The sequence below is a fragment of the Yoonia sp. 72 genome (assembly GCF_034652275.1).
Taxonomy (GTDB): Bacteria; Pseudomonadota; Alphaproteobacteria; order Rhodobacterales; family Rhodobacteraceae; genus Yoonia.
On record NZ_JAXIWG010000003.1, the window covers coordinates 1 to 110,430 of the forward strand.

125 protein-coding genes, 1 tRNA gene, 1 pseudogene, 1 riboswitch and 1 other annotated feature (1 of these 129 only partly in view) are annotated in these 110,430 nt (G+C 60.8%); of the genes and pseudogenes, 89 read left to right on the forward strand and 38 right to left on the reverse strand.

The features are described 5' to 3' along the window. The 6 genes and pseudogenes from VCK47_RS12275 to recO form a co-directional block, all read left to right on the forward strand. A pseudogene (locus VCK47_RS12275) lies at window positions 1–174 on the forward strand (S26 family signal peptidase); the annotation flags it as partial. Beyond that, complete coding sequence (gene rnc / locus VCK47_RS12280) at window positions 171–851, forward strand: ribonuclease III (protein WP_322890572.1); 681 nt, start codon at window positions 171–173, stop codon at window positions 849–851. The pseudogene VCK47_RS12275 and the gene rnc, both read left to right, overlap by 4 nt. After that, complete coding sequence (era, locus tag VCK47_RS12285; protein WP_322890571.1) at window positions 848–1,765, forward strand: GTPase Era; 918 nt, start codon at window positions 848–850, stop codon at window positions 1,763–1,765. Before rnc ends, era begins: the two co-directional genes overlap by 4 nt. Continuing rightward, entirely contained in the window at window positions 1,762–2,088 is a 327-nt protein-coding gene (locus VCK47_RS12290; RefSeq protein WP_322890570.1) for a DUF1491 family protein, read from the forward strand. Before era ends, VCK47_RS12290 begins: the two co-directional genes overlap by 4 nt. Beyond that, window positions 2,081–2,317, forward strand: coding sequence for a hypothetical protein (locus VCK47_RS12295; protein WP_322890569.1), 237 nt, complete (start codon window positions 2,081–2,083; stop codon window positions 2,315–2,317). Before VCK47_RS12290 ends, VCK47_RS12295 begins: the two co-directional genes overlap by 8 nt. Before the next feature lie 13 nt (window positions 2,318–2,330). Beyond that, on the forward strand, window positions 2,331–3,062 hold the full coding sequence (gene recO, locus VCK47_RS12300) for a DNA repair protein RecO (protein WP_322890568.1): 732 nt from the start codon (window positions 2,331–2,333) through the stop codon (window positions 3,060–3,062). Here the strand turns inward: recO and VCK47_RS12305 are convergent. Further along, the gene (locus VCK47_RS12305; RefSeq protein ID WP_322890567.1) at window positions 3,059–4,078 is read right to left on the reverse strand and encodes an aldehyde reductase; all 1,020 of its coding nucleotides are present in this window, start codon (window positions 4,076–4,078) and stop codon (window positions 3,059–3,061) included. The two genes, recO and VCK47_RS12305, sit on opposite strands and share 4 nt — an antisense overlap. A gap of 67 nt (window positions 4,079–4,145) precedes the next feature. Next, a complete protein-coding gene (locus VCK47_RS12310) occupies window positions 4,146–5,831 on the reverse strand; it encodes an acyl-CoA dehydrogenase family protein (protein WP_322890566.1) in 1,686 nt (561 codons plus the stop codon). Between the two features lie 147 nt (window positions 5,832–5,978). Here VCK47_RS12310 and VCK47_RS12315 point away from each other — a divergent pair, with 147 nt between their 5' ends. Further along, window positions 5,979–6,749 (forward strand): sulfite exporter TauE/SafE family protein, encoded by a 771-nt coding sequence (locus VCK47_RS12315; RefSeq protein ID WP_322890565.1) that lies wholly within the window; start codon window positions 5,979–5,981, stop codon window positions 6,747–6,749. Here the strand turns inward: VCK47_RS12315 and VCK47_RS12320 are convergent. Both VCK47_RS12320 and VCK47_RS12325 read right to left on the reverse strand, forming a co-directional pair. Next, window positions 6,746–7,267, reverse strand: a complete 522-nt coding sequence (locus tag VCK47_RS12320) for a DUF3859 domain-containing protein (protein WP_322890564.1) — start codon at window positions 7,265–7,267, stop codon at window positions 6,746–6,748. The two genes, VCK47_RS12315 and VCK47_RS12320, sit on opposite strands and share 4 nt — an antisense overlap. Window positions 7,268–7,339: 72 nt before the next feature. Next, window positions 7,340–8,938, reverse strand: a complete 1,599-nt coding sequence (locus VCK47_RS12325; RefSeq protein ID WP_322890563.1) for a phosphoenolpyruvate carboxykinase — start codon at window positions 8,936–8,938, stop codon at window positions 7,340–7,342. Between the two features lie 295 nt (window positions 8,939–9,233). Between VCK47_RS12325 and VCK47_RS12330 the strand changes: the two genes are divergently transcribed. The 6 genes from VCK47_RS12330 to VCK47_RS12355 are packed head-to-tail and all read left to right on the forward strand — an operon-like array spanning window position 9,234 to window position 13,664. Continuing rightward, a complete protein-coding gene (locus VCK47_RS12330; protein ID WP_322890562.1) occupies window positions 9,234–9,935 on the forward strand; it encodes a response regulator transcription factor in 702 nt (233 codons plus the stop codon). Window positions 9,936–9,938: 3 nt separating this feature from the next. Further along, complete coding sequence (locus VCK47_RS12335; RefSeq protein WP_322890561.1) at window positions 9,939–11,672, forward strand: sensor histidine kinase; 1,734 nt, start codon at window positions 9,939–9,941, stop codon at window positions 11,670–11,672. Window positions 11,673–11,681: 9 nt separating this feature from the next. After that, the gene (locus tag VCK47_RS12340; protein WP_322890560.1) at window positions 11,682–12,107 is read left to right on the forward strand and encodes an HPr kinase/phosphatase C-terminal domain-containing protein; all 426 of its coding nucleotides are present in this window, start codon (window positions 11,682–11,684) and stop codon (window positions 12,105–12,107) included. Beyond that, window positions 12,104–13,006 carry an RNase adapter RapZ gene (gene rapZ / locus VCK47_RS12345; RefSeq protein ID WP_322890559.1) on the forward strand — a complete coding sequence of 301 codons (903 nt, stop codon included), beginning with the start codon at window positions 12,104–12,106 and terminating at the stop codon, window positions 13,004–13,006. Before VCK47_RS12340 ends, rapZ begins: the two co-directional genes overlap by 4 nt. Further along, window positions 13,003–13,398: a PTS fructose transporter subunit IIA gene (locus VCK47_RS12350; RefSeq protein ID WP_322890558.1), complete on the forward strand. Its 396-nt coding sequence runs from the start codon at window positions 13,003–13,005 to the stop codon at window positions 13,396–13,398. The genes rapZ and VCK47_RS12350 overlap by 4 nt, the downstream gene beginning before the upstream one ends. Then, window positions 13,395–13,664: an HPr family phosphocarrier protein gene (locus VCK47_RS12355; protein WP_322890557.1), complete on the forward strand. Its 270-nt coding sequence runs from the start codon at window positions 13,395–13,397 to the stop codon at window positions 13,662–13,664. The genes VCK47_RS12350 and VCK47_RS12355 overlap by 4 nt, the downstream gene beginning before the upstream one ends. 74 nt (window positions 13,665–13,738) lie before the next feature. Here VCK47_RS12355 and VCK47_RS12360 read toward each other — a convergent pair whose 3' ends face one another. Then, complete coding sequence (locus tag VCK47_RS12360; RefSeq protein ID WP_322890556.1) at window positions 13,739–14,614, reverse strand: 3-hydroxybutyryl-CoA dehydrogenase; 876 nt, start codon at window positions 14,612–14,614, stop codon at window positions 13,739–13,741. A 155-nt stretch (window positions 14,615–14,769) separates the two neighbouring features. Here VCK47_RS12360 and VCK47_RS12365 point away from each other — a divergent pair, with 155 nt between their 5' ends. Further along, window positions 14,770–15,615 (forward strand): DUF6473 family protein, encoded by an 846-nt coding sequence (locus tag VCK47_RS12365; protein ID WP_322890555.1) that lies wholly within the window; start codon window positions 14,770–14,772, stop codon window positions 15,613–15,615. 57 nt (window positions 15,616–15,672) lie between these two features. Here VCK47_RS12365 and VCK47_RS12370 read toward each other — a convergent pair whose 3' ends face one another. The 5 genes from VCK47_RS12370 to VCK47_RS12390 all read right to left on the reverse strand — a co-directional run bounded on the left by VCK47_RS12370 (window position 15,673) and on the right by VCK47_RS12390 (window position 19,182). Next, entirely contained in the window at window positions 15,673–16,599 is a 927-nt protein-coding gene (locus VCK47_RS12370; RefSeq protein ID WP_322890554.1) for an electron transfer flavoprotein subunit alpha/FixB family protein, read from the reverse strand. Beyond that, the gene (locus VCK47_RS12375; protein WP_322890553.1) at window positions 16,599–17,357 is read right to left on the reverse strand and encodes an electron transfer flavoprotein subunit beta/FixA family protein; all 759 of its coding nucleotides are present in this window, start codon (window positions 17,355–17,357) and stop codon (window positions 16,599–16,601) included. The genes VCK47_RS12370 and VCK47_RS12375 overlap by 1 nt, the downstream gene beginning before the upstream one ends. 153 nt (window positions 17,358–17,510) lie before the next feature. Next, window positions 17,511–18,083 (reverse strand): cob(I)yrinic acid a,c-diamide adenosyltransferase, encoded by a 573-nt coding sequence (locus VCK47_RS12380; RefSeq protein ID WP_322890552.1) that lies wholly within the window; start codon window positions 18,081–18,083, stop codon window positions 17,511–17,513. A gap of 4 nt (window positions 18,084–18,087) precedes the next feature. Further along, window positions 18,088–18,294, reverse strand: a complete 207-nt coding sequence (locus VCK47_RS12385; RefSeq protein WP_322890551.1) for a twin transmembrane helix small protein — start codon at window positions 18,292–18,294, stop codon at window positions 18,088–18,090. Between the two features lie 60 nt (window positions 18,295–18,354). Continuing rightward, window positions 18,355–19,182, reverse strand: coding sequence for an SDR family NAD(P)-dependent oxidoreductase (locus VCK47_RS12390; RefSeq protein ID WP_322890550.1), 828 nt, complete (start codon window positions 19,180–19,182; stop codon window positions 18,355–18,357). A 97-nt stretch (window positions 19,183–19,279) separates the two neighbouring features. Between VCK47_RS12390 and VCK47_RS12395 the strand changes: the two genes are divergently transcribed. The 3 genes from VCK47_RS12395 (at window position 19,280) to VCK47_RS12405 (ending at window position 23,749) form a co-directional block, all read left to right on the forward strand. Continuing rightward, complete coding sequence (locus VCK47_RS12395; RefSeq protein ID WP_322890549.1) at window positions 19,280–21,583, forward strand: DNA topoisomerase IV subunit A; 2,304 nt, start codon at window positions 19,280–19,282, stop codon at window positions 21,581–21,583. 154 nt (window positions 21,584–21,737) lie between these two features. Beyond that, window positions 21,738–22,913 (forward strand): elongation factor Tu, encoded by a 1,176-nt coding sequence (tuf, locus tag VCK47_RS12400; RefSeq protein WP_322890548.1) that lies wholly within the window; start codon window positions 21,738–21,740, stop codon window positions 22,911–22,913. 185 nt (window positions 22,914–23,098) lie between these two features. Continuing rightward, window positions 23,099–23,749: a CatB-related O-acetyltransferase gene (locus VCK47_RS12405; RefSeq protein WP_322890547.1), complete on the forward strand. Its 651-nt coding sequence runs from the start codon at window positions 23,099–23,101 to the stop codon at window positions 23,747–23,749. Here the strand turns inward: VCK47_RS12405 and VCK47_RS12410 are convergent. Then, a complete protein-coding gene (locus VCK47_RS12410; RefSeq protein ID WP_322890546.1) occupies window positions 23,739–24,416 on the reverse strand; it encodes a lysophospholipid acyltransferase family protein in 678 nt (225 codons plus the stop codon). The two genes, VCK47_RS12405 and VCK47_RS12410, sit on opposite strands and share 11 nt — an antisense overlap. 121 nt (window positions 24,417–24,537) lie before the next feature. Here VCK47_RS12410 and VCK47_RS12415 point away from each other — a divergent pair. The 6 genes from VCK47_RS12415 to rplA all read left to right on the forward strand — a co-directional run bounded on the left by VCK47_RS12415 (window position 24,538) and on the right by rplA (window position 27,772). Next, window positions 24,538–24,613 (forward strand) — tRNA-Trp (locus tag VCK47_RS12415). Between the two features lie 43 nt (window positions 24,614–24,656). Further along, window positions 24,657–25,550, forward strand: coding sequence for a hypothetical protein (locus tag VCK47_RS12420; protein WP_322890545.1), 894 nt, complete (start codon window positions 24,657–24,659; stop codon window positions 25,548–25,550). A 54-nt stretch (window positions 25,551–25,604) separates the two neighbouring features. Beyond that, complete coding sequence (gene secE, locus VCK47_RS12425; RefSeq protein WP_087205932.1) at window positions 25,605–25,805, forward strand: preprotein translocase subunit SecE; 201 nt, start codon at window positions 25,605–25,607, stop codon at window positions 25,803–25,805. A gap of 190 nt (window positions 25,806–25,995) precedes the next feature. After that, window positions 25,996–26,526, forward strand: a complete 531-nt coding sequence (gene nusG, locus VCK47_RS12430) for a transcription termination/antitermination protein NusG (protein WP_007206590.1) — start codon at window positions 25,996–25,998, stop codon at window positions 26,524–26,526. Window positions 26,527–26,645: 119 nt separating this feature from the next. After that, window positions 26,646–27,071, forward strand: coding sequence for a 50S ribosomal protein L11 (gene rplK, locus VCK47_RS12435; RefSeq protein WP_019956818.1), 426 nt, complete (start codon window positions 26,646–26,648; stop codon window positions 27,069–27,071). Further along, window positions 27,071–27,772: a 50S ribosomal protein L1 gene (gene rplA / locus VCK47_RS12440; RefSeq protein ID WP_322890544.1), complete on the forward strand. Its 702-nt coding sequence runs from the start codon at window positions 27,071–27,073 to the stop codon at window positions 27,770–27,772. The genes rplK and rplA overlap by 1 nt, the downstream gene beginning before the upstream one ends. Window positions 27,773–27,785: 13 nt before the next feature. Here the strand turns inward: rplA and VCK47_RS12445 are convergent, their stop codons facing one another. Continuing rightward, a complete protein-coding gene (locus VCK47_RS12445) occupies window positions 27,786–29,579 on the reverse strand; it encodes a putative bifunctional diguanylate cyclase/phosphodiesterase (protein ID WP_322890543.1) in 1,794 nt (597 codons plus the stop codon). A 343-nt stretch (window positions 29,580–29,922) separates the two neighbouring features. Between VCK47_RS12445 and rplJ the strand changes: the two genes are divergently transcribed. From rplJ to VCK47_RS12470, 5 genes are all read left to right on the forward strand, one after another. Next, window positions 29,923–30,435: a 50S ribosomal protein L10 gene (rplJ, locus tag VCK47_RS12450; protein WP_322890542.1), complete on the forward strand. Its 513-nt coding sequence runs from the start codon at window positions 29,923–29,925 to the stop codon at window positions 30,433–30,435. A gap of 68 nt (window positions 30,436–30,503) precedes the next feature. Beyond that, the gene (gene rplL / locus VCK47_RS12455; RefSeq protein WP_322890541.1) at window positions 30,504–30,875 is read left to right on the forward strand and encodes a 50S ribosomal protein L7/L12; all 372 of its coding nucleotides are present in this window, start codon (window positions 30,504–30,506) and stop codon (window positions 30,873–30,875) included. A gap of 243 nt (window positions 30,876–31,118) precedes the next feature. Next, the gene (rpoB, locus tag VCK47_RS12460; protein ID WP_322890540.1) at window positions 31,119–35,258 is read left to right on the forward strand and encodes a DNA-directed RNA polymerase subunit beta; all 4,140 of its coding nucleotides are present in this window, start codon (window positions 31,119–31,121) and stop codon (window positions 35,256–35,258) included. 97 nt (window positions 35,259–35,355) lie between these two features. After that, window positions 35,356–39,594, forward strand: coding sequence for a DNA-directed RNA polymerase subunit beta' (rpoC, locus tag VCK47_RS12465; RefSeq protein ID WP_322890539.1), 4,239 nt, complete (start codon window positions 35,356–35,358; stop codon window positions 39,592–39,594). Window positions 39,595–39,721: 127 nt separating this feature from the next. Next, window positions 39,722–40,624 (forward strand): DMT family transporter, encoded by a 903-nt coding sequence (locus VCK47_RS12470; protein ID WP_322890538.1) that lies wholly within the window; start codon window positions 39,722–39,724, stop codon window positions 40,622–40,624. Window positions 40,625–40,629: 5 nt separating this feature from the next. Here the strand turns inward: VCK47_RS12470 and VCK47_RS12475 are convergent, their stop codons facing one another. Then, window positions 40,630–41,196, reverse strand: coding sequence for a hypothetical protein (locus VCK47_RS12475; RefSeq protein WP_322890537.1), 567 nt, complete (start codon window positions 41,194–41,196; stop codon window positions 40,630–40,632). Window positions 41,197–41,595: 399 nt separating this feature from the next. Between VCK47_RS12475 and rpsL the strand changes: the two genes are divergently transcribed. The 4 genes from rpsL to tuf (VCK47_RS12495) all read left to right on the forward strand — a co-directional run bounded on the left by rpsL (window position 41,596) and on the right by tuf (VCK47_RS12495) (window position 45,852). Beyond that, window positions 41,596–41,967 carry a 30S ribosomal protein S12 gene (gene rpsL / locus VCK47_RS12480; protein WP_322890536.1) on the forward strand — a complete coding sequence of 124 codons (372 nt, stop codon included), beginning with the start codon at window positions 41,596–41,598 and terminating at the stop codon, window positions 41,965–41,967. Between the two features lie 12 nt (window positions 41,968–41,979). Beyond that, entirely contained in the window at window positions 41,980–42,450 is a 471-nt protein-coding gene (gene rpsG, locus VCK47_RS12485) for a 30S ribosomal protein S7 (RefSeq protein ID WP_087205941.1), read from the forward strand. A gap of 15 nt (window positions 42,451–42,465) precedes the next feature. Beyond that, window positions 42,466–44,589, forward strand: a complete 2,124-nt coding sequence (gene fusA, locus VCK47_RS12490; protein ID WP_322890535.1) for an elongation factor G — start codon at window positions 42,466–42,468, stop codon at window positions 44,587–44,589. 87 nt (window positions 44,590–44,676) lie between these two features. After that, window positions 44,677–45,852 (forward strand): elongation factor Tu, encoded by a 1,176-nt coding sequence (gene tuf / locus VCK47_RS12495; RefSeq protein WP_322890534.1) that lies wholly within the window; start codon window positions 44,677–44,679, stop codon window positions 45,850–45,852. A 72-nt stretch (window positions 45,853–45,924) separates the two neighbouring features. Here tuf (VCK47_RS12495) and VCK47_RS12500 read toward each other — a convergent pair whose 3' ends face one another. Beyond that, on the reverse strand, window positions 45,925–46,665 hold the full coding sequence (locus VCK47_RS12500) for a YoaK family protein (RefSeq protein ID WP_322890533.1): 741 nt from the start codon (window positions 46,663–46,665) through the stop codon (window positions 45,925–45,927). Between the two features lie 273 nt (window positions 46,666–46,938). Between VCK47_RS12500 and rpsJ the strand changes: the two genes are divergently transcribed. The 12 genes from rpsJ (at window position 46,939) to VCK47_RS12560 (ending at window position 54,189) form a co-directional block, all read left to right on the forward strand. Beyond that, the gene (gene rpsJ, locus VCK47_RS12505; RefSeq protein WP_007206605.1) at window positions 46,939–47,250 is read left to right on the forward strand and encodes a 30S ribosomal protein S10; all 312 of its coding nucleotides are present in this window, start codon (window positions 46,939–46,941) and stop codon (window positions 47,248–47,250) included. A gap of 14 nt (window positions 47,251–47,264) precedes the next feature. Then, window positions 47,265–48,119, forward strand: a complete 855-nt coding sequence (rplC, locus tag VCK47_RS12510) for a 50S ribosomal protein L3 (protein WP_322890532.1) — start codon at window positions 47,265–47,267, stop codon at window positions 48,117–48,119. Next, window positions 48,109–48,729 carry a 50S ribosomal protein L4 gene (rplD, locus tag VCK47_RS12515; protein ID WP_019956977.1) on the forward strand — a complete coding sequence of 207 codons (621 nt, stop codon included), beginning with the start codon at window positions 48,109–48,111 and terminating at the stop codon, window positions 48,727–48,729. The genes rplC and rplD overlap by 11 nt, the downstream gene beginning before the upstream one ends. Next, entirely contained in the window at window positions 48,726–49,022 is a 297-nt protein-coding gene (locus VCK47_RS12520) for a 50S ribosomal protein L23 (protein WP_087205945.1), read from the forward strand. Before rplD ends, VCK47_RS12520 begins: the two co-directional genes overlap by 4 nt. Window positions 49,023–49,270: 248 nt before the next feature. Beyond that, complete coding sequence (locus VCK47_RS12525; protein ID WP_322890531.1) at window positions 49,271–50,029, forward strand: hypothetical protein; 759 nt, start codon at window positions 49,271–49,273, stop codon at window positions 50,027–50,029. Window positions 50,030–50,042: 13 nt separating this feature from the next. Next, the gene (locus VCK47_RS12530) at window positions 50,043–50,336 is read left to right on the forward strand and encodes a hypothetical protein (protein ID WP_322890530.1); all 294 of its coding nucleotides are present in this window, start codon (window positions 50,043–50,045) and stop codon (window positions 50,334–50,336) included. 266 nt (window positions 50,337–50,602) lie between these two features. Next, a complete protein-coding gene (gene rplB / locus VCK47_RS12535; RefSeq protein ID WP_322890529.1) occupies window positions 50,603–51,445 on the forward strand; it encodes a 50S ribosomal protein L2 in 843 nt (280 codons plus the stop codon). Window positions 51,446–51,447: 2 nt separating this feature from the next. Continuing rightward, window positions 51,448–51,726: a 30S ribosomal protein S19 gene (gene rpsS / locus VCK47_RS12540; protein WP_322890528.1), complete on the forward strand. Its 279-nt coding sequence runs from the start codon at window positions 51,448–51,450 to the stop codon at window positions 51,724–51,726. 3 nt (window positions 51,727–51,729) lie between these two features. Further along, window positions 51,730–52,110 carry a 50S ribosomal protein L22 gene (gene rplV, locus VCK47_RS12545; RefSeq protein WP_007206610.1) on the forward strand — a complete coding sequence of 127 codons (381 nt, stop codon included), beginning with the start codon at window positions 51,730–51,732 and terminating at the stop codon, window positions 52,108–52,110. Further along, window positions 52,110–52,826, forward strand: coding sequence for a 30S ribosomal protein S3 (rpsC, locus tag VCK47_RS12550; protein WP_087205946.1), 717 nt, complete (start codon window positions 52,110–52,112; stop codon window positions 52,824–52,826). The genes rplV and rpsC overlap by 1 nt, the downstream gene beginning before the upstream one ends. A 12-nt stretch (window positions 52,827–52,838) precedes the next feature. Further along, complete coding sequence (rplP, locus tag VCK47_RS12555) at window positions 52,839–53,252, forward strand: 50S ribosomal protein L16 (protein ID WP_007206612.1); 414 nt, start codon at window positions 52,839–52,841, stop codon at window positions 53,250–53,252. Between the two features lie 25 nt (window positions 53,253–53,277). Further along, window positions 53,278–54,189 carry an NTP transferase domain-containing protein gene (locus VCK47_RS12560; protein WP_322892289.1) on the forward strand — a complete coding sequence of 304 codons (912 nt, stop codon included), beginning with the start codon at window positions 53,278–53,280 and terminating at the stop codon, window positions 54,187–54,189. Window positions 54,190–54,193: 4 nt separating this feature from the next. Here VCK47_RS12560 and VCK47_RS12565 read toward each other — a convergent pair whose 3' ends face one another. Continuing rightward, the gene (locus VCK47_RS12565; protein ID WP_322890526.1) at window positions 54,194–54,391 is read right to left on the reverse strand and encodes a hypothetical protein; all 198 of its coding nucleotides are present in this window, start codon (window positions 54,389–54,391) and stop codon (window positions 54,194–54,196) included. A gap of 105 nt (window positions 54,392–54,496) precedes the next feature. Then, a complete protein-coding gene (locus VCK47_RS12570) occupies window positions 54,497–55,117 on the reverse strand; it encodes a 2OG-Fe(II) oxygenase family protein (RefSeq protein ID WP_322890525.1) in 621 nt (206 codons plus the stop codon). 197 nt (window positions 55,118–55,314) lie between these two features. Here VCK47_RS12570 and rpmC point away from each other — a divergent pair, with 197 nt between their 5' ends. The 11 genes from rpmC (at window position 55,315) to rpmD (ending at window position 59,625) form a co-directional block, all read left to right on the forward strand. Further along, the gene (gene rpmC / locus VCK47_RS12575; RefSeq protein WP_026352117.1) at window positions 55,315–55,521 is read left to right on the forward strand and encodes a 50S ribosomal protein L29; all 207 of its coding nucleotides are present in this window, start codon (window positions 55,315–55,317) and stop codon (window positions 55,519–55,521) included. Between the two features lie 4 nt (window positions 55,522–55,525). Then, a complete protein-coding gene (gene rpsQ, locus VCK47_RS12580) occupies window positions 55,526–55,756 on the forward strand; it encodes a 30S ribosomal protein S17 (RefSeq protein WP_019953317.1) in 231 nt (76 codons plus the stop codon). Between the two features lie 76 nt (window positions 55,757–55,832). After that, on the forward strand, window positions 55,833–56,201 hold the full coding sequence (rplN, locus tag VCK47_RS12585) for a 50S ribosomal protein L14 (protein WP_007206617.1): 369 nt from the start codon (window positions 55,833–55,835) through the stop codon (window positions 56,199–56,201). 2 nt (window positions 56,202–56,203) lie between these two features. Beyond that, complete coding sequence (gene rplX, locus VCK47_RS12590) at window positions 56,204–56,509, forward strand: 50S ribosomal protein L24 (protein ID WP_322890524.1); 306 nt, start codon at window positions 56,204–56,206, stop codon at window positions 56,507–56,509. Continuing rightward, on the forward strand, window positions 56,509–57,072 hold the full coding sequence (rplE, locus tag VCK47_RS12595; RefSeq protein WP_322890523.1) for a 50S ribosomal protein L5: 564 nt from the start codon (window positions 56,509–56,511) through the stop codon (window positions 57,070–57,072). The genes rplX and rplE overlap by 1 nt, the downstream gene beginning before the upstream one ends. Window positions 57,073–57,092: 20 nt before the next feature. Then, window positions 57,093–57,398 (forward strand): 30S ribosomal protein S14, encoded by a 306-nt coding sequence (rpsN, locus tag VCK47_RS12600; protein WP_322890522.1) that lies wholly within the window; start codon window positions 57,093–57,095, stop codon window positions 57,396–57,398. A 12-nt stretch (window positions 57,399–57,410) separates the two neighbouring features. Beyond that, window positions 57,411–57,803: a 30S ribosomal protein S8 gene (gene rpsH / locus VCK47_RS12605; protein WP_322890521.1), complete on the forward strand. Its 393-nt coding sequence runs from the start codon at window positions 57,411–57,413 to the stop codon at window positions 57,801–57,803. Between the two features lie 9 nt (window positions 57,804–57,812). Beyond that, window positions 57,813–58,346 carry a 50S ribosomal protein L6 gene (rplF, locus tag VCK47_RS12610; RefSeq protein ID WP_322890520.1) on the forward strand — a complete coding sequence of 178 codons (534 nt, stop codon included), beginning with the start codon at window positions 57,813–57,815 and terminating at the stop codon, window positions 58,344–58,346. A gap of 11 nt (window positions 58,347–58,357) precedes the next feature. Next, the gene (gene rplR, locus VCK47_RS12615; RefSeq protein WP_322890519.1) at window positions 58,358–58,723 is read left to right on the forward strand and encodes a 50S ribosomal protein L18; all 366 of its coding nucleotides are present in this window, start codon (window positions 58,358–58,360) and stop codon (window positions 58,721–58,723) included. A 125-nt stretch (window positions 58,724–58,848) separates the two neighbouring features. Further along, window positions 58,849–59,433, forward strand: coding sequence for a 30S ribosomal protein S5 (gene rpsE / locus VCK47_RS12620; RefSeq protein WP_019953325.1), 585 nt, complete (start codon window positions 58,849–58,851; stop codon window positions 59,431–59,433). 3 nt (window positions 59,434–59,436) lie between these two features. Then, window positions 59,437–59,625 carry a 50S ribosomal protein L30 gene (gene rpmD, locus VCK47_RS12625; RefSeq protein WP_019953326.1) on the forward strand — a complete coding sequence of 63 codons (189 nt, stop codon included), beginning with the start codon at window positions 59,437–59,439 and terminating at the stop codon, window positions 59,623–59,625. A gap of 95 nt (window positions 59,626–59,720) precedes the next feature. Here the strand turns inward: rpmD and VCK47_RS12630 are convergent, their stop codons facing one another. Then, window positions 59,721–60,107, reverse strand: coding sequence for a hypothetical protein (locus VCK47_RS12630; RefSeq protein ID WP_322890518.1), 387 nt, complete (start codon window positions 60,105–60,107; stop codon window positions 59,721–59,723). 279 nt (window positions 60,108–60,386) lie between these two features. Here VCK47_RS12630 and rplO point away from each other — a divergent pair, with 279 nt between their 5' ends. From rplO to VCK47_RS12710, 16 genes are all read left to right on the forward strand, one after another. Further along, complete coding sequence (gene rplO / locus VCK47_RS12635; RefSeq protein ID WP_322890517.1) at window positions 60,387–60,860, forward strand: 50S ribosomal protein L15; 474 nt, start codon at window positions 60,387–60,389, stop codon at window positions 60,858–60,860. A gap of 105 nt (window positions 60,861–60,965) precedes the next feature. After that, window positions 60,966–62,327, forward strand: coding sequence for a preprotein translocase subunit SecY (gene secY / locus VCK47_RS12640; RefSeq protein ID WP_322890516.1), 1,362 nt, complete (start codon window positions 60,966–60,968; stop codon window positions 62,325–62,327). Then, complete coding sequence (locus VCK47_RS12645; RefSeq protein ID WP_322890515.1) at window positions 62,324–62,902, forward strand: adenylate kinase; 579 nt, start codon at window positions 62,324–62,326, stop codon at window positions 62,900–62,902. Before secY ends, VCK47_RS12645 begins: the two co-directional genes overlap by 4 nt. A gap of 200 nt (window positions 62,903–63,102) precedes the next feature. Further along, entirely contained in the window at window positions 63,103–63,471 is a 369-nt protein-coding gene (gene rpsM, locus VCK47_RS12650) for a 30S ribosomal protein S13 (RefSeq protein WP_040482983.1), read from the forward strand. Between the two features lie 13 nt (window positions 63,472–63,484). After that, window positions 63,485–63,874: a 30S ribosomal protein S11 gene (gene rpsK, locus VCK47_RS12655; RefSeq protein ID WP_019953332.1), complete on the forward strand. Its 390-nt coding sequence runs from the start codon at window positions 63,485–63,487 to the stop codon at window positions 63,872–63,874. Between the two features lie 114 nt (window positions 63,875–63,988). Next, on the forward strand, window positions 63,989–65,005 hold the full coding sequence (locus VCK47_RS12660) for a DNA-directed RNA polymerase subunit alpha (protein ID WP_019953333.1): 1,017 nt from the start codon (window positions 63,989–63,991) through the stop codon (window positions 65,003–65,005). A 184-nt stretch (window positions 65,006–65,189) separates the two neighbouring features. Then, entirely contained in the window at window positions 65,190–65,609 is a 420-nt protein-coding gene (gene rplQ, locus VCK47_RS12665) for a 50S ribosomal protein L17 (protein WP_213395655.1), read from the forward strand. Window positions 65,610–65,695: 86 nt separating this feature from the next. Further along, the gene (locus VCK47_RS12670; RefSeq protein WP_322890514.1) at window positions 65,696–67,006 is read left to right on the forward strand and encodes a replication-associated recombination protein A; all 1,311 of its coding nucleotides are present in this window, start codon (window positions 65,696–65,698) and stop codon (window positions 67,004–67,006) included. A 31-nt stretch (window positions 67,007–67,037) separates the two neighbouring features. Continuing rightward, entirely contained in the window at window positions 67,038–67,397 is a 360-nt protein-coding gene (locus VCK47_RS12675) for a CrcB family protein (protein WP_322890513.1), read from the forward strand. Continuing rightward, window positions 67,394–68,449 carry an RluA family pseudouridine synthase gene (locus VCK47_RS12680; RefSeq protein ID WP_322890512.1) on the forward strand — a complete coding sequence of 352 codons (1,056 nt, stop codon included), beginning with the start codon at window positions 67,394–67,396 and terminating at the stop codon, window positions 68,447–68,449. The genes VCK47_RS12675 and VCK47_RS12680 overlap by 4 nt, the downstream gene beginning before the upstream one ends. Next, window positions 68,442–69,119: an HAD-IA family hydrolase gene (locus VCK47_RS12685; RefSeq protein ID WP_322890511.1), complete on the forward strand. Its 678-nt coding sequence runs from the start codon at window positions 68,442–68,444 to the stop codon at window positions 69,117–69,119. Before VCK47_RS12680 ends, VCK47_RS12685 begins: the two co-directional genes overlap by 8 nt. Continuing rightward, window positions 69,116–69,826 carry an ATP12 family chaperone protein gene (locus tag VCK47_RS12690; protein ID WP_322890510.1) on the forward strand — a complete coding sequence of 237 codons (711 nt, stop codon included), beginning with the start codon at window positions 69,116–69,118 and terminating at the stop codon, window positions 69,824–69,826. The genes VCK47_RS12685 and VCK47_RS12690 overlap by 4 nt, the downstream gene beginning before the upstream one ends. Before the next feature lie 221 nt (window positions 69,827–70,047). Continuing rightward, window positions 70,048–71,067, forward strand: a complete 1,020-nt coding sequence (locus tag VCK47_RS12695) for an amino acid ABC transporter substrate-binding protein (protein ID WP_322890509.1) — start codon at window positions 70,048–70,050, stop codon at window positions 71,065–71,067. Between the two features lie 125 nt (window positions 71,068–71,192). After that, window positions 71,193–72,407, forward strand: a complete 1,215-nt coding sequence (locus VCK47_RS12700; protein ID WP_322890508.1) for an amino acid ABC transporter permease — start codon at window positions 71,193–71,195, stop codon at window positions 72,405–72,407. A gap of 1 nt (window position 72,408) precedes the next feature. Then, window positions 72,409–73,884, forward strand: a complete 1,476-nt coding sequence (locus tag VCK47_RS12705) for an amino acid ABC transporter permease (RefSeq protein ID WP_322890507.1) — start codon at window positions 72,409–72,411, stop codon at window positions 73,882–73,884. A gap of 12 nt (window positions 73,885–73,896) precedes the next feature. Further along, complete coding sequence (locus VCK47_RS12710; RefSeq protein WP_322890506.1) at window positions 73,897–74,691, forward strand: amino acid ABC transporter ATP-binding protein; 795 nt, start codon at window positions 73,897–73,899, stop codon at window positions 74,689–74,691. Window positions 74,692–74,731: 40 nt separating this feature from the next. Here VCK47_RS12710 and VCK47_RS12715 read toward each other — a convergent pair whose 3' ends face one another. The 12 genes from VCK47_RS12715 to VCK47_RS12770 all read right to left on the reverse strand — a co-directional run bounded on the left by VCK47_RS12715 (window position 74,732) and on the right by VCK47_RS12770 (window position 86,505). Beyond that, a complete protein-coding gene (locus tag VCK47_RS12715; RefSeq protein WP_322890505.1) occupies window positions 74,732–75,247 on the reverse strand; it encodes a SixA phosphatase family protein in 516 nt (171 codons plus the stop codon). Then, window positions 75,244–75,882 carry a ferredoxin gene (locus tag VCK47_RS12720; protein WP_322890504.1) on the reverse strand — a complete coding sequence of 213 codons (639 nt, stop codon included), beginning with the start codon at window positions 75,880–75,882 and terminating at the stop codon, window positions 75,244–75,246. The genes VCK47_RS12715 and VCK47_RS12720 overlap by 4 nt, the downstream gene beginning before the upstream one ends. 2 nt (window positions 75,883–75,884) lie before the next feature. Then, window positions 75,885–76,739, reverse strand: a complete 855-nt coding sequence (gene argB, locus VCK47_RS12725) for an acetylglutamate kinase (protein ID WP_026352122.1) — start codon at window positions 76,737–76,739, stop codon at window positions 75,885–75,887. Window positions 76,740–76,756: 17 nt separating this feature from the next. Then, window positions 76,757–77,404: a ribosome biogenesis GTP-binding protein YihA/YsxC gene (gene yihA, locus VCK47_RS12730; RefSeq protein WP_322890503.1), complete on the reverse strand. Its 648-nt coding sequence runs from the start codon at window positions 77,402–77,404 to the stop codon at window positions 76,757–76,759. 14 nt (window positions 77,405–77,418) lie between these two features. Beyond that, window positions 77,419–79,236: a membrane protein insertase YidC gene (gene yidC / locus VCK47_RS12735; protein ID WP_322890502.1), complete on the reverse strand. Its 1,818-nt coding sequence runs from the start codon at window positions 79,234–79,236 to the stop codon at window positions 77,419–77,421. A 155-nt stretch (window positions 79,237–79,391) separates the two neighbouring features. Beyond that, the gene (locus VCK47_RS12740) at window positions 79,392–79,547 is read right to left on the reverse strand and encodes a hypothetical protein (RefSeq protein ID WP_322890501.1); all 156 of its coding nucleotides are present in this window, start codon (window positions 79,545–79,547) and stop codon (window positions 79,392–79,394) included. Further along, the gene (locus tag VCK47_RS12745; RefSeq protein ID WP_322890500.1) at window positions 79,540–80,940 is read right to left on the reverse strand and encodes an amidase; all 1,401 of its coding nucleotides are present in this window, start codon (window positions 80,938–80,940) and stop codon (window positions 79,540–79,542) included. Before VCK47_RS12745 ends, VCK47_RS12740 begins: the two co-directional genes overlap by 8 nt. Beyond that, window positions 80,927–82,348, reverse strand: a complete 1,422-nt coding sequence (locus VCK47_RS12750; RefSeq protein ID WP_322890499.1) for a TRAP transporter large permease — start codon at window positions 82,346–82,348, stop codon at window positions 80,927–80,929. Before VCK47_RS12750 ends, VCK47_RS12745 begins: the two co-directional genes overlap by 14 nt. A gap of 43 nt (window positions 82,349–82,391) precedes the next feature. Further along, complete coding sequence (locus VCK47_RS12755; protein WP_322890498.1) at window positions 82,392–82,973, reverse strand: TRAP transporter small permease subunit; 582 nt, start codon at window positions 82,971–82,973, stop codon at window positions 82,392–82,394. 76 nt (window positions 82,974–83,049) lie between these two features. Further along, window positions 83,050–84,198 carry a TRAP transporter substrate-binding protein gene (locus VCK47_RS12760; protein WP_322890497.1) on the reverse strand — a complete coding sequence of 383 codons (1,149 nt, stop codon included), beginning with the start codon at window positions 84,196–84,198 and terminating at the stop codon, window positions 83,050–83,052. A 165-nt stretch (window positions 84,199–84,363) separates the two neighbouring features. Then, window positions 84,364–85,329: a D-glycerate dehydrogenase gene (locus VCK47_RS12765; protein ID WP_322890496.1), complete on the reverse strand. Its 966-nt coding sequence runs from the start codon at window positions 85,327–85,329 to the stop codon at window positions 84,364–84,366. Between the two features lie 117 nt (window positions 85,330–85,446). After that, window positions 85,447–86,505: a PRC-barrel domain-containing protein gene (locus VCK47_RS12770; RefSeq protein WP_322890495.1), complete on the reverse strand. Its 1,059-nt coding sequence runs from the start codon at window positions 86,503–86,505 to the stop codon at window positions 85,447–85,449. Between the two features lie 393 nt (window positions 86,506–86,898). Here VCK47_RS12770 and VCK47_RS12775 point away from each other — a divergent pair, with 393 nt between their 5' ends. Next, on the forward strand, window positions 86,899–88,470 hold the full coding sequence (locus VCK47_RS12775; RefSeq protein ID WP_322890494.1) for a phospholipase D family protein: 1,572 nt from the start codon (window positions 86,899–86,901) through the stop codon (window positions 88,468–88,470). A gap of 2 nt (window positions 88,471–88,472) precedes the next feature. Here the strand turns inward: VCK47_RS12775 and VCK47_RS12780 are convergent, their stop codons facing one another. Next, entirely contained in the window at window positions 88,473–89,204 is a 732-nt protein-coding gene (locus VCK47_RS12780) for a Crp/Fnr family transcriptional regulator (protein WP_322890493.1), read from the reverse strand. A gap of 100 nt (window positions 89,205–89,304) precedes the next feature. Here VCK47_RS12780 and VCK47_RS12785 point away from each other — a divergent pair, with 100 nt between their 5' ends. Further along, window positions 89,305–89,685 (forward strand): hypothetical protein, encoded by a 381-nt coding sequence (locus VCK47_RS12785; RefSeq protein WP_322890492.1) that lies wholly within the window; start codon window positions 89,305–89,307, stop codon window positions 89,683–89,685. On the opposite strand, the gene VCK47_RS12790 is transcribed toward VCK47_RS12785, so the two are convergent. Beyond that, window positions 89,682–90,038 carry a phage holin family protein gene (locus VCK47_RS12790; protein ID WP_322890491.1) on the reverse strand — a complete coding sequence of 119 codons (357 nt, stop codon included), beginning with the start codon at window positions 90,036–90,038 and terminating at the stop codon, window positions 89,682–89,684. The genes VCK47_RS12785 and VCK47_RS12790 overlap by 4 nt on opposite strands. Window positions 90,039–90,041: 3 nt before the next feature. Continuing rightward, a complete protein-coding gene (locus VCK47_RS12795) occupies window positions 90,042–90,347 on the reverse strand; it encodes a DUF883 family protein (RefSeq protein WP_322890490.1) in 306 nt (101 codons plus the stop codon). 189 nt (window positions 90,348–90,536) lie between these two features. Here VCK47_RS12795 and VCK47_RS12800 point away from each other — a divergent pair, with 189 nt between their 5' ends. Beyond that, a complete protein-coding gene (locus tag VCK47_RS12800) occupies window positions 90,537–90,707 on the forward strand; it encodes a DUF1328 domain-containing protein (protein WP_019953361.1) in 171 nt (56 codons plus the stop codon). A 66-nt stretch (window positions 90,708–90,773) separates the two neighbouring features. On the opposite strand, the gene VCK47_RS12805 is transcribed toward VCK47_RS12800, so the two are convergent. After that, window positions 90,774–91,592, reverse strand: coding sequence for a response regulator (locus tag VCK47_RS12805; RefSeq protein ID WP_322890489.1), 819 nt, complete (start codon window positions 91,590–91,592; stop codon window positions 90,774–90,776). Between the two features lie 147 nt (window positions 91,593–91,739). Here VCK47_RS12805 and VCK47_RS12810 point away from each other — a divergent pair, with 147 nt between their 5' ends. From VCK47_RS12810 to VCK47_RS12835, 6 genes are all read left to right on the forward strand, one after another. Next, window positions 91,740–91,886: a NepR family anti-sigma factor gene (locus VCK47_RS12810; protein WP_322892290.1), complete on the forward strand. Its 147-nt coding sequence runs from the start codon at window positions 91,740–91,742 to the stop codon at window positions 91,884–91,886. 20 nt (window positions 91,887–91,906) lie between these two features. After that, entirely contained in the window at window positions 91,907–92,449 is a 543-nt protein-coding gene (locus tag VCK47_RS12815; RefSeq protein WP_322890699.1) for an RNA polymerase sigma factor, read from the forward strand. Beyond that, window positions 92,446–94,197 (forward strand): sensor histidine kinase, encoded by a 1,752-nt coding sequence (locus tag VCK47_RS12820; protein ID WP_322890487.1) that lies wholly within the window; start codon window positions 92,446–92,448, stop codon window positions 94,195–94,197. The genes VCK47_RS12815 and VCK47_RS12820 overlap by 4 nt, the downstream gene beginning before the upstream one ends. Window positions 94,198–94,276: 79 nt before the next feature. Then, window positions 94,277–94,417 (forward strand): entericidin A/B family lipoprotein, encoded by a 141-nt coding sequence (locus tag VCK47_RS12825; RefSeq protein ID WP_322890486.1) that lies wholly within the window; start codon window positions 94,277–94,279, stop codon window positions 94,415–94,417. A gap of 145 nt (window positions 94,418–94,562) precedes the next feature. Next, window positions 94,563–97,355, forward strand: coding sequence for an OmpA family protein (locus VCK47_RS12830; protein WP_322890485.1), 2,793 nt, complete (start codon window positions 94,563–94,565; stop codon window positions 97,353–97,355). Further along, window positions 97,352–98,122, forward strand: a complete 771-nt coding sequence (locus VCK47_RS12835) for a hypothetical protein (protein ID WP_322890484.1) — start codon at window positions 97,352–97,354, stop codon at window positions 98,120–98,122. Before VCK47_RS12830 ends, VCK47_RS12835 begins: the two co-directional genes overlap by 4 nt. On the opposite strand, the gene VCK47_RS12840 is transcribed toward VCK47_RS12835, so the two are convergent. The 3 genes from VCK47_RS12840 to VCK47_RS12850 all read right to left on the reverse strand — a co-directional run bounded on the left by VCK47_RS12840 (window position 98,103) and on the right by VCK47_RS12850 (window position 101,101). Continuing rightward, a complete protein-coding gene (locus tag VCK47_RS12840) occupies window positions 98,103–99,368 on the reverse strand; it encodes a PqqD family protein (protein WP_322890483.1) in 1,266 nt (421 codons plus the stop codon). The genes VCK47_RS12835 and VCK47_RS12840 overlap by 20 nt on opposite strands. Window positions 99,369–99,374: 6 nt before the next feature. Continuing rightward, on the reverse strand, window positions 99,375–99,683 hold the full coding sequence (locus VCK47_RS12845) for a hypothetical protein (RefSeq protein WP_322890482.1): 309 nt from the start codon (window positions 99,681–99,683) through the stop codon (window positions 99,375–99,377). Between the two features lie 65 nt (window positions 99,684–99,748). Next, entirely contained in the window at window positions 99,749–101,101 is a 1,353-nt protein-coding gene (locus VCK47_RS12850; protein ID WP_322890481.1) for a S8 family serine peptidase, read from the reverse strand. 144 nt (window positions 101,102–101,245) lie between these two features. Between VCK47_RS12850 and VCK47_RS12855 the strand changes: the two genes are divergently transcribed. Beyond that, the gene (locus tag VCK47_RS12855; RefSeq protein WP_322890480.1) at window positions 101,246–101,764 is read left to right on the forward strand and encodes an RNA polymerase sigma factor; all 519 of its coding nucleotides are present in this window, start codon (window positions 101,246–101,248) and stop codon (window positions 101,762–101,764) included. Further along, the gene (locus VCK47_RS12860; protein WP_322890479.1) at window positions 101,761–102,426 is read left to right on the forward strand and encodes a hypothetical protein; all 666 of its coding nucleotides are present in this window, start codon (window positions 101,761–101,763) and stop codon (window positions 102,424–102,426) included. Before VCK47_RS12855 ends, VCK47_RS12860 begins: the two co-directional genes overlap by 4 nt. Window positions 102,427–102,550: 124 nt before the next feature. Here the strand turns inward: VCK47_RS12860 and VCK47_RS12865 are convergent, their stop codons facing one another. Next, window positions 102,551–102,922, reverse strand: coding sequence for a hypothetical protein (locus VCK47_RS12865; RefSeq protein ID WP_322890478.1), 372 nt, complete (start codon window positions 102,920–102,922; stop codon window positions 102,551–102,553). Between the two features lie 131 nt (window positions 102,923–103,053). Beyond that, a riboswitch (TPP riboswitch) is annotated at window positions 103,054–103,148 on the forward strand. A 52-nt stretch (window positions 103,149–103,200) separates the two neighbouring features. On the opposite strand from VCK47_RS12865, the gene thiM reads away from it, so the two are divergent. The 6 genes from thiM to VCK47_RS12895 all read left to right on the forward strand — a co-directional run bounded on the left by thiM (window position 103,201) and on the right by VCK47_RS12895 (window position 108,702). Further along, a complete protein-coding gene (thiM, locus tag VCK47_RS12870; RefSeq protein ID WP_322890477.1) occupies window positions 103,201–103,989 on the forward strand; it encodes a hydroxyethylthiazole kinase in 789 nt (262 codons plus the stop codon). Further along, window positions 103,986–104,597 (forward strand): thiamine phosphate synthase, encoded by a 612-nt coding sequence (gene thiE, locus VCK47_RS12875; RefSeq protein ID WP_322890476.1) that lies wholly within the window; start codon window positions 103,986–103,988, stop codon window positions 104,595–104,597. The genes thiM and thiE overlap by 4 nt, the downstream gene beginning before the upstream one ends. After that, the gene (thiD, locus tag VCK47_RS12880) at window positions 104,594–105,391 is read left to right on the forward strand and encodes a bifunctional hydroxymethylpyrimidine kinase/phosphomethylpyrimidine kinase (protein WP_322890475.1); all 798 of its coding nucleotides are present in this window, start codon (window positions 104,594–104,596) and stop codon (window positions 105,389–105,391) included. The genes thiE and thiD overlap by 4 nt, the downstream gene beginning before the upstream one ends. A 4-nt stretch (window positions 105,392–105,395) precedes the next feature. Next, entirely contained in the window at window positions 105,396–106,160 is a 765-nt protein-coding gene (locus VCK47_RS12885) for a 3-oxoacyl-ACP reductase (protein WP_322890474.1), read from the forward strand. A 72-nt stretch (window positions 106,161–106,232) separates the two neighbouring features. Then, window positions 106,233–106,289: a sequence feature (sul1 is cis-regulatory element that is thought to sense ions involved in sulfur or methionine metabolism; They are found in Alphaproteobacteria), on the forward strand. 51 nt (window positions 106,290–106,340) lie between these two features. After that, window positions 106,341–107,831: a SulP family inorganic anion transporter gene (locus VCK47_RS12890; protein WP_322890473.1), complete on the forward strand. Its 1,491-nt coding sequence runs from the start codon at window positions 106,341–106,343 to the stop codon at window positions 107,829–107,831. 10 nt (window positions 107,832–107,841) lie between these two features. Further along, entirely contained in the window at window positions 107,842–108,702 is an 861-nt protein-coding gene (locus tag VCK47_RS12895; RefSeq protein WP_322890472.1) for a universal stress protein, read from the forward strand. A 127-nt stretch (window positions 108,703–108,829) separates the two neighbouring features. Here the strand turns inward: VCK47_RS12895 and VCK47_RS12900 are convergent, their stop codons facing one another. Continuing rightward, window positions 108,830–109,810 (reverse strand): hypothetical protein, encoded by a 981-nt coding sequence (locus tag VCK47_RS12900; protein WP_322890471.1) that lies wholly within the window; start codon window positions 109,808–109,810, stop codon window positions 108,830–108,832. A gap of 146 nt (window positions 109,811–109,956) precedes the next feature. Here VCK47_RS12900 and VCK47_RS12905 point away from each other — a divergent pair, with 146 nt between their 5' ends. Further along, window positions 109,957–110,430 carry the start of a vWA domain-containing protein gene (locus VCK47_RS12905; protein WP_322890470.1) on the forward strand. It continues 4,527 nt past the right edge of the window, so the window shows 474 of its 5,001 coding nt (coding positions 1–474); it begins with the start codon at window positions 109,957–109,959; its stop codon lies beyond the right edge, outside the window.

Here is a 110,430-nt window from a genome sequence, read left to right on the forward strand (position 1 = left end):
AACCGCGACAATTCCATCGACAGCCGCGTGCCGCAAACGCTGGGCGGTGTCGGCTACGTGCCGCGCAAGGATATCGTGGGCCGCGCCGACCGAGTGCTGTTCTCGTCCGCGGGCCGGTCGATGCTGGCCTTCTGGACATGGCGCAGCGACCGTTTCTTCAAGGCGATCGAGTGAAACTGTCCGCCGATCTTGCCGCCTTTTCGCAGCGTCTTGGCTATCACTTCGTCAAGCCGGAATTGCTGGTGCGGTCGGTGACCCATTCGTCGATGGTCAGCGTCCACCGCGACGACAACCAGCGGCTTGAATTTCTGGGCGACCGCGTGCTGGGTCTGGTGATGGCCGAGGCGCTGCTGAAGGCTGATCCCTCCGCGCCCGAAGGGTTGCTGGCCCCGCGCTACAACGCGCTGGTGCGCCGTGAAACCTGCGCCGATGTCGCACGCCAGATCGACCTTGGCGCGGTCATCAAGCTGGGCCGGTCCGAGATGAAATCGGGTGGCCGCCGCAAGGAAGCCCTGCTGGCCGACGCGATGGAGGCGGTGATCGCCGCGATCTATCAGGACGGCGGGTTTGAGGCCGCGCGCAAGGTTGTGCTGCACCTCTGGGGGGCGCGTGTGACCGATGTCGCCGACGATGCCCGCGACGCCAAGACCGCCTTGCAGGAATGGGCGCAGGCGCGCGGCGAAGCGCCACCCACCTATACCGAAACGGCACGCACTGGACCTGACCACCAGCCTGCCTTTACCATTGCCGTGCAACTGGCCTCTGGCCAGACCGAGACAGCGACCGCAGGGTCGAAACGGCAGGCGGAACAAGCCGCCGCCGCCGCCCTTTTGAAGAAAGTTGACCCATGACCGACGCACCGACCAAAGCGGGCTTTGTCGCCCTGATCGGGGAACCGAACGCGGGCAAGTCCACCCTGCTGAACCGGATGGTCGGCGCCAAGGTGTCCATCGTGACCCACAAGGTCCAGACCACCCGCGCGCGCATTCGCGGTGTCGCGATGGAAGGGCAGGCGCAGCTGATTTTCATCGACACCCCGGGTCTGTTCAAACCGCGCCGCAGGCTGGACCGTGCCATGGTCGCCGCCGCTTGGGGCGGGGCTGCGGATGCCGATGTTGTCGTGCTGATGATCGAGGCCCATCGCGGCATGAGCGAAGGCGTCAAGGCGATTCTTGCCAACCTGCCCGACCGCATGGGCAATACCAAGGTCGCGTTGGCAATCAACAAGATCGACAAGGTGAAATCCGAAAGCCTGCTGGCCCTGACCCGCGACATGAACGAGGCGTTTCCTTTCGCCGAAACCTTCATGATTTCCGCCGAACGCGGGCATGGCTGCGACGCCTTGCGTGCCTGGCTTGTGGAACAGGTGCCTGAAGGCCCGTGGCTTTACCCCGAGGACCAGATCGCCGATCTGCCGATGCGTATGATTGCCGCCGAGATGACCCGCGAAAAGCTGACCCTGCGGCTGCATCAGGAACTGCCCTACGAACTGACCGTCGAGACCGAGAATTGGGAAGAACGCCCCGACGGGTCCGCCCGCATCGACCAGCTGATCTATGTTGCGCGCGACGGCCACAAAGGCATCGTGCTGGGCAAGGGCGGCGAAACGATCAAACAGGTCAGCCAAGCCGCCCGCGCCGAGATCATGGAATTTCTGGGCCGTCCCGTACATCTGTTCCTGCAAGTGAAGGTGCGCCCGAACTGGCTGGAAGAAAAAGAGCGCTATTCCGAAATGGGTCTGGATTTCAAAGACGGCAACGCATGAGATTGACCGCCGACATCTGGGTGTCGGCCTACCTGACAAGGCTGCGTCTGGCGGCGATCCCGGCCTTTGTCGTTGCCCGCGGCGATGCCACGGCGGGGGCGGTGATGGTCAAGCTCAACACGCTCGACGGGCGGGCCTGTTGTTACCAGCGCAGTTTCGATCTGATGACGGGTGATCGCACATGGGTCGTTCTGGCCGAAGGGCCAGAGCGTGATGTCGATCTCTCGATCCAGCGTCAGCGCGGTTTCGACACAGACCTGTGGGTGATCGAGGTCGAGGACAGGGACGGGCGCCATCTGCTGGATCAGGACGGGCTTGCGTGACCTGTTCTTCGGGTTTGTTTGGGAATTGTTAACTTTTGACGCTTATCACATCCCCATGATCCGCGGTTCCCCGCCAACGATCTCGCAAGGTGATTTCCTGTTCAAGCCGGTGATATCACGCAGAGGCAAGACGATATCCAATCGTCTTGCCTCTCTGTTTTTGCGGGGGTCGGACTTGCTTTATCACAGCTTGCATCTTGCCCCGCCAGCGGCTGATATTCCTGCATGACAGATGTTGCCGCATGATTACCTGGTGTGACGAGGCCGCTTTGCTGGCGGCGCGCCCTTTTGGCGAAACTTCGGCGATCATCGAAGTGTTCAGCCCCGTCCATGGCCGTCATGCGGGCGTGGTGCGCGGCGGCACCAGCCGCAAGGTCGCTCCTATGCTGCAACCGGGGGCGCAGCTGACGGTCACATGGTCCGCGCGGCTGGACGATCATCTGGGGTCGTTCACGGTGGAACCTGTCCGGTCGCGCAATGCCGCCGCGATGGGGGATCGTCTGTCGCTGGCGGGGTTGAACGCCGTTTGCGCCCTGCTCGTCATGGTCCTGCCTGAACGCGAGGCGCATCTGCCGCTCTATCACCGCACCATCGGCTTGCTCGACCTGTTGGGCCAGCCCGATGTCTGGCCTTTGGCCTATCTGCGCTGGGAGCAGGCGCTGCTGGAGGAAATGGGGTTCGGCATGGACCTTACCGCCTGTGCAGCCAGCGGCGTGAACGAGGATCTGGCCTTTGTGTCGCCCAAGTCCGGCCGCGCGGTCAGCCGCGATGCGGCGGGTGTCTGGGCGGACAGGTTGCTGCCGCTGCCACCCGTGCTGGCAGGCAAAGGCGATGCGTCAGGGGCCGAGATCGCCAAGGCGCTGGGCACGACGGGGTTTTTCATCGAAAACCGCCTCATCAAAGGCTTGGGCGACCGCCCGATGCCTGCCGCGCGCGCGCGGTTGATCGACGCGATCCTCCGGCAGGACGGCTAGGCGAGCTTTTTGTCGATCAGATAGGCGGCCGTCGCCACGACCGATTTGTTGACCTGCCGCATGCCCCGCCCCAAGGTCGCCATCGCGCGGGCGTTGTCGTATCTGTCCTGCCGCCCCAGCGACGGGACGATCGTGCGGATCGCGGGATCAAACCGCGCGAGCAGCCTGACGATGAAATCGGGTGCAACCCGTGTGACGATCCGGCGCGCGGGATAGGCAGCCTTGATCGCCTGCGCCATGTCCGTGAACCAGATGAAGCGGTCCACCGCCATGATCCGCTGACCATAGGTTTCGGGGCGGTCGATCACGGCCACATGCAATTCGGCCACATCCTGCACATCGACAGCGGCAAAGCCGAAATTCGGCAGCATCGGGTCTTTGCGCCGCAGCATCCGCGCGATCACCCCGACCGAACTGCCATAGCGCGCGTCAAGCGGCGCACCGACCACGAAGCCGGGGTTGATGACTGTCAGCCGCATATCCGGCGCGTCCTGCACCACAAAATCCCACGCCGCCTTTTCAGCCAGCGTCTTGGATTTCGTATAGGCCGTGATCTTGGGGTCGGCGGGGTCGGTCCAGTTGGTCTCACTATAGGCGGTATCGCCCTGCGGCAGGGCCGATCCACTGATCGCGGCGGTCGAGGAGGTCAGCACCACGCGCGCAACTCCCGCCGACTGTGCGGCACGCAAGGCGCGCAAGGTGCCGTCAACGGCAGGGCGGATCAGGTCGTCAGGATTATCAGGTTGGGTAATGGGAAAGGGGGAGGCTGTGTGGACCAGTACATCGACCCCCGCCAGTGCCTTTTCCCAGCCGTCATCGCGGGTCAGGTCGACCTGCGCGAAATCCAGCTTTGCATCGAGGTCGGGCACATGCGGGGCAAGGGCCGCGCGAATGGCCTCACCCCGCGCAGGGTCGCGCAACGTGCCGCGCACGTGATAGCCCGCCTGCAGCAACTGCAAGGCGATGTGTTTGGCGATATAGCCGGAGGCACCCGTCAGCAGGACGATCTTGGGCATGGCGGGTTCCTTTTTGTTTGCGGCTCCCTATCAAGGCCGCTGGCCCCCGACAAGTTCCGCATACATGTTACCCGAGCAAGCGCCGCGCGATCACCTGTGCCTGAATTTCTGCCGCCCCTTCAAAGATGTTCAGGATGCGGGCATCGCAAAGGATGCGGCTGATCTTGTATTCCAGCGCGAAACCGTTGCCACCGTGGATTTGCAGCGCATTGTCCGCACAGGCCCATGCGACGCGCGCGCCCAAGAGCTTGGCCATCCCAGCCTCAAGGTCGCAGCGGCGGTCGTTGTCTTTTTCATGCGCGCTGAAATAGGTCAGCTGCCGCGCGATGGTGATTTCCACCGCCATCATCGCCAGTTTGCCTGCCACGCGGGGGAACGCGATCAGCGCCGCGCCGAATTGCTTGCGGTCCTGCGCATATTGCATGCCGACATCCAGCGCCGATTGCGCCACACCTACGGAGCGCGCGGCGGTCTGGATGCGGGCCGATTCAAAGGTCTGCATCAACTGCTTGAAGCCCTTGCCGGTCTCGCCGCCCAACAGGTTATCGCCTTTGACCATGAAACCGTCGAAGGCGAGTTCATATTCCTTCATCCCGCGATAGCCCAGCACCTCGATCTCGCCGCCGGTCATGCCTGGGGTGGGGAAGGGGTTTTCTTCGGTGCCGGGGATCTTTTCGGCAAGAAACATCGACAACCCGCTGTAATCGGTGGTTGCCGGATCGGTGCGCGCCAGCAGGGTCATCACATGGGTGCGCGTGGCATGGGTGATCCATGTCTTGTTGCCGGTTATTTCCCAGTCGTCGCCGTTTTTGACCGCGCGGGTGCGCAAAGACCCAAGGTCAGAGCCTGTATTGGGTTCGGTGAAAACGGCCGTTGGCAGGATCTCGGCAGAGGCAAGGCCGGGCAGCCAGTGCTGTTTCTGCTCTTCGGTGCCGCCGCAGAGGATCAGTTCGGCGGCGATTTCGGTGCGTGTGGCCAGTGACCCCACACCGATATACCCGCGCGAGAGTTCTTCGGACACCACGCACATCGACGCTTTGGACAGGCCGAAACCGCCGTATTCCTCGGGGATTGTCAGGCCGAACACGCCCATTTCGGCCATCTCGTCGATGATCGACAGCGGGATCAATTCGTCCTTCAGGTGCCAGTCATGTGCATGGGGTTCCACCTTTTCGAGGCTGAAACGCCGGAATTGTGCGCGGATCATCTCCAGCTCTTCATCAAGGCCAGAGGCGCCGACGGTCAGGTTCGCCGCCTGATCCTGCATCAGCTCCACAAGGCGCATCCGCGCGGCCTGCGTGTTGCCCTGCTCACAGAGTGTCATCACGGCGGGGATCATCATCGCGCGCATGTCGTCTTGTGACAGGCCGATATCCTGCGGGCGCATGATCTCCCCCTGGCTCATCGGGATGCCGCCGTAAATTTGCCAGAGGTATTCACCGAATGCGATCTGGTGAATCAACTGCTCAACCTCGCCGAACTTGCCGTCCGCTTGCAAGCGCTGCGCCCAATCCTGCATCTGGTGCAAGGATTGTGCATAGGTCGCAAGCCACGCCAAGCCATGCGCCGCCGTCTGATGCTGGTCGATCAGCGCGCCGGAAACGCGGCCATCGCGGCTGACCTTGGCGCGCACGATATCCTTGGCCTGCGCCAGCACTGTATCGACGGCAGGCAAGGCCGCGCCGGTCAGATGCAGCAGATCGGCAAGGATCGGGCTGGTGGTCAGATGCAGGTCCTGTCCGTCATGGGGCATGGTGAGTCTCCGGTTTGTGTGCAGGTGCAGAGATAGGCACTTTGCAGTCGCAGCGCAATATTAATTCACGAACCGCAACGCCATTGAATGAAAATGTCGCACCCGATTTGGTGATGCCAAGCGTCGCGGAACGGCATATGACGCAGCATGTCACATTTTTTCGCTGTCATCACGCCTGAATTGTTCATCTTCGCTTGTGTCGTCACGTTCCTTGGCGGGTTCGTGAAGGGCGCGGTCGGTTTCGCCATGCCGCTGATCATGGTGTCGGGGATGGGAATCGCCATCGCGCCTGAACTGATCATCGCGGGGATCGTGCTGCCGATCGTGGTCAGCAATATCCTGCAGGTCGCACGCGCGGGTCTGGGACAAGCGCGCGAGGCGGTGGTGGAACACTGGCGCTATATCGCGGCGGTTTGCGTGATGATCCTTGTTTCGGCGCAATTTCTGCGGCGCATTCCGACCGATACGCTGTTCATTGTCTTGGGCGTGCCGGTGGTGATCCTGTGCCTGATCCAGATCGCGGGCTGGCGTCCGGTGATCGCCGCGCGGATGCGGCGTCCGGTCGAATATTTCGCAGGGATCGTGTCCGGTATCCTCGGCGGGCTGACCGGGACTTGGGGGCCACCAACGGTGCTATATCTGCTGGCGCTTGGCACGCCGCGTGACCGGCAGATGTCGGTGCAGGGCGTGATTTACGGACTGGGGTCAGTGATGCTGTTTCTGGGCCATGTGCAATCAGGCGTGCTGAATGCGCAGACATGGCCGTTTTCGGCGGCGTTGGTGGTGCCGGGGATGCTGGGCATGTGGGTCGGGTTCCGGCTCGGCGACCGTTTCGATGCCGACAGGTTCCGGCAGGTCACGCTTTGGGTGCTGGTGATCGCGGGGGTGAACCTGATCCGCCGCGGCGTGATGGGCTAGGACAAAAGGTCGCCGTAACCGCAGGCCTCGGCCAGACCGGGCAAGGCCTGCGGTGGAACAACCTCGAAATCGACCGAAAAGAGTTCCTCGTCCCCAAGAACCGCCGTGAAAGTCCATGTGCCGGTGACGCGTTCGTAATCCTCGTCGAACTGGTAGAACGTCATCGACGGTTCTGTCCCGCTGATCCATGAAGTGTAGCTTTGCCGCGTGACCCCCGCATCGCCCATCGGCGGATGGGTCACGATCATCGTCACACCGGACAGCCCGTCGGGGTCAGCGGCCTGCGCCTTGACGCCAAAGCCGATCCCGATCACGGCGGGCACCTGCGTGATCTCGGCGATAAAGGGCGGGGTTTCTTCGATCAGATGCGTGCTGCCGGCGATCGTGTCGGGCGCCGGTGCAGAGCCGACGACAGGTGGCCCGCAAACGACGCCTGCGCGCAGCGAGGCGATGACGCCTTGCGCGACAGCGACGGGCGGCAGCGACAGGCAGACGAGGAAGGCGAACATCAGGCGCATAGTGTAACCATAGCCTGATGCGCCGCGGTGTCGAGATCGTCGTAAGGTGGAAAAGGTTCCACCATACCCGTGTCAGCCGATGGCTGCGGCTTTCACATCGTCATCGATAAAAGGCACATATTTGGCGAAATTGTCGCTGAACATGCCGACAAGCTTGGCCGCCTGCGCGTCATAGGCCGCCGCATCCGCCCAGGTCGCCCGCGGGTCGAGCAGTTTGGGGTCTAGCCCGTCCACCGCCACCGGTACTTCGAACCCGAAATGCGGATCTTTGCGGAAGGTGCTTTCGATCAGCGTGCCGTCCAGCGCCGCCGCCAGCAGGGCGCGTGTCGCCTTGATCGGCATCCGGCTGCCGGTGCCATAGGCGCCGCCGGTCCAGCCGGTGTTCACCAGCCAGCAGGTGGCCCCATGGCTTGCGATCTTGGAGCGCAGAAGGTTGCCGTAAACTTCCGGCCTGCGCGGCATGAAAGGTGCGCCGAAACAGGTGCTGAAGGTCGGTTCCGGTTCGGTCACGCCACGTTCGGTGCCAGCGACCTTGGAGGTGAAGCCCGACAGGAAGTGATACATCGCCTGCGCCGGTGTCAACCGCGCAATGGGGGGCAGCACGCCGAAGGCATCACAGGTCAACATGATGATGTTCTTGGGATGCCCACCCAGCGCCGTTTCCGACGCGTTCGAGATGTAATTCAGCGGATAGGCACAGCGCATGTTCGCGGTCAGGCTGTCATCCTCGAAATCAAGCTCAAACGTTTCAGGATCGAACACCATGTTTTCGATCACGGTATGCGGCATGAAACAGGTGGCGTAGATATCCGGTTCCGCTTCGGCGCTTAGGTTGATGGTCTTGGCATAGCAGCCGCCTTCGAAATTGAAGGTGCCGCGATCCGACCAGCCGTGTTCGTCATCGCCGATCAGCACGCGGCTGGGGTCGGCGGACAGCGTGGTCTTGCCGGTGCCGGACAGTCCAAAGAACACGGCCGTATCGACAGGATTGCCGGGTGCATGGTTGGCGCTGCAATGCATCGGCATGATGCCTTTTTCAGGCAGCAGGTAGTTCAGCAGGGTAAACACCGATTTCTTGTTCTCGCCCGCGTATTCCGTGCCGCCGATCAGGATCAGCTTGCGGTCGAAATTCAGCGCGATCACCGTATCGGTCCGGCAGCCGTGGCGCGCGGGGTCCGCCTTGAAGCTGGGGCAGTTGATGATCGTGAATTCGGGTGCGAACGCGGCCAGTTCGCTGGCATCGGGGCGGCGCAGCAGGTGGCGGATGAACAACCCGTGCCATGCCAGTTCCGTCACCACGCGCACATCCAGCCGGTGGGCCGGATCGGCCCCCCCGAACAGGTCCTGCACATGATAGGTGCCGCCCTGCATATGCGCGATCATATCGGCATAAAGGGCGTCGAATTTCGCAGGCTCCATCGGGGCGTTGTTATCCCACCAGATCGTGTTTTCGACCGACGGGGTGCGCACGACGAATTTGTCCTTGGGCGACCGGCCGGTATGCTTGCCCGTGGTCACCAGAAGGCTGCCACCCTTGCCTGTGACACCTTCACCAGCGGCCACAGCCGCGTCGTGCAATTCTGCGGCAGAGCTGTTGTAATACACATAACCCAGCCCTGTGATGCCTTGATGCTCAAGCTTCATCGTCGGGTTGACCGTACCTTGGTCCATGGGTTCGCTCCTTTTAGAATTGGCAATCACGCCTGCGATAGATGTCCATAACACCAAGCTTTCCTGCCTTCATAGAGGGGCGAACGGACGTTAGCGCAACCAAATGCATGTTAGCGCAACCATTGCTGGCCGATCGGCCCCATGCGTCGGGCCATGGCGGGCTGGCATGGCAAAATTGAACCAATTACGGCAAATTTGTGGCGCCAATTTCTTTGGGGATTGATTCGCCTAGATAAAAGGCGGAAAATCATGTAGTTGTTATGAGTTCACTGAAATGCATAGAGGTAAGACACCCATGTCGAGAATCGCACTGGTTGACGACGACCGCAATATCCTGACCTCTGTAGCGATGACGCTGGAAGCCGAAGGGTTCGAGGTCGAGACCTATAACGACGGGCAGGCTGCATGGGACGCGTTCAACAAACGCATGCCGGATATGGCCGTGCTCGACATCAAGATGCCGCGGATGGACGGGATGGACCTGTTGCAGCGGCTGCGGCAGAAAACCTCCATGCCGGTTATTTTCCTGACCTCCAAGGACGACGAGATCGACGAGGTTCTGGGTCTGCGGATGGGCGCGGACGATTACGTCAAAAAGCCGTTTTCACAGCGCCTGCTGGTCGAACGGATCCGGTCGCTGTTGCGGCGTCAGGATGCCATCGCTGGCGAAGAGATCGAAGAAACCGAAGAGACCAAGATCATGGTTCGCGGTGATCTGGTGATGGACCCGTTGCGCCATGCGGTAAAATGGAAAGGTCAGGATGTATCGCTGACCGTGACCGAATTCCTGCTGTTGCAGGCGCTGGCGCAGCGCCCCGGTTTCGTCAAAAGCCGCGATCAGTTGATGGATGTGGCCTATGATGATCAGGTCTATGTCGATGACCGTACCATCGACAGCCATATCAAACGTCTTCGCAAGAAGATGCGTAATACCGATGACGAGTTTTCCGCGATCGAGACATTGTATGGAATTGGTTACCGTTACAACGAAGACTAGGGCATGAGTTCCGCCCCCAAAATCGACGTGCGCGACCTGCGGTCTGTCCGCAAGGCGGCGTTGTCGCCTGATCTTGTTTTGGGTGAGGATTGGGTTGAACCTGACGCCACGCGCGACGGCGCGACCTACATCAATGCGCCCAAACGCGGGATCATCGCGCTGCGCAAGTCGCCGATCGCGCGCAAGATCGTCGTTTTCAACCTGATCGCCATGTTCATCATGATCGCGGGGGTGCTTTATCTCAACTCCTCGCGCGACAGTCTGGTGTTTCAACGCGCCAACGGATTGATCTACGAAGCCCAGCTGATCGCGGATGTGTTTGAAGCACAGATGCCAAGCGTGGCACCTGTCAACCTTGTCACCGCTGACGGGATCAACCCTGCCGAGACACTTGCGGGCCTCAACCTGCGCGGCGGGCTGGAAGTGTCGGTGTTCGCGCCGGATGCTACCCTTGTTGCGCGCACGACGGGTCCGTTGACGCAGGCAGAAATTGCCGATCTTGACGCGCAGATCGGCCAGACCGTGATCACCGATTTTCTGGGGTCGCTGACCGGGGGGCTGTTTGGCCTGTTCGACAGTGCAGAAGCCGCGCCACGGCAGGAAGTGCTGGCGCGCGCATCACCCGCGCTTGTCGATGCCGCCATGCAGGGCAATACCCAGCTCAACATCACCGAAGTCGGGGGGGGGTCGGTTTTCGTCGTCTTCACGCCGATCCTGCGCAACGGTGAGCCCATCGGCGTGATCGCGGCTGCCACAGCGGCGGGCGAGGTCGACAGCCTTGTGCGGCGCGAACGCGAAGAGGTATTGCGCCTTTTGTTCATCGGTATCGCGGTCAGTATCGGGCTCAGCCTTGTTCTTGCCTCGACCATCGCCAACCCGCTCGCCGATCTCGCGACCGCCGCCGAGGCCAGCCACCAGAAGAACGCGCGCAAGATGTCGCCCGTCCGTGTGCGCATTCCCGACCTGACGGCCCGACCGGACGAGATCGGCCGCCTGTCCGGTGCCTTGCGCGGCATGGTCTCCGCTCTTTACGAGCGGATCGAAAGCAACGAACAGTTCGCAGCTGATGTCGCCCATGAAATCAAAAACCCGCTTGCGTCGCTGCGTTCGGCCGTCGGTACGATGCGCATCGCGAAACGGGAGGATCAGCGCGAACGTATGCTCGAAGTGATCGAACATGATGTCAAACGGCTTGACCGTCTGGTCAGTGACATCTCGAACGCGTCGCGGCTCGACAGCGAACTGGTCAAGGAAGAAGAGGAAACCTTTGACCTGATCAACATGCTGCGAAATGTGAACGACTACCTCGGTAAAGATGCAGAGGCCCGCGGCATTAATTTCGTCACCGATGTGCCGCAGGCGCCGATCATGGTGCAGGGTCTTGAAGGGCGCTTGGCGCAGGTCTTTGTCAACCTGATCACCAATGCGATTTCCTTCTGTGAAAAAGGCGACGCGATCCGTGTCTGGACCCGCACCCGCGAAAACCGCGTGCTTGTGGTGGTCGAAGACACAGGACCGGGTATCCCCGACGATGCGCTGCGCAAGATTTTCCAGCGCTTCTATTCCGAACGCCCTGCTGGCCAGTTCGGCAACAATTCCGGCCTTGGCCTTGCCATCTCCAAACAGATCGTCGAGGCGCATGGCGGCGTGATCTGGGCCGAGAATATCCGCCCCACTGATGCCGATCCCACGTCTGAACCCGCTGGCGCAAGGTTTGTCGTCGGACTGCCCTTGTAAAGGATCGCCATGACGCAGCCTGAAACGCGTCACGGCACCTGTGTGGCTTGGGACGACCGCGGGGTGCTGATCCTCGGGGCCGCAGGCCGGGGCAAATCAGCGCTGGCCTTGTACCTGATGGCGCTGGGCGGCACCTTGGTCGCTGATGACAGGGTGGTGTTGCAGGCGGACGGGGGCAGGCTGGTGGCGACGTGTCCGCCCGCCATCGCCGGGCTGATCGAGGCGCGTGGCGTGGGTATCCTGAACGCCGCCTGTCAGGCGCGCGCCACTGTGGCGCTGGTCGTCGATCTGGACAGGACCGCCGATCAGCGCCTGCCGGACCGCGCGTCTACACGCATATGTGGCTGCGATATTCCCTTGATTAAACGCATCGACGGGCCACATTTCGCCGCAATCATTGTGCAAATCCTCAAGGCAGGCTGGAGCGACCGATGACAGACACCCCACGCATAGTGCCCACGACGGTCCTTGTGACCGGGCCGTCAGGTGCGGGCCGGTCAACCGCGATCAACGCGCTCGAGGATCTGGGCTACGAGGTGATCGACAACCTGCCCCTGTCTCTGTTGCCGCGCCTGCTGGACGGGCCCCCGCCCAGCCGCCCGCTCGCACTGGGCCTTGACGTGCGCAACCGCGATTTCGGCACCGATGCGCTGATCGCGACCATCGACCAGTTGGCCGCGCGCAGCGATCAGGTGATGCAGGTCCTGTATCTGGACGCCGCCGAGGAAGAGCTGGTCAAACGCTATTCCGAAACCCGCAGGCGGCATCCGCTCGCCCCTGCGGGGCCGCCGCTCGCTGGGATCGCCCGCGAACGCGACCTGTTGGTTCCCGTGCGCAGCCGCGCCGATGTGCTGATCGATACGACGGGCCTGTCGCCGCATGACCTGCGCGCCGAAATCGACCGCTGGTTCGCCACCGCCGAGGGGCGCAATCTGGGGGTCACGCTGCATTCGTTTTCCTACAAACGCGGGTTGCCGCGCGGTATGGATATCGTCATGGACTGCCGTTTCCTGCGCAACCCGCATTGGGATGCCGATCTGCGCGCGCGTGACGGGCGCGATGGCGATGTCGCGGCCTATGTCGCTGCCGATCCGCGATTCGATGACTTCTTCGGTCGGGTGAAAGCGCTGATCGATCTGGTCCTGCCCGCACATAAGGACGAAGGCAAAAGCCACCTTTCAATCGGTTTTGGCTGTACCGGAGGGCAACACCGTTCCGTCATGATCGTCGAACAGATGGCACAGGCCCTTGCGAAAGACGGGTGGCATGTGTCTAAACGGCATCGAGAGATGGAAAGGCACGACACATTGGTCAGCAAGGAACGACAGGCTTGATCGGGATCGTCATCGTCGCACATGGCGGGCTGGCGCGGGAATACCTGTCCGCCGTGGAACATGTCGTGGGCCAACAGCCCGGCATGGTCAGCATCGCTATCGGGCCGGATGACGACCGCGCGCTGAAACAGGCCGAAATCTGCGATGCGGCCGATTCCGTCGACACGGGCGCGGGCGTGATCATTGTGACCGATATGTTCGGCGGATCGCCCTCGAACCTGTCGCTGCGCGCCTGCAGCCCCGCCAACCGCAAGATCCTTTACGGGGCGAACCTGCCGATGCTGATCAAGCTTGCCAAATCGCGCAAACGCTCTGTGCCCGACGCCGCCGAAGCCGCGATTGCAGCGGCGCATAAATACATCAACAGCCACAACGGCGGCATATCCCAATGACGACAGCGGTTCTGAAGATCGAGAATATCAAGGGCCTGCATGCCCGCGCCTCGGCCAAGCTGGTCGAGGTCGTCGAAAGCTTCGACGCCGAGGCCACCGTGCGCAAGGATGGCGAAAGCGCCAGCGGCGACAGCATCATGGGTCTGTTGATGCTCGCCGCGTCCGTCGGCACCTATATCGAGGTCGAAACCCGCGGGCCGGACGCCGAACCGCTGCTTGCGGCCATCACGGCGCTGGTCGCCGACAAGTTCGGCGAAGGCGACTGACAGCCCAAAGCCCCCATCGTTCGAGCCGAAATATCCGCGCCGGAGGCATAGAATCTTTTCTGGAACGGCGCGGTTCAGCGCGTCGGCACTGGAGTATCGCCGCGGTAATCATAAAACCCGCGCTGCGTCTTGCGACCCAGCCAACCGGCTTCGACGTATTTCGTCAGCAAGGGGCAGGGGCGGTATTTGGTATCGGCCAGCCCGTCATGCAGCACGTTCATGATCGCAAGGCAGGTATCCAGCCCGATGAAATCGGCCAGTTCCAGCGGCCCCATCGGATGGTTCGCCCCCAGTTTCAGCGATGTGTCGATCGACTGCACCGAACCCACGCCTTCGTATAGCGTATAGATCGCCTCGTTGATCATCGGCATCAGGATGCGGTTGACGATGAAGCCGGGGAAATCCTCTGAGGCGGTGCTGGTCTTGCCCAACCGTTCCACGACTTCCTGACAGGCGCGGAAGGTCGGCTCGTCCGTGGCGATCCCACGGATCAGCTCGACCAGCTGCATGATCGGCACGGGGTTCATGAAATGGAACCCCATGAAGCGTTCGGGCCGGTCTGTGCGCGACGCCAGCCGCGTGATCGAGATGGACGATGTGTTCGATGTCAGGATCGTGTCGGGTTTCAGATGCGGCACAAGATCCTCGAAAATCGCGGCCTTGATCGTTTCGCGTTCGGTCGCGGCTTCGATGATCAGGTCGCTGTCGCCCAGATCGGTCAGCGTCTGGGTCGAGGCGATCCGGCGCATCGCCTGCGCCTTGGTATCGGCGGTGATGATCTCGCGCGTGACCTGCCGTTCGAGGTTGCGGTCGATTTGCGCGAGGGCGGCTGCCAGCGCATCGGCGCTGACATCGGTCAGAAGCACGTCATAACCCGCCACGGCAAAGACATGGGCAATGCCGTTGCCCATCTGTCCCGCACCCACAATTCCCACACGTTCGATCGCCATGACTTTTCCTTTACAGGTTCCGTAGCACCATAGGCCGCTGCACGGGCTGGCTTCAAGCCGGACAGATGCAGCAAATTTGCCTGAAATCCAACCATTAGCGATTTCGCAAAACAATTGCGCGAATCTGGCGTCGAATGACAGCACCGGGAACCAAGATGCGGCAAGAATCGATAGACATGGGCGATCTGTCCTATGCGCCCTGTCGTTATGGCAATTCGCGCATTCTGTTCCGTGGTCCGCGTAAACCGCTCGACCGTCCGTATATCGCCTTTATCGGCGGTACGGAAACCTATGGCAAATTCATCGAAAAGCCCTTTCCCACGCTGGTCGAAACGGCCTTGCGGCAGACATGTGTGAACTTTGGCTGCGTGAACGGCGGGATCGATGCCTTTGTGAATGACCCCACGATCATGGAAATCTGCCATGCCGCCGACATGACCGTGGTGCAGGTGCTGGGAGCGAACAACCTGTCGAACCGGTTTTATTCGGTGCATCCGCGCCGCAACGACAGGTTTCTGCGCGCGTCAACCGTGTTGCAGGCGATCTATCCCGAGGTGGATTTCACCGAATTTTCGTTCACCCGCCATCTGCTTGGCCGCCTGTTCGACATCTCGCCGGAACGGTTCGATATCGTCGTCCACGAATTGCGCCAGGCCTGGCTCGCGCGGATGCAGAACATGCTGCGCCAGATCGGCCCGCACAGCATGTTGCTGTGGTTCTCGGATGAACCGCTGGACGATACACCTTGGGCGGACCGACCGGGGCAGTTGCAGACCGACCCGCTTTTTGTCACCGCCGCAATGATCGACACGCTGCGCCCCTTGGTCAAATCGGTCGTCGTTGCCAACCCGTCGGAACTGGCGCTGGGGCAGGGTACGATGGGGATGCATTACCCCCCGTCTCAGCAATCCGTCGCGGCCGAAATGCTGGGCGTGCGTTGCCATGCAGAAGCCGCGACCAAGCTGATCACCGCCCTACGGGATGAATTGTTCTCGATCTGACATGCAAAAGGGGCCGGCGATGACCGCCGACCCCTTCGAGAACACGTCAGACTGGCGTCAGAGCTTACCTGTCAACTCCGGCAAGGCATCGAACAGGTCGGCGACAAGGCCGTAATCGGCGACCTGAAAGATCGGCGCTTCTTCGTCCTTGTTGATGGCCACAATGATCTTGCTGTCCTTCATCCCGGCAAGGTGCTGGATCGCACCGGAAATGCCGACAGCGACATAGAGATCAGGCGCGACAACCTTGCCGGTCTGCCCGACCTGCCAGTCATTGGGCGCATAGCCGCTGTCCACGGCGGCGCGCGACGCGCCGACGGCAGCACCCAGCTTGTCGGCCAGTTTCTCGATCAGGGCGAAATCGGCCTGCGAGCCCAGCCCGCGCCCGCCGGAGACGACCACACCTGCCGATGTCAGTTCTGGCCGGTCAGAGGCTGCGACCTTGTCCTCGACCCATTCCGACAGACCGGGGTTGCCCGCGGCACCGATCATTTCCACGGCAGCGGACCCGCCCATGCCTGCGGCCTCGAAACCCGCGGTGCGGATCGTCATCACCTTGGTCGCGTCGGACGATTTGACGGTCTGGATCGCGTTGCCGGCATAGATCGGACGCTCGAACGTGTCGGCATCAACGATGCCCGTCACTTCGGAAATCACCATCACATCGAGCAAGGCCGCGACGCGCGGCATGACGTTTTTCGCATCTGTCGTGCCGGGGGCAGCGATATGGGTGTAATCGCCTGCCAGCGACACGATCAGGTCGGCGGTCGGTTCCGCCAAGCGATGACCCAAGGCGGGGTCCTCGGCACAAAGCACGCGCGCGACACCGTCGATCTTTGCCGCCTCATCCGCAGCCGCACGGGCCGAGGCACCGGCGCAGAGAACGGTCACATCGCCCAAGGCGCGGGCCGCTGTTACGGCTTTTGCGGTCGCATCGACGGCCAAGGTGCCATCGGTCACTTCACCAATCAACAGAACAGCCATTACACAGCCCCCGCTTCTTTGAGTTTCTCGACCAGTTCGTCCACCGATTTCACCATGATGCCCGCTTTGCGCGTGCCCGGTTCGACGGTTTTCACCACGCTCAGGCGCGGTGTGATATCGACGCCGTAATCGGCCGGTGTCTTTTCATCCAAAGGCTTTTTCTTGGCCTTCATGATGTTGGGCAAGGATGCATAGCGTGGTTCGTTCAGGCGCAGATCGACGCTGATGATCGTGGGCATCTTGACCTTGATGGTCTGCAAGCCGCCGTCCACTTCGCGTGTCACGGTCGCATGGTCGCCGTCGATGCTGACCTCGGAGGCGAATGTCGCCTGTGACCAGCCGAGCAGCGCGGACAGCATCTGCCCTGTCGCGTTCATGTCGTTGTCGATGGCCTGCTTGCCGCAGATCACCAGACCGGGGTTTTCTTCCTTGACCACAGCGGCAAGGATTTTCGCAACGGCGAGGGGTTCGATATCCTGATGCACGTCGTCGCTAGCCACGACGAGGATGGCGCGGTCAGCCCCCATCGCGAGGGCAGTGCGCAGCGTTTCCTGCGCCTGCTTGACGCCGATGGACACGGCCACGACCTCTTCGACCTTGCCCGCTTCGCGCAGGCGGATCGCCTCTTCGACGGCGATTTCGTCGAAAGGGTTCATGGACATTTTGACATTGGCAAGATCGACACCGGAACCATCCGCCTTGACGCGGACCTTCACGTTATAGTCGATCACGCGCTTGACAGGTACGAGCACCTTCATCTGCGTTTCTCCCATAGAATTCATCATGTGGTCTGATGCAGTAGTTAGCCGTTGCGGCGGGGTGACAACAGTGCAAAATCGACGCGGCAGGTGTCAGGGACGCCACGTTCTTGACGCGCACGTCAAGCAAGGTGGGGTCAAACCCACCCTAGCTCAGCGATTTGCCCCCGGAATCCACAGCACATCGGCGCGTCCGTCGTCATTGGCGATACGCGACGCCTGAAAGAACCAGTCCGACAGCCGGTTGAGGTATTTCGCCGCCGCGGGATTGACCGCCTCGGACCGGGCCAGTTCCACCGTCAGCCGTTCGGCGCGGCGTGACACTGTCCGGCAGAGGTGCAGATGCGCGGCCAGCGCCGATCCGCCCGGCAACACGAAACTGCGCAGGGGTTCGACCTTGGCGGTCATCGCGTCGATCTGGCTTTCCAGTCGCGCGACTTGCGCATCGCTCATGCGCAACACGGTATGGCCAGCCTCGCCGTCACGTTCCATGTCGGGGCGGCACAGGTCTGCGCCCAGATCGAACAGATCGTTCTGGATCATCGCCAGATAGGTGTCCATCTCGCCGGTCGCATGCAGGCGCGCCATCCCGACGGTGGCGTTAGTTTCATCCACCGTGCCATAGGCGTTCACCCGCAGCGCGTATTTTGCCACGCGGTCGCCATTGCCCAGCGCCGTTTCACCCGCATCGCCGGTTTTCGTATAGATCTTGTTCAGCACCACCATGTGGTCAGCCCCCTTGTCCGCGCAGATAAACGAATAGCAAGATCAACAGTACGGCCACGAATTGCGCACCGATCCGCCAGCGCATGATCTTGTTGGCATTCTTGCGATAGAATTCGCCGCCCTTGCCGAAGGACCCGACGCCCAACACCAAGATGCCGAGCACCAGCAAAACCGAGACGGCGACCAGCCAGAAAAGTGGATCGTTGGCCATGATTGACTTCCTTTGATCTTGTCAGCGCGACCTAGCGCCACGCAGCGCGATAGCAAACCCCTAACTGCGCAACAGCACCGCATCAAGCAACCGCGTCGGCAGCATCCGCCGCATCAGCCCTGCCATATAGGTGGGTCGCGTGACATAATAGCGCGGTTTCGGGTTGGGCGCCGTCACCGCATGCAGCAGTTTGGCGGTGACCGCACTAGCGGGCAGTTCGAACCGGTCTGGCCCGCTATCGGTGTAAAGCCGCCCGAGCAGGGATTTATAGTCATCCGCCCGCGCCGATTTTTCCCAGTCGATCCAGCGCTCGAAATGGGGAATCGCGTTCTTCCGGATATCCGACGTGATCGGCCCGGGTTCGATCAGGATTACCTTGATCCCGGTGCCCGCCATTTCCAGCCGCAGCACATCGCTTAGCCCTTCGAGCGCAAATTTACTCGCGACATAGGCCCCCCGCCACGGGATGCCGACCAGCCCCAGCACCGACGAACAATTCACGATCCGCCCATGCCCCTGCGCGCGCATCACGGGTATTACCGCGCGCGTCAGCGCGTGCCAGCCAAAGAAATTCGTCTCGAACAAGGCGCGCAATCCATCAACCGGTAGATCCTCGACAGCGCCCGGCAGCGCATAGGCGCCGTTGTTATACAGCGCATCAAGCGTGCCACCCGTCGCCGCCAGCACCTCGGCCAGACCTGCGGCGATACTGGCTTCGTCGGTATAGTCGATACGCGGGCTCTCGAACCCGAGCCCCGCCAGCCGCGCGCAATCCTCGGCCTTGCGGCAGGACGCGAATACGCGCCAGCCCGCAGCGCGCAAGCCCTGCGCCGCGTCAAGCCCGATACCTGACGAGGCACCTGTGATCAGGATGGATTTCTGCACCATGGCGCAGCTTTGACGAATGCCGGACGAAAGGGCAAGCGGCCCCGCATCGCCATTTCCCCGCTTTACGGGTGAATCCTTGATCGCTACACGACAAACCATGAGTGATGAGAACGAGACCGCCCCCGGCCCCAATGACGTGACCGAATCGCTGCGCAGCGCGATCGGCGACCGCTATCTGACCTATGCACTGTCCACGATCATGCACCGCGCGCTGCCCGATGCGCGCGACGGTCTGAAACCGGTCCACCGCCGTATCCTTTATGCGATGTCGCGGTTGCGGCTGTCGCCCACGGGCGGGTTCTTGAAATCCGCCAAGATCAGCGGCGACACGATGGGTGATTTCCACCCGCATGGCGATGCCGCGATCTATGACGCGATGGCGCGTCTCGCGCAGGATTTCAACGTCCGCTATCCGCTGGTGGACGGGCAGGGGAACTTTGGCAATATCGACGGCGACAACCCCGCCGCCTCCCGCTACACCGAGGCGCGCATGACCGCCGCCGCCGAGGCGCTGCTCGAAGGTCTGTCCGAGGATGCCGTCGATTTCCGCGACAATTACGATGGCCGCCTGACCGAACCCAGCGTGCTGCCTGCCAGTTTCCCCAACCTGCTGGCCAACGGGTCCAGCGGCATTGCCGTCGGCATGGCCACGAATATCCCGCCGCACAACCTGCACGAACTGATCGACGCCTGCCTGCATCTGATCAAATCGCCCGGTGCGGCGGATGACAGCCTGCTGACCCATATCCTTGGCCCTGATTTCCCCACGGGCGGCGTGATCGTCGAGCCGCCCGAGAATATGGCCGAAGCGTATCGCACGGGACGCGGGTCGTTCCGTCTGCGCGCCAAATGGGAGGTCGAGGATCTGGGCCGCGGCCAATGGCAGATCGTCGTGACCGAGATCCCCTATCAGGTGCAGAAGTCGAAACTGATCGAGAAACTGGCCGAGGTGATCCAGACCAAGAAGGTCCCGCTGCTGGCTGACGTGCGCGACGAAAGCGCCGAGGATGTGCGCGTCGTGCTCGAACCGCGCGCGCGGTCGGTCGACCCCGAAATGCTGATGGGCATGCTGTTCCGCAACTCTGATCTGGAAATCCGGTTCAGCCTCAACATGAACGTGCTGATCGACGGGCTGACGCCCAAGGTCTGTTCTCTTAAAGAAGTGCTCCGCGCTTTCCTCGACCACCGCCGCGATGTGCTCTTGCGTCGCTCGCGTCACCGGCTGGGCAAGATCGACCACCGGCTCGAGGTCCTCGAAGGGTTCATCATCGCCTTCCTGCATCTGGATCGGGTGATCGACATCATCCGCTATGACGACGACCCCAAATCCGCCCTGATGGCCGAGGATTGGGCGCATCCGCACGTCCGCGCGACATCCGAAAAGGATTACGTCGGGCCAAAAGCCACCGACCCCGAAATCGCCCTGACCGAAGTGCAGGCCGAGGCGATCCTGAACATGCGTCTGCGGTCGCTGCGCCGACTGGAAGAACTCGAACTGATCGCCGAACGCGACGCGCTGGCCGCCGAACGCGCGGGCATCGTCGCGCTGCTGGGTGACGAGGCGCTGCAATGGGCGCGGATCGCGGATGAATTGCGCGAAACCCGCAAACAATTCGGCCGCACCAGCCCCGGCGGCGCGCGGCGCACGCAATTCGCGCTGGCTGCTGAAGTGGCCGATGTCCCGATCGAGGCGATGATCGACCGCGAGCCGATCACTGTGGTCTGTTCGCAGATGGGCTGGGTGCGCGCGATGACGGGCCATATCGATCTGACCCGCGAATTGAAATTCAAGGACGGCGACGCCGCCCGTTTCACCTTTCACGCCGAAACCACCGACAAATTGCTGGTCTTTGGCGCCAACGGGCGATTCTACACGGTGTCGGCCGCCAACCTGCCGGGCGGGCGCGGCATGGGCGAACCTTTGCGCCTGATGATCGACCTGCCGAACGAGGCGGAAATCATCGACATCCTGATCCACAAACCAGGTGAAAAGCTGCTGGTTGCCTCGACCGACGGCAACGGCTTTGTCGTGCCCGAGACCGAGGTGGTGGCCCAGACCCGCGCCGGCAAACAGGTTCTCAACCTTGGCGACAGCACGGCGCGGCTGTGCAAGCGCATCACCGGTGATCATGTCGCCGTAGTGGGCGAAAACCGCAAGGTCTTGGTCTTCGGCATCGACGAGTTGCCCGAAATGACCCGTGGCAAGGGCGTGCGCCTGCAGAAATACAAGGACGGCGGGCTGTCGGATGCCACGACCTTCACGCTGGCGGACGGGCTGACATGGCTTGACCCCGCAGGGCGCACGCGGACGCAATCCGATCTAGAGGAATGGATTGGCAAGCGCGCCAGTGCGGGGCGGATGGCACCACGCGGCTTCCCGCGTGACAACCGCTTCACCTGATCATCGTCCGAGCCCAAACATCCCCGCCGGAGGCATAAAAGTCAAAAGCAGCGCGCAGGCCGCATTGCGCTTGATTTCCCGTCCGTTTCCCAATACATCGCCCGCGATGCTGAAACGGGTCACCTCGGCCCCTCTGAAATTAAGGTCCTGAAGAATGGCAAAGGCAAAGTTTGAACGTAACAAGCCGCACGTGAACATCGGCACGATCGGCCACGTTGACCACGGCAAGACGACGCTGACCGCAGCGATCACGAAGTATTTCGGCGAATTCCGCGCCTATGACCAGATCGACGGCGCGCCCGAAGAGAAGGCACGTGGCATCACGATCTCGACCGCGCACGTCGAATACGAATCCGAAGCCCGTCACTACGCCCACGTCGACTGCCCCGGCCACGCCGACTATGTGAAGAACATGATCACCGGTGCCGCCCAGATGGACGGCGCGATCCTCGTGGTGAATGCCGCTGACGGCCCGATGCCGCAGACTCGCGAGCACATCCTGCTGGGCCGTCAGGTCGGCATTCCCTACATGGTCGTCTATATGAACAAGGTCGATCAGGTGGATGACGCCGAACTGCTCGAACTGGTCGAGATGGAAATCCGCGAACTGCTGTCGAAGTACGACTACCCAGGCGACGACATCCCCGTCATCCCCGGCTCGGCACTGGCAGCCATGGAAGGCCGCGACCCCGAGATCGGCGAGAACTCGATCCGCAAGCTGATCGCGGCTGTCGACGAATACATCCCGACGCCAGCACGCGCGGTTGACCTGCCGTTCCTGATGCCAATCGAGGACGTGTTCTCGATCTCCGGTCGTGGTACGGTTGTGACCGGTCGCGTGGAACGCGGGATCATCAACGTGGGCGACGAAATCGAAATCGTCGGTATCCGCGACACCAAGAAAACGACCTGCACAGGCGTGGAAATGTTCCGCAAACTGCTGGACAGCGGTCAGGCTGGCGACAACATTGGCGCCCTGCTGCGCGGTGTGGACCGTGAAGGCGTGGAGCGCGGCCAGGTGCTGTGCAAGCCCGGTTCGGTCAAGCCACACACCAAGTTCGAAGCAGAAGCCTATATTCTGACCAAAGAAGAAGGTGGCCGTCACACGCCGTTCTTCGCGAACTACCGCCCGCAGTTCTACTTCCGCACAACGGACGTGACCGGCACGGTTGTGCTGCCTGAAGGCACCGAAATGGTGATGCCGGGCGACAACCTGAAGTTCGAAGTCGAGCTGATCGCGCCGATCGCGATGGAAGACGGCCTGCGTTTCGCCATCCGCGAAGGCGGCCGCACCGTCGGCGCCGGCGTCGTGTCGAAGATCCTGCTCTAAGTACTGGTAGGGCGGGGTTCGCCCCGCCTGACACCAAACAAAAGGCCGCCCCAAAAGGGCGGCCTTTTTGTCTTGCAGGGCTTTTCAAGCGCATGCACCCCCGCTACTTTGCCTGCGATCAATGGAGGCACCGATGGATCATACCTTGTTCTGAAACAACGTCGTTCCAGCACAAAGGTATCCCAATGCCCTACTTTCCTGACCCATCGACACGTTATCCTGTCCGTCTGCCGAATGGCGCTGCCCATCAGGGCACCGTGTTCCTGTCTGCCGTTATCGACCATCCGCGCATCAGCACCGGTGCCTACAGCTATGCCAGCGCCCATGTCCCGCCGCAGGACTGGGCGGCACAGCTTGCCCCCTATCTTTACGACTTCTCGCCCGAGCGCCTGAGGATCGGCAAGTTTTGTCAGATCGCGGATGGCGTGACCTTTGTCACCGCTTCGGCCAATCATCGGCACGACGGGTTTTCCAGCTTTCCTTTCGGTATCTTCACGGGGGGCGGGTCGGACAGCCCCTCGATGCCCGGACCGGGGCCTGACACGGTGATCGGGCATGATGTCTGGATCGGGCAGGGCGCCACGATCCTGCCGGGTGCCAAGATCGGCAATGGCGTCATCGTGGGTGCACGGGCTGTCGTTGGTGGGAGCATCCCAGATTACACCATCGTGGCGGGCAACCCCGCCCGCGTCATCCGGCAGCGATTTGCGCCGGAGGTGATCGCCGCGCTCAACAGGATTAGCTGGTGGGACTGGGACATCGACCGGATCACCACGCATGAAGCCGCGATTGTCGGGGCCGATCTTGCGGCGCTGGAAAAGGCCGCTAGCGGCTGATCAGCGCGTCGGCCCGCGCGGTTGTCGTATCCATGAAGCGGCGCATCTCCTCGCGCAGTGCTTCGCGGGTGGCATCATCCGGCTTGCGCGGGATCGCCCCGTCGAACCGCGCGAACACGACAGCCCCGCGTCCGAACATCCGTGGCACCAGCATCCGGTCCCACGTCTCGAGCCTGCGGCCGCGCGTCGTGGTGAAAGCATAGCAAAAGACCGGCACACCCGTCACGCGCGCCCATTCCAGTGGTGCATCCTTGACCTGATGCGCGGGACCCAGCGGGCCATCGCCGGTCATCCCGATGCTGACACCTTCTCGCACGCGTTTGAGCACGATCCGTGACGCCGCGAGATTGGAGGTCTTGCGCGACATCTGGATGGATTGCAGCCCGACACGGCGTTGCAGCGCACCCGACACCCGCCCGATGGGCGAGGCGTCGTAAAGGCTCGACAGCGGGCCGTCGGCCACAGGCCAGTGCAGCGCGCCCATCACCGACCGGCTGTGCCACATCACCAAGAGTACCGGACCCTGCGCCAAGGCCGCGCGCAGATCATCCAGCCCTTCGACCTGCCAGCGGGTCGTGCGGTTGCACAGTGCCAGATACCCCCCGGCAAGCCATGCCAGCACAGAGGCGACGCGTTCCGATTTTTCGATCCGTCTGCGCAGGGACAAAAGGTGGCCTTTCGGTTTCGTCTTGCCGTTGTGTTTCAACATTTCTGCCGCCGAACACAAGTCTGCGCCACCTTGGCACTTGATCCTGTCCGGATTTGCGACTAACCCGTCAATCGGCCTTAGGGGTATAGCTCAGTTGGTAGAGCGACGGTCTCCAAAACCGTAGGTCGCGGGTTCAAGCCCTGCTGCCCCTGCCAAGCCACAGATCGGAACGGCCCGTGCCGAAGGATCACCCGCCCCATGACTGAACCAACATTTTCCGTGGCTTTCCACATCGGGGCGCACAAGACCGCGACATCGCATCTGCAACGGTCGATCCGGATGCAGGCCAGCGCATTGGCCGCGCGCGGGGTGCATTGGTTCGGGCCGGATAGACTGCGTCAGCCGCGTCAGTCTGTTCCGGCCCTGCTGGGAATCGATGAGGGGCAGGCGCCGTCCAATCAGTTCACATCGCTGTGCCAGACCGCCGAGCGGATCGTGTTCAGCGAGGAAAACTATATCGGCGTCTTGAATGTGGCGCGCCGCAGGCCGGTGACCAGCCGGTATCCCGATGCGGCCATGCGGATCAGCGCGGTGGCACAGGCTGTCGGGCGCGATGTCGATGTCTGTCTTGCGATCCGGCGGCCGACCGGCTTTCTGAACGGGGCCTATTGCCAGCAGTTGATGGGCGGCATCGTGACGCCGATGGCGCAATACCGCAAGATGAACGCCTTGGCCTCTGTCGATTGGGCCGATCTGGTGGCGCGTCTGCGCGCAGCACCCGGAGTTGGCCAGCTTGTCGTGTGGTGCTTTGAGGATTACGCGGCCCATTTCCCTGCGATTTGTGCAGCACTTCTGGGACCCGCTGCGGCAGGTCTGGTGCAACCGATCGACCGCTATATTCACCGCAGCCTGTCCGCCGCAGCCGTGGCCGAGGTCTTGCACCGCCATGGGTCGGCAGGGTTGGCTGATCTCGGCATGGCCGCGCGCAGGGTGTTGCCGGTCGAGGAAGGCTATCCGGCTTTCGACGGGTTTAGCCCTGCCGAACATGCCGCCGGTGATGCAGCCTATCGCACGCAGATCGCAGCGATTGCGGCCATACCGGAGGTGACGCTGCTGGACCCGCTCTGGGCGCGTGCTGCCGTGCGGGCTTGAATTCGGCGCGGCAAACCCGTATGTCCGCCAAAGTTTCGATAAAGGACCGTGCCGATGGCCATCGCCAATCCCGTGAAGTTCATTCAAGAAGTCCGCGCCGAGGTGGCCAAGGTCGTCTGGCCGACCCGCCGCGAGGTCGTGCTGACCACGATCATGGTATTCATCCTTGCCGCACTGACGGCCGTGTTCTTTTCGCTGGTCGATTTCGTGATCCGCTTCGGCCTGTCCGGCGTGCTGGGCTATTTCGGCGGCTAAGGCTGGCGTGCTTATTCTGCCCGCCCCTCTTGAAAACGGGTGGTGGCGGCGGTAAAGGCAGGCAACTTCGGAAATATGGCGTGCGGCGAATCAAGTTGCACGCCGCTTTTATTTTCGACACCGGCGCAGGCGTCGGATCAATTTGAACCAGGGGCCGGTGCGGTCTCGTGACGACAAGGTGCTCTGACAGATGGCTAAACGCTGGTATTCGGTAAGCGTTCTTTCGAACTTCGAAAAGAAGATCGCAGAGGCAATCCGCGCAAAAGCGGAAGAAAAAGGCCTGTCCGACCAGATCGACGAAGTCCTTGTGCCCACCGAAGAAGTCATCGAGGTGCGCCGCAACAAGAAAGTGACGACCGAACGCCGTTTCATGCCCGGCTATGTGCTGGTGCATATGGAAATGTCGGACGAAGGCTATCACCTGATCAACTCGATCAACCGCGTTACCGGGTTTCTGGGGCCACAAGGCCGCCCGATGCCGATGCGCGATGCCGAAGTGCAGGCCATCCTTGGCCGCGTTCAGGAAGGCGAGGATAGCCCGCGCACCCTGATCCACTTCGAGATCGGCGAGAAGGTCAAGGTCAACGACGGCCCGTTCGAGGATTTCGACGGTATGGTCGAATATGTCGACGAAGAACACCAGCGCCTCAAGGTTACGGTGTCGATTTTTGGCCGGGCCACCCCGGTCGAGTTGGAATTCACGCAGGTTTCCAAACAGTAACCTTGCGTGTTCAGACGTGGGAGGCCCGGGTTTGATCCGGACCGAACCACGGCATCACCGCCCGTTTGTGGGTAAATGTAGGGTGGGCGTCAGCCCACCGCTGAAAAAGGAGAGGCCAGATGGCCAAGAAAGTCATGGGCATGCTCAAGCTGCAGGTTGCAGCGGGCGACGCCAAGCCAAGCCCGCCGGTCGGCCCAGCATTGGGTCAGCGCGGGATCAACATCATGGAATTCTGCAAGGCGTTCAACGCCAAGACAGCAGATATGGAAAAAGGCGCGCCTTGCCCGACCGTGATCACCTATTACGCGGACAAGTCCTTCACCTTCGAGATCAAGACGCCCCCTGCGTCCTATTACATCAAGAAGGCGGCCAAGCTGCAGTCCGGGTCCAAGACCCCCGGCCGTGCATCCGCAGGATCGATCACCGCCAAGCAGGTGCGTGAAATCGCCGAAGCCAAGATGAAAGACCTCAATGCGACGTCCATTGAAGGTGCAATGCAGATCATCATGGGCTCTGCCCGTTCGATGGGCGTGGAGGTCAAGTAATGGCAAAGCATGGTAAGCGTATCTCCGCAGCCCGCGCCGCGTTTGATGGCAAAACCAATGTGTCGGTCGCCGAAGCGATCGCCTTGGTTAAAGGCAACGCAACAGCGAAATTCGACGAAACCGTCGAAATCTCGATGCAGTTGGGTGTCGACCCACGTCACGCTGACCAGATGGTCCGTGGCACGGTGACCCTGCCCAACGGCACCGGCAAGACCGTTCGCGTCGCCGTTTTCGCCCGTGGCGACAAGGCTGACGAAGCAAAGGCCGCAGGCGCCGATATCGTCGGTGCAGAGGACCTGATGGAAACCATCCAGTCCGGCAAAATCGACTTTGACCGTTGCATCGCTACGCCTGACATGATGGCCATCGTTGGCCGTCTGGGTAAGGTGCTGGGTCCACGCAACCTGATGCCGAACCCGCGTGTCGGCACTGTGACCATGGACGTCAAGGAAGCTGTCGAAGCGGCCAAGGGCGGACAGGTCCAGTTCAAAGCCGAAAAAGCAGGCGTTGTGCATGCCGGTATCGGCAAGGCGTCTTTCTCGGCTGAACAGCTGCAGGAAAACATGCGCGCTTTCGTGGATGCCGTCGGCAAGGCGCGTCCATCCGGCGCCAAAGGCACCTATATGAAAAAGATCGCCGTCAGCTCGACAATGGGCCCCGGCGTGACTGTCGACGTGGCTTCGGCGACCGGCAACGCCTGATCCTTCTTTCAGGTCACACACAGAGCGGCAGGCCATCACGGCCTGCCGTTTTCGTTTGTGCTGCGATCTTGTGGCGCGACAGAAAGGCCACAAAATCATCCTCGCTTAGCGCGGGCGCCAGCGCATTGCCCTGATAATACCTGCAGCCGATGCCGCGCACCACGGTGATATCCTCGGCAGATTCGACGCCTTCGGCCATTGCTTCGATCCCCAAGGCGCGCGTCATTTCAAGGATCGCCGCGACCACCTTGCGTTGCTGTGGGTCAGACACAGCCGCACGGATCAGATTGCGTTCAATCTTGAGCCGGTCCGGCCTGACCTTCAGCAAGCCGGTGATCGACGCGCGCCCGCTGCCAAAATCATCCGTCAGGATTTCGACACCCATGTCGCGCAGGCTGCGCAGATTGTCCTTGATCAGGGGGTTCTCGCGCCTGTCGTCGAAATAGATCGTTTCCAGCAGTTCGATCGACAGACTGCATTGCCGGTCGGTCCAGCAGCTTGCGACATCATCGGGCAATCGCGGGTCCATCAGGCGGGGCGCACTGATGTTCACCGAAATGGACGGCAGGCGCAGCCCGCAGGCGTGCAGGCGGTTCATCGCGTCAAGTGCCAGACGCAGCATCAGCCTGTCGATATCCTCGACCATTCCCATCTCGGTCGCGAGATCGAGGAAGGTCCCGGGCTTCATCAGGCCATAGTCCGGGTGACACCAGCGGACCAGCGCCTCTGCCCCGATGATGTCGCCAGACAGTGCATCCGCCTGTGGCTGGAAATAGGCGACGAATTCGCCACGCTGCAACGCCGCAGGGATGGTGGCCGCAATCCGGCGGCGAGCCTGCATCCGCGTTGTGACCTGTGGGGTGATGGTGCAGACCTGATTGCGGCCGTTGCGCTTGGCTTCGTATAACGCGACATCGGCATTGGTCGTCATGGCCGCGGCATTGTCCTGCCCGGCCACGCCAAAGGCGATCCCGACACTGATCCCGATGGTGACCTGTCGCTGCGCCAGATCGATAGGGGCTGTCATCGCATCGACGATGGCGTTCCCCGTCCGGGTCGCATTGGCCGCAGTGACGTTGCGCGTCAGCAGGACCATGAACTCGTCCCCGCCCACGCGGTAGGTTTGCCCCCCGTCGCCCACGGCCGCACAAACGCGCTGCGCGGCGGTCGCCAAAAGAATGTCGCCGCAGGGGTGCCCCAGCGTGTCGTTCACCCATTTGAACCGGTCAAGATCGAGATGCAGCAAGGCCAGCTTGATACCCAAGGCCCCAAGGGCCTTTTCCAGCGCATGTTCAAATGCGCGGCGGTTCGGCAGCCCGGTCAGAATGTCGTGGTAGGCCGCCTGCTCCAGCGCATGCCGCGCCTCGTGCAGTTCGCGGTTCCGCACGGCCAGCGCGGCATTGCTTTGTTCCAGTTGCATGATCGTCAATTTTTCGCGGGTGATGTCATGGCCCGTGCCGCGATAGCCGATGAAGGTGCCGTCGGCGTCAAACCGGGGAACGCCGGCTGTCCGTAACCACAACACCGACCCGTCGCTGGGCCTGATCACCTCGTATTCGAAATCGCGGAACGGGCGATGTGCTGCAAGATCATCCAGATGTGACTGCCACGCCGCGCTGGTGGCCTTGGCCGCAAGGGCCACGCGGTCCCGACCAAGAAGATCCGCTGTCCTGAGTCTGGTGACTTCTTCCATACGGGTCGAAAAATAGGTAAACCGGTGCGCGTGATCGGTTTCCCAGAACCAGTCAGAGGCGATGCCTGCGAAATCTTCGAGATTTCGGAAAGTTGATGTGGTCGCGCATGTCATTGGCGCACTCTAGGGCCCAATGATTGCGCAAAGGTTTATCGCGGCGGCCCCTCGCGGCCTGTCCTGTGCGAAATCAGCCCTTGGCAAGCGGGCCGTCAGGCGATAACCAACCCTATGGGCCCGAAAGATTGATTCGTTCGGGCCTTTATTCGTCCGAGACGGTGGGTTGGTCGCAAGACCGTTAATTCCTGCCTGAGACGGGATAGACCAGAATTTTTCGAGGCTCTCCTCGGTTCAACTTGGCTCGCCCCGTTTACGTGGACACCGACTGTCGGGTGGTCCGCCGCCCGGCAAAAACGAGAGCCGGTGCCAGACTATTTGGCACCTTAATTGGAGTGAAACTGTGGATAGAGCACAAAAAGAACAATTGGTCGATGAACTCGGCCAGATCTTTGAAAGCTCTGGCGTTGTAGTGGTCGCCCACTACGAAGGCATGACAGTTGCTGAAATGCAGGACCTGCGGGCGCGTATGCGTGATGCCGGCGGGGCCGTGCGCGTTGCCAAGAACAAGCTCGCCAAGATCGCCCTTGAAGGCAAGCCATGCGCAAGCATCGCTACCTACCTGACGGGGATGACAGTAATCGCCTATTCCGAAGACCCTGTCGCAGCAGCGAAAGTGGTCGATGCCTATGCCAAGACGAACGAGAAATTGGTCGTTCTGGGCGGGGCTATGGGTGATTCAGCATTGGATCCAGCCGGTGTGAAAGCCGTTGCCGGGATGCCAAGCCGCGAGGAGCTTATCGCTTCCATCGTGGGTTGCATCGCAGCACCTGCCGCAAACATCGCCGGGGCCATTGGCGCGCCTGCTTCGAACATCGCGAGCATTCTTTCGACCATCGAAGAGAAAGCTGCGTAAAGCATCTGAATTGACTTGGGGCTGTCGCCTCACGTTGGAACACACTTAAAACGAACGGAAAGCATAAAATGGCTGATCTGAAAAAACTGGCTGAAGAGATCGTTGGTCTGACCCTTCTCGAAGCACAAGAACTGAAAACCATCCTCAAGGATGAGTACGGCATCGAGCCCGCTGCTGGCGGCGCTGTGATGATGGCCGGTCCTGCTGTTGCTGCTGAAGCTGCAGAAGAAAAGACCGAATTCGACGTCGTCTTGAAAGACGCCGGCGCACAGAAGATCAACGTGATCAAAGAGGTGCGCGGCATCACCGGTCTGGGCCTGAAAGAAGCCAAAGATCTGGTCGAAGCTGGCGGCAAGGTCAAAGAAGGCGCGTCGAAAGCCGAAGCCGACGAAATCAAAGCCAAGCTGGAAGCAGCTGGCGCGACCGTCGAACTGGCCTAAGCCCTATCTGGCAAAGGGTTGCCTTTGCCGAACCAAAACGGCTGGACGCACTGATCGTGCGTCCAGCCAAACCTGTCTTAGCGGTCGGCCATGCGTGGCCCACCTCTTGGGCTAGGTTGAAAAGTCGGGAGGCGGCCGGTGGGACGGCAGCCACGAATAGACTTGAAACCCCTCGTCAAATGGACGCGGCAGCGCAGCCCGGGCGCTGTCCGTTCGAGAGACAAACAAAAGGTGATATCGCACATGGCTTCCTCCTTCCTTGGTCAGAAACGCCTGCGCAAGTATTACGGCAAAATCCGTGAAGTGCTTGAAATGCCGAACCTCATCGAGGTTCAGAAATCTTCCTATGATCTGTTCCTGCGTTCCGGCGACAGTGAAACACCGCTTGACGGCGAAGGCATCAAGGGTGTGTTCCAGTCGGTTTTCCCGATCAAGGACTTCAACGAAACCGCCGTGCTGGAGTTCGTGAAATACGAACTGGAAAAGCCCAAGTACGACGTCGAAGAATGCATGCAGCGCGACATGACCTATGCCGCCCCGCTGAAGGTGACGCTGCGCCTGATCGTGTTCGAAGTGGACGAGGACACAGGGTCCAAATCCGTCAAGGATATCAAGGAACAAGACGTGTTCATGGGCGATATGCCCCTGATGACGCCGAACGGCACTTTCGTCGTGAACGGCACCGAACGCGTGATCGTGTCCCAGATGCACCGCAGCCCCGGCGTGTTCTTTGACCACGACAAGGGCAAGACCCATTCGTCGGGCAAACTGCTGTTCGCTTGCCGCATCATCCCTTACCGCGGCAGCTGGCTCGATTTCGAATTCGACGCCAAGGACCTTGTGTTCTGCCGGATCGACCGTCGCCGCAAACTGCCTGTCACCACCCTGCTTTATGCGCTTGGTCTGGACCAGGAAGGCATCATGAATGCCTATTACAACACTGTCGATTACGCGCTGGACAAAAAGGCGAACGCCTGGACGACCAAGTTCTTCCCCGAGCGCGTGCGCGGCACCCGTCCGACCTATGACTTGGTTGATGCCGACACCGGCGAGATCATTGCAAAGGCTGGCGAGAAGGTAACACCACGCTCGGTCAAGAAGATGATCGACGACGGTAAGGTCAAGAACCTGCTGGTGCCTTACGAACATATCGTCGGCAAATACGTCGCCCGCGACATCATCAACGAAGACACTGGTGCGATCTACGTCGAAGCCGGTGACGAGCTGACGCTGGAAATGGACAAGACCGGTGACGTCGTTGGCGGTACGTTGAAAGAACTGATCGACGCGGGCATCACCTCGATCCCCGTGCTCGACATCGACAACATCTCTGTGGGTGGCTACATCCGCAGCACGATGGCGGCCGACAAGAACATGAACCGCGAAACCGCGCTCATGGATATCTACCGCGTCATGCGCCCCGGTGAACCACCGACCGTCGATTCCGCATCGGCGCTGTTTGACACGCTGTTCTTTGACAGCGAACGCTATGACCTGTCCGCCGTGGGCCGCGTCAAGATGAACATGCGTCTGGACCTCGATGCCGATGACAGCATCCGCACGCTGCGCCGTGAGGATATCGTCGCCTGTATCAAGGCGCTGACCGAATTGCGCGACGGCAAGGGCGACATCGACGACATCGACCACCTTGGCAACCGTCGCGTCCGTTCCGTGGGCGAGTTGATGGAAAACCAGTATCGCGTCGGTCTGCTGCGTATGGAACGCGCGATCAAGGAACGTATGTCCTCGGTCGAAATCGACACCGTGATGCCGCAGGACCTGATCAACGCGAAACCTGCTGCTGCGGCTGTGCGCGAATTCTTCGGCTCCAGCCAGCTGTCGCAGTTCATGGACCAAACCAACCCTCTCTCCGAAGTGACGCACAAGCGTCGTCTGTCGGCGCTTGGGCCCGGCGGTCTGACCCGCGAACGTGCAGGCTTTGAGGTGCGCGACGTCCACCCGACCCATTATGGCCGGATGTGCCCGATTGAAACGCCCGAAGGTCCGAACATCGGTCTGATCAACTCGCTGGCCACTTTCGCCCGCGTGAACAAATACGGCTTTATCGAAACACCATACCGCAAGGTCGTGGACGGCAAGGTGACGGATGATGTGCAATACATGTCCGCGACCGAGGAAATGCGCCACACCGTGGCGCAGGCCAACGCGTCGATGAACCCTGACGGATCGTTCCGCAACGATCTGGTGTCGACCCGTGTGAACGGCGACTACACGCTGGCCCCGCGTGAAAACGTGGACCTGATCGACGTGTCGCCGAAGCAGCTGGTTTCGGTCGCCGCCTCACTGATCCCGTTCCTTGAAAACGACGACGCCAACCGCGCGCTGATGGGCTCGAACATGCAGCGGCAGGCCGTGCCTTTGCTGCAGGCCGAAGCGCCACTGGTCGGCACCGGCATCGAAGAAGTCGTGGCGCGCGATTCCGGCGCTGCGATCATGGCGAAACGTGCCGGTATCATCGACCAGGTCGATGCGCAGCGGATCGTGATCCGTGCCACATCCGATCTGGAACTGGGTGATGCGGGCGTCGACATCTACCGCATGCGCAAATTCCAGCGGTCCAACCAAAACACCTGCATCAACCAGCGTCCGCTGGTGAAGGTGGGCGATCTGGTCCAGAAAGGTCAGGTCATCGCCGATGGCCCAAGCACCGATCTGGGCGAGCTGGCACTGGGCAAGAACGTGGTCGTCGCCTTCATGCCGTGGAACGGCTACAACTACGAAGACTCGATCCTGATCTCCGAACGTATCGTGCGCGACGACGTCTTCACCTCGATCCATATCGAGGAATTCGAAGTCGCCGCGCGTGACACGAAACTCGGGCCAGAGGAAATCACCCGCGACATCCCCAACGTCGGCGAGGAAGCCCTGCGCAACCTCGACGAGGCGGGCATCGTCTATATCGGGGCCGAAGTCGGGCCTGCGGATATTCTGGTCGGCAAGATCACCCCAAAAGGCGAAAGCCCGATGACGCCGGAAGAAAAGCTGCTGCGCGCCATCTTTGGTGAAAAGGCATCCGACGTGCGTGACACATCGCTCCGCCTGCCGCCCGGTGACTTTGGCACCGTGGTCGAGGTGCGCGTGTTCAACCGTCACGGCGTGGAAAAAGACGAACGCGCGCTCCAGATCGAGCGTGAAGAAGTCGAACGCCTGTCGCGCGACCGCGATGACGAACGTGCGATCCTTGACCGCAATATCTATGCGCGTCTGTGGGATATCATCGGTGGCAAGAAAGCAGCCAAGGGGCCAAAAGGCTTCAAGGCAGGCGCTGTTGTGACCGAGGAAAGCGTTTCCGAACTGAGCCGCGGCCAGTGGTGGCAGCTCGCGATGGAAGACGAAGACGACGCGAAAATCGTCGAGGCGCTGAACCAGCAATACGAAATCCAGAAACGTGCAATGGATGCACGGTTCGAGGACAAGGTTGAAAAGGTCCGTCGCGGCGACGATCTGCCTCCGGGCGTGATGAAGATGGTCAAAGTGTTCGTCGCGGTGAAGCGCAAGCTGCAGCCCGGCGACAAGATGGCCGGTCGTCACGGCAACAAGGGCGTCATTTCCAAGGTTGTGCCGATGGAAGACATGCCGTTCCTTGCGGACGGGACACCTGTGGACTTCTGTCTGAACCCGCTGGGCGTGCCATCGCGCATGAACGTCGGTCAGATCCTTGAGACGCACATGGGTTGGGCCGCGCGCGGTCTGGGCATCCAGATCGACGAGGCTTTGGGTGAATACCGCCGGTCCGGCGACCTGACACCCGTGCGCGAGGCGATGAAGATCGCCTATGGCGACGATGTCTACGACGAAGGCATCGCCGGCATGAACGAGGATGATCTGGTCGAAGCGGCCGGTCACGTCACGCGGGGTGTGCCGATTGCGACACCTGTCTTCGACGGGGCGAAAGAGGCTGACGTAAACGATGCGCTGCGGCGTGCCGGTTTCGACACCTCGGGTCAATCGATCCTGTTCGACGGTCGCACAGGCGAACAGTTCAGCCGCAAGGTGACGGTGGGTGTCAAATACCTGCTGAAACTGCACCACCTTGTCGATGACAAGATCCATGCGCGTTCCACCGGGCCTTACAGCCTTGTCACGCAGCAGCCTCTGGGTGGTAAAGCCCAGTTCGGCGGCCAGCGTTTCGGGGAAATGGAAGTCTGGGCACTGGAAGCTTACGGCGCTGCCTACACCTTGCAGGAAATGCTGACGGTCAAGTCAGATGACGTGGCAGGGCGGACGAAAGTCTATGAAAGCATCGTCAAAGGCGAGGACAATTTCGAGGCTGGCGTGCCCGAGTCCTTTAACGTGCTCGTGAAAGAAGTCCGGGGTCTCGGCCTCAACATGGAACTCCTGGATGCGGAGGACGACGAATAGCCAAGAATTTTCGTCCGAAAATTCTTTCTAAGGTCAAAATTCTTCGTACGAAGAATTTTGACCGCGTCCCTTTCCACCCGATATTCGAGGTAAAAAGATGAACCAGGAACTGACAAACAACCCGTTCAACCCGGTTGCTCCGGCAAAGACGTTTGACGAAATCAAGGTGTCTCTGGCATCGCCCGAGCGGATCCTGTCGTGGTCCTTCGGCGAGATCAAGAAGCCCGAAACCATCAACTACCGCACGTTCAAGCCAGAGCGGGACGGTCTGTTCTGCGCGCGTATCTTTGGCCCGATCAAGGATTACGAATGCCTCTGCGGCAAATACAAGCGCATGAAATACCGCGGTGTCGTCTGCGAAAAATGCGGCGTGGAAGTGACCCTGCAAAAGGTCCGCCGCGAACGTATGGGCCATATCGAACTGGCCGCACCTGTCGCGCACATCTGGTTCCTGAAATCGCTGCCATCCCGCATCGGCCTGATGCTGGACATGACCCTGCGTGATCTGGAACGCATCCTGTATTTCGAAAACTACGTTGTGATTGAACCCGGCTTGACTGACCTCACCTATGGCCAGTTGCTGACCGAGGAAGAATTCAACGACGCGCAGGACCTTTACGGCATGGACGCGTTCCAGGCCAATATCGGTGCCGAAGCGATCCGCGAAATGCTGGCCCAGATCGACCTCGAATCCGAGGCTGAACAGCTGCGCGCCGATCTGAAAGTGGCGACAGGCGAGTTGAAGCCCAAGAAGATCATCAAGCGTCTGAAGATCGTCGAGAACTTCCTTGAATCCGGCAACCGTCCGGAATGGATGGTCCTGACCGTGATCCCCGTGATCCCGCCAGAACTGCGCCCGCTGGTGCCGCTGGATGGTGGCCGTTTCGCGACATCCGACCTCAACGATCTGTATCGTCGTGTGATCAACCGCAACAACCGTCTGAAGCGTCTGATCGAACTGCGCGCGCCCGATATCATCGTGCGCAACGAAAAGCGCATGTTGCAGGAATCCGTCGATGCGCTGTTTGACAACGGTCGCCGTGGCCGCGTCATCACGGGTGCCAACAAGCGTCCGCTGAAATCGCTGTCCGATATGCTCAAGGGCAAGCAGGGCCGTTTCCGCCAGAACCTTTTGGGCAAGCGGGTCGACTTTTCGGGTCGTTCGGTCATCGTGACCGGTCCGGAACTGAAACTGCACCAGTGCGGGTTGCCCAAGAAAATGGCGCTCGAACTGTTCAAGCCGTTCATCTATTCGCGGCTGGAGGCCAAGGGCCTGTCCAGCACCGTGAAACAGGCCAAGAAACTGGTCGAAAAAGAACGGCCCGAAGTCTGGGATATTCTGGATGAGGTGATCCGCGAACACCCTGTCATGCTGAACCGTGCGCCAACCTTGCACCGTCTGGGCATTCAGGCGTTCGAACCTGTCCTGATCGAAGGCAAGGCGATCCAGCTGCATCCGCTGGTCTGTACCGCGTTCAACGCCGACTTTGACGGCGACCAGATGGCTGTGCACGTCCCGCTGAGCCTTGAGGCGCAGCTGGAAGCCCGCGTTCTGATGATGTCCACGAACAACGTGCTGTCGCCTGCCAACGGCGCGCCGATTATCGTGCCGTCGCAGGATATGATCCTTGGCCTTTACTACACGACCATCCAGCGTGAAGGCATGAAGGGCGAAGGCATGTCCTTCAGCAACATCGACGAAGTCGAACACGCGCTGGCCGCAGGCGAGGTGCATCTGCACGCCAAGATCACCGCGCGGATGATCCAGATCGACGACGAAGGCAACGAAGTGCTGGAACGGTTCGAAACGACACCGGGCCGTCTGCGTCTGGGCGTGCTGTTGCCGCTGAATGCCAAGGCGCCTTTCGCTTTGGTCAACCGCTTGCTGCGCAAGAAGGAAGTCCAGCAGATCATCGACACCGTCTACCGCTATTGCGGCCAGAAGGAATCGGTTATCTTCTGCGACCAGATCATGACCATGGGCTTCCGCGAGGCGTTCAAGGCGGGCATTTCGTTCGGCAAGGACGATATGGTCGTACCCGACACCAAATGGGCGCTGGTCGATGAAACGCGTGATCAGGTCAAAGACTTTGAACAGCAGTACATGGACGGCCTGATCACCCAAGGTGAAAAGTACAACAAGGTCGTGGACGCCTGGTCGAAAGCCAACGACAAGGTCACCGAGGCGATGATGACCACCATTTCGACCGCCGGCCGCGATGCCGACGGATCGGAGTCGGAGCCGAACTCGGTCTATATGATGGCCCATTCCGGTGCGCGTGGCTCGGTCACTCAGATGAAGCAGCTTGGCGGGATGCGCGGCCTGATGGCCAAGCCGAACGGCGAGATCATCGAGACGCCGATCATCTCGAACTTCAAGGAAGGTCTGACCGTTCTTGAATACTTCAACTCGACCCACGGTGCCCGTAAGGGTCTGTCGGATACGGCGCTGAAGACCGCGAACTCGGGTTATCTGACACGTCGTCTGGTGGACGTCGCACAGGATTGCATCGTCCGTCAGGTCGATTGCGGCACTGATCGTGCGATCACTGCCGAAGCCGCCGTGAACGATGGCGAGGTTGTGTCGTCGCTGGCCGAACGTGTGCTGGGCCGTGTCTCTGCTGATGACGTTCTGCGTCCCGGCACCGACGAGGTGATCGTGCATGCAGGCGAGCTGATCGATGAACGCAAAGCCGACATGATCGACGCAGCCGCCATCGGCAAGATGCGCATCCGCAGCCCGCTGACTTGCGAGGCCGAAGATGGCGTCTGTGCGATGTGCTATGGCCGTGATCTGGCGCGCGGTACCCGCGTGAACATCGGTGAAGCGGTCGGCATCATCGCCGCCCAATCCATCGGTGAACCCGGCACACAGTTGACGATGCGGACCTTCCACATCGGCGGTGTGGCGCAGGGCGGGCAGCAGTCCTTCCTCGAAGCATCGCAGCCCGGCAAGGTCACGTTCCGTAACGCGCAACTGCTGGAAAACGCCGCTGGCGAAAACGTCGTGATGGGCCGGAACATGGTCATCGCGATCGTCGGACCCGAGGGCGAGGATCGTGCGACCCACAAGGTCGGCTACGGCTCCAAGGTGCTGGTCAAAGAAGGCCAGGACATCCTGCGCGGCGACAAGATCTTCGAATGGGACCCTTACACCCTGCCGATCATTGCCGAAAAGTCGGGGACGGCGAAATATGTTGACCTCGTCAACGGGATCGCCGTGCGTGAAGACACCGATGATGCAACGGGCATGACCCAGCGCATCGTGTCCGACTGGCGCGCCGCCCCCAAAGGCAACGAGCTGGCACCGAAGATCATCGTGGTCGGTGCGGATGGTGAAGTCGTGCTCAAGGATGACGGCAACCCCGTATCCTATGGCATGTCGGTTGACGCCGTTCTGTCCGTCGAAGACGGGCAAGAGGTGAAAGCTGGTGACGTGATCGCCCGTATCCCGCGCGAAGGTGCCAAGACCAAGGACATCACCGGCGGTCTGCCGCGTGTGGCCGAATTGTTCGAAGCCCGTCGTCCCAAGGATCACGCGATCATCGCCGAAATCGATGGCTACGTGCGCTTTGGCAAGGACTACAAGAACAAGCGCCGGATCACGATCGAAAGCGCCGAAGATGCGGACGTGAAGGTCGAATACATGGTGCCCAAGGGCAAGCACATTCCCGTTGTGGAAGGTGACTTTGTCCAGAAGGGCGATTACATCATGGATGGCAACCCGGCTCCGCACGACATTCTTGCGGTCATGGGTGTCGAAGCCTTGGCAGTCTACATGATCGACGAAGTGCAGGACGTTTACCGTCTGCAGGGCGTGAAGATCAACGACAAGCACATCGAAGTCATCGTCCGCCAGATGCTCCAGAAATGGGAAATCCAGGACAGCGGTGACACGGTTCTGCTGAAAGGCGAAACTGTCGATAAGGCTGAATTCGACGAAGCCAACGCCAAGGCGCTCAAGCGCGGCGACCGTCCGGCAACGGGCGAGCCGATCCTGCTTGGGATCACCAAGGCATCGTTGCAGACACGGTCGTTCATCTCGGCGGCGTCGTTCCAGGAAACCACACGCGTGCTGACCGAAGCATCTGTGCAGGGCAAGCGGGACAAGCTGATCGGTCTGAAAGAAAACGTCATCGTCGGCCGTTTGATCCCGGCCGGGACTGGTGGGGCAACCCAGCAGATGCGCAAGATCGCAGCGGACCGCGACAATGTCGTGATCGAAGCCCGCCGCGAAGAAGCCGAACAGGCGGCAGCCTTGGTTGCCCCCGTGCGCAGCGAAGAAACCGATGTGTTCGGTGCCCGCAGCGAGGCGACCGAAGACAACGACGCATAAGCGTAAACGCTTGAGCATCCTGAAAAGGCCCCCGGAGACGGGGGCCTTTTTTGCATCTGGCAGGAATGTATAAGGCCAGTTGCCAATCGCGCTGGCGGCGGCCACGGGGCGCTGATACCTCCGTGTCATGGCGGTGATGTCTGACAATATCCGGGGTGCGTTGCTGATGACGGGGGGCATGTGTGCCTTTACCGTCAACGATGCTTTCATGAAGTCCGTGTCCGACCAGATCCCCCTGTTTCAGGCCGTCCTGTTGCGCGGCATGGGCGCGATTATCTGCCTGACGATCATGTGCCGCGTCATGGACCAGTTACATTTCAACCTGCCGCGGCGCGACTGGGGACTGATCCTGTTGCGCACGGTGGGCGAGGTGGGTGGCACCTATTTCTTTCTGACAGCTCTGTTTCACATGCCCATCGCCAATGTCAGCGCGATTTTGCAGGCGCTGCCACTGGCCGTCAGCCTTGCCGCGACACTGTTTCTGGGCGAGGCGCTGGGGTGGCGCAGGTTTGCCGCTATCGGCATCGGCTTTGTGGGCGTGGTGCTCATCATCCAGCCGGGTGGGGCGGATTTCAGCAGCTACAGTATCTATGCGCTGATCTCGGTGGCCTGCATCACGCTGCGCGATCTGGCGGTGCGGCGCATGTCCGTGCAGGTTCCGGTGGTATTCGTGGCCCTGATCGCGGCGATTGGTGTCACGGCACTGGGCGCGATCGGGTCACTTTTCATCACATGGCAACCGATGTCCGGCACCTCGACCATGCAGATCGGCAGTGCGACGGTCTGCCTGATTTTCGGCTATATCTTCTCGGTCAGTGCAATGCGCTCGGGCGAGATCAGCTTTGTCGCGCCTTTCCGCTATACCAGCTTGCTGGTCGCGCTGATCCTCGGGATGGCGGTGTTCGACGAATGGCCGAATGCCTTGACGATCCTTGGGGCGTCAATCGTGGTCGCCACGGGCCTCTTCACGCTCTGGCGTGAACGGCGGCTGCGCATCCGGCACAACCTGTCGCCGGACCGCATCCGCTGATCCGGCTAGCGCGTGCCGAAGAACACGCCGTCGAAGAACAGGTTCACGTCGCCAACAGCGTTCCCGGTTGCTGTGCCGAAGACGGCATCACCGCGGCTGAAGTCATCGCGAACACGGCCTTGCAGCGTCAGGTTCACGTCTGATGCGAAAGCCGTGCCGCCTGCCGTGACACCTGTGATCTCGCCGGCAGCACCGGCAAGGATACTGCCCTGATCCTCGAACCCGCCGATTGCAAGCCTGCCGCCGAGCAACTGGTCGGGTCTGCCTGCCGTGTCGATCAGATTGAGGTTGGACACCGACCCTGTCACCCGATTGGTGCTGAAGCCGACGTTCATCACCATGTCGCCAAGGATGCTGCCGCGCAGGTCGCCCGCCACATTGGATCCGACCTGTCCTGTATAGGTCACGGATCCTGTCGGGAGATCGACCGTGCGCGTCTCGGGCAGGCGGCTGATGCGGGTAGCCTCGCGAAAGGCGCGATCAACATCGCCTTGTCCGATGGTCGGCGGGGTAGGGGCGACGCAGGCGGCCAGCATCAGAGTAGCCGCCAAGGCGGAGAAAATCAGCTTCATGGGTGTAGTCTCCAGCTTGCCCGGTATCGATTCTTGCATGATTGCGTGTCGGGCTTTGTGTCTCTTGAACCGAGCGTTGCGGTTGAAGGCGCGCTATGCAATAGCAGCTTGTTTTCTGCGGGATTGGGGGCAAAACGGCGCCGGTCCGCCCCTGTTGACAGCCCATGCGCAACGGCCTATACGCCGCTTGTCCGGGCGGGGTTTTCCCATTTGTCCCGATATCACATCTGTTGTGGCCAAGAACCGGGCGATTATTGCCTTGTTCCTCTGGATACAGACCGCACCGAACCTCCGGTAAGGGTTCGACGCGGAATTTTTGTGCTTTTCATAGTCGAAAAGCATGTTTTGAAACCCGCGTTTGCCGGACGCATACATGTGAATAGATGGGAACATCACACGATGCCAACGATTCAGCAGCTGATCCGCAAGCCGCGCCAGCCGAAAATTGTCAAATCCAAGTCGCAGCACCTGGAATCCTGCCCACAGAAACGCGGCGTCTGCACGCGCGTTTACACCACCACACCAAAGAAACCGAACTCGGCCATGCGGAAAGTCGCCAAGGTGCGTCTGACCAACGGCTTCGAGGTGATCTCTTACATCCCCGGTGAAAGCCACAACCTTCAGGAACACTCTGTCGTCCTGATCCGCGGCGGCCGTGTAAAAGACCTTCCCGGTGTGCGTTACCACATCCTGCGCGGTGTGCTTGATACCCAAGGCGTCAAGAACCGTAAACAGCGCCGTTCCAAATATGGCGCGAAGCGTCCGAAGTAAGGGAAAGATCACATGTCACGTCGTCACGCCGCTGAGAAGCGCCAAGTTCTGCCAGACGCCAAGTTTGGTGATATCGTTCTGACAAAGTTCATGAACAACCTGATGGTTGATGGCAAAAAAGCTGTCGCCGAACGGATCGTCTACAACGCGTTCGATCGCGTTGAAGGCAAGCTGAAAAAGTCGCCCGTGGAAGTGTTCCACGAGTGTCTGGACAACATCAAACCATCGGTCGAAGTGCGTTCGCGCCGCGTCGGTGGTGCGACCTACCAGGTGCCCGTCGAAGTCCGCCCCGAGCGCCGCGAAGCGCTGGCGATCCGCTGGCTGATTGCTGCCGCGAAAAAGCGCAATGAAAACACCATGGAAGAACGGCTTGCAGGCGAACTGCTTGACGCGATCCAGGGCCGCGGCACCGCCGTGAAAAAGCGCGAAGACACCCACAAGATGGCCGACGCGAACAAAGCGTTCAGCCATTACCGCTGGTAATAGGGACGATCTGACATGGCACGCGACTATCCACTGAACCGCTACCGCAACTTCGGTATCATGGCGCATATCGATGCAGGCAAAACCACCTGCACCGAACGGATCCTGTATTACACCGGCAAGTCCCACAACATCGGCGAAGTGCATGATGGTGCGGCGACCATGGACTGGATGGAACAGGAACAGGAACGCGGCATCACCATCACCTCGGCTGCGACCACGACCTTCTGGCAGCGCCAGGACGACCCGACCGCTGACGGGATCTCCGACACCAAGTTCCGCATGAACATCATCGACACCCCCGGCCACGTGGACTTCACCATCGAAGTCGAACGCTCGCTGGCCGTGCTTGACGGCGCGATCTGTTTGCTGGACGCCAACGCCGGCGTCGAACCCCAGACCGAAACCGTCTGGCGTCAGGCTGACCGTTACAAGGTCCCGCGGATCGTGTTCGTCAACAAGATGGACAAAATCGGGGCAGATTTCTACAACTGCGTGCGGATGATCGCCGACCGGACCGGTGCCGTGCCTGCCCCCGTGCAGCTTCCCATCGGTGCAGAGACCGAACTGGAAGGCATCATCGACCTCGTGACCATGGAAGAATGGGTCTATCAGGGCGAAGATCTGGGTGCATCCTGGGTGCGTCAGCCGATCCGCGACAGCCTGAACGAGCTGGCACTGGAATGGCGCGGCAAGCTGATCGAGCTGGCCGTCGACATGGATGATGACGCCATGGAAGCCTATCTCGAAGGGCAAGAGCCCGACGTGGACACTCTGCGCAAGCTGATCCGCAAGGGCACGCTGGCGATGAAATTCGTCCCCGTTCTGGCCGGTTCCGCTTTCAAGAACAAAGGTGTGCAGCCGTTGCTGAACGCTGTGATCGACTATCTGCCCAGCCCGCTGGACGTGGTCGATTACATGGGCTTCAAACCCGGTGACGACACTGAGACACGCAACATTCCGCGCCGTGCGGATGACAGCATGCCGTTCTCGGGCCTTGCGTTCAAAATCATGAACGACCCATTCGTGGGCTCCTTGACCTTCACCCGCATCTATTCGGGCAAGCTGGCCAAGGGCGATGCGATGCTGAACTCCACCAAGGGTGGCAAGGAACGCGTCGGTCGCATGATGATGATGCACGCCATCAACCGCGAAGAAATCGACGAAGCCTGGGCCGGTGACATCATCGCGCTGGGTGGTCTGAAGAACACGACAACCGGCGACACCCTGTGTGATCCGTCCGATCCTGTCGTTCTGGAAACGATGACCTTCCCCGAGCCCGTGATCGAAATCGCGGTCGAGCCGAAAACAAAGGCCGACCAAGAGAAAATGGGCATCGCACTGGCACGTCTGGCTGCAGAAGATCCATCCTTCCGTGTGGAAACTGACTTTGAATCCGGTCAGACCATCATGAAGGGCATGGGCGAATTGCACCTCGACATTCTGGTCGACCGTATGCGCCGCGAATTCAAGGTCGAGGCCAACATCGGTGCGCCGCAGGTGGCATATCGCGAAACCATCGGCCACGAAGTCGAACACACCTATACCCACAAGAAACAATCCGGTGGGTCGGGCCAGTTCGGTGAAGTCAAGCTGTTGATCCAGCCCACAGCCCCCGGCGAAGGTTACTCGTTCGAGTCCCGCGTCGTTGGTGGTTCGGTGCCAAAGGAATACATCCCCGGCGTCGAAAAAGGGATCAAGTCGGTCATGGACTCCGGTCCTCTGGCAGGCTTCCCCGTGATCGACTTCAAAGTGGCGCTGCTGGAAGGCAAGTATCACGATGTGGACTCCTCGGTTCTCGCGTTTGAGATCGCAGCACGGATGTGTATGCGTGAAGGGATGCGCAAGGCTGGTGCGAAACTGCTCGAACCGATCATGAAGGTCGAAGTCGTGACACCCGAGGAATATACCGGCGGGATCATCGGCGACCTGACATCGCGTCGGGGCATGGTGCAGGGGCAGGATAGCCGCGGCAACGCCAACGTGATCGAGGCTTTTGTGCCGCTGGCCAACATGTTCGGCTACATCAACACCTTGCGGTCGATGTCGTCCGGTCGCGCCAACTTCACGATGATCTTCGATCATTATGAACCGGTGCCGCAGAACATCAGCGACGAGATCCAGAAGAAATACGCTTAACGGTGCGGCGGGGATAACCCCGCCCTACCACCCCCCGTAGGGCGGGGTTCTCCCCGCCGCCCCAACACAAATTCAAGGAGCCACACCATGGCAAAGGCAAAGTTTGAACGTAACAAGCCGCACGTGAACATCGGCACGATCGGCCACGTTGACCACGGCAAGACGACGCTGACCGCAGCGATCACGAAGTATTTCGGCGAATTCCGCGCCTATGACCAGATCGACGGCGCGCCCGAAGAAAAGGCACGTGGCATCACGATCTCGACCGCGCATGTCGAATACGAATCCGAAGCCCGTCACTACGCCCACGTCGACTGCCCCGGCCACGCCGACTATGTGAAAAACATGATCACCGGTGCCGCCCAGATGGACGGCGCGATCCTCGTCGTGAACGCTGCTGACGGCCCGATGCCGCAGACGCGCGAGCACATCCTGCTGGGCCGTCAGGTCGGCATTCCCTACATGGTCGTCTATATGAACAAGGTCGACCAGGTGGATGACGCCGAACTTCTCGAACTGGTCGAGATGGAAATCCGCGAACTGCTGTCCAAGTACGACTATCCCGGCGACGACATCCCCGTCATCCCCGGTTCGGCTCTGCACGCGATGAACGGCACCCAGCCGGAAATCGGCGAAGAATCGATCCGCAAGCTGATTGCGGCCGTCGACGAATACATCCCGACACCAGCACGCGCCGTTGACCTGCCGTTCCTTATGCCGATCGAGGACGTGTTCTCGATTTCCGGCCGTGGCACGGTTGTGACCGGTCGTGTCGAGCGTGGCGTGATCAACGTGGGCGACGAGATCGAAATCGTCGGTATCCGCGACACCAAGAAAACCATCTGTACCGGTGTGGAAATGTTCCGCAAATTGCTGGACAGCGGTCAGGCTGGCGACAACATCGGCGCATTGCTGCGCGGTGTGGATCGTGAAGGCGTTGAGCGCGGTCAGGTGCTGTGCAAGCCCGGTTCGGTCAAGCCACACACCAAGTTCGAAGCAGAAGCCTATATTCTGACCAAAGAAGAAGGTGGCCGTCACACGCCATTCTTCGCGAACTACCGCCCGCAGTTCTACTTCCGTACAACGGACGTGACCGGCACGGTTGTTCTGCCTGAAGGCACCGAAATGGTGATGCCCGGCGACAACCTGAAGTTCGAAGTCGAGCTGATCGCGCCGATCGCCATGGAAGACGGCCTGCGTTTCGCCATCCGCGAAGGCGGCCGCACCGTCGGCGCCGGCGTTGTGTCGAAGATCCTGCTCTAAGCAAAATATGGCGGGGCTCGCCCCGCCTGACACCAAACGAAAGGCCGCCCCAAAAGGGCGGCCTTTTGCGTTTCAGCGCCGCTTGCGGTCTTTAACGTCGTCAAAGACTGGTGTGATCGCGGCCGCCACTAATGCCGCTGCCAGCGGCAAGGTCGCGGCATAGCCAAGGGTCTGGAAGCCGACAGCCCCGGTCAGCCCGCCGACAAAGAACGACACCAGCAAGATCGCCAGCATCGGCACCCGTTGCGAGGTGGGCACAAATTCGGCCCGCATCGCGGTTTTGCGGAACACCCACCGGCCCAGATCAATGCCAAGATCCGTGGCGATCCCCGTGACATGGGTCGTCCGTATCACGGCCCCCGAAATCTTGGTGATGACCGCATTCTGCAATCCCATCACGAAGCACAAAAGCAAGATCGTGACCGTCACAAAAGCCCCCTGCAGGCCACCGATCTGCGTGCCAAGAATCCCGAAAGCCATCAGCAGCGATGCTTCCAGCAGCAGGGGGATCGCATATTCACTTTGCAGTTGACGGCTGCGGGCATAATTCACAAGGACAGCGGTGCAAGCGGCACCACCGATGAAGGTGGCCAGACAGGCCAGCCCGAACAGGGCGATCCGGTACTGCCCCACGGCAATCAGATCGGCCATTTCGGACACGATCCCCGTCATATGCGATGTGTATTGCTGCACCGCGAGGAAGCCGCCCGCATTGATCGCCCCGGCCACGAAGGCCAGCAGATAGCCAAGCCCGCGGTTGCCCGATTCGGTCCGCGACGCCCCGGTCAGATGCCGCGACAGATTCCTTGCCATGAATGGTGCCTTTCGTGCTGCATCCGGCCGTGAAAATGGGGCGCATGCACCCAAACAGCACCACCAATAGCGTTGAAACGCAAGGCCGCGCGGATCGGGCGCATTTGTGCAATCAGCCCTTGCCAGCTTGGGCGCAACCCCCTATACGGCCCCAATCCGACAAGGGTGCGCCATGCGTGCCCTTTTTACGTTGGACGAAAAGACGCGATGAGGGTTCTGGATGAGCCATGATCCTCCTCTCCGATCTAGGCCCTATTCAAAAAGGGTGATGAAATGGCAGGTAGCCAAACCATCCGTATCCGCCTCAAGGCGTTTGATTTCCGGGTGCTCGACGCGAGCACAGCCGAAATCGTCAGCACAGCCAAGCGCACAGGCGCTTCTGTTCGCGGCCCGATCCCACTGCCGAACAAGATCGAAAAGTTCACTGTTCTGCGCGGCCCGCACATCGACAAGAAATCCCGCGACCAGTTCGAGATCCGCACGCACAAGCGCCTGCTCGACATCGTCGACCCGACACCACAGACCGTGGACGCGCTGATGAAGCTCGACCTCGCTGCTGGCGTTGACGTCCAGATTTCCGTGTAAGGAGGGTTTTCAGAATGCTCCGTACAGGACTTATCGCAAAGAAACTGGGCATGACCCGGTTGTTCATGGAAGACGGCCGTCAGATCCCTGTCACCGTTCTTTCGCTGGAAAACCTGCAGGTTGTTGCACAGCGCACCGCTGACAAAGACGGCTATGTCGCTGTCCAGTTGGGTGCCGGTGCTGCCAAGGCAAAGCGTACAAGCCAGGCCATGCGTGGCCATTTCGCCGCCGCCAAGGTCGAACCAAAGCGCAAGGTTGCCGAATTCCGCGTCGCCCCCGAGAACATGATCAACGTCGGTGAAACACTGACCGCGAACCATTACTTCGAAGGCCAGTATGTGGACGTGTCCGGCACATCCATCGGTAAAGGTTTTGCCGGTGCGATGAAGCGGCACAACTTTGGCGGTCTGCGTGCTTCGCACGGTGTGTCCGTCAGCCACCGTTCGCACGGTTCCACTGGCCAGTGTCAGGATCCGGGCAAGGTGTTCAAAGGCAAGAAAATGGCCGGCCACATGGGTTCCGCCCGCGTGACGACCCAGAACCTGCAAGTCGTGCGCACCGATGCCGACCGTGGCCTGATCATGGTCAAGGGCGCGGTTCCCGGTTCGCGTGGCGGTTGGGTGACGCTCAAGGATGCGGTGAAAAAGCCGACACCTGAAAACGTGATCTACCCTGCCGGTCTGAAGTCGCTCGACGAAGAAGCCAAGCGTCTGGCCGAAGAAGCCGCCGCCGCAGCCGCCGCTGAAGAAGCCGCAGCCGCAAAGGCCGCTGCCGAAGCAGAACAGGCCGCACTGGAAGCTGCTGAAGCCGCCGCAAACGAAGCCCCGGCTGATGCCGATACGACAGAGGGTGATAAAAATGAAGGCTGATGCAATCAATCTGGAAGGCGCAAAGGCCGGTTCCGTCGAATTGAACGACGCGATCTTTGGTCTTGAGCCCCGCAAGGACATCCTGCACCGTGTCGTCCGCTGGCAGCGCAACAAGGCCATGGCAGGCACACACGACGTGCTTGGCCGGTCGGAAGTGTCCTATTCCACCAAGAAGATCTATCGCCAGAAAGGCACCGGCGGCGCACGTCACGGTTCCAAAGGCGCGCCGATCTTCCGGCACGGTGGTACCTACAAGGGCCCAACCCCGCGCAGCCACGCGCACGAGCTGACCAAGAAGTTCCGCAAGCTGGGGCTCAAGCATGCCCTGTCCGCGAAAGTGGCAGCAGGCGAGCTGGTCATCGTGGACAGCATCGATGTGAAAGACGCAAAAACCTCGGCACTGGCCAAAATGGTCGGTTCGTTGGGTTGGAAGCGTGCGCTCATCATCGACGGGGCCGAAGTGAACGAAAACTTCGCCCGCGCAGCCGCCAACATCGAAACCATTAACGTTCTCCCATCCATGGGTGCCAACGTTTACGACATCCTGAAGTCGGACACGCTTGTCCTGACCAAGGCGGGTGTCGCAGCACTGGAGGCTCGTTTGTCATGAGCGTGAAAGCCGAACATTACGACGTGATCCGCAAGCCGATCATCACCGAGAAAGCGACGATGGCGTCCGAAGCCAACGCCGTCGTTTTCGAAGTCGCAATCGACGCCAACAAACCCCAGATCAAACAGGCCGTCGAGGCGCTGTTCGGTGTGAAGGTCAAGGCCGTGAACACGACGATCACCAAAGGCAAGGTCAAGCGTTTCCGCGGTGCCCTGGGTACTCGCAAAGACGTGAAAAAGGCCTACGTGACCCTGGAAGCAGGCAACACGATCGATATCTCCACCGGGCTGTAAGGCTCAGGTGAGGTCGAAGAAAGAAAGCCCTCGCGGGAACGCGGGGGCTTTTTTGTTGGGCGGGAATAGTTGCACGTGCGAAGAAAAGTCCTTCATCGCTCATTCTCGGTACCGCCTCGCTTTCAGGATGGGCGGTTCGGGCACCCAACGGCGACGGGGCCATAAAATAATTGTGTTTGTAGCAAACCATATTACCCTAGCGCGAACCGCAATCGTCATCGGAAGCGCGAGCATTGAAGAGGTTACTTTTGACATTATTGGCCGCTGCAGTGGTCTCAGCATGTGATGGAGGAAACTCCGACGGTGGAGGCGGTGGCGAAGCAGGTGCTCTCCTTGGAGCATTCGTAGTAGGCGGCGTGTTGGCTCTCGGAGAATTGGAAACCCGAAGACAACAGGCCGGGATTGATCAATTAGGCGATAGTGGCGCAATGATTGCACGGCGAGTGTTTGCTGGTCCGAGCCAATTTAACCCCGCGAATTTCGATGTTTATGGCGTTGTTGCTTTCCCGTCAGCGCCAACGTCTGCAAACAGGTCGCGATTTGTTATGATCTGCGAGGCGTTTATGCAGGGAATTTCACCAGTAAGTGAAACAGACTCGGCTAGAGCAAACTTAGCACTTACGGTATGGCCGGTGCAAAAAGAGATCACTGACCAGCAAATAGGGTTTCGTTTAACTGAGGCATGCACAAACGCTACCGATCTGTATGATGCAAAAACATCTCGTGACGTTATTGATGCAGCTAATCGCTCAGGCCAAAATGTTGATGGTCGGGGGCCATTTCTTATCGCTTGGAGTCCAGGCGCACAATTTACAAACGAAGCGCGATACATAGCCTTCATTGACATGTCGCGGGTTAACCGACCATCTGAAGCTATTGAACGCATCAGAGAATGGCGGAGATTGGTAGTCTCAGAGCCTGAGACTTGGGAGCAGCGCTGGAGTGCCGGACGTTTCAAACAATTCGGTGACGAATTTTACGCTTTTGTCGGGCCTCTATTGGAGTAGTTGTTAAATTGCCATGATCGAACAGTTCTTGAATGTTCTTTTTAAGCTTTTGTCTTTAAGAAGCGCTGTACTGGTCGCCATACTACTTGGTGCTGCGATTGCGATTCCAATTGCTATTTGGCAGGTAACCTATTTTCAGATTGAAACAGTCGGCGAAGTGCGAGCAATGCTAATTACCAGTTATGTGGTAGGTCAGGTGATTGCGATCATAGTCCTATGGTTAAAGAGACGAGTGGCAGCTGTGTTCTTAAGGCGTAGTGGTCGCCCAGATAGCAAAAGTCCGTGGCGGCAGGACGAAAATGAGTGACACAGACTGTTCAGCAAGCCCAGCCGTTACGAGACTTGCGGTTTTATCTACTCGTCTCTAGACACCCCCCGACCTCCCCGCTATACGCCACCAATCACGGCCTCGGATTCGTTCCGGGGCCTTGTGTCTTATGCGCAGGCTAGGGTTCGCCCCGGCAATCGTAGGTCGGGGTTCACCCCGACAACCCTTCACTTGGGGACCTTCGGGGCCCTGTAAACCATAGTCCCGGACCTGTCCGGGACGCCAAGCAAACGGAAGAAGCTAACATGGCATTAAAGTCGTACAAACCGACGACGCCAGGCCAGCGCGGGCTGGTGCTGATCGACCGTTCGGAGCTTTGGAAAGGTCGCCCTGTCAAGGCCCTCACAGAGGGTCTGAGCAAATCGGGCGGACGGAACAACACCGGACGGATCACAATGCGTCGCATTGGTGGGGGCGCAAAGCGTCTTTACCGCATCGTCGATTTCAAGCGCAACAAGCTGGACATGACAGCCGTTGTTGCACGTATCGAATACGATCCGAACCGGACAGCATTCATTGCGCTGATCCAGTACGAAGACGGCACCCAGACCTATATTCTGGCGCCACAGCGTCTGGCGATCGGTGACAAGGTCATCGCCTCGGCCAAGGCTGACATCAAGCCGGGCAACGCGATGCCTTTCTCGGGCATGCCCATCGGGACAATCGTCCACAACATCGAACTCAAGGCAGGCAAAGGCGGCCAGATCGCCCGTGCAGCCGGCACCTATGCCCAGTTCGTCGGTCGCGATGGCGGCTATGCGCAGATCCGCCTGTCGTCCGGCGAATTGCGTCTGGTCCGTCAGGAATGCATGGCCACCGTCGGTGCCGTGTCGAACCCCGACAACAGCAACCAGAACATCGGTAAGGCCGGTCGCAACCGTCACAAGGGCATTCGCCCATCTGTGCGCGGTGTCGCGATGAACCCGATCGACCACCCGCATGGTGGTGGTGAAGGCCGGACATCCGGTGGCCGGACGCCTGTGACCCCATGGGGTAAGGATACCAAAGGTACCCGCACCCGTAACAAGAACAAAGCATCGCAGCGCCTGATCGTGCGCACGCGTCATGCCAAGAAGAAGGGTCGGTAATAATGGCTCGTTCCGTCTGGAAAGGCCCGTTCGTCGACGCCTATGTCTTGAAAAAGGCAGAAGCAACGCGCGAAAGCGGCCGCAACGAAGTGATCAAGATCTGGTCGCGTCGTTCCACTATCCTGCCTCAGTTCGTTGGCCTGACCTTCGCGGTCTACAACGGCAAGAAGCACATCCCTGTCAACGTCACGGAAGACATGATCGGTCAGAAGTTTGGTGAATATTCGCCAACACGGACCTACACAGGTCACGCCGCCGACAAAAAAGCGAAGCGGAAATAAGCCATGAGCAAGGATAAGAATCCCCGCCGCGTGGCCGATAACGAAGCAATGGCAAAACTGCGCATGCTCCGTACATCCCCGCAAAAGCTGAACCTCGTTGCTGCGCTGATCCGTGGCAAGAAAGTCGAAAAGGCCCTGCAGGACCTGACTTTCTCCAAAAAGCGGATCTCGGACGATGTGAAGAAATGTCTTCAGTCGGCCATCGCCAACGCCGAAAACAACCACAATCTGGATGTTGACGCGCTGGTCGTTGCAGAGGCTTACGTCGGCAAGAACCTGATCATGAAGCGGGGCCGCCCACGGGCGCGTGGCCGTTTCGGCAAGATCGTCAAGCCGTTTTCAGAACTGACCATCAAGGTGCGTCAAGTTGAGGAGCAATCATAATGGGTAACAAAGTAAACCCTATCGGGATGCGTCTTCAGGTCAACCGCACCTGGGACAGCCGCTGGTTCGCGAACACCAAGGAATATGGTGATTTGCTGCTGGAGGACCTGAAGATCAAGGCGTTCATCCGCAAAGAATGCGCACAATCCGGCGTCAGCCGCGTGATCATCGAACGTCCGCACAAAAAGTGCCGCGTCACGATCCATGCTGCCCGTCCCGGCGTGATCATCGGCAAGAAAGGTGCAGACATCGAAGGTCTGCGTCAGAAGCTGGCGAACCTGACCAAATCGGAATTGCACCTCAACATCGTTGAAGTGCGCAAGCCCGAACTGGACGCAGCGCTGGTCGCTGAATCCATCGGTCAGCAGCTGGAACGCCGGGTGTCGTTCCGTCGTGCGATGAAACGTGCTGTGCAGAACGCCATGCGCATGGGCGCCCTGGGGATCCGGGTCAACCTTGCCGGTCGTCTGGGCGGTGCCGAAATCGCGCGGACCGAATGGTACCGTGAAGGTCGCGTGCCGCTGCACACATTGCGTGCGGACATCGACTATGCGCTCTACGAAGCCATGACGCCCTATGGCATCATCGGCATCAAGGTCTTCATCTACAAAGGTGAGATCATGGAGCATGACCCGCAAGGCCACGACCGTAAACATGCCGAGCTTCAGGAAGGCGCTATCCCGCGCGGTCCTGGCGGCCCGCGTCGCGACAGGTAAGGAGTAGAGAAGATGCTGCAACCAAAGCGCACGAAACACCGCAAGCTGCACAAAGGCCGTATCCGTGGTGAAGCAAAGGGCGGGTCCGACCTGAACTTTGGCACGTACGGTCTGAAAGCGACCGAGCCGGAGCGGATCACCGCCCGCCAGATCGAAGCGGCGCGTCGCGCCATGACGCGTCACATGAAGCGTCAGGGCCGCGTCTGGATCCGGATTTTCCCGGATCTGCCCGTGACCTCCAAGCCCATCGAAGTGCGGATGGGTAAAGGTAAGGGTTCGATCGACTTTTGGGCATGCAAGGTCAAACCCGGCCGCGTGATGTTCGAAATCGACGGCGTCAGCGAAGAAATCGCACGCGAGGCCCTGCGCCTTGCCGCGATGAAACTGCCGATCAAAACACGCACCGTGGTGCGCGAAGACTGGTAAGTCCGGGGCAACCCGACCTTCCGAATTGTCGAAAGATCAGAACCCCCGTCGAGATATCGGCGGGGGTTTTTGCTTGACGAAAGCATGCAAACAGGGCGCTACTGGACAATCGTTTTTGCTGACTTGGATGGTGAACGTGGAAGCGATCATTCTATGCGGTGGTGAAGCTGTGCGATGGGCCAACCACATGGGTGTACCAAAACATCTGGTCCCGATTGATTCCGTTCCGCTTTTGCACAACACGCTTGCCAAGCTGCGGCAGTCGGGAATAACCCGCATCGTCATCGCGGGGCGGGGCGAGGATTATCACTTACCCCAGACGGGCTATCTGGATGTCCCGCAAGAGACCTGCACAGCACCGGCGGATAAATTCAATTCCTCGCGCGCGCTTTGGTCGAAAAGCGGTCTGACGGCCCTGTTGTTTGGCGACGTGTTTTTCTCGGATGCGGCGATCGCGACTTTGCGACAGTCACAGCCAGACGCGATCGCCTTTCTCGGGCGGTTGACGGGCAGCCGCATTACCGGCTGCGCCTCTCCGGAAATCTTTGCTCTGACCTTCGGCCCTCTTGCGCATCACGTGCTTGATGACGCCTTGGCGCAAATCGCGACCGCGCCGACAGCGCGGCCAACAGGCTGGCAGCTTTACAACATCCTGGCTGACAAAGCGGCTGTTGGGGATCTTCCTGTGCCGCTCAGGCTGACATTCAACCATGTCGATGATCTGACCGAAGACTTCGATTTCCCCGAAGACTATCAACACTGGCAGTCCCAAAGGGCCAAAGCCGGTCAGGTCAGGATGACCGACGTCGCCAGTGATAGGCAGGCGGCACAGCAACGCATGAAACGGGTCTGGCAGGTCAGAGCGCAACTTGCACTGCTTGTAGGTTTTCTGACCGGTGTCTTCGTGACGCTGCTGGCCTGGCTGGTGGGGGCGTGACGCCCTAGGACAGACGCATCGCTTTGCGCTGGTTCTCCGGTGTCGCCATATACCAGTCGCGGGTTCTTTCAAACGCCTGCATCAGCTTGCGGTCATTGCCGCAAATCTGGGCGATCTGTGCGGCGAATTCACTGTCTGTTAGACCGTAGAACGCCTTGGCGGCGCGGTCTGCTTCGTTGGTGTGGTTCCGATCCGGTGTCATAGGTTACTCCTTTGCTGGGCTTATCCTAACCCAATGCGGTGAATTTGAGGTGAAAACGCGACCTCTGTTTATTCACGTCGTCGCATTGCGCTGAGTTTCGCAGCCTCAACCCCAGCTGTAATTGAAACTGACGCTGATCCGTTCTTCTTCCTCTGCCATGTTCATCGGCACCTCGTGGCGCAGCCAGCTTTCCCACAGAAGCACGTCGCCCACCACGGGGGCGACGTAGACAAACTGGCGCAATTCCTCGCGTGCGGATTTCTGGCGGGGCGGGGCGGCCATCATCATCGCAAGGCGCGGGTCCTCGAACTTGATCGCGCTGGCCCCTTCAGGCATGGCGACATAGGTCGTGCCGCTAATGACTGAATGGGGGTGGATATGGCCAGTGTGGATGCCACCGGGGGGCAGAATGTTGATCCAGATATCCTCGAGCTTCAGCGCCTTGTCGCCAAGGTCGAATTCAAGGTCCTTTACGAAAGCGGCAACATGCTTGTCCAGCACGGCGACAAGGTCCTTGAATATCGGAAACCGCCACGGCAGATCGGTCAGCGACGCATAGGACGTGTAGCCGGGATAGCCCTGTTCTTCGCACCACTGCTGGCCGGCCTCATCGTCATCGGCAATCACAAGACAAGAGTTTTCCAGCTCGCCCGGATCTATCGCCCCATGGGCAGAGAGCTGGGCTTGATAAAGACGGGTGGCGAAAAGCGATTTGATATTGGTCATGCGCCTGTCATATCCAGTTTCCACGCAACGGTATAGTGTCGCCTCGTATCTTGCTGTGCGATAAAGCAAACCGCTGCCCTGCAAGGGGTTGCTTTATCGGGGAATGGGGGCTAAACGGCGCACTTCTACCCCCACTCCATCGGGAATCGGGTAACGCTTTGCGCGGCCTGCCGATGATGTTGAAAAGGAAAAATGGCATGGATGCCAAAGAACTGCGGGCGAAGTCGCCCGATCAGCTCCGTGACGAGCTGGTCAAACTGAAAAAAGAATCGTTCAACCTGCGCTTTCAGCAGGCCACTGGCCAGCTGGAAAACACTGCAGCGTTCCGTGCGGCACGTCGCAATGCGGCCCGCGTCAAAACCATTCTGAACGAAAAGGCCGCAGCTGCGGCTTCGGAGGCTTAAGAGAATGCCTAAGCGTATCCTTCAAGGTGTTGTCACAAGCAACCAGAACGCCCAGACCGTGACCGTCCAGGTCGAGCGTCGCTTCAAGCACCCTTTGCTGCAGAAAACCGTCCGTAAGTCCAAGAAATACCGGGCTCACGACGAGAACAACGCCTTCAACGTCGGTGACACCGTCCGCATTCAGGAATGTGCGCCGAAATCGAAAACCAAACGCTGGGAGGTTATTGCTTCTTAAGCAGTAACACCCGGTTCAATGAAACCCTGGGGCGCCGGTCGGAAATCGGCAACTCCCCAAAGGTCGGAGAAACCAAATGATCCAGATGCAGACCAATCTGGATGTAGCTGACAACAGCGGCGCTCGCCGTGTTCAGTGCATCAAGGTTCTGGGTGGTTCTCACCGCCGTTACGCCAGTGTCGGTGACATTATCGTCGTATCGGTGAAAGAAGCCATCCCACGCGGTCGCGTGAAAAAAGGTGACGTGCGTAAGGCCGTCGTCGTACGCACCGCCAAAGAAGTGTTCCGCGAAGATGGCACTGCCATCCGCTTTGACAGCAACGCTGCTGTCATCCTCAACAACAACAACGAGCCTGTCGGCACCCGTATCTTCGGGCCAGTTGTTCGCGAGCTGCGCGCAAAGAACTTCATGAAAATCATCTCGCTCGCTCCGGAGGTGCTGTAACCATGGCTGCGAAACTCCGCAAAGGCGATAACGTGATCGTTCTTGCCGGCAAAGACAAAGGGATGAAGGGCACGATTGCTGCCGTTGATCCAAAGTCCGGCAAAGCTGTTGTTGATGGTATCAACATGGCGATCCGTCACCAGAAGCAATCCCAGACGACCCAAGGTGGCCGCACGCCCAAGGCGATGCCGATCCAGCTGTCGAACCTGGCGATCGTTGACAAGAATGGCAAACCGACCCGCGTTGGTTTCCGCATCGAAGGCGAAAACAAAGTGCGTTTCGCCAAGACGACAGGGGATGTGATCTGATGCTTGACGCTGCAAACTACACCCCCCGCCTGAAGGCCGACTATGTCTCCCGCATTCGCGCTGCGATGAAGGAAGAATTCGGCTACAAGAACGACATGCAGATCCCGCGTCTGGACAAGATCGTCCTGAACATCGGCTGCGGCGCAGAAGCTGTCCGTGACAGCAAGAAAGCCAAATCCGCGCAGGAAGACCTGACAACCATCGCCGGCCAGAAGGCGATGACCACGAAGGCCAAGAAATCGATCGCCGGTTTCCGCGTGCGTGAAGACATGCCACTTGGCGCGAAAGTCACCCTGCGCGGTGACCGGATGTATGAATTCCTTGATCGCCTGATCACGGTTGCCATGCCCCGTATCCGCGACTTCCGTGGTGTCTCCGGCAAATCCTTCGACGGTCGCGGCAACTATGCCACCGGCCTGAAGGAACATATCGTGTTCCCCGAAATCAACTTCGACAAGATCGATGAGATGTGGGGAATGGACATCGTTATCTGCACCACAGCGAACACTGACGCTGAAGCAAAGGCACTGTTGAAGCTCTTCAACATGCCATTCAACAGCTAAGCGTTAGGGAGATTTGACAAATGGCTAAGAAATCCATGATCGAGCGCGAGAAAAAGCGCGAAAAGCTGGTGGCGCAATATGCTGTGAAGCGTGCAGCGCTGAAAGCAATCATCAACGACCAGTCCAAGCCGGTCGAAGAGCGCTTCAAGGCAACTTTGCAGCTTGCAAAACTGCCGCGCAATTCTTCGGCTGTGCGTCTGCACAACCGTTGCCAGCTCACCGGGCGTCCACACGCCTATTACCGCAAACTCAAGATCAGCCGGATCGCGCTGCGGAACCTTGGTTCCAATGGCGAAATCCCCGGCATGGTCAAGTCGAGCTGGTAAGGAGAATTTGATATGAACGATCCTATCGGTGATATGCTGACACGCATCCGCAACGGCCAGATGCGCGGCAAGGCTTCGGTGGAAACACCGGCGTCCAAGCTGCGTGCGCGCGTGCTGGATGTGATGGTCGCAGAAGGCTACATCCGCGGCTACGAAAAGAAGGACGGCAAAGACGGCCATCCTGCTTTCAACGTCGAACTGAAGTACTACGAAGGCACACCAGTCATTCGCGAAGTGAAGCGGGTCTCCAAGCCCGGTCGTCGCGTGTATCTGGGCGCCAATGACCTCCCATCCGTCCGTCAGGGCCTGGGTGTGTCGATTGTCTCCACCTCCAAGGGTGTGATGACGGACGCGAATGCACGGGCGGCCAAAATTGGCGGCGAAGTGCTTTGCACAGTGTTCTAAGGGGAAAACATGTCTCGTATTGGTAAAAAACCGGTTGAGCTGCCCTCTGGCGTCACTGCGTCGGTGTCCGGTCAAACCGTGGAAGTCAAAGGCCCGAAGGGCACCCGCACCTTCAAGGCGACTGACGACGTGACCATCACTGTTGATGGCAACATCGTCACCGTCAAACCACGCGGCACGTCCAAGCGGGCGCGCCAGCAGTGGGGCATGTCGCGCAGCCAGGTCGAAAACCTGGTGACCGGCGTGACCACCGGTTTCAAGAAAGAGCTTGAGATCAGCGGTGTGGGTTATCGTGCCACGATGCAGGGCGATGTCCTGAAACTGGCATTGGGCTATAGCCATGATGTGAATTTCGAAGTGCCGGCAGGGGTCACCGTGACTGCGCCCAAGCAGACCGAAATCATCGTGGAAGGGATCGACCAGCAGCTTGTTGGCCAGGTCGCGGCGAATATCCGTGAATGGCGCAAACCCGAGCCTTACAAAGGCAAGGGCATCAAGTACAAAGGCGAATTCATCTTCCGCAAAGAAGGCAAGAAGAAGTAAGGAACGCACAAATGGCAAACAGCAAAAGAACACTGTTTCTGAAGCGCCGTATGCGCGTTCGGAACAAACTGCGGGGCGTAACAGCCAACCAGGGGCGTGCGCGTCTTTCGGTACACCGCAGCAACAAGAACATCAGCGTCCAGCTGATCGACGATGTGAACGGTGTGACGCTTGCGTCGGCATCGACACTCGAAAAGGATCTGGGCGTTGTCGGCAAGAACAATGTCGAAGCCGCTGCCAAGGTCGGTGCTGCAATCGCAGAACGCGCCAAGGCTGCCGGGATCGAACAGGCCTATTTCGACCGTGGCGGTTTTCTGTTCCACGGCAAGATCAAGGCCCTTGCTGATGCGGCCCGCGAAGGCGGGTTGAAAATCTAATGTAGCGGTGCGCAGGAATGCGCACCCTACCAGCACTGTAGGATGTGCCTCCGGCGCAGCCTCGATGATCCGGCTTCGACCGCGATTGGACAACGCCCTCGGGCAAGAAGATAAGGACGCCAGCTATGGCAGAACGTGACAACAACCGGGGTGGCAACCGTCGCCCCCGCGAAGAACAAGCACCCGAGTTTGCCGACCGCCTGGTCGCCATCAACCGCGTGTCCAAGACCGTCAAAGGTGGTAAGCGGTTCGGCTTTGCCGCGCTTGTCGTCGTCGGTGACCAGAAGGGCCGCGTCGGTTTCGGCAAAGGTAAAGCCAAGGAAGTCCCCGAGGCGATCCGCAAGGCGACCGAACAGGCGAAACGCCAGATGATCCGCGTCGCCCTGCGTGACGGCCGCACCCTGCACCACGATATCGAAGGCCGCCATGGCGCCGGTCGCGTCGTGATGCGCACAGCGCCCGCTGGTACCGGCATCATCGCCGGTGGTCCAATGCGCGCCGTGTTCGAGATGCTGGGCGTGCAGGACGTCGTGTCCAAATCGATCGGTTCGCAGAACCCTTACAACATGATCCGTGCCACGATGGACGGCCTGCAAAAAGAGCAGTCGCCGCGCAACGTGGCCCAGCGTCGCGGCAAGAAAGTCGCTGACATTCTGCCCAAGCGGGAAGATGCAGCCGACACATCCGCACAAGTCGCCGAGGAGGCTTAAACCATGGCAAAAACGATCGTCGTCAAGCAGATCGGTTCCCCGATCCGCCGCCCCGAGAAACAGCGTGCTACGCTGATCGGTCTGGGCTTGAACAAGATGAACCGTACCCGCGAGCTGGAAGATACACCTTCCGTGCGCGGCATGGTCAACAGCATCCCCCACCTCGTCGAGATCATCGAAGAGCGCGGGTAAGAGGCAGATTGGGTGGACCACGATCCACCTGACGAAATTCAAAACGCCCTCGGGAAACCGGGGGCGTTCTTGTCTTTGTGCATGCTTTCCGAGGCCTAACCGCAGATCGTTCCGTCCGTGTCGCTATACCTGACGCCGATCTGTACCGGGCGTCCGTTGCGCAGGCAGACCTCGACGTCGAGCTGGATCACGGCACCAAAGGCGAGCAGGGCTTCAATCTCGGCGTCGCGGGTGCCGGGGCTATAAATGGTCTGCATGCGCGCGCGGGTCTGGTAATCGGCGAAGAACGGGTCCGTTTCGTCGCCGCTCTGGCGGATATCGAAACGGTGATAATTCGCGCGGTCCTGCTGCAGGATCGCCGCCAGATTATCCAGACGTTCGCCGCTGGAATTCACCATGTCCTCGGCGACGATCTCGGCCTGATAGCGAAAGCTTCCATCGCTCTGGACGGCGGATGTCGCCAGCCCCACCGATATCAGCATGGTGCCGATCATTGTGTGTCACCGCTGCGTCGAAGAAAGAATTCCGTATTCATCATGCGTCAGATCATAGCGCCTTTGCCTTGCTTGTGAAGTCATGCCACATTTTGTTGAATGCCTCTGCTGGTCGGCCCCGACGCGCATTCCTGTGCGAGCTTTCTTGACCTGCCCCGAACCCCCGTTTATACGCCGCAAGTCGGCACCTTCGGTCCGACTCGATTGTAACGCCGTGTTTGGCCACTCCCGTCGCTGGGGGCCAGTTCCGGCAAAAGGAGAAGCGACATGAAACTGAATGAACTTTCCGACAACCCAGGCGCCACCCAGCGTAAGAAGCGCATTGGCCGTGGTCCCGGTTCCGGCATGGGTAAGACCGGTGGCCGTGGTATCAAGGGTCAGAAATCCCGCTCGGGTGTGGCGATCAAGGGCTACGAAGGCGGCCAGATGCCTTTGTACCAGCGTCTGCCAAAGCGCGGCTTCAACAAGCCGAACCGCAAGGCATTCTCGGTCGTCAATCTGGGCCTGATCCAGAAATTCATCGACGAAGGCAAGATCGACATCAAGGCAGACATCACCGAAGACGCGCTGATCGCGTCCGGTCTGGTCCGTCGCAAGAAAGACGGTATCCGCGTTCTGGCAAAGGGTGAATTCACCTCCAAAGCCACGATCAGCGTGACCGGCGCGTCGCAGGGTGCTGTCGATGCCGTCGCCAAGGCTGGCGGATCACTGACCGTCAAGACATCGGCAGCGGCTGAGTAAGACCTTGTGAGCGGCGACACCGTCGCTTAGATGATCTTGCAAGTTTTCCCAAACGCCGCTGATCGGGGAACCGTTCAGCGGCGTTTATCATGAAAAGAGACCCACATGGCTTCTGCAGCAGAGCAAATGGCAGCCAACGTCAGTTGGAGCGCCTTCGGCAAAGCAACTGAACTGCGCCAACGCATCTTTTTCACGATTGGTCTATTGATGATCTATCGTCTGGGCACCTTCATCCCGGTCCCCGGGATCGACGGCATTGCCCTGCAGCAATTCATGGAAGACGCGCAGGCGGGGATCGGTGGTATCCTGTCGATGTTCACCGGCGGTGCACTGTCGCGGATGGCGATTTTTACGCTGGGCATCATGCCGTACATTTCAGCCTCGATCGTCATGCAGTTGCTGGGCGCGATGTGGGAGCCGCTCAAGAACCTCAAGAAAGAGGGCGAGGCAGGCCGCCGCAAGCTGAACCAATACACCCGCTACGGCACGGTCGTGCTGGCGACGGCGCAGGCCTATGGCCTTGCCATCAGCCTCGAGGCGGGCGGTCTGGCCTCTGACCCCGGTTTCTTTTTCCGCGCCTCCTGCGTGATCACCATTGTTGGTGGCACGATGTTCCTGATGTGGCTTGGTGAACAGATCACCGCGCGCGGCATCGGCAACGGTATTTCGTTGATCATCTTTGTCGGCATCATCGCGGAAATCCCATCTGCCTTGGCGCAGTTCCTTAGCCAAGGTCGCACCGGTGCGATCAGCCCCTTCGTGATCGTCGGGATTCTGCTGATGGTGCTTGTGGTGTTGACCTTCGTGGTGTTCATGGAACGCTCGCTGCGCAAGATCCACATCCAGTATCCCCGCCAGCAGCGCGGCATGAAGATCTATGACGGGTCGTCCAGCCATCTGCCGATCAAGGTGAACCCTGCCGGTGTGATCCCTGCGATCTTTGCCTCGGCGCTGCTGCTGTTGCCGACGACGATCAGCACGTTCAGTGGCGGGTCCAGCGGGCCTGTCATGTCCACCATTCTGGCGCTCTTCGGCCCTGGCCAGCCGCTCTACCTGATCTTCTTTGGCGGCATGATCATTTTCTTCACCTATTTCTACACCCGTGAAGTCGCCTTCAAGACCGAGGATGTGGCCGAGAACCTCAAGAACCAGAACGGGTTTATCCCCGGCATTCGCCCCGGTAAACGGACCGAGGAATATCTCGACTATGTGCTGACGCGTATTCTGGTGCTGGGGTCGGGTTATCTGGCGCTGGTGGCCCTGCTGCCGGAAATCATCCGCGCGGAACTGTCGATCCCGTTCTATTTCGGCGGTACATCCGTGCTGATTATCGTGTCGGTGGGGATGGATACGATCCAGCAGGTGCAGTCGCATCTGGTTGCTCACCAGTATGAAGGCCTGATCGAAAAATCGCAGCTGCGCGGCAAACGCAGCACGACCAAGAAAAAAGGCCCGTCGCGGCGATGAATATCATTCTACTTGGACCACCGGGCGCTGGCAAAGGGACACAGGCCCGCAAGCTGGTAGAAGATCGCAACATGATCCAGCTCAGCACCGGCGACATGCTGCGTGCTGCGCGGACCAGCGGCACCGCGATGGGTAAAACCGTCGCCGCCGTCATGGACCGCGGCGAACTGGTCACGGACGAGATCGTGATCGGCCTGATCCGCGAACAGCTCGAGGCGGGCGGCGATCATGGCGGTTTCATCTTCGACGGCTTTCCGCGCACGCTTGGGCAGGCTGACGCCTTGGGTGATCTGCTTGCCGAAATGGGCCAGAGCCTTGATCATGTGATCGAATTGCAGGTCAACGACGATGTGCTGGTCGAACGTGTGCTGGGCCGCGCCGCCGAAACGGTTGCATCCGGTGGGCAAGCCCGTGCCGATGATAACGCCGAAAGCCTGCGGACTCGTCTTTTGGCCTATTACAAGCAGACCAGCCCGCTGATCGGTTATTACCATGCCAAAGGCGATCTTGTATCGCTCGATGGGTTGGCCAGCGTGGATGACGTTGCCGACAGCATCGCCAAGGTCCTTGGCTAACCGCTTGCGGTCTATTGACGCTGCGGGCGTTGCCCCCTAAACAGCGCCATCCCGCAAGGGAATCAATGCGCAGGTGCGGGGTCGCACCCTTCATCCTGCGGCTTACCTGATATGACGCAGCCCGGTGCCGTATGGTCCGGGCTTCCGTTGTGAAAAAAGGGTCTGGCATCACGGACCCGCAACGAAAAGGAATTGCACACGTGGCACGTATTGCCGGCGTAAACATCCCGACTGCAAAGCGGGTTCCAATCGCCCTGACATATATCACTGGTATTGGCCCTGCCATTGCCGAACAGATCTGCGAAGCAACCAACATCGACCGCGCCCGTCGCGTGAACGATCTGTCGGACGCAGAAATCCTGACGATCCGCGAATTCATCGACGCGAACCTCACCGTCGAAGGTGACCTGCGTCGTGAAACCCAGATGAACATCAAGCGCCTGATGGACCTTGGCTGCTACCGTGGCCTGCGTCACCGTCGCAACCTGCCGGTGCGCGGTCAGCGGACCCACACCAACGCGCGCACACGCAAGGGCCCTGCAAAGGCCATTGCTGGCAAGAAGAAATAAGGGGACCTGACAGATGGCACGCGATACCAAACGCACCAAAAAGAAGGTTTCCAAGAACATCGCCGCTGGCGTTGCTCATGTGAATTCTTCGTTCAACAACACCAAGATCCTGATTTCCGACGTGCAGGGCAATGCGATCGCATGGTCGTCCGCTGGCACGATGGGTTTCAAAGGGTCGCGGAAATCCACGCCTTATGCCGCTCAGATGGCTGCGGAAGATGCGGGCAAGAAAGCACAAGACCACGGCGTCAAGACGCTGGAAGTCGAAGTGCAGGGTCCCGGTTCCGGCCGCGAATCCGCGCTGCGCGCACTGGCCGCTGTCGGCTTCAACATCACGTCGATCCGTGATGTGACCCCGATGGCGCACAACGGCTGCCGCCCGCCAAAGCGCCGCCGCGTCTGAACCACTCCGAACGCATTGGGGTCGTGCATCTTTTTGCACGGCCCCAATCCGTCATTTTGAAACCTCGGGCGTTTGCCTTTTTGGACATGAAGGCAAACAAGGATGGAGGGACATATGATCCACAAGAACTGGGCTGAACTGATCAAGCCGATGCAGTTGGACGTCAAGCCGGGCAATGACCCGATGCGTCAGGCGACCATGGTCGCCGAACCGCTGGAACGCGGCTTTGGTCTGACACTTGGCAACGCGCTGCGCCGCATCCTGATGTCGTCGCTGCAGGGTGCCGCGATCACTGCCGTGCAGATCGACAACGTGCTGCATGAGTTTTCGTCCGTGTCGGGCGTGCGTGAAGACGTCACCGACATCGTGTTGAACCTCAAGGGCGTCGCCATCCGTATGGAAGTCGAAGGCCCCAAGCGTCTGTCCGTGCAGGCCAAAGGGCCGGGCGTTGTGACGGCTGCTGATATCTCGGAAACTGCCGGGATCGAAATCCTGAACAAGGACCATGTGATCTGCCACCTCGATGACGGTGCCGATCTTTACATGGAACTGACCGTGAACACCGGCAAAGGTTACGTTGCCGCTGACAAGAACAAGCCGGAAGATGCCCCCATCGGCATGATCGCCATCGACGCGATCTATTCGCCGGTGAAAAAGGTGTCCTATGACGTGCAACCGACCCGCGAAGGTCAGGTGCTCGACTATGACAAGCTGACGATGAAGGTGGAAACCGACGGCTCGCTGTCGCCTGACGATGCTGTGGCCTATGCCGCGCGGATCCTGCAGGACCAGCTGTCGATCTTCGTCAACTTCGACGAGCCTGAATCGGCCTCTGCCGGTTCCGATGACGACGGGCTGGAATTCAACCCGCTGCTGCTCAAGAAAGTGGACGAGTTGGAACTGTCGGTGCGTTCGGCAAACTGCCTCAAGAACGACAACATCGTCTATATCGGCGATCTGATCCAGAAAACCGAAGCAGAAATGCTGCGCACACCGAACTTTGGCCGCAAATCCTTGAACGAAATCAAGGAAGTGCTGTCGGGCATGGGTTTGCACCTTGGCATGGACGTCGAGGATTGGCCGCCGGACAACATCGAAGATTTGGCTAAAAAGTTTGAAGACCAGTTTTAACTGGTCTTCGTCCCGGGCCTGACCCGGGACCTCACGCAAACCGACGAGGCCCCGGAACACGTCCGGGGCGCGTCACGCCGAAATGCCCACGCATGTGGGGAAGACCCCGGGCAATCCCGCCCCAATAATACGGCTGGCACGCATCAGACCGTTGGACAAAGTATAAATCTGAAGGAGACACCAAATGCGTCACGCAAGCGGCTACCGCAAGCTGAACCGGACCCACGAACACCGCAAGGCGATGTTCGCCAACATGGCCGGGGCCCTGATCGAACACGAACAGATCAAAACAACGCTGCCCAAGGCGAAAGAACTGCGCCGCATCGTCGAGAAGCTGGTCACCCTTGGCAAGCGCGGCGATCTGCATGCCCGCCGTCAGGCCGATGCCCAGCTCAAGCAGGACATCCACACAGCCAAGCTGTTTGAAATCATCGGCCCACGTTATGCCGAACGTCAGGGCGGCTATGTCCGCATCATGAAGGCCGGCTTCCGCTATGGCGACATGGCCCCGATGGCGATCATCGAATTCGTGGACCGCGACGTGAATGCCAAAGGCGCGGCTGACAAGGCCCGTCTGGCCGAGTTCGAGGCGATGGAGGATTAATTTCCCCGCCACGTACCGACTTTTTTGCAAAGCCCTGCCAGATTGGCGGGGCTTTCGCTTTTTCACGGAAAGCCTATCATCTGCCCATGCCTGACCTGTTCGACAGCGCCCCCAACACTGCCCCCGCAGGCCCCCGCCCGCTGGCCGACCGGCTGCGGCCCAAGCGGTTGTCCGAGGTGATCGGCCAGCAGCAGGTGCTTGGCCCGGATGCGCCGCTGGGCACGATGCTGGCCTCTGGTTCTCTGTCGTCGCTGGTTTTCTGGGGCCCGCCTGGCGTGGGCAAGACGACGATCGCGCGGTTGCTGGCGGATGAAACCGACCTGCATTTCGTCCAGATCAGCGCGATTTTCACGGGCGTGCCTGATCTGCGCAAGGTGTTCGAGGCCGCGAAGATGCGCCGCCAGAACGGCAAGGGCACGCTGTTGTTCGTCGATGAAATCCACCGTTTCAACAAGGCACAGCAGGACGGCTTTCTGCCCTATATGGAGGATGGGACGATCCTGCTGGTCGGGGCGACGACCGAAAACCCCAGTTTCGAGCTGAACGCCGCGTTGCTGAGCCGTGCGCAGGTGTTCATCCTGACCCGACTGACTCTGACTGACCTCGAACTGCTCGCCCAACGTGCCGAAAAGGAACTGGGCCGCGCCCTGCCACTGGACGGAAACGCGCGCGAGGCGCTGCTGGACATGGCCGATGGTGATGGCCGCGCGCTGCTCAATCTGATCGAACAGGTGGCGGCCTGGAAAACCGATGCGAAACTGACGCGCGACGACCTGACCAAACGGCTGATGAAACGCGCGGTGAAATACGACAAATCCGGCGATGAGCATTACAACCTGATCTCCGCGCTGCATAAATCCGTGCGCGGGTCCGACCCTGATGCCGCACTTTACTGGTTCGCCCGCATGCTGGCAGGGGGCGAGGACCCCCGTTACCTTGCCCGCCGCATCACGCGGATGGCGGTTGAAGATATTGGCCTTGCTGACCCGCAGGCGCAGGCGGTGTGTTTGCAAAGCTGGGAAACCTATGAACGGCTGGGATCGCCCGAGGGTGAACTGGCCTTGGCGCAGGCGGTGACCTACCTCGCGCTCGCGCCGAAATCGAATGCGGCCTATGTCGCCTACAAGGCCGCGATGGCCGCCGCGAAACAGACGGGTTCCGAACCGCCGCCTGCCCATATCCTGAACGCACCGACCAAGCTGATGAAGGAACAGGGGTTCGGGGCAGGCTATGCCTATGACCACGATGCCGAGGACGGGTTCAGCGGCCAGAACTATTTCCCCGAGACCATGAAGCGCGGCATTTATTACCTGCCCGTGGATCGGGGGTTTGAACGCGAGTTGAAGAAACGCGTGGATTTCTTCGCCGGATTGCGTGCCAAGCGGGGCAAGAATTGACTTCCCCGCGCCAAAAGGCCAAGGCAGGCCGATGATGATACCTGTGATCTCTGTGGCTCTTGGCGGGGCTGTCGGTTCTGTGCTGCGCTTCCTTGTGGGGATGGCGGTGCCGTTTCCCATTGGCACGCTGGTCATCAACGTGCTGGGGTCATTTCTGATCGGGTTGGTCTGGATATTGCTGGCTGCGCGCGGATTGCAGAACTGGATTCCCTTCGTAATGATGGGCGTTCTGGGTGGTTTCACCACCTTTTCGACGTTTTCGCTCGACACGTTGCGCCTGATTGAATCGGGCCGTGTCGTGGCAGCGGGCAGCTATGTGCTGGCGTCGGTATTTGTATCAATTGCGGCCTGCGGATTGGGCCTGTGGCTTGCCAAAGGAATGACGACATGAGCGGTGTACACACCAGAACCATCGGCCCCGACGACGGCGATCAGCGGCTGGACCGCTATCTGCGCCGCTTGTTCCCACATCTGACCCAAGGGCGCATCGAAAAGCTGTGCCGCAAAGGCGAATTGCGCGTCGATGGCGGGCGCGTGAAAACCAGCACGCGGCTCGAAGTCGGCCAGAAAATCCGCATCCCGCCCTTGCCGACCGAGGAAGAGGCCGCCGCTGCCGCCACCCTTGCCCGTCATGGCGTCACCAAGGCGGATGCCAAGCTGATTCAGTCCTGCGTGATCTACAAGGACGACCACATTATCGCGATCAACAAACCGCATGGGCTGGCCACGCAAGGTGGCACCAACACCACCCGCCACGTTGATGGCATGGCCGAGGCGCTGATGTTCGGCTACGACGAAAAACCGCGTCTGGTGCACCGGTTGGACCGCGATACATCGGGTGTGCTGTTGCTCGCGCGGACACGGATGATGGCCAAGCAGTTGACTGAGAACCTCAAGCACCGAGAGACGCGCAAAATTTACTGGGCCGCTGTCGCCGGTGTGCCGCATCCGCGCGCGGGTACGATCAAATACGGTCTGGTGAAGGCCCCCGGCCACGGCAAAGGCGGCGAGAATGAAAAGATGCGCTGCGTGCATCCCAACGAGATCGCAAGCACCGAAGGCGCAAAGCGCGCCACATCGGATTATGCCGTGATGGATACGCTGGCCAGTCGTGCGGCATGGTGTGCGCTGGTCCCGATTACGGGCCGGACCCACCAGTTGCGTGCGCATATGGCCGAGATCGGGCATCCGATTATCGGTGATGGCAAATATGGCGGATCGGGGCAGGAGAACCTTGGCGATGGCTGGGGGGCCAGCATGGGCAGCGAGATCGGGCGCAAGATGCACCTGCATGCACGCAGCCTGACCATCGAACATCCCGCCACCGGCAAAATCCTGCATCTGACCGCCGACCTGCCAGAGCACATGCAGAACACTTGGGATTTCGTGGGTTGGGTCGTCGGCCACGCTCCTGTCGATCCGTTCAACATGCCCGATGAGTGACCTGCGCCTTGTGATCTTCGACGTGGACGGCACGCTGGTCGACAGCCAGGCCGAAATCGTCGCCGCGATGACTGCCGCTTTCGCAGCCGAAGGTCTGGTGCTGCCCGACCGCAAACGGTTGTTGTCGATTGTCGGGCTGTCGCTGGATGTCGCCATGGTGCGGCTTTGCCCGGACGAGGCACCCGATAGGCATCCCCGTCTCGTGCAGGCCTACAAGGACGCCTATATGGACCTGCGCGGCGCGGACGGGCAGGGCGAGCTAAGCCCGCTTTACCCCGGCGCGCGTGCGGCGCTGGACGAACTGGCCGGGCAGGACAACACCTTGCTGGCCGTGGCTACCGGCAAATCGCGGCGGGGCCTCGACAAGATGCTCGAAAAACACGGGCTGCGTGGTCTGTTCCACAGCGAACAGGTGGCCGACGACCATCCGTCCAAGCCGAACCCGTCCATGATTCTGACCGCTCTCAATGAGACCGGCACCGATGCCCGCGCCGCCGTGATGATCGGCGATACCACCTTTGACATGGATATGGGGCGTGCTGCGGGCGTGCGCACCATCGGCGTGTCCTGGGGCTATCACGATGCGGGCAGCCTGCGCCCCGACCTGCTGATCGACCAATTTGCCGACCTTTTGCCTGCCATCGACCAACTGACCGGATCACACCCATGAGCGACTGGAAACCGAAACGATTCTGGAAGGCCGCGACGCCAGAGGCCTGCGACGGCGGGTTCACCGTCACGTTGGACGGGCGTCCGGTAAAAACGCCGGCCAAGGCGGCCTTGGTCGTGCCGACACTGCCCTTGGCCGAAGCCGTGGCGCAGGAATGGGACGCGCAGACAGGTCTGGTCGATCCACGCACCATGCCGGTGACACGCAGCGCCAATGCGGCGATCGACAAGGTCCGCACCCAAAGGGCCGAGGTGATCGGCCTTTTGTCGGAATACGGCGGGACTGATCTGCTGTGTTATCGTGCGCCCGCCCCCGACGGGCTGGTTGTACGCCAGCGGCAGGCATGGGACCCGCTGCTGCACTGGGCCGAACAGGACCTTCAGGTCCGGCTGATGGTAGGCGAAGGTGTGGTGCATGTGCCGCAACCCGATGAAAGTATTGCCAGATTGCAGCGCGAACTGGAGGCTCAGGACGATTTTGGACTGGCTGCCGCGCATGATCTGATCAGCCTGTCAGGGTCGCTGGTCCTTGCGCTTGCGGTGATGCGCGCGCATCTCGATGCGGCACAGGCCTGGGACATATCCCGCGTCGATGAGAACTGGCAGATCTCGCAATGGGGGGCTGACGAAGAGGCCACCGCCGCGGCAGAGGTCAAACGGGCGGCCTTTCTGCATGCAGAGAGATTCTTTCATCTGGCAAGGGCGTGATCCAACGCGGCCCTTATCGGGGCATTTGTCCCGATAATTGCCTGTTTTCGCGGCATTTGCGCGGTGATTACTGCGAGTTTTGCTTGACCAGATGGCGCTTCATCGGACAATCTAGCAAAACTCGAACAAGGGCTTGGCCTTTGTAGAAGCGGCGACCTTGAAAGAGGTGGCATAAAAATTGGCTGCCGGATTTACCGGCGGAAACTCAGGAAGAGGTAAAAATGACAAAAACCGTATTTATCGGCGCGCTGGCCGTCGCTGGCATGACCGCCGGTATCGCATCGGCTGCGACCCTTGATGACGTAAAAGCACGCGGCACCCTGCTTTGTGGCTCGAACGAAGGTCTGGCAGGTTTCGCCGCACCCGATGCGAACGGCAACTGGGAAGGGTTCGACGTGGCTCTGTGCCGTGCGATCGCTGCCGCTGTGCTGGGTGACGGTCAGGCCGTCCAATTCGTGCCGCTGACAAGCCAGACCCGCTTTACCGCGCTGGCCGCTGGTGAAGTCGACGTTCTGGTCCGCAACTCGACCTGGACCTTCACACGCGACACCGACCTTGCGCTCGATTTCCCTGCCATCAACTATTACGACGGTCAGGGCTTTATGGTCCCACGCGCACTGGGCGTGTCCTCGGCGACCGAACTCGACGGCGCGACGGTCTGCATCCAGACCGGTACCACCACCGAGCTGAACCTTGCTGACTACTTCCGCGCCAATGGCATCAGCTATGAGCCCGTGCCGGTCGCAACCAACGCCGAAGGCCAGCAGCAGTACTTGGCCGGTGCATGCGACGTCTATACCACCGATATCTCGGGCCTTGCCGCAACACGCGCGACGTTCGAAGCACCGGGCGATCACGTGATTCTTCCGGAAGTCGTATCCAAGGAACCACTGGGCCCCGCAGTGCGCCATGGTGACAACGATTGGGGCGATATCGTTCGTTGGACGACCCATGCGCTGATCGCGGCCGAAGAATATGGCGTGACACAGGCGAACGTGGCCGAGCTGGCTGCTGCACCCACCGACAACCCAGAGGTCAACCGCCTGCTGGGTACCGAAGGTGAACTGGGTGCCATGATCGGTCTGGACGCAGACTGGGCTGTGAACGCTATCTCTGTTGGCGGGAACTATGGCGAGATCTTCGAAGCGAACATCGGTGAAGCCACTGCTGTCGGCCTGGCTCGCGGTCTGAACGCACAGTGGACCGAAGGCGGCCTGATGTATGGCGGACCTTTCCGCTAATCACTGATCGGTTGGGGTCCGGCCATGGCCGGGCCCCTTTCATCATTCATTAAACCCATATTCTGACTTTTGGCGGACAAGATATTTCTTGCCCCCTGTTGTCGTATCCAGATCGAGGGCTGCGCATGGCGGACATTTCTGATCACCCGCGCGAAACATTCCGCATCAGCATGTTGCTTTATGATGCGCGGTATAGGTCGCTGACAATTCAGGTGGTCGCCGCTATGTTGATCATGCTGTTTCTGGCGCAACTGATCGATAACACCGTCACCAACCTTGCAGTTTTGGGCAAGGACATCAGTTTCAACTTTCTGTGGACCACGGCTGGTTACGACATCAACCAGCAACTGATCCCCTTCACATCCCAAGACACGCATGCGCGTGCCGCTTTGGTCGGTATTCTCAACACGCTGCTGGTGGCCGTGCTTGGCTGTATCCTTGCGACCGTGATCGGCGTTTTCGCGGGCGTTCTGCGACTGTCCAAGAACTGGCTCGTCGCCCGCGTGATGACCGTCTATGTCGAATGCATGCGCAACACGCCGCTGCTGATCTGGATCTTGATCGTTTTCGCTGTGATGACCGAAGCAACGCCACAGCCGCGCGATTTTGCCGAAGGCGGTACGGCAACCATGCTTTTCGCCGACAGCATGGCGATCACCAACCGTGGTGTCTTTATTCCGCGCCCCATTTGGGCGGACGGGTCGGGCATCGTTGTCGCCGTCCTGATCCTGTCGATCATCGGAATTTTTGTGCTGCGCTACATCGCGCGCAAACGGCAGGAAGACACGGGCCAGCAACTGCCGGTGCTGCCATTGTCGCTGGCGCTGTTGATCGTGCCTGTGACGCTGGCATTTTATGCGCTGGGCCGTCCGATCACGCTCGATTACCCGGTACTGGGCGGCTTCAATTTTCAAGGCGGCTTGCAGGTGCGCAATTCGCTGATCGCGCTGTGGCTGGCGCTGTCGCTTTACACCTCTGCCTTCATCGCGGAAATCGTGCGCTCGGGTATTCTGGCTGTCTCGAAAGGCCAGACAGAGGCCGCTTTTGCGCTGGGCATGCAGCCCAATCGCACCATGCAGCTGATCATCCTGCCGCAGGCGCTGCGCGTCATCATCCCGCCACTGATCTCACAGTTTCTGAACCTGACCAAGAACTCCTCGCTGGCGCTGGCTGTGGGGTACATGGATGCGCGGTCCACGCTGGGCGGTATCACCGTCAACCAGACCGGCCGCGAATTGGAAGGAATCTTGCTGTTGGGCATATTCTACCTGATCACCAGTCTGATCATTTCATCGGCCATGAATTTCTACAATTCCGGCGTCAAGCTGAAGGAGCGCTGAGATGAGCGATGCATCAAAGGTCGCCTATGTCCGCAGTGACATGCTGCCGGAACAAGCGCCCCCGCCGGGCGTAACGGGTCCGGTCAAATGGCTGCGCGAGAACCTGTTTTCGGGCTGGTTCAACTCTCTCATGACCATCCTTGCCATCTATCTTGTCTGGGCTGTCCTGTCCGGCACGGTGCCTTGGGTCTACAACGGTATCTGGGATGCGGGGTCGCTGACCGAATGTCGCGAAATCCGCGATGCGCGCGGGCTGGAAAGCGCGGCTTGCTGGGCTGTCATCAACGAACGCTGGCTGCAGATGCTGTTCGGGTTTTACCCCACCGACAACCCGCTGCTGGCGCGCCTGTTCTATGCCGAACAGCTTGAAGCGGCCGGTGGCGCAGAGGTGGTATTTGGCGGCGGCTTCAACGCAACCCAGCGCGTTGCTTTCGTGTCGGAGATGCGTAACGAACTTGGCAATACGGTTTTGTTCTTTTTCGGCTTCTGGCGGCCCCTTCTGGCGCTGGCCCTGCTCGTCTTCGCTTTGGCGCCGATCCTGTATTCCAACCTGCCTCGCAGCTTGCTGATATTCTCGCTGATCTATCCGTTCATTGCCTTCTTTCTTCTATGGGGCGGGTCGGTCTGGTTGCCGGTGCTGGTGGCTGCAGGGCTTGCGCTGACCCTTTTTGCAGGTCGGACGGCCGCCGCCTTTGTCGGCAGCCTTGGCGGGCTGATTGTGTCGATTGCGGTGTTCGTCATCTATTTTATGGATCCGCTTGGTATGGGCTCGCTGCTGTCGCATTTGCGCGGGGCGCTGGCCTCGGCGCTGCCATGGGGACTGACCTATATCCCGTCGGACCAGTTTGGCGGGTTCATGCTGGCCATCATCATCGGCACATCGGGGATCGTTCTGTCCTTGCCTTTGGGCATCGCGCTGGCCTTGGGGCGGCAATCATCGATGCCGCTGATCAAATGGGTCTGCGTGTCCTTCATCGAGGTGATCCGCGGCGTGCCGCTGATCGTCTGGCTGTTCACCGCCTCGACCCTGCTGAACTACTTCCTGCCACCCGGCACCACGTTTGACCTGCTCTTGCGGGTGATCATCATGGTGACGCTCTTTGCCTCTGCCTATCTGGCCGAAGTGGTGCGTGGCGGTCTGGCCGCCTTGCCCAAAGGCCAGTACGAGGCGGCGGATTCGCTGGGGCTGGATTATTGGAAATCCATGCGGCTGATCATCCTGCCGCAGGCGCTGAAAATCTCGATCCCGGGTATCGTGAACACCTTTATCGGGCTGTTCAAGGATACGACGCTGGTCGTGTTCATCGGTCTGCGCGACCCGCTTGGCCTGACCAATGCGATCCGTGCCACCGGTGAATGGAACGGCATTTACTGGGAACTCTATATCTTTGTGGGGGGGCTGTTCTTCATATTCTGCTTCTTCATGTCCCGTTATTCAATGTATCTGGAGCGTCGTCTCCGGACCGACCACCGCTGAGGAGAGACCATCATGGCCCAAGTTGAACTGGATACCGCCGGCATGCCGCGGGTCGCTGCCAATGTCTCTGACGAGGTGGCGATCGAAATCCGCAATATGAACAAGTGGTACGGCACGTTCCACGTGCTGCGCGACATCGACCTGACCGTCCAGCGCGGCGAACGGATCGTCATTGCGGGGCCTTCGGGTTCGGGCAAATCGACACTGATCCGCTGCATCAACGCGCTGGAAGAACACCAGAAAGGCCAGATCACCGTGGATGGTACGGTCCTGTCATCCGACCTCAAGAACGTGGACCGGATCCGGTCCGAGGTCGGGATGGTGTTCCAGCATTTCAACCTGTTCCCGCATCTGACCATTCTGGAAAACTGCACGCTTGCCCCGATCTGGGTGCGCAAGATCCCCAAGCGCGAAGCCGAAGAGATCGCGATGCATTTCCTGACCAAGGTCAAGATCCCCGAACAGGCGCTGAAATACCCCGGCCAGTTGTCGGGCGGCCAGCAGCAGCGCGTCGCCATCGCGCGGTCCTTGTGCATGCGCCCGCGCATCATGCTGTTCGACGAACCGACATCGGCGCTAGACCCTGAAATGATCAAAGAGGTGCTGGACACGATGGTCAGTCTGGCCGAGGACGGCATGACGATGATCTGCGTGACGCATGAGATGGGCTTTGCCCGTCAGGTTGCGAACCGCGTGATCTTTATGGATCAGGGGCAGATCGTCGAACAGAACGAGCCTGAAGAGTTCTTCAACAATCCGCAGTCCGAACGGACTAAGCTGTTCCTCAGCCAGATTCTGGGGCACTGAGAGATTGAATTAAGAACTTTCTGGCCTCCGGCGGGGATATTTATGCTCGGACGATGGGCAGGTCTGCGGGGGTGATGAAGGCCGTGCAGCGGCCGCTACGCGGGGCGGCCCTATCCCACCTGTCGGCATCAAACCGGATCACGCAGGTGGCGCAGGTCGGATAGTCGCCAAAGCGAGGATGCGCAGGCCGCCGTTCGATCATCCCGTCGGCGAACATGGCGATGCCGGGGTTATGCCCGATCATCGCGATTCTGCGGGCAGTCTGTTTCTGCAACAGGTCCAGCATCGTGTCGGGGCTGGCGTGGTAGAGGGCCGGCACCAGTTGCAGATCGGGCGCAGGTGCCAGATGCGGCAGGATCAGCGCCGCTGTTTCCTGCGTGCGCGCGGCATCGGAGCACAGCACCACATCCGGCACATGCCCTTGCGCCGCAAGCCACGCGCTTATGGCAGGTGCCGCCGCGCGGCCACGGGCGTTCAGCACGCGTGCGTGATCGTCGGCAAACGGATCATCCCAGCTTGATTTCGCGTGGCGGATCAGGATGAGCGTGAGGGTCACAGGAAAGACTCCATATGAAAGGCCGCATGGGCGGGCAGGCGGGTGCCTTGACCCACGGGACAGGCGCGGCGCGCGGCGCAGCCTTGGCCCATGCAATCCTGTCCGAGGGCGCTGTGCAAGTGGTCCTTGCAGGCTGTCACATCATAGCCGCTGGCAAAAGCCGCCACAGGGCAGGCACTAGCGCAGGGCTGGTCTATGCAACTGTCACAGGGGCGCGTGCCCGCGCCTGTGGCCGTGACCCAAGGCACCAGCAGCGCCATGCGGTAAGAGATGAACAGCCCGCCTGTATCATGCACCAGAAACCCGATGGGTGACGGCCATGCGCGTCCCGACCGCAACGCCCAAGTGTAGAACGGTAGGAACGGCGCACCGCCGAACGGGTAGAGCGCCAGTGCGCCGAAATCCTGCGCCAGCGCGTCACCAATCCGGCGCGACCAGCGGTCCATCGGGTCAGGTTGGCTGTCGCGATATTCGGGGCTGGCGGTGAAGATTGGCCAGAACGCAGGTTCGGCGGGGCTGATCAGGACCAGTGACCCGTCCTTGCGCGGCAGCGCGTCTTCCGGCTGGATCTGAAACGCGCCCGAGACGTGCAGCCCGTGCAACGCCAGAGCCGCGTCAAGGGCGCTGGCGGTCATCGTCAGCGCGGTTCGCGGATGATGGACCCAGCACCATGTTCGGTGAACAGTTCCAGCAGGCTGGCATTGGGCAGGCGACCATCAAGGATGACGACCGCGCGCACGCCCTGTTCCACCGCCATCAGCGCGGTTTCGGCCTTGGGGATCATGCCGCCGGAGATCGTGCCGTCGGCAATCATTGCGCGGACCTGATCGGGGGTCAGCTGCGTCACAACCTCGCCGCTGGCATCCTTGATGCCGGGCACATCGGTCAGCAGCAGCAGCCGGTCCGCCTTCAGCGCGCCTGCGATGGCACCTGCGGCCGTGTCGCCGTTCACGTTGAAGGTTTCGAGCATGTCCATGCCCGTGGCCACAGGGGCCACGACGGGAATGATCCCTGCGGCATTCAGATCGCGCAGCACCTGCACGTTCATTTCCACGGGGCGGCCGACAAAGCCCAGTTCGGGGTTCAGCGCCTCGGCGACCATCAGGTCGTCATCCTTGCCGGAGAGGCCGACCGCGCGCCCGCCTTCGTCCATGATCGCCTGCACGATGCGTTTGTTGACCAGCCCGGTCAGCACCATTTCGACGACTTCGACCGTATCCTGATCGGTCACGCGCTGGCCGCGTACGAATTCGGTCTTGATGCCCAGCTTGTCGAGCATCTGGTTGATCATCGGCCCGCCGCCATGCACGACGACAGGGTTCATGCCAACCTGTTTCATCAGTACGATATCGCGAGCGAACTCGGCCATCGCATCGGCGTCGCCCATCGCATTGCCGCCGAATTTAACCACGACGACAGCACCGGAATAGCGCTGCAGATAGGGCAGGGCCTCGGACAGGGTGCGGGCGGTCGCGATCCAGTCACGGTTCATGTCGGCGGTCCTTTTCTTCATGATATCCCTGCGATGATGGCGCGCAATGTGGGGATCCCGTCGCCCTTTTCGGCAGAGGTCAGGATCAGTTCGGGGTAGGCGGCAGGGTGTTTGACCAGCGCCGCACGGGTTTTGGCGAGCGAGTCTTCCAGCGCGTCCCCGCGCAGCTTGTCGACCTTGGTCATCACGACCTGAAACGTCACGGCCGAGGCGTCAAGCAGCGACATGATTTCCTCGTCCACCGCTTTCGCGCCATGGCGCGCGTCGATCAGCACGAACACGCGGCGCAGAGTTTGACGGCCCTGCAGGTATTGTTTCAGCAGGCGCTGCCACTTTTCGACCACGGCAACAGGCGCATTGGCGAAACCATAGCCCGGCAAATCGACGACATAGATGTCGCCCGCTGTGAAAAAGTTGATCTCCTGCGTGCGCCCCGGCGTGTTGGACGCGCGCGCCAGCCCCTTGCGCCCTGTCAGCGCGTTGATGAGCGAGGATTTCCCCACGTTGGACCGGCCTGCAAGGCAGACCTCGATCCGGTCGGCGGGGGGCAGGCCGTCCATGGCGACGACACCTTTGACAAAGGTGGTCTCGCCCGCGAACAGCATGCGCCCGGCCTCTTTGGATGCGTCATCTGGGTCGGGCGCTTGGGGGAATCGCAGTTCCATTTCGCTTGGCCGTCCTATTTGTCAGGCTTGCTTTCCGCATCCGCCTTTTTGCGTTTCAACCCGGATTTGATGTTGCCGAACACATCCGGTTTCGCCCCGTGGCTGCGCATGATCGCATATTGCTGCACGAAGGTGATGATGTTGTTGGCGATCCAGTAAAGCACCAGACCGGATGCAAAACCGCCCAGCATGAACATGAACACCCATGGCATCCATGCAAAGATCATCTGCTGTGTCGGGTCGGTCGGGGCGGGGTTCAGCTTTTGCTGCATCCACATCGACACGCCCAGCATGATCGGCAGCACACCGATAAAGATCAGCGACAGGATCGAGCTTGGGTCTGGGGCCGCCCAAGGCAGCAGGCCAAAGAGGTTAATGATCGAGGACGGGTCAGGCGCGCTGAGGTCGTCGATCCAGCCGATCCACGGTGCGTGGCGCAATTCGATCGTGACAAAGATCACCTTGTAGAGCGAGAAAAAGATCGGAATCTGCAACAGGATCGGCAGACAGCCTGCCGCCGGATTGACCTTGTTTTCCTTGTACAGCTTCATCATGCCTTGCTGCATGGCCTGCCGGTCGTCGCCGGCACGTTCCTTCAGCTTTTCCATCTCGGGCTGCAGTTCTTTCATCCGCGCCATCGAGACGTAGGATTTATAGGCCAGCGGCAGCACCAGCGCCTTGAGGATCAGCGTCAGCGCAAGGATCGACCAGCCCATGTTGCCGATATAGATGTTCAGCGTGTGCAGCAGCCAGAAGATCGGCTTGGTCAGGAAAAAGAACCAGCCCCAGTCGATGCTGTCCAGAAACCGCTCCACGCCGCCTTCTTGTTCATAGTAGCGGATTGCGTCCCATTCCTTGGCACCGGCGAAAAGACGGGTCGTCACCGTGGCGGTTTCACCTGCGGCAACAACGCTGGGGGGCATCACAGCCTCGACCTGAAACAGATCGCGCGCCTCGAAATACTTGGAGGTGGACCGGAACGGCTGTCCGGCTTGGGGGATCAGTGTGGTCATCCAGTAATGGTCGGTATAGCCGATCCAGCCGGATTGCTGCACTTCGATCCGTTCGGCCAATGTGCGTTCGCGTTCATCAAAGGCGTAATCGGGAATGTTGCGATAGGTGGTTTCTTCCAGCTCACCATCGGACATCCGCACGAGACCTTCGTGCAGGATAAAAAAGCGTTTTGCATCCGACGGCTCGCCATGCCTGCGCACGATCCCGTAGGGTCGCGCGGTGACCGCGGCTTCGCCCGCGTTTTCGATGCTTTGGGCAAAGCTGAACATGAACCGGTCATCGACCGAAATCTCGGTGCGGAAAATCTGGCCTGCGCCGTTGTCCCAGACCAGCGTGACGGGCGTCGTGGGTGTCAGCGTTTCGCCGCTTTCGACGGACCAGATCGTGTCGGGGCCAGGTACGGCGGCGGGGTCGATACCTTCGCTAGCGGTCCAGCCGAAGGTCGCGAAATAGGCGTCCTCTTCGCCCACGGGGCGCAGCAGGCGCACGATCGGCGCGCCCTCTTCCAGCGTTTCGCGGTAGTCGGTCAGCGCCAGATCGTCGATCCGGCCACCCAGCATCGAAATCGATCCGGTCAGTTCGGGAGTTTCAATCGGCACGCGCACAACGTCGATGGCCGATTCTTCGGCAGCGTCGGGTGCTGTGGCTGCAGGTGTCGCAGGATCGGCCAGCGGCACGGTCGGATCGACCGATTGGGTCGCAACCTCTGCGGCCGGATCGACAAGGATCTCCTCAGGCGGGAACAGCAGCGTCCATGTCATGATCACGGCAAAGCTGAGAAGCGTCGCAAGGATGAGGTTACGGTTCTGGTCGTTCATCTGAAAACACCTGTTTCCCACATCAATTATCAGGGCCGTTCAACCTGTCGGGGGGACAAAGGTCAAGCGGTTTTCAGGAAAAGGCAGCCCTTTGGGGGAACAGAACACGCAAGTTTGCAAAAGCAGCGGCCCGAGGTATCAGCCGTGTAGATGTTTCAGCTTTTCTTTCGACCCAGGACGTCCCAACCGGCCAGGGCCAGAGTGATCGCCGCGATCACCGAGATGTCCAACCTTCCCAGCTCGAATACGAGGATACCGAGGAAGCTACAAAGCATGATGAAGGCGAAAATCGCCAGAACGCGGTCAAGCATCGGTTGTTACTCCGCTTGTGTTTCTGATTTCGGTCGTCAACCACCGCGCCGTGCGCAGCAATCGGGCATCATTGCCACGGCGGCCCACCATTTGCAGGCCCATCGGCATCCCCGCCGCATCTTCGAACAGTGGCAGCGTCACCACCGGCACGCCGCACAATGTCCACAACCCATTATACACCGCACTGCCGGTCGATGACAGGCCCGCAGGGGCGGATGTCGGGGTCGCGGGGCAGATGATCGCGTCGCAGCGGTCGAAGATTTCGTCCAGCGCGGCATTCAGCAGCTTCGGCCAGTCAAGTGCCGCGATGTAGTCGCGCGCCAGCACGGCCTTGCCCGCGTCGATTGCCGCCAGCGTCAGGTCGGACAGTTGATGCCGCCCGCGCCGTTCATAGGCGTAATAGCATTTCGCCATCTCGGCAAAGTTGATCCTTTCGCGGATCTCGGATGCCTCGTCGAAAAGCTGCGGCAGGATCAGCGCAAAGGCATTCTCGCCCAAAAGGCCCGCCAGTTCCTGCATGGCCAGCGCCATATCCTCGGAGGGCGCGGTATCGCCCGGCATCTGAGACAGGACCGCAAGCGTCGGGCGCACCGGCACATCGGACAGCGCGGTGGCGAGCAGCCGCGGCGGTGCCGACAGCGTGGTCGCGGGATCGGCGGGAACATCCCCGCACAGCACATCGGCCAACATTGCGACACCCGCCACGCTGGTCGCAAAAACCCCGACCGTATCGAGCGAGGGCGATTGCGGCAGGATACCCGTGCGCGGGATCATGCCAAAGCTGGGCTTGAACCCGACGACCCCGCAATAGGACGCAGGCCGGATCACTGACCCGCCGGTTTGCGTGCCAATCGCCAGCGGCACCATCGCCGCGCCAACGGCCGCCGCCGACCCTTGCGACGATCCGCCGGGCGTGTGGTTGGGATTGACCGGATTGCGGGTCTTGCCGGGGGCGATATAGGCCAGTTCGGTCGTAACCGTCTTGCCCATCACATAGGCGCCCGCCGCCTTGAGCTTGCGCACGATCACTGCATCCTCGGTGGGGACGCGGCCTTTGTCGATGACCGTGCCGTTCTCGGTGGCGATCCCGTGGGTGTCGATGATGTCCTTGAGCGCGACAGGCATGCCATGCAGCGGCCCCACGGGTTGGCCCGTCTTGCGCAGCGTGTCGAGCCGCTGCGCCTGCGCCATCACGTGCTGTTCGTCCAGCCAGGCCCAGGCCTGTACATCCGCTTCGCGGCGTTTGACCTGATCGACGCAGGCACTGGCCAGATCGACCGCGCGCAAGGCCCCCGATGCCAGCCGGTCGCGCATGTCCAGCGGATCAAGCGCGATCACGCTGTCATTGCGCCGCGTGCCTGCGGGCAGGGGCTTGGTTTTAGCGTGTGCCATAGATCGAATCCGGCAGCGAGAAGACCAGCGCAGGGAACTGATACATCAGATACATGCAGATAAAGACCATCCCCAGATAGGGCATCACACCCTTGAAGATATGCGACAGCTGCACCGATGGTGGCGCGATCCCCTTGAGGTAATAGGCCGACATTGCCATCGGCGGGGTCAGGAACGACGTCTGCAGGTTCAGCGCCACCAGAATGCCGAAGAACAGCGGATCGACCCCGAACAAGGGTAGCAGTGGCAGGAAGATCGGCACGAAGATGATGATGATTTCCGACCATTCCAGCGGCCAGCCCAGAAGGAAGATGATCAGCTGTGCGAGGATCAGGAACTGGAACGGCGTCAGATCGAACCCCATCACGAATTCCGAGATCAGGTGTTCGCCACCCAGATAAGAGAAAACGGACGAGAACGTATAGGACCCGACAAACAGCCAGCAGACCATCGCGGTCGTGCGCACGGTCAAATAGACGCTTTCGCGCAGTTTCTGATAGCTCATCGCGCGATAGGCGGTGGCCAGCACCATGCCGCCCAAGGCACCGATCGACGCGGCCTCGGTCGGGGTGGCCAGACCGAAGAGGATCGACCCCAGCACGGCAAGGATCAGGAACGCGAGCGGGAAGATCGAGGTCAGCAGCATCCATGCAAGCTGGCCGAACGGCACATCGGGCACTTCTTCCTTGGTCGGTTTGGGTGCGATGCTTGGCTGCAGGATCGACCGGCCAATGATGTAGGTCAGGTAAAGCCCGACCAGCACAAGGCTGGGGTAAAGGGCTGCTGCATAGAGCCGGACAATCGACACACCCGACGACGCCGCATAGACGATCAGCATGATCGACGGCGGGATCAGGATGCCAAGCGTGCCGCCCGCGCAGATGATGCCGGATGCAAAGCTGGTGTCATACCGCGCTTTCATCATCGCAGGCAGTGCCAGCAGGCCCATCAGCGTGACGACCGCACCCACGATGCCTGTCGAGGTCGCGAACAAGGCGCATGTCACAAGTGCGGCAACCCCCATCGACCCCGGCATGCCCTTGGCCGCGATATTCAACGTGGTGAACAGGCGGTCCACGATATTGGCGCGTTCCACCACATAGCCCATGAACAGGAACAGCGGAACGGCGGTCAGAACCTCGTTCGACATGACCGTATAGGTCTGGTTCACGAACAAATCGAAGATCCTGTTATTATAGAACCCCTCTATCCATGTCGTGAATGACGTCCAGCCGTCCGCATCTTCGGCCAGCCGGTTATAGGCGCGCCACATCCGGCTTGGGTCGTAATAGGCGTAATAGCCAAACCCGATCCCCATCGCCATCAGCGTGAATGCAATCGGAAAGCCTAGGAAAACGAGCACAATGAAGATGCCAAGCATCATCAGGGCAACTTGCGGATCAGTCACTTGCTATACTCCGTAAAATGGGGACCGGGCGCGTTGCGCGATGTCACTGGCCTTGCGCCGCTTTTTCGGCGGCTTGTTTGATCAGCAGGTCTTCTGTTTCCATCACGTCCTCTGCGGCGCGGCGCCAATAGCCTTCGCGCATGGCGAGGATGCAGCGGAAAACCTGCGCCAGACCCTGAATCAAAAGCAGGATACCCGCCACCACGATGATGGTCTTGAATTGATAGATCGGCACGCCCGCAGGACTGTTGATGCTGACCTCGCTATAGCTCCATGAGCGGCCGGCATATTTCCAGCCCGCGAAGATCAGCGCCAGAACGCCGGGAAAGAAGAACAGGATGTAAAGCACCAGATCGACCCGTGCTTGTGTCTTCACCGTCCACAGACGGTAGATGAAATCGCCCCGCACATGCCCGCCGCGCGACAGGGTATAGGCCCCGCCTACCATGAACAGCGTGCCATACATGATAAAAGACACATCCAGCGCCCACGGTGTCGGCTTGTTCAGGAAATACCGCATGAAGACTTCGTAGCTCATGCCGAAGGTCATCATGATGATGAGCCAGGCAAAGGCCTTGCCGAAGAAGCCCGACAGTTTGTCTGCGAATTCGATATAGCGGATCATGATTGCTCCCGTTCATGTCGTGCGAAACCGGGGGCGCGTTGCGCCCCCGGTTCTGTCGGTGGTGTGATCCGTCAGATCAGATCGCGAGCTTGCCGGGGAAGTAATGCTCGTAGGCCAGTGCGAGGTCGGGCGCGTTCATCAGCTCGTAATAGGCGACCTTGTCGACCCATGCGCGCTGGCTGTCCATCACCCGCTTGGAGAACTCGTCCTGCTCCAGCTCTTCGATCAGCGTATCCCAGGCACCGAGCTGGGCCTGCAGGATGTCCTTGGACGTCCGGTGGATCGTGACGCCGAATTCGTCACGGATACGGATCAGGTCGTTGGAGTATTCGTTCATCGCAAGCGCGGTGTTTGCGGTGGACGCGGCCTCTACGCCATAGCGCAGGATGGCCTGAAGATCATCGTCCAGATCGTCATAGAAATCTTGGTTGATGATGAATTCAAAGCTTTCCGACGCCTGATGATAGGACGACAGATAGTAGTTCTTGGCCACATCGGGCGATCCAAAGCGAAGGTCGGACGACGGGTTGTTGAACTCGAACGCATCAATGACGCCGCGTTCCATCGCCGGCACGATCTCGCCACCGGGAAGCTGCGCCACGGACATGCCCATCGCCTGCAGCAAGTCGGCTGCCAGACCCACGGTGCGGTACTTGAAGCCCTGCAGATCGGCTGCGGTGTTCACTTCTTGCTTGAACCAGCCGAACGGCTGCGCGGGCATCGGGAAGCCCATGAAGCCCACGACGTTCAGGCCAAGAATGTCCTGCGTCAGTTCACGGTAAAGCTCGTCGCCGCCGCCCTGATAGAACCAGCCCAGCATCGTGTTCGCGGAACCGCCGAAGACAGGACCCGTGCCAAAGAACGATGCGGCCTTGGATTTGCCGTACCAGTACACGGGCACGGTGTGCGCCATGTCGATGACGCCATCGTTGACCGCATCCATCACCTGAAACGCGCCGACAACGGCACCGGCTGGCAGCAGGTCGATCGACAGACGCCCACCGGACATCGCCTCCACACGATCGATGTATTGCTGCGCAAAATCCATCCAGATGTCCGACGCGGGCCAGGATGTCTGCATCCGGACCACAAGCGGCGATTGCGCCAGAACGGCAGGTGCGCTCAGCGCTGCACCGGCGGCGACTGTTCCTCCCAGGGCGCCCTTACTCAAGAATGACCGACGCGACAGCGCGCTCGTGGTCTTCGGAGCCGATTTCTGTGTCATTGTATCCTCCCAGATATGTTTCGCTGCCAAAAGACACCGAGGTGGTCAGGATTACTCACCAATTTTTCAAAAGCAAGCATTCAAGCGACGTGGGAGCATGCGTTTGCGCTAACACATCCCGAATATGCGCTGCTTCACAACCTCAGGACGTTTTGCGCGGCCCGATCAGACCAGCCTGTCGCCCGGTGTCCCGCCCTCGAAAAAGGAATCAAGGTTATCGAGCGCGCGAAAACCCATCGCATCGCGCGTCTCGAAGGTCGCGGACCCGATATGCGGCAGCATGAACACATTATCGAGTTGCGCCAGTTCCGCGTTGCCGCCCGGTTCTGTACGGAACACATCAAGGCCTGCCGCGAACAACCGCCCGCTTTTCAGTGCTGCAACCAGAGCATCTTCATCCACCAGCGCGCCGCGTGCCGTGTTCACCAGAATCGCCCGCTCCGGCAGCAGCGCCAGCGTGCGGGCATTGATCAGGCCCGTCGTGTCGGGTGTCGCAGGGCAGTGCAGCGACAGCACGTCCGACACGGCCAGCAGGCTTTCGACGGTATCGTGGAATACGGCGCCCTTTTCCTTGTCGGGGCTCAGGCGGGCACGGTTGTGATAGTGGATTTCCATCCCGAATCCGCGCGCACGGTCGGCGGTGATCTGACCGACGCGGCCCATGCCCAGCACACCGAACCGGCGGCCCGTGACCTGCCGGCCCACCATGAAAGAGGGCGACCAGAAGTTCCAGCGTCCCTCGCGGACCATCCGGTCGCCTTCGGACCCGCGCCGCGCGGCCCCCAGCATGCAGAGCATGGCAATTTCGGCTGTCGCGTCCGACAGAACGTCAGGCGTGTTGGTCACGACAATGCCGCGCGCCTTGGCTGCGGCCAGATCGACGTGATCGACACCGACGGAATGGTTGGCGATGATTCGCAGCCTGTCAGGCAGGGCGGCGATCACATCGGCGCTGAAATGTTCCGAATGGCAGGGCAGAACGGCATCGACAGTCTGGCAGGCGGCGATCAGTTCAGCGCGCGTAAAGACATGATCATCCTCGTTCAGGATCACGTCATAGCTGGCGCGCGCCCGTTCCAGCACGGCAGCGGCAAGTTTGCGGGGGATCAGCAGGGTGGGTCTGGTGGTCATGGCTTATTCTTTCCTCGTGTTCATCCCATTGTGGGCGAAACCGCGCCGGAAAAGAAAGCCCGCAAACGAAAAGGCCGGGCAGATGCCCGGCCTCCCGCGATACCAAAGATCCGTGGATCAGTTGTCGCCGGTCCATTCCGGCATGTTTTCAAGTTCTTCTTCGGTGATGTTTGCCCACACGCGCAGCGACGATGTCATGCCGCCCTCGTCACGCCCGATTTGCAGATCGTCAAACGACAGGGCCACGGACCGTGCGCCGATTCCCAGAAAGCCGCCCACGTCCACGATCACATCGCCGACCTGACCGTCAGCGGTCAGAACGATATCGTTGATGCTGCCGACACTTTCGTCGTTCATGTCATGCACGGTCGTGCCGATCAGATCGTCCGCCGTCAGCGCTGCGCGGTCCTGGTCGGTGAGATAGGTGTCGTCGCCCATCGAGGTCGAATCGTTGGCGGGGTCCACGATGGTCGTATCTTCGGCGACCATTGGCTCCTGCGCACCCTCTTGCATCAGATCATCGGCGCCGGTTGCTGGCGCAGTATCTTGTGCCGTCGTCGGTGCCGTGGGCGCTTCTGTTGCTGTGGTATCGGTGCCCATACCGTCTGTCACGGCAGTCGATTGAAAGGTGCTACCCTGCTCGGTCATGCTGTCGCGGTCCATTTCAGGGCGCTGCTCGAGCTCGGCCGGGTTGCCGTTGTAGACGACAAAGAAGTCCTCGTCGCTGCTGGTGTCGTTGATCAGCGTCAGGTCGTCCATCGTCAGGCTGATTTCACGCGCACCGATGCCCAGAAAGCCGCCGATATCCAGCACGACGGCTTCGATGCTGCCATCTGCGGTGAAGATCACGTCATTGACCGAGCCGATGTTTTCCCAGTCGTCGGCAGGACCGTCCATACCGGCTGTGCCGTCAGCGGTCATCGTGCCATCGGCGGCGGTACCGTCGCCGGTGATAACGGCGTCACCGTTCCCAGCGCCGTCAACGCTGCTGGCATATACGGTGCGACCGATCATTTCGTCAGCGCTCAGCTGCATGCCGTTCATGTCGAACATGCCGCCCATAGTGTCATTTTGCGCCATCGTCGCATCGCCGGTTTGCGTCGTGGTGTCGGTCTGTGCAAAGACAGGGACGGCGGTCAGTGCGACAAGCGCGGTTGTTGCAAGAATACGTTTCATTCTGTTTCTCCTAGGTCGTCGTGTCTGACGCCACATCGTCATGGCGCCTTGTGACCGATCAACCGCAAGCAGCCCGGAATGTTTCCGCGTGACGTGCAAAAAAACAGCCCCGACAGCGCGGAACATTACCGCGCGTTTCGCGTTTCGGGCGGCCGCTCGGGGATAAACTCGGGGATAAAGCGGTCACCCGCCTGTGAGCGGGAATGACCATTGCGGAACTCTTGTCCCGCGGGGTGCGTTGGAAATTTGCAGCGACCAATGTGAAGGCCGTCGTGGCGCGGTGCGTCGGGGGCGCTGGCAAGGCAGTTTTGCCGAAGCGGCGCGGTGACAAAGAACGAGTGAAAATAAAGCGCCACAATCGTGGCGAAATACGGTTGGCACAGGTTGGCACAAATGAACCATATGACGCGCGTGCAAAAAGACGGCTCTTCAGTGGAGGATCTGACGGTCCTGATCACTGCGCAAGAGGCATATCCCGCGTTCGAGCAGGCCGTGCTTGAGGCAAAACACAGCATCAGCGGATGTTTTCGCATCTTCGATCTGTCAACGGCGCTGCGGTCGCCCGAGGCCCGCAAGATCGGCAAGACATGGTTCGACCTGCTGCTGCATGTGCTGAACCGCGGTGTCGCGATCCGTCTGATCGTGTCCGACTTCGATCCTGTCGCGGCGGTTGAATTGCACCGGCTCGCCTGGCGCACGCAGCGCCAGATCACCGCCCTGCGCGAGGTGGCGCGTCCTGACGCACAGTTGTCCTTCACGGTTGCGCTGCATGATGCGCAATGCGGGCTGTGTTCGCGCATGGCGTTCTACCCCATGGCGCGCAAGAAGATGCGCGAGATGGTGGATCTGTGGTCCGCCATGACAGGGGGTGAACGGCTCCGCTTCCGGAAAGAATCGCCACGGCTGCGACCCTTGTCCAAGGTTGACCGGCACGATCAGCTTCGGTTTCCGCAGCGGCTGGTCGCGATCCATCCCGCCACGCACCACCAGAAACTGGCCGTCTTTGACGACGAAAAGGTTTATATCGGCGGTCTTGACCTGAACGATCGGCGCTATGACACACATGACCACGCGCGCTCGCCCGACCAGACATGGCATGACGTGCAGTTGATGGCGACAGGCTCGGTCGTTGCCGCAGCCAAGGCCCATCTGGACACGTTTCTTGATGTCGTGGACCGCAAAGCGCGCCCTGCGCCGCAGGCGGCAGGATTTGTGCGCACGCTGTCGCGCCGCCGCCAGAACGCGCCGTTGCGGTTGTCGCCGCAGACTGTGGTTGATGAAATCGAGGCGTTGCACCTGCGCGCGATCGGCCAGTCGCATCACCTGATCTATCTTGAAACGCAGTTCCTGCGGCATTTACCCATTGCGCGCGCACTGGCGCGGCGTGCAAAACAGGTGCCCGGCCTGCGCTTGATCGTGGTTCTGCCCGCGGCACCCGAGGATGTGGCCTTTTCGGAAAATCCGGGGCTCGACAGCCGCTTTGGTGAACACCAGCAGGTGCGCGCGATCAACTGCCTGCGCAATGGGTTCGGGGCTGACCGGCTCTTGTTCGCCTCGCCAGTCCAGCCGCGCAAAAGCACCAGCGACGACCGCGATGCGCTGGAAGATGCGCCGCTGGTCTATGTCCATTCCAAAGTGTCGATTTTCGACGATGTGACGGCGGTGGTGTCTTCAGCCAACCTGAACGGGCGCAGCATGCGCTGGGACACCGAGGCGGGGCTGCATCTGACGCGCAAGGATCATGTCGCCACCGTGCGGCAGCGCGTCATGGGCGTCTGGCTGCCGCAGGATGCGGGGCCGGAATTCATGGATGTCGAGACGGGGTTCGACCACTGGAAACGGCTGGTGGGCACCAACAGTGCCTTGCCGCCGCAACACCGGCGCGGATTTCTGGTGGAATACGATTCCGCCGCTGCGCGCGAGATGGCGACGGCCGTGCCCGGGCTGCCGCCAGAAATCGTCTAGCATCAAAGCAGCGGCCTGCGCGGCGGTGTGTCGTCACGGTCAAGTTCGGCGACATCGCACAAGGCGCGGTAGTTATGGATTTCCAGATTTCCGCTGCGCCATGTCGCAAGCTTCTGGTCGCGCAGTTTCTTGAGCATCTTGTTGATATGCACCGCCGACATGCCCAGAGCATCTGCCATATCCTGCTGTTTGTAGGGCAAGGGCATCTTGTAATCCTTCCCCAGCTTCACGGCCTCGCCGTGGTCATAAAGGCGCACCAGTGCCCGCGCGAGCCGTGCGATCCCGTTCATCCGGCCCAGCACAGCAAGCCGTTCGCCCAGAAAATCCTCTTCGACGGCGGCCAGCCATGTCAGATCAAATGCGCGTCCGGGCTGGTCGCGGAACAATTCCCACAGCCGCTTGCGATCAAAGACACACAGGACCATGTCGGACGTGGCCTCGACGGAATGCTGCATTTCCTTCATCACACCCGCCTGCAACCCAATGAAATCACCGGGCATGACAAAGTTGATGACCTGTCTGTCGCCCGACAGCAGCGTCTTGTAACGCAGCCCCAAGCCTTCCAGCGCGGTGTAAAGCTGGGGGCTGTTGGACCCTTCCATCATCAGGGTCGTGCCTGCGGCGACCTTCAGTTCGCCCGATTTGAAATCCTGCATGAACCGGACCTCGGCATCGGTAAGCTGATCGAAGATCGGCTGCTTGCGTAGGGGGCAGTTACGGCAAGGTGTGACCATGGAGTTATTCCGCCTGAACCTGTCACAGATTAATGCGTGACCTTGAAAACACTATAGGGAAGAGTCAGGAACGCCGTGAGAATTCAACAGAAAGATGCAGATGCCCTATGACAACCCCATCCGGCAAGAGCCGCCTGTCTATATCATCATGGAGAGCAGTCCTCTGATTGCGGAGGATATCTATGGTGCTCTGCATGCGGGTGGTCCTTGCAACGTGGTGAAAGTCACGTCGGTGGAAGAGCTTGAAATGGCAATTGCACCGGGGGGGCCGGTCGCGGCTGTATTTCTTGAAATGCGATTCGAGGATGTGCTGGTATCGCCGCTCTATCCGGCGCTGATGCTGACCGGGGCGAAAATCGTGCTGACGATCGGCGAGGATGACGAGACCGCAGTGCTGGGGCAGGGCTGGGCCATGCTGGTGCGTCCGTTCACCGAGGATATGATCCATCACAGCCTGCGATCGTCAGTGCGCGAACTCTAGCGGCGCGGGCGGCGGGCGTCGCGGCCAGCCTGCATACCCACGGCAAAGGCTTCGGCCATCCGCAGGAACGGCTCGACCCCCTGTGCAGGTGGCGGAGCGGTTGCGGCTGGCGCGGGCAACGTGCGGTCCTTGCGCCCGCCCAACAGCATGAACGCGGCACCGAGCACCAGATAAAGCAGGCCAAGCACGGTCCATGCGGCCAGCACGCTTTGTTCGGCGGCCAGCAGCACCCAGAGCGCCACCGTCAGAAACGCAAGGCCGGTCGCGCAGAACACGATCCCGGCGACAGAAAAAGCTGCCGCGCGCGCGGCAAGGCGCGCGCGGCGGCCAAGATCGGAAACCAGTCCGGTCATCGGTTACTTCCGCCCTGTCAGGAAGCCCAACAGAAATCCGACACCGACGGCGATGCCGACGGCTGCGGCGGGTTGCTGGCGCACGGCATCAACCGCCTGCTGACCCAGTTCCTCACCGCTCGCGCGCAGCTCGGCGGCTTTCAGACGGGCGGATTCAATCGCGGCATCTTTGGTCGATGCGCCGATGTCGCCAAGCGATTTGGAAATCGCGCTGATATCCTGACGCAACACGGCGATCTGTTCGGACAATTGTTCGATATGATCCTGAGTGTCTTGTGGTGCGGCGTTCACTGCTTTTGGCTGTGCCATGTTAAATTCCTTTCAATGTGTATCCGGCCTGCCAACGCCGCAACCGCACCGAAGTTCCGTCAGCGGATAAAATCATCTGCGCCCGCGTATCGCGCCAAAATCGGTCAATCAGCGCGCGCAAGGGAACCAAGACGCCACTTCGCTGGTTGGGGCTGCATCACAAATGGCAAAATTCAAAAGGAGAAACCCATGCTTTATTGGGCACTTGTCTTCCTCGTCGTCGCACTTGTTGCGGGGGTTCTGGGCTTTGGCGGGATCGCATCGGCCTCGGCCGGGATCGCGCAGATCCTGTTCTTCGTGTTCATCGTACTGTTCGTCGTCGCGATGATCGCACGGGCTTTGCGTGGCCGCACACCCTGACACATCGAAAAAAACCCTGCGCGGTGATCGCGCAGGGTCCTGTTCTCTTGGATCGCATTCTACCGGTCAGGCCCGGAGTGTTTCGGTCCCGGCAAAGAACATCGCCTGACTGACCGCGGATCGCACCTGTTCTTCGGTATAGGGCTTGGTGATCAGGAACGCGGGTTCGGGTCTCTCGCCCGTCAGCAATCTTTCAGGGAAGGCCGTGATGAAGACGACCGGCAGTTCGCCCAGTTCCTTGAGGATGTGGTTGACCGCATCAATCCCCGAGGATTTGTCGGCAAGCTGGATGTCGGCCAAGATCATGTCCGGTGAATCGCGCCGCGCAAGTTGGACGGCTTCATCGCGGGTGCGGGCGATATTTGTTACTGCATGGCCCATTTCCTCGACGATGGCGCGGATATCCATGGCGATGATCGCCTCGTCCTCGATGATCATGATCCGGCCGTGGATGGCGCTGGTCATCTCGTTGCGCGCGATCGTCAAAAGCGACTGCGCCTCATCAGCGGAGGTGCCTATAATTGCCGCGATCTCGGTTGTGGTGAATCCTTCGATGCTGTGCAGCAGCAGGACTTCGCGGGTGTTTTCGGTCAATCCTGACAGACGCCATTGTGCGCGGGATTCGGGGGTGTCGGGGGCTGCCGCCTCGTCGACGGGTGATCCTGACGAAACCCAGATCTGGTGAAAGACACGAAACAAGGCCGTTTTGGGGGCAAGAGCGCGTTCAAATACGGTGTCGTCGGAAAGCATCGCCTCGAGGGTGGCTATTGCATAGTTGTCGCCCGATTGCTGGCTGCCCGTCAGCGCACGCGCATAGCGGCGCAGGAAAGGCAGGTGGTGTCCGATTTCCGTCGCGAGATCGGGCAGGTTTTGTGTGTCCGTCATTGATGTCCCCAGAAGTGGAAAAAAGTTGGTCATGTGTGGAACCCAACGCCGCTGAACGTGTTATGTTCCCCGGGGGGCGCAAGTTTTGTTCCTTTCATAGGGTGGCAGAAAATAGGCGATATGGCAAATAAACGCAGGACGACCGAATTGAACCAGCAAATTGATGATAACCTCCGCAGGGTTTATGCGGATGCCGCCAAAGAGCCGGTTCCAGAACGCTTTACCCAGCTTCTGGAGCAGTTGCGCACGCGTGCGGCAGAACGCACTCCCGAGCCTCCCGAGGAAAAATCGTGAACGATCTAGTGGCCGAGCCTATGGACCCGCGGGACGAATTGATTACGCACTTGCCCGCGATGCGCGCATTTGCGACCAGCCTGACCCGCAACGCTGCCGCTGCGGACGATCTTGTGCAGGATGCGGTGGTGAAGGCTTGGGGCAATATGGACAAATTCCAGCCCGGCACCAACCTGCGGGCCTGGCTGTTCACCATTTTGCGCAACACCTATTACTCGCTTTATCGCAAACGCCGCCGCGAGGTCGAAGACCCTGATGGCGTGATGGCCGGCAAATTGTCCGAAAAGCCTGCGCATGACGGGCATCTGGCGATGGCCGATTTTCGCGTCGCCTTTGCGAAACTGACCGACGAGCAGCGCGAAGTCCTGATCCTGATCGGTGCGGAAGGGTTTTCCTATGAAGAGGCCGCCGTCATGTGCGGCTGCGCCGTAGGCACGGTGAAAAGCCGCACGAACCGCGCGCGCAAGCGGCTGGCAGAGCTGATGCACCTCGACGACGAGGACCAGCTGGAAATGACCGATGCCGCAACCATGGCCGTGGTGATCGGAAAGCCTGCTGCATGACAGAACGATCCAGCGTGCTGGAGGGATTTTTCCGGCCCAAGCTGGCACTGCGACTGGGGCTGGCGTTGAGCCTTGCGATCCTGCCGCTTGGCCTGATCTCGGTGTTCCAGACCTATGAGGTATTGCAAGAGCGGCAAGACCTGTCCGAAACCGCATTGCTGGCGCAAACCCAGCAGGCGTTTTCGGAAAGCCGCGACATGATTCACGCGACACTGACCGTCGGGCGGACCCTGTCGGACATTCTTAACGACAGCACCCTTCCTTTCGAAAATTGCGAAGGGATCTTGCGGGGCGTTGTCGAACGCGAGCCTGCCTATGTTTTTGCGGGCTTTGTCGATCCTGATCTGAACGTGACCTGCGCATCCGACGGCGTGCCACCCAGCGCAAGATCGGTCACCTCGCTTGGCACCGAACTTGGCAGCCGCGAGATCGAGGTCGTGATGCATTCGCTGGAGTTTGCAGCCGGGCTGGCGACGGTCAGCGTTCTGGTCCCTGTTTTCGACGGGGGCGAGTATCGCGGCGTGATCTGGATTGCGATCCAAATGAACCTGCTGATCGAAAAGCTTGCCGAAGCCGCGCCTGATGTTGACCTCGTGGTTTTCCGGACTGATGGCGAAATCATCGCAACCGCGGATTACACCGACATGCGCCGTGCCGTGCTGCCGGAGAACACTTCGCTGGCTGATCTGGCTGCAATCGGCCGCCATACTTTCCGGGACAATAACAGATTCGGCGTCACCCGCGATTTTGCGGTGGTGCCGCTGGTGCCGGACAAGGTTTTTGCGCTGGGCAGTTGGGAACCGCACCAAAGCGGGCTTGTCCAGTTGCGCTATGAACAGATGTTCGCGCTGTATTTCCCGCTGCTGATCTGGGCGATCACGATCGCTGTCGCCTATATCTGGGTGCATTATCTGGTGATCCGCCATGTGCGCCGCCTGCGGTCGTGGATGCGGCTTTATGCGGCGGGCCGTGGCGATCTGGACAACGCACGGCTGGACAATGCGCCTGATGAGCTGGAAGTCGTCGCCGAAAGCTTCCGCGCCATGACCCGCCGCCTGTCCGAACAGGAACGCGAACGCGAGGCGGATCTGCGCGAAAAGACGGTTTTGCTGCGCGAGGTTCATCACAGGGTCAAAAACAACCTGCAACTGATTGCCAGCATGCTCAACATGCAGATCCGCGCCACCAAAAGCGCCGAAGCCAAGCATCTGCTGCGCCGCGTGCAAGACCGCGTCATGGCGCTGTCGGCGATCCACCGCTATCTTTATATGGCGCGCAACCTGTCGCTGGTGCGGGCCGACACGCTGTTGGACGGGATCATCCAGCAATTGGTGATCGTAGGCACGCTTGACGAATCCGGTCGCAAGATCGGCGTGGCGACCCAGTTCGACGCGGTGGAAATCAGCCCCGATCAGTCGGTGCCCTTGTCGTTGCTGACCACGGAGGCCGCGATCAACGCGGTCAAGTATTGCGGCGTGACGACAGGTGCCGATGCGTGGATCAACATCGCGCTCAAGGATATGGGCGACGGCAATTATGGTCTGAGCGTGGTCAATTCCTATGTCGCCCCGACAGAGGCCGAAATCGAGGCACAAGACCCTGACTATGGCTCTGGTCTGGGGTCGAAACTGATCGAATCCTTTGTGGCGCAGTTGAACGGCACGCTAGAGATCAACCAGATTGCCGACCGCTACGAATTGCATGTCGTGTTTCCGGTCAAATGGCACGTTGTCGACGAGGACAACTGAGACCGCGTTTCGCCCGCGGGGAACCGAACGCCCTGTCGGCGGTTGTGGGACTACGCAAGATTAACCTTTGGAGAACCTCATGAAGACGACACGCATCACATTCTTCGCTTTGCTGGCTGCGGGCGCACTGGCTGCCTGCGAAACAGTCGAAGGGGCCGGACGCGACATTCAAACCGCCGGCGAAGTTGTCACCGAAACCTCGCAAGAGGCGCAGCGCTAAACCGGCAGGCCCTGTCGGCCCGTCGGGCGGCAGGGCCTGTTTCCTTTGACGCACACTTCTCATCCATACTTACTACCATTTAGTAGTTGCCTGCCGCCCCCAGCCTGAGAATATAGTCTGACTATTAAGGACAAGGATCGGTTTCTTGCGGCAATTTTACAGCATGACGACACATTTCTGGACTGCGGGTCGGGCAGTGACGGCGGGAACGCTTCTGGTGGTAAACGGTCTAGCCGCAGGGGCCGCCTTTGCCCAAGCGGCGGATGCCCCCGCCCGGTCCTGCCTGCAACTGGTCGAAACATTGGCATCCGACGGGCGCGTCACGCTGGACGGCGTCACCTTCGAATTCAACCGTGCCAGCCTGCGTCCCGATAGCATGCCTGCGATGATTGCCGCGCGCGATGCCATCCTGACACTGGGCGGGGCATGGGGGATCGAAGGACATACCGATAATGTCGGCAGTCGCGACTATAACCAGACCCTGTCAGAGGCGCGGGCCGATGCCGTGCGCGACTGGCTGGTCGCGGCGGGTGTCCCCGAAGGTCAGCTTTCCGCACAGGGCTTCAGCCTTGACCGGCCCGTGGCCGACAACAGCACCGAAGCAGGGCGCGCGCAAAACCGCAGGGTCGAACTGGTCGGCAGCGTCACGCCCGACATGCTGGGTTTTGGCGGGCCTGAGGGTGTCGATCCTTGTCCCGACACGCTGACCCCTGGCACACATACCGACATCGCGACTGCCGGCGATTTGGTACCTTTGCCGGATGCCTCGCTTGATGCGCCGGATGCGGCACCCATCGTCTCTGCTGTCGCAGTGCGCTGGACCGGCCCTGCGCTGAACGGCGATTATATCACCGTCGTCACACCGGATGCCGGGTCTGGTGCATGGACAACCTACGTGATGATCGAGGCGGACAAACCCGAAATCCTGTTGCCACTGCCTGCCGAACCGGGTGACTACGTCCTGCGCTACATTACCACCGAGGGACGCGCCTTTGCCGCCGTGCTGGCAGAACGCCCCATCACTGTCACCGAATCCCAGTTCACGCTGGAGGCGCCGCTGACCGTCGGGCGCGGCGCGCAGTTCGACGTTACATGGACAGGTCCGGCGAACGATGGCGACTATATCGACATCACCGCTGTCGATGAGACCGACCCTGCCCGCTACATCGTCTGGCGGCATGTGAGCGACGGCAATCCGCTGTCGATCGATGCACCCGGCGAGATCGGGCGCTATCAACTGCGCTACATCGTGTCGGGGGCTGCGGATGCTGCCGTCGGTCTTTCCGTGCCGCTCGAGGTGGTGGAACCGGAAGTGTTTCTTGTCGCGCCCGATACCGTGCAGCCGGGACAATTGACCCCGATCGAGGTGATCGGCCCTTCGGGGCGGTCCGACTGGGTTGATTTCGCGGTGCGGGGTGAGACGGACCCGAACGCCTATCTTGGCTGGACCAGCGTATCAGCGGCGACCAACGGCGTCATCGTCGTGATCGCGCCCGAGGCACCGGGCGAGTATGACCTGCGCTATGTGCTCGACGCCGCGATCACCGGACGCGAGGTCATCGCCACCCGTCCGATCACGGTCAGCGCCGATGCGCCGGTGCCTGTTCCGCCGATGGCGGGTGATGTGACATTGTCCTTCCCCATGGTCGTCGGACCGGGCGAAAGCGTGCCTGTCACCTATACCGGTCCGCAGAATGCGGGCGACTGGATCGATATCATCACCCAAGGGGACGATGCGAATATGTCGGGCGGGTGGTCATGGGCCTATGTCGCCGACAATCAGGTCGTCCTGACAGCCCCGCCTGAAGAAGGCGAATACACCCTGCGCTATGTCGCCGACGACCCGCAGATGGGGCGCGTGGTGCTGGCCAGCGACGTGCTGGTCGTGCGCGCCGAACCTGCACTGACGGTTGATCCCACGGATATCTTTTACCGCTGTGACGGGGTTGGGTTGACCCCGTGCGACCTCGTCCTGCCGGAATATGATATCGCGATGACCTTGCTGCCCGGCTATGGGCTGACCGAACCTCTGGTCTATGTCACGCCTGCCGGTGCCGCCGCCGAACGCCCTAGTTTCGATGTCGTCCGTATCGCCGATGGCGAGGTCGTGGTGACGGTCAACGCCCGTCAGGGGCAGGCTGTCTATTGTCAGGACGGACTTGCCGGTGACGTGATGTGTGTCACTGACACGGTGACTGATGCCGATGGGGTGGCGGTTGCTTTCGTTCTGGCCTCGCTCGGCTCGGCCGCGATGGCCGTAGAGATGGAGGCGATGGGCGAGGATGAAACGGGCCTTGCCCCCGGCGATCTGCAAGGCGTCTGGTTCGCGCGGCTGAACACACCCGGCCAGCCCGACCATGAAGAATCCTTCATGATGGTCGAGCTGTTTCAGGATGCCGGAGAGCCGGAGGTTTTCGGCTATTTCGTCACCGCGCCCGAGGTCGGCCCTGCGCGCGGTCTGATCGGCGATATCACGGGGCGGCTGGATGGCGACACGCTGTCGCTGACCCTTGCGGCCAGTGACGGCACACCGCTTTTGCAGTTCACGGGGGCCGCCAGCGGAGACATCGACTATTTTGGAGACGTCGCACCGGTCGATGGCGACAGCGTCGCCGCCCGCTTTTCGCGTGTGGCCGGCCCCGGCGAGGAATGGTCAGGCCCGCCGTGGATGACCGGCAATGCAAGCGGGATGGACGCCGCCATGCAAATGGGGCAGGCGGCCATGACCGAGATGATGGCTGATCTGAATGAAGAGGACCGCGCGGTCATGGAAATCATGGGGGCGCTCATGGGGACCGTGGCCAATACAGCCACGCCGGAGCAGGGCCCGTCATCACCCAATCTTGTCGGTCCGGGGGCGAAAACTGTGGATTTGCAGGGCATGCCCGCCGCAGCGGTGATCGACCTGATCGTGCCGTTTCAGGAGGTGACGCCATGATCCCCCGCCTGCAATTTGCCGCAGTGCTGGGCGCATCGCTGGTCGTGGCGCTGCCGGTGGCGGTGCGCGCCGATACCGTGCTGGCGATCTGCCGGACAGGAGGCTGCGAATGTTCGCTCAGCCCGCTGACGGCAGAAGAAATCATGCTGGTTGTCGGTGAGACCTTCGGTTCCGAAACGCCGGTCGACCCGACGCGCGACACACTGGTCTATGAGCCTGATCTTGGCATCGTCACTTGGGTCGACGCACCGCGCCGCGACATTCAGGCAAGCTTTGGCGGCGAAGGCGAATGCCCGATCGAGCTTTTCCCCGAGCCAGAGGCAATGGTGCCGCTGGATGGCACATGGGCATGGCGCACCTTGGGCGAATCCACCTCGGGCTGCCCTGCGGCGCTGGGAGGGATGCTGGCCGCATCACGGGTCGAATTCATGTCGACGCAGGTTGACTGGAACGGCGCTTTTCATCCCGACCGTCTGGCCGAGGGATTGCCGCAGCCCGACATGGCCGATGCGTCACCCTATGAATGGCGCGAGGTCGGGCCATACCGCTGGTTGTCCGACAATGTACAAAGCCGCGAATGCACAGATGGCACCTGCGCCGAAATCGCGCTGAAGCTGAATATGACACTGGTCGCGCCCGACAGGATCAGCGGTTTGCTGTCCTTGCGCAGCAGTATCGACGGGCCGCAGGCGGCGATCATGGCAGGGTTCGGCATGGCCGATTGCCGCGTGCGCGTGCGCTACGACATCATCCGGACAGGGCCATAGGGTCTGCCGTCTCGATCAGCGCGGCCTTCGCCAGCCCCTGCAACAGGGCGTTCACGTCGGCTGTCAGCGTGTCTGGGTCTTGATCGGTGAAATGGTCCGCCAGCACACCCGCCAGATCCTGCGCCGAGCCGGGAATTTCCAGCATCGTCCAGACCGCGAGCGCAAGCGCGTTCATCCGCCAGACGGTCTGGCGACCGGGCAACCACAGGAAAGCAGCATCGCCCGTCGCCTGCATCATCACATCGGGCCTGCGCGCCCAGCATAGGTCCGGTGCCATTTGTGCCGCCGGCATGCTGCGTGCGGCGGCTGGCGGTACAGGTGGTAAGACCGCGACATCCGCGTGCACTGCCGCACTTCCGCCAAAAGCCTGCCGGATCAGTGCGACGGCATCCTCCAGATCGGAATAGACAAGTCGCAGGCAGATGATCTGGGACAAAAGGTCCGTCAGCCGCGCAATCGCAGCGTCGGCCGTTTCGAGATCGGCCATGTTCTGCGACAGCAGGAAATGCAGCGCCTCGTGATCGGTGACGTCATGCAGGGCAGCGCCACCATCGGGCCTGCGATCAAGGATCAACAGCACCGACAGCGGGGCCTTGGTGCCATGCGGTGCGACATTCGGGGCGCAAAGATAGGCGTAGCGGTCGTCGCTTGGCCCCAGATGACGGGCGACATGTGCCCTGAACCCGTCCGAGCACGCCTCTGGCAAGGGCAACCGCAGGCGAGGCGAGATCCCCAGACCGACAGCAGTCCCGTCTGGTTGCATCGGCAGCACATCGTCGCAGAATACCGTCATGTCGGGCTCTTGCGTCATGCGCGCGGCAAGCGTGCTTTTGCCCGCCTTCGCTGGCCCTGTCATGCCGATCAACCGGTTGTTGAACCGGAAGGCAGCACAATGGAGCGCCAGACTGCCGGGGCGGGTGACAAAGTAATCCTGCGCGAGATCGGCGATCATCGCACAGGCCGCACCGGCGACGCCCAATCCGTGGATCGTCTCGCCCAGATAGGCCGACCGCGCTGCGAAAGTCCCCTTGTCGCCAAGCACCGAGGCGACCTGCGCCGATGCGCCGGCAGAGGCCACCTGATCGGGCGTCCAGCCGTGCAGGGCGCTGCGCAAAGCATCCGCGACAGGGGCCGCATGATCCAGCACGATCTGAACGCTGACGCCCGGATAGGTCAGGACAGTACGTGAAGAACCGGGGCCGCTGTCTGCGGCCTCCGGAACCGGATGTGCGTTGCGCTGTATCACCGCAAATTACGGCGCAGTCGTAACCTGAACCCAGGTCCATGTCTCGGGGTCCCAGCGCCACTGGAACGCGGGTTGGCCGGATGCGCCTGTTGGGCGCGACGGCACTGATGCCCCGCTTGGCATCGACGGGGTGCTTGGTGCCGATGGCCTGCTTGGTGCGGACGGCCCCGATGGTGCGCTGGCTGGGCTGCCGGTGCTTGCCTTTGCAATGTCCATCCCCGCGAAGGTCGGTGCGACATAGGCGGCGCCAGTCGCTAGACCCAGCTTGATCAGCAGGCCGCGGCGGGAGATCGTGTCTTTGGTGGTCTTTGCCATTTGGATACGTCCTTGTTTGGTCATTCTGTTGTCTTCGTGTCAGGAAAACGGAACAACCCGGCCCTCTATTCCCCGCTCACCGAAAAAAACTGTGTCTCATCTTCACAAATTTCGGGTGAAGATACGAGCCCGTGGCCATAGACAGGGTCAAAGCCAGCCTCGCCCAGATCCTTGGCGCAGGCGAACAGGGTCTCGGTCACATCGGCCAGTGACTTGTCGGGTATCCGCATCCGTTCCACCGCCAGCGCCGCCGTCACGAAAGGCGTCGCATAGGACGTGCCAGACCGCAGCCGCCCGCCCGACACAGAGGCGGCGGTCCAGATGTTCACGCCCGGTGCGGCAAGCGCGACATAGGGGCCTTGGTTGGCCTGCCGGTAGACGCGTTCGCGCGCGTCCACGGCGGTGACAGCGATCACCTCTGGCCAAGCGGCGGGATAGGCGGGCGGGCTGCCCGGCCCGCCGTTGCCTGCGGCGGCCACAAGCCCGATGCCAAGCTCGGCCGCGCGTTCGATGACACGTTTGAGAACCGCGTTCTCCGGCCCGGAGAAGGACATGTTGATCACATCCACACGTTCCGAAATCAGCAGGCTGACCGCATTGGCGACCGAAAAAGCATCGGCCTGTTCGGCGGCGCCGCTGGCGTGGAAAGCTTCGACCGCGATCAGTTCGGCATCTGGCAAAAGGCCCGGCACCCGCCCTTCGACGCTGCCCACCAGCATCGCGGCGATCGCTGTCCCATGGACCCGCCCCGCAGCGTCGCGGTTGCCCAGATCGACCTGAAAGACCCGTAACCTGCGCCCCTGCAGGGATGGATGCGCCGTGTTGACGCCGGTGTCGATCATCCCGATGCGAGGCCGCATCGCGCTGGGCCAGCCGGCCCAGCCGATCATCGCATGGGCGGCGCAATCCGCCCCGGTGCAGGTGAAATCGTCAGGGGTGTAGAAATGGTTCACATCCGTCACGCCTTGGGGGAACAGACGTGCAAGTTCGGCTTGCGCGCTTACCACCGTCCGGCCCTGCGGAATCGCAAAGCGCACCAGAACACCCGACAAGACGCTGGCATCTGTCTGCGACAGTGGCCTGAACCCTGCCGATATCGCTGGGCTGAGCGACTGGCCAAAGGGTACAAAAGCCAAAATCTCCTGCGGTGGCTCGGACCGGCGTTGCTGCTGAACGGGCTGTTGTCGGGGCTGCGCCTGTGGCCGCGACGGCGCCGAGGCGCGCGAAGGCCGTGATGGCGCGGAACTGCGCGATGGCCCGCTGGCCCGCGACGCCCCGCTGCTTGCATCCGACGCATGCGCGACACCAAGCCCTGTCAGTGCGGGGGCAGCATAGGCAAGGCCCATGCCCAGTCCGATCCTGCGCAAAAGCCTGCGGCGTGCGCGGTCGATGTCTGTCGGGTCGCTTTCGGGGGGCATGGCAAGTCTCCGGCATTGCTTGCAGATGTGCAGCTTCAACAATAACGTGCCAATCTTCAAGATTATTCCCGTTTGCGCAGATTTCGCGGAATAAAAACCGGCCCTGTCCGTTTCTTTCGCGAACGATTGCAGAAAGTCCTTGTTGTGACGATCGACCCGCGCACCGAACTGATCCAGCTTTTGCCGCGCTTGCGCCGCTTTGCGCGCGGACTGGCGGGGGCTGCGGATCAGGCCGATGATCTGGTGCAGGCCAGCATCGAAAAGGCCCTGCGCAATATGGATGGTTTCGCCGCAGGCAGCCGGATGGATGCATGGATGTTCCGCATTATCCGCAACACCTGGATTGATACGATCCGCGCGCGGCGCGACACGGTTGAATACGACACCGAGGCAGCCGACACGATCATCGGGTCCGATGGCCGCCAGACCACCGAGGCCCGCCTGCATCTGGCCGAAGTGCGCCGCGCCATGGCCGCACTACCGGAAGACCAGCGCGTCGTGCTGATGCTCGTCTGCGTTGAAGGCATGCGCTACCGCGAAGTGGCGGCGCTTCTTGAAATTCCCGACGGCACGGTGATGAGCCGGCTGTCGCGGGCGCGGCTGGCCTTGGCCGAAAAGCTGAAAGACATGCCCTTGCGTTCCAACAAAGGGATAGACCGATGATCCGACCTGATGAAGTGAGTGATGACATGTTGATGGCCCTTGCCGATGGCGAATTGACCGAAACCGAGGCCCTGCGCCTGCACAGCCTGATCGCCGCCGACCCGGCGCTCGCCGCGCGCTATCGCGATTTCGCGATGACCCGCAGCCTGTTGCAGGAGGCCTATCCGCTGGAGCCTGTCCCCGACCGGCTCCAGCGGGCGGTGATGGCGCAAGCGTCCAACGTGGTGCCGTTGCGCAAAGCTGTGACGCCCGTTTTGGGATGGGGCATGGCGCTGGCTGCGTCGCTTGTGCTGGCCGTGGGCGGGTTTGTTGCAGGGCGCAGCACCGGCCCCGGTCAGGTGGATGTGGCAGTCGCAACTGCGGATCTGCTGACGGGGACCGAGGCTGTTCTACCTGACGGCAGCACCGTGCGTGTGCTGGGCAGCTATGACACGTCTATCGGCCTGTGCCGCCTGATCGGGCAGGATGACGTTCGCCATGTCATCTGCCGCGATCCGCAGGCAGGCGGCTGGGTCACCGCGCTTAGCGTGGATGCAGGAGGTGCGGGCAATTTCATGCCCGCCTCCGATCTCAGCGTCGCGGCAATCGACGGCCTGCTGGATGGCGTAGGTGCCGGCCCCGCGCTGGATGCTGCCGCCGAACGCGCGGCGCTGGGCCGCTAAGCTGGCGCAAGGTCATACCGTTGGAGGGCTGCGATGCGACGATTTGGTCAAAAGGTTCGCTGAAAGCCATTTGCTCTTAACCAAATCCAAGATTTGAGACCTGCAAACACAAAGACAAGGCAAATCAGCGGGACAACCCACCCCATGACGACCTGCGCGCCACCGATATGGTCGGCCCCGCTAGCTTGCCAGATCGGATAAGACGACAAACGCTGACGGCAATAAAGACCAGAAACAAAAGTCCAGCCAGCGGTATCCACCCAGCATGGCCTGCGCGGATGCGAAAAGCGATGAAAGACAAGCATAAAGCCATCGTAAGATAGCTGCCCGCAACCGTCATGCTGGCGCTTTGGTTCACCAACCCGCTCAGAGCGAGTATCAGAGCATTCGCGCCAAGCAGGAGAACTGGCAACCCCGCCATCTTGGCAGCTTCTTTTGCGCTCTTTTCATCGACAGAAGATATCCAATAGCCAAAGATTTTGGATTTTGCTGCCATCTCTGTCGTCTCCAGAAGCCGATCATTGTCAGCGTATCTGCTGCACAATCCTTCGCAAGTGGGCGGCGGTAACCAGCCAGAAAGCCGCGGTCACCCCACCCTTGACACGCCTTCCCCACCCTATAGGTTCCACCACACGACAGGGGCGTCCGCGACTGCGGGCTGAGAAGCACCCTTTGAACCTGAACCAGATCATGCTGGCGTAGGGAGTCCGTGAATGGCCAAGCCCCGCTTGCGGGTTGGTGCATTCTCCGACCCCCATGCCAAGGGGGACCACGATGGACGACACAGGCCTTTACCTTGACCGGATGCGCAGCACTGCGCCGCTTATCCATAACATAACCAACTATGTCGCCATGAACATCATGGCCAATGTGCTGCTGGCCGCAGGTGCCGCCCCCGCCATGCTGCATGCGCGCGAGGAGGTCGGCGAATTCGCCGCCATCGCACAGGCGCTGACCGTCAATATCGGCACGCTTGATCCCACATGGGCGGAAGCGATGGAGATCGCGGCACAGGTCATGCAGGACGCGGGCCGCCCTTGGGTGCTGGACCCTGTGGGCATCGGTGTATCGCGCTATCGCAAGGGGGTCTGCGCGCGGCTTCTGGCGCTGCGGCCCACGGTGATCCGCGGCAATGCCTCCGAGGTGCTGGCGCTTGCTGGGCTGTCCGCAGGCGGGCGCGGGCCGGAGACGACCGACACGGTCGAGACCGCCGAGGCGGCAGCGCGTGAACTGGCGCAGCGGACGGGCGGGGTGGTCGCGGTGTCTGGGCCGGTCGATTACATCACAGACGGCACCCGTGCTTACCGCGTCGCCAATGGCGATCCGCTGATGACGCGGGTCACAGCGCTTGGCTGTTCGCTGAACGGGGTGATCGGGGCCTTTGCCGTGGGCCAGCCGGTGCTGGAAGCGACCGTCTCGGCGATGGCCTATTACGGGCTGGCAGGGCAGCAGGCAGCAGCAACGGCCAAAGGGCCGGGGGCTTTTGGCGCGGCGTTTCTGGACCGTCTTTATGCGATCACACCCGATGATCTGACGGCGGGCGCAAAGGTCACCCCTGTATGATGGGGCCGGTCTATGTGGTCACCGATGCCGAGGCACCCCTGCCGGTGATCGACCAGATCAGGGCGGCGGCGCAGGGTGGTGCCGCCTTGATCCAGATCCGTGACAAGATCGCCAGCGATGCCGATCTTGCCGCGCTGATCGCTGCTGTCCTGCCGATGGTGACAGCACAGGGCGCACGGCTGATCGTCAACGACCGCGTCGATCTGGCCATGCGGACAGGTGTACATGGCCTGCACATCGGGCAGGGTGACGGTGATCCGGCGCTGATCCGCGCGCGGATTGGCGCGGGCATGCTGCTCGGTCTTTCGGTCGAGGCGGACGAGCATCTCACCCATGTCCCTGCTGGTGTCGATTACCTTGGCGTGGGGCCTGTCCGCGCCACCGCCAGCAAGGCCGACCACGCCCCGCCCATCGGCTTTGACGGGTTGGCGCGGATCATCGCGGGCACATCGCTGCCCTGCTACGCCATCGGCGGGCTGAAACCGGGCGATGCCGCGGCGGTCAAGGCGGCGGGGGCCATCGGCATGGCCGTCGTCAGTGCCGTAACCCGCGCCACCGATCCGCAGGCCGCGACGCGCGCGCTGGTCGATGAATGGAGGCAGGTATGATCCCCAATATCCTGTCCATCGCGGGGTCGGACCCTTCGGGCGGCGCCGGTATTCAGGCTGATATCAAGGCGATTTCGGCCAATGGCGGCTATGCCATGGCCGCGATCACCGCGCTGACGGCGCAGAATACCCGAGGCGTCACAGCCGTGCAAATGATCCCGCCCGATATGGTGGCGGCGCAAATCGCCGCGATCCGTGCCGATATCCGCATCCATGCCGTCAAGATCGGGATGCTGGGCGATGCCGCGATCGTCCGCGCGGTGTCGGACGCCGTGCAGGGGCTGGACGCGCCTATCGTGCTGGACCCAGTGATGGTCGCCAAAAGCGGTGACCGATTGCTGCAGGCCGAGGCTGTTGCCGCCTTGCGTGCAATGCTGCCGCTGGCTGCCGTCATCACCCCCAACCTGCCCGAAGCCGCCGACCTTTTGGACTTGCCCGAGGCTACAACCCGCGACCAGATGCAGGCACAGGCGCTCGCGCTCTTGGCGCTGGGGCCGCGTGCGGTGCTGCTCAAAGGCGGGCATCTGGCGGGGGATGATTGCCCTGATCTGCTGGTGCATGCAGGCGGCATGACATGGCTGGCAGGCACGCGCCACGCCACGCGCAACACGCATGGCACCGGCTGCACCCTGTCGTCGGCGCTGGCCACCTTGCTGGGGCAGGGGCTGCCACTGCCGCAGGCGGCAGAGCAGGCGAAAGCTTTCGTTGCCCGCGCCATCGCAGGCGCGGATGCGCTGCGCGTGGGGCAGGGGCATGGCCCGACCCACCATTTTCACGACTTTTTCAAAGGATAACCCGATGACCCGCAATATTTCCGACCTGACTGTCCTGATTACTGGCGCAGGCCGCGGCCTTGGGGCTGCCATCGCCCGCAGCTTTGCACAAGAAGGCGCGCAAGTCGCGATCAACTACCGCCACAGCCGCGACGCGGCCGAGGCACTGGCGGCCGAGCTTGGCCCGCGCGCAGCGGCGTTTCAGGCCGATGTGACCGACCCCGCACAGGTCAGCGCGATGGTCGCCGCGATCACCGACCGCTTTGGCGCGCCTGACGTGCTGGTCCATAACGCGCTGGCCGATTTCAGTTTCAACGGCGATGCGCGCAAGACGCTGGACCAGATGCACTGGGCCGATATCGCGCAGCAGGCGGAAACGGCCGTGGGCGGGGCGCTGCATTGCCTTCACGCCTTGCAGCCGCATTTCGCGGCGCAAGGGTTCGGGAGGGTCGTCCTGATCGGCACCAACCTGATGCAGAACCCTGTCGTGCCCTATCACGATTACACCGCCGCCAAAGGCGCGCTGCTGGCATTGACCCGCACGGCGGCCAAGGAGCTCGGGCCGCTGGGTGTGACGGTCAACATGGTCTCGGGCGGTCTGTTGCGCACCACCGATGCGAGCGCCGCGACACCCGAAGCGGTGTTCGACATCATCGCAGCGGGGACTCCGCTAGGGCAGGTCACGACACCCGCCGCCATGGCCGATGCCGTGCTGTTCTTTGCCAGCCCATGGTCGCGGGCCGTGACAGGGCAGAACCTGATCGTGGATGGCGGGCTGGTGTTCGGCTAGGAGACGCACCCCGCCTTATTTGGCCAAGAGGCTTGGCGCGCACGCCGTTTCGTGTATATCGCGACCTGTAAACATGGACCCGGGGGTGACCTCGGGTGGCTCTTCCGGCCGCCTATCCGCCGGACAACCTGTCAAAACCAGACGTTGCCGGCGCGCTGCGGCCGGACAGGAAAGATTTACATGATATCTATTGATGCGTACCGCGCCCAGTGGACGGGCAATATTCGCGGTGACCTTTTGGCGGGGCTTGTCGTCGCCCTAGCCCTGATCCCCGAAGCAATCGCCTTTTCGATCATCGCGGGCGTCGATCCCAAGGTCGGGCTTTACGCCAGTTTCTCGATCGCTGTGCTGACGGCGATCACGGGTGGGCGGCCCGGCATGATCTCTGCCGCGACAGCGGCGACGGCTGTGCTGATGGTGACCTTGGTGCGCGATCACGGGCTGGAATATCTGCTTGCCGCGACCGTGCTGGCGGGGCTGATCCAGATTGGCGCGGGTATCCTGCGGCTGGGGTTTGTGATGCGCTATGTGTCCAAATCGGTGATGACCGGCTTTGTCAACGCGCTGGCGATCCTGATCTTCATGGCGCAACTGCCCGAACTTGACCCTGGCGTCGTGACATGGTTGACCTATGTGCTGGTGGCAGGCGGGCTTGCCATCATCTACCTGTTCCCGCTTTTGACCAAGGCGATCCCGTCACCGCTGGTCACCATTGTGGTCTTGACCGCGCTGGTGATGTATTTCGGCTGGGACGTGCGCACCGTGGGCGACATGGGCGCGCTGCCCGACACGCTGCCCGTGTTCCTGATCCCGCAGATTCCGCTGACAGTCGAGACGCTGATGATCATCCTGCCCTATTCCATCGCGGTCGCCATTGTGGGCCTCTTGGAAAGCCTGATGACACAGAACATCGTCGATGATTTGACCGATACGAAATCCGACCGCAATCAGGAATGCGTGGGCCAAGGCATCGCGAATACCGCGACGGGGTTCATCGGCGGCATGGCGGGCTGCGCCATGATCGGCCAGTCGATCATCAACGTCAAATCCGGCGGGCGCGGGCGGTTGTCGTGTTTTGCCGCCGGTGTGATCCTGCTGATCATGGTGGTAGGCTTGGGCGATCTGGTCAGCCAGATCCCGATGGCCGCACTTGTGGCGATTATGATCATGGTCAGCATCGGGACCTTTTCATGGTCCTCGATCAAGGCGCTGCGCACACATCCGCAATCCTCCTCCATCGTGATGATCGCGACCGTGGTGACGGTGGTCTACACCCATAACCTTGCCATCGGGGTCTTAGTCGGGGTGCTGCTGTCGGGTATCTTCTTTGCCGCCAAGATCGCGCAATTGTTCAAGATGACGACGATGATCTCGAAAGACGGGCGCGAACGGACCTATGTCGTCGAAGGCCAGCTGTTCTATGGCTCGGTCGAGGATTTCATGAACGCCTTCGATTTCAAGGAAGCGCTCGACAAGGTCATCATCGACGTCAGGAGCGCACATATCTGGGACATCAGTTCCGTGCAGGCGCTGGACATGGCCGTGCTGAAATTCCGCCGTGACGGGGCCGAGGTCGAGATCGTCGGCATGAACGAAGCGACCGAAACCATCGTCGACAAGCTGGCCATCCATGACAAGCCCGGCGCGATGGACAAGCTGATGGCGCATTGAGGAGACGGATATGACACCGACACAAAAGATCGTGGCCTTCATCGACGGCTCTATCTATGCGCAAAGCGTCTGCCACCATGCCGCATGGATCGCCGACCGGACGGGGGCAGCGGTGGAACTGATCCATGTGCTGGGCCCGCGCGACACATCGGGCAAGCGTGACCATTCCGGCACGATCGCGCTGGGCGCGCGTACGGCGCTGCTGCAGGAACTGGCCGACCTTGACGCGCAACGGTCCAAACTGATGAGCCAGCGTGGCCGTGCGATCCTCGACGATGCCCGCGCCATTCTGGACAAGGACGGTGTGACCGACATCACCACCCGTCTGCGCCACGGTGACGTGGTCGAGGCGGTGGCCGAAGTCGAAGGCGATGCCCGCGTCATCATCGTGGGCAAACGCGGCGAGGATGCGGATTTCGCCAAAGGCCATCTTGGCTCCAACCTCGAACGGATCGTGCGCACCAGCACGCGCCCCGTGTTCGTTGCATCGCGCGCGTTCAAGCCGATTGCACGCGTGCTCGTCGCCTATGACGGAGGTGCCTCGGCGATGAAAGCGGTCGACCACATCGCGCGCAGCCCGCTGTTTCAAGGGCTGTCCATCCATGTCGTCACCGTCGGCACGGCCACAGCCGAGGTGGAAAAAGGACTCGCCAATGCCAAGGCGATGCTGAAAGCCGCAGGGCTGGAGGCTGAAACATCCGTCTTGCCAGGCCAGCCCGAAAAAGCATTGGCCGATCTGGTGGACACCGAAGGTTTCGACATGCTGGTGATGGGCGCTTACGGACACAGCCGCATCCGCAGCCTTGTGATCGGGTCAACCACCACGGCGATGATCCGCGCCTGCAAGGTGCCGGTCGTGCTGATGCGCTGACGCTTCACATCGTTGGAGCCCAAATATCCCCGCCGGAGGCATAAATCTTTTTGGACCGATGCCTCTGCAAGTGCCACCTCGCCCTGAACAGACTGACGACGCAGCGAGGACAGGATCGTCTCGTATGCTAGTTGAAGGTCCACAAAAAGACCGGCCGCGCCGCTGGTGCACTCTCTTGCCCTCTGAGCCGGCGCAAAAGATCTGTATGCAGCTCGGCGCAGGCTTGCGGGCCTGCGGCGTCGCCAGCAGGCACGGGCAGCAGGTCGCTTTGTCCGGTCATGTCAAATGCCGCCTTGATCCGCCGCACGGCCGCACAGGGATCGCCGGTTTGCCAGTATCGTTCCGCCAGCACGTCGGGTGGCATCATGGCCGGCGGTGCCGGGACTGTGCCGCTTGCAGCGGGTGCCGCTGCGCCGACATCGATTGCGACAGGTCCGCCTGTGCCAGGCACATGTTCATACTGGACGATCTGCCAGCCTTCGACCTGCCCGCCCGCTTCCAGCGGCAGGACGGCATGATCCGCTGCAAGCGCGTAGGCAATCCGTCCGTCTGACCCCGTCACAGCGTAGTTGATCCCGGGATCGGCCCGATCCGGTGGCGCGCTCGCCCAGAACCGCGCGCCTTGACCGACCCATGCGCTCAGGTCGCGCGCACCGCCGGCATGCGCAGGACCACAGAGGCCAAAGGCGGTCAGATAGGCATTTTCGCTGATCTCGTAGGGAAACATGACGTCGTCCTGCAGATACAGGACACCCTGCCCGGCACTGACAACCCTGTCCGGGCCGAGAGGTCGCGGGTCGTTCACATTGATATTGCAGGAGCGCGGATAGATGGCCTGATAGCTGACGAAATTGGGCCGGTAGGTGCCTGCCATCACAGTGGCCGTCGTGCGGGCCGGCTCTGCGACAAGAAAGCGGGCATCGAAATAGGCGGCGGCCTCCGCCTCGGACCCGAGGCCCAGGATGAGCCGCACGTCATCAGCAGTCAGATGAACCGGACAGGAAAAGCGCCCTGCCGCGCAACCATATGCCTCGCGTTCCCATGCGAAAGACGCGGTAGCGCCAAGAAGGCAAGTCGTCAGAACGGCGATGGCGCTAATGATCTTCACGGCAGTGATCCTTTTCCGGCTGATCTGCAGCCAGATTAGGGCGACCGATTTTTCGCAGCCTCCCTCAAATGGGGGAGCCTGTCGTCCCCTGCCGTCGCTAGCCTTGTGCCACCTGTCCCCCGCCAGACCAGTTTGGAAGGTTCGCCATGTTGCTGTCGCGCATTCGTTGTATCGCCGTTGTGTTTGCCTGCCTCGCGGGCGCACCGGCGCAGGCCCAGGACGCCCCGTCCGTTATGGTCGTGCTGGACGGGTCCGGTTCGATGTGGGGACAGATCGAGGGCCGGACAAAAATCGAGCTGGCGCGCGAAGCGCTGTCCGGAGTGCTGTCAGAAGCCGGTGCAGAGATGCAGATCGGGCTGATGGCCTACGGACATCGCCGCAAGGGACAGTGCGACGATATCCAGACGCTGGTGCCGATGGGGGCTGCCGCAGACACAGTGCAGGAAATTCTGGATCAGGCCTATGCGCTCCGGCCGAAGGGGATGACGCCGATCGTCGATTCCGTGATGGCTGCTGCACAGGAAATGGCCTTTACCGAACAGACAGCAACCGTGGTTCTGCTGACCGACGGGATCGAGACCTGCGGCGGTGATCCCTGCGCCCTTGGCCGGATGCTCGCT

Coding starts and splice junctions, on each gene's coding strand:
- era (WP_322890571.1), top strand. CDS start 848: ATGACCGACGCACCGACCAAAGCGGGCTTTGTCGCCCTGATCGGGGAA.
- VCK47_RS12290 (WP_322890570.1), top strand. CDS start 1,762: ATGAGATTGACCGCCGACATCTGGGTGTCGGCCTACCTGACAAGGCTG.
- recO (WP_322890568.1), top strand. CDS start 2,331: ATGATTACCTGGTGTGACGAGGCCGCTTTGCTGGCGGCGCGCCCTTTT.
- VCK47_RS12305 (WP_322890567.1), bottom strand. CDS start 4,078: ATGCCCAAGATCGTCCTGCTGACGGGTGCCTCCGGCTATATCGCCAAA.
- VCK47_RS12310 (WP_322890566.1), bottom strand. CDS start 5,831: ATGCCCCATGACGGACAGGACCTGCATCTGACCACCAGCCCGATCCTT.
- VCK47_RS12315 (WP_322890565.1), top strand. CDS start 5,979: ATGTCACATTTTTTCGCTGTCATCACGCCTGAATTGTTCATCTTCGCT.
- VCK47_RS12320 (WP_322890564.1), bottom strand. CDS start 7,267: ATGCGCCTGATGTTCGCCTTCCTCGTCTGCCTGTCGCTGCCGCCCGTC.
- VCK47_RS12325 (WP_322890563.1), bottom strand. CDS start 8,938: ATGGACCAAGGTACGGTCAACCCGACGATGAAGCTTGAGCATCAAGGC.
- VCK47_RS12330 (WP_322890562.1), top strand. CDS start 9,234: ATGTCGAGAATCGCACTGGTTGACGACGACCGCAATATCCTGACCTCT.
- VCK47_RS12335 (WP_322890561.1), top strand. CDS start 9,939: ATGAGTTCCGCCCCCAAAATCGACGTGCGCGACCTGCGGTCTGTCCGC.
- VCK47_RS12340 (WP_322890560.1), top strand. CDS start 11,682: ATGACGCAGCCTGAAACGCGTCACGGCACCTGTGTGGCTTGGGACGAC.
- rapZ (WP_322890559.1), top strand. CDS start 12,104: ATGACAGACACCCCACGCATAGTGCCCACGACGGTCCTTGTGACCGGG.
- VCK47_RS12355 (WP_322890557.1), top strand. CDS start 13,395: ATGACGACAGCGGTTCTGAAGATCGAGAATATCAAGGGCCTGCATGCC.
- VCK47_RS12360 (WP_322890556.1), bottom strand. CDS start 14,614: ATGGCGATCGAACGTGTGGGAATTGTGGGTGCGGGACAGATGGGCAAC.
- VCK47_RS12365 (WP_322890555.1), top strand. CDS start 14,770: ATGCGGCAAGAATCGATAGACATGGGCGATCTGTCCTATGCGCCCTGT.
- VCK47_RS12370 (WP_322890554.1), bottom strand. CDS start 16,599: ATGGCTGTTCTGTTGATTGGTGAAGTGACCGATGGCACCTTGGCCGTC.
- VCK47_RS12375 (WP_322890553.1), bottom strand. CDS start 17,357: ATGAAGGTGCTCGTACCTGTCAAGCGCGTGATCGACTATAACGTGAAG.
- VCK47_RS12380 (WP_322890552.1), bottom strand. CDS start 18,083: ATGGTGGTGCTGAACAAGATCTATACGAAAACCGGCGATGCGGGTGAA.
- VCK47_RS12385 (WP_322890551.1), bottom strand. CDS start 18,294: ATGGCCAACGATCCACTTTTCTGGCTGGTCGCCGTCTCGGTTTTGCTG.
- VCK47_RS12390 (WP_322890550.1), bottom strand. CDS start 19,182: ATGGTGCAGAAATCCATCCTGATCACAGGTGCCTCGTCAGGTATCGGG.
- VCK47_RS12395 (WP_322890549.1), top strand. CDS start 19,280: ATGAGTGATGAGAACGAGACCGCCCCCGGCCCCAATGACGTGACCGAA.
- tuf (WP_322890548.1), top strand. CDS start 21,738: ATGGCAAAGGCAAAGTTTGAACGTAACAAGCCGCACGTGAACATCGGC.
- VCK47_RS12405 (WP_322890547.1), top strand. CDS start 23,099: ATGCCCTACTTTCCTGACCCATCGACACGTTATCCTGTCCGTCTGCCG.
- VCK47_RS12420 (WP_322890545.1), top strand. CDS start 24,657: ATGACTGAACCAACATTTTCCGTGGCTTTCCACATCGGGGCGCACAAG.
- secE (WP_087205932.1), top strand. CDS start 25,605: ATGGCCATCGCCAATCCCGTGAAGTTCATTCAAGAAGTCCGCGCCGAG.
- nusG (WP_007206590.1), top strand. CDS start 25,996: ATGGCTAAACGCTGGTATTCGGTAAGCGTTCTTTCGAACTTCGAAAAG.
- rplK (WP_019956818.1), top strand. CDS start 26,646: ATGGCCAAGAAAGTCATGGGCATGCTCAAGCTGCAGGTTGCAGCGGGC.
- rplA (WP_322890544.1), top strand. CDS start 27,071: ATGGCAAAGCATGGTAAGCGTATCTCCGCAGCCCGCGCCGCGTTTGAT.
- VCK47_RS12445 (WP_322890543.1), bottom strand. CDS start 29,579: ATGACATGCGCGACCACATCAACTTTCCGAAATCTCGAAGATTTCGCA.
- rplL (WP_322890541.1), top strand. CDS start 30,504: ATGGCTGATCTGAAAAAACTGGCTGAAGAGATCGTTGGTCTGACCCTT.
- rpoB (WP_322890540.1), top strand. CDS start 31,119: ATGGCTTCCTCCTTCCTTGGTCAGAAACGCCTGCGCAAGTATTACGGC.
- rpoC (WP_322890539.1), top strand. CDS start 35,356: ATGAACCAGGAACTGACAAACAACCCGTTCAACCCGGTTGCTCCGGCA.
- VCK47_RS12470 (WP_322890538.1), top strand. CDS start 39,722: ATGGCGGTGATGTCTGACAATATCCGGGGTGCGTTGCTGATGACGGGG.
- VCK47_RS12475 (WP_322890537.1), bottom strand. CDS start 41,196: ATGAAGCTGATTTTCTCCGCCTTGGCGGCTACTCTGATGCTGGCCGCC.
- rpsL (WP_322890536.1), top strand. CDS start 41,596: ATGCCAACGATTCAGCAGCTGATCCGCAAGCCGCGCCAGCCGAAAATT.
- rpsG (WP_087205941.1), top strand. CDS start 41,980: ATGTCACGTCGTCACGCCGCTGAGAAGCGCCAAGTTCTGCCAGACGCC.
- fusA (WP_322890535.1), top strand. CDS start 42,466: ATGGCACGCGACTATCCACTGAACCGCTACCGCAACTTCGGTATCATG.
- tuf (WP_322890534.1), top strand. CDS start 44,677: ATGGCAAAGGCAAAGTTTGAACGTAACAAGCCGCACGTGAACATCGGC.
- VCK47_RS12500 (WP_322890533.1), bottom strand. CDS start 46,665: ATGGCAAGGAATCTGTCGCGGCATCTGACCGGGGCGTCGCGGACCGAA.
- rpsJ (WP_007206605.1), top strand. CDS start 46,939: ATGGCAGGTAGCCAAACCATCCGTATCCGCCTCAAGGCGTTTGATTTC.
- rplC (WP_322890532.1), top strand. CDS start 47,265: ATGCTCCGTACAGGACTTATCGCAAAGAAACTGGGCATGACCCGGTTG.
- rplD (WP_019956977.1), top strand. CDS start 48,109: ATGAAGGCTGATGCAATCAATCTGGAAGGCGCAAAGGCCGGTTCCGTC.
- VCK47_RS12520 (WP_087205945.1), top strand. CDS start 48,726: ATGAGCGTGAAAGCCGAACATTACGACGTGATCCGCAAGCCGATCATC.
- VCK47_RS12530 (WP_322890530.1), top strand. CDS start 50,043: ATGATCGAACAGTTCTTGAATGTTCTTTTTAAGCTTTTGTCTTTAAGA.
- rplB (WP_322890529.1), top strand. CDS start 50,603: ATGGCATTAAAGTCGTACAAACCGACGACGCCAGGCCAGCGCGGGCTG.
- rpsS (WP_322890528.1), top strand. CDS start 51,448: ATGGCTCGTTCCGTCTGGAAAGGCCCGTTCGTCGACGCCTATGTCTTG.
- rplV (WP_007206610.1), top strand. CDS start 51,730: ATGAGCAAGGATAAGAATCCCCGCCGCGTGGCCGATAACGAAGCAATG.
- rpsC (WP_087205946.1), top strand. CDS start 52,110: ATGGGTAACAAAGTAAACCCTATCGGGATGCGTCTTCAGGTCAACCGC.
- rplP (WP_007206612.1), top strand. CDS start 52,839: ATGCTGCAACCAAAGCGCACGAAACACCGCAAGCTGCACAAAGGCCGT.
- VCK47_RS12565 (WP_322890526.1), bottom strand. CDS start 54,391: ATGACACCGGATCGGAACCACACCAACGAAGCAGACCGCGCCGCCAAG.
- VCK47_RS12570 (WP_322890525.1), bottom strand. CDS start 55,117: ATGACCAATATCAAATCGCTTTTCGCCACCCGTCTTTATCAAGCCCAG.
- rpmC (WP_026352117.1), top strand. CDS start 55,315: ATGGATGCCAAAGAACTGCGGGCGAAGTCGCCCGATCAGCTCCGTGAC.
- rpsQ (WP_019953317.1), top strand. CDS start 55,526: ATGCCTAAGCGTATCCTTCAAGGTGTTGTCACAAGCAACCAGAACGCC.
- rplN (WP_007206617.1), top strand. CDS start 55,833: ATGATCCAGATGCAGACCAATCTGGATGTAGCTGACAACAGCGGCGCT.
- rplX (WP_322890524.1), top strand. CDS start 56,204: ATGGCTGCGAAACTCCGCAAAGGCGATAACGTGATCGTTCTTGCCGGC.
- rplE (WP_322890523.1), top strand. CDS start 56,509: ATGCTTGACGCTGCAAACTACACCCCCCGCCTGAAGGCCGACTATGTC.
- rpsN (WP_322890522.1), top strand. CDS start 57,093: ATGGCTAAGAAATCCATGATCGAGCGCGAGAAAAAGCGCGAAAAGCTG.
- rpsH (WP_322890521.1), top strand. CDS start 57,411: ATGAACGATCCTATCGGTGATATGCTGACACGCATCCGCAACGGCCAG.
- rplF (WP_322890520.1), top strand. CDS start 57,813: ATGTCTCGTATTGGTAAAAAACCGGTTGAGCTGCCCTCTGGCGTCACT.
- rplR (WP_322890519.1), top strand. CDS start 58,358: ATGGCAAACAGCAAAAGAACACTGTTTCTGAAGCGCCGTATGCGCGTT.
- rpsE (WP_019953325.1), top strand. CDS start 58,849: ATGGCAGAACGTGACAACAACCGGGGTGGCAACCGTCGCCCCCGCGAA.
- rpmD (WP_019953326.1), top strand. CDS start 59,437: ATGGCAAAAACGATCGTCGTCAAGCAGATCGGTTCCCCGATCCGCCGC.
- VCK47_RS12630 (WP_322890518.1), bottom strand. CDS start 60,107: ATGCTGATATCGGTGGGGCTGGCGACATCCGCCGTCCAGAGCGATGGA.
- rplO (WP_322890517.1), top strand. CDS start 60,387: ATGAAACTGAATGAACTTTCCGACAACCCAGGCGCCACCCAGCGTAAG.
- secY (WP_322890516.1), top strand. CDS start 60,966: ATGGCTTCTGCAGCAGAGCAAATGGCAGCCAACGTCAGTTGGAGCGCC.
- VCK47_RS12645 (WP_322890515.1), top strand. CDS start 62,324: ATGAATATCATTCTACTTGGACCACCGGGCGCTGGCAAAGGGACACAG.
- rpsK (WP_019953332.1), top strand. CDS start 63,485: ATGGCACGCGATACCAAACGCACCAAAAAGAAGGTTTCCAAGAACATC.
- VCK47_RS12660 (WP_019953333.1), top strand. CDS start 63,989: ATGATCCACAAGAACTGGGCTGAACTGATCAAGCCGATGCAGTTGGAC.
- rplQ (WP_213395655.1), top strand. CDS start 65,190: ATGCGTCACGCAAGCGGCTACCGCAAGCTGAACCGGACCCACGAACAC.
- VCK47_RS12670 (WP_322890514.1), top strand. CDS start 65,696: ATGCCTGACCTGTTCGACAGCGCCCCCAACACTGCCCCCGCAGGCCCC.
- VCK47_RS12675 (WP_322890513.1), top strand. CDS start 67,038: ATGATGATACCTGTGATCTCTGTGGCTCTTGGCGGGGCTGTCGGTTCT.
- VCK47_RS12680 (WP_322890512.1), top strand. CDS start 67,394: ATGAGCGGTGTACACACCAGAACCATCGGCCCCGACGACGGCGATCAG.
- VCK47_RS12685 (WP_322890511.1), top strand. CDS start 68,442: ATGAGTGACCTGCGCCTTGTGATCTTCGACGTGGACGGCACGCTGGTC.
- VCK47_RS12690 (WP_322890510.1), top strand. CDS start 69,116: ATGAGCGACTGGAAACCGAAACGATTCTGGAAGGCCGCGACGCCAGAG.
- VCK47_RS12695 (WP_322890509.1), top strand. CDS start 70,048: ATGACAAAAACCGTATTTATCGGCGCGCTGGCCGTCGCTGGCATGACC.
- VCK47_RS12700 (WP_322890508.1), top strand. CDS start 71,193: ATGGCGGACATTTCTGATCACCCGCGCGAAACATTCCGCATCAGCATG.
- VCK47_RS12705 (WP_322890507.1), top strand. CDS start 72,409: ATGAGCGATGCATCAAAGGTCGCCTATGTCCGCAGTGACATGCTGCCG.
- VCK47_RS12710 (WP_322890506.1), top strand. CDS start 73,897: ATGGCCCAAGTTGAACTGGATACCGCCGGCATGCCGCGGGTCGCTGCC.
- VCK47_RS12720 (WP_322890504.1), bottom strand. CDS start 75,882: ATGACCGCCAGCGCCCTTGACGCGGCTCTGGCGTTGCACGGGCTGCAC.
- argB (WP_026352122.1), bottom strand. CDS start 76,739: ATGAACCGTGACTGGATCGCGACCGCCCGCACCCTGTCCGAGGCCCTG.
- yihA (WP_322890503.1), bottom strand. CDS start 77,404: ATGGAACTGCGATTCCCCCAAGCGCCCGACCCAGATGACGCATCCAAA.
- yidC (WP_322890502.1), bottom strand. CDS start 79,236: ATGAACGACCAGAACCGTAACCTCATCCTTGCGACGCTTCTCAGCTTT.
- VCK47_RS12740 (WP_322890501.1), bottom strand. CDS start 79,547: ATGCTTGACCGCGTTCTGGCGATTTTCGCCTTCATCATGCTTTGTAGC.
- VCK47_RS12745 (WP_322890500.1), bottom strand. CDS start 80,940: ATGGCACACGCTAAAACCAAGCCCCTGCCCGCAGGCACGCGGCGCAAT.
- VCK47_RS12755 (WP_322890498.1), bottom strand. CDS start 82,973: ATGATCCGCTATATCGAATTCGCAGACAAACTGTCGGGCTTCTTCGGC.
- VCK47_RS12760 (WP_322890497.1), bottom strand. CDS start 84,198: ATGACACAGAAATCGGCTCCGAAGACCACGAGCGCGCTGTCGCGTCGG.
- VCK47_RS12765 (WP_322890496.1), bottom strand. CDS start 85,329: ATGACCACCAGACCCACCCTGCTGATCCCCCGCAAACTTGCCGCTGCC.
- VCK47_RS12770 (WP_322890495.1), bottom strand. CDS start 86,505: ATGAAACGTATTCTTGCAACAACCGCGCTTGTCGCACTGACCGCCGTC.
- VCK47_RS12775 (WP_322890494.1), top strand. CDS start 86,899: ATGAACCATATGACGCGCGTGCAAAAAGACGGCTCTTCAGTGGAGGAT.
- VCK47_RS12780 (WP_322890493.1), bottom strand. CDS start 89,204: ATGGTCACACCTTGCCGTAACTGCCCCCTACGCAAGCAGCCGATCTTC.
- VCK47_RS12785 (WP_322890492.1), top strand. CDS start 89,305: ATGCCCTATGACAACCCCATCCGGCAAGAGCCGCCTGTCTATATCATC.
- VCK47_RS12790 (WP_322890491.1), bottom strand. CDS start 90,038: ATGACCGGACTGGTTTCCGATCTTGGCCGCCGCGCGCGCCTTGCCGCG.
- VCK47_RS12795 (WP_322890490.1), bottom strand. CDS start 90,347: ATGGCACAGCCAAAAGCAGTGAACGCCGCACCACAAGACACTCAGGAT.
- VCK47_RS12800 (WP_019953361.1), top strand. CDS start 90,537: ATGCTTTATTGGGCACTTGTCTTCCTCGTCGTCGCACTTGTTGCGGGG.
- VCK47_RS12805 (WP_322890489.1), bottom strand. CDS start 91,592: ATGACGGACACACAAAACCTGCCCGATCTCGCGACGGAAATCGGACAC.
- VCK47_RS12815 (WP_322890699.1), top strand. CDS start 91,907: ATGGACCCGCGGGACGAATTGATTACGCACTTGCCCGCGATGCGCGCA.
- VCK47_RS12820 (WP_322890487.1), top strand. CDS start 92,446: ATGACAGAACGATCCAGCGTGCTGGAGGGATTTTTCCGGCCCAAGCTG.
- VCK47_RS12825 (WP_322890486.1), top strand. CDS start 94,277: ATGAAGACGACACGCATCACATTCTTCGCTTTGCTGGCTGCGGGCGCA.
- VCK47_RS12835 (WP_322890484.1), top strand. CDS start 97,352: ATGATCCCCCGCCTGCAATTTGCCGCAGTGCTGGGCGCATCGCTGGTC.
- VCK47_RS12845 (WP_322890482.1), bottom strand. CDS start 99,683: ATGGCAAAGACCACCAAAGACACGATCTCCCGCCGCGGCCTGCTGATC.
- VCK47_RS12850 (WP_322890481.1), bottom strand. CDS start 101,101: ATGCCCCCCGAAAGCGACCCGACAGACATCGACCGCGCACGCCGCAGG.
- VCK47_RS12860 (WP_322890479.1), top strand. CDS start 101,761: ATGATCCGACCTGATGAAGTGAGTGATGACATGTTGATGGCCCTTGCC.
- VCK47_RS12865 (WP_322890478.1), bottom strand. CDS start 102,922: ATGGCAGCAAAATCCAAAATCTTTGGCTATTGGATATCTTCTGTCGAT.
- thiM (WP_322890477.1), top strand. CDS start 103,201: ATGGACGACACAGGCCTTTACCTTGACCGGATGCGCAGCACTGCGCCG.
- thiE (WP_322890476.1), top strand. CDS start 103,986: ATGATGGGGCCGGTCTATGTGGTCACCGATGCCGAGGCACCCCTGCCG.
- thiD (WP_322890475.1), top strand. CDS start 104,594: ATGATCCCCAATATCCTGTCCATCGCGGGGTCGGACCCTTCGGGCGGC.
- VCK47_RS12885 (WP_322890474.1), top strand. CDS start 105,396: ATGACCCGCAATATTTCCGACCTGACTGTCCTGATTACTGGCGCAGGC.
- VCK47_RS12890 (WP_322890473.1), top strand. CDS start 106,341: ATGATATCTATTGATGCGTACCGCGCCCAGTGGACGGGCAATATTCGC.
- VCK47_RS12895 (WP_322890472.1), top strand. CDS start 107,842: ATGACACCGACACAAAAGATCGTGGCCTTCATCGACGGCTCTATCTAT.